The sequence below is a fragment of the Streptomyces katrae genome, from assembly GCF_000717655.1.
GTDB classification, from domain to species: Bacteria; Actinomycetota; Actinomycetes; order Streptomycetales; family Streptomycetaceae; genus Streptomyces; species Streptomyces katrae_B.
The window spans coordinates 56,700-167,802 of the sequence record NZ_JNZY01000017.1 but is presented as its reverse complement, the minus strand read 5'-3'; the positions used below and the strand labels follow the sequence as shown (position 1 = coordinate 167,802).

The 111,103-nt window shown below is 70.0% G+C and carries 117 protein-coding genes and 4 tRNA genes (2 of these 121 only partly in view); 21 read left to right on the top strand and 100 right to left on the bottom strand.

Features of this window, described 5'->3' with window-relative positions:
- Positions 1 to 1,121, bottom strand: partial view of a chaperonin GroEL gene (groL, locus tag IF09_RS0122015; RefSeq protein ID WP_030298272.1) — the 5' portion only. It extends 508 nt beyond the left edge of the window; only the first 1,121 of its 1,629 coding nucleotides appear in the window; it begins with the start codon at positions 1,119 to 1,121; the stop codon falls past the left edge of the window.
- A 116-nt stretch (positions 1,122 to 1,237) separates the two neighbouring features.
- Complete coding sequence (gene groES, locus IF09_RS0122010; RefSeq protein ID WP_030154760.1) at positions 1,238 to 1,546, bottom strand: co-chaperone GroES; 309 nt, start codon at positions 1,544 to 1,546, stop codon at positions 1,238 to 1,240.
- Between the two features lie 290 nt (positions 1,547 to 1,836).
- Here groES and IF09_RS0122005 point away from each other — a divergent pair, with 290 nt between their 5' ends.
- Both IF09_RS0122005 and IF09_RS0122000 read left to right on the top strand, forming a co-directional pair.
- Positions 1,837 to 2,265, top strand: a complete 429-nt coding sequence (locus IF09_RS0122005; protein WP_158710015.1) for a DUF6234 family protein — start codon at positions 1,837 to 1,839, stop codon at positions 2,263 to 2,265.
- Positions 2,266 to 2,541: 276 nt separating this feature from the next.
- Entirely contained in the window at positions 2,542 to 3,954 is a 1,413-nt protein-coding gene (locus IF09_RS0122000; protein WP_030298268.1) for an FtsW/RodA/SpoVE family cell cycle protein, read from the top strand.
- A gap of 252 nt (positions 3,955 to 4,206) precedes the next feature.
- Here the strand turns inward: IF09_RS0122000 and IF09_RS0121995 are convergent, their stop codons facing one another.
- Positions 4,207 to 5,058: a polysaccharide deacetylase family protein gene (locus tag IF09_RS0121995; protein WP_030298267.1), complete on the bottom strand. Its 852-nt coding sequence runs from the start codon at positions 5,056 to 5,058 to the stop codon at positions 4,207 to 4,209.
- Positions 5,059 to 5,072: 14 nt separating this feature from the next.
- Positions 5,073 to 6,032 (bottom strand): polysaccharide deacetylase family protein, encoded by a 960-nt coding sequence (locus tag IF09_RS0121990; protein WP_037635641.1) that lies wholly within the window; start codon positions 6,030 to 6,032, stop codon positions 5,073 to 5,075.
- 100 nt (positions 6,033 to 6,132) lie between these two features.
- Between IF09_RS0121990 and IF09_RS0121985 the strand changes: the two genes are divergently transcribed.
- Positions 6,133 to 7,314: a THUMP-like domain-containing protein gene (locus IF09_RS0121985; protein ID WP_030298265.1), complete on the top strand. Its 1,182-nt coding sequence runs from the start codon at positions 6,133 to 6,135 to the stop codon at positions 7,312 to 7,314.
- Here the strand turns inward: IF09_RS0121985 and IF09_RS0121980 are convergent.
- The 5 genes from IF09_RS0121980 to tsaB form a co-directional block, all read right to left on the bottom strand.
- Complete coding sequence (locus IF09_RS0121980) at positions 7,298 to 7,930, bottom strand: hypothetical protein (RefSeq protein ID WP_037635658.1); 633 nt, start codon at positions 7,928 to 7,930, stop codon at positions 7,298 to 7,300. The two genes, IF09_RS0121985 and IF09_RS0121980, sit on opposite strands and share 17 nt — an antisense overlap.
- Before the next feature lie 75 nt (positions 7,931 to 8,005).
- A complete protein-coding gene (locus tag IF09_RS0121975) occupies positions 8,006 to 8,278 on the bottom strand; it encodes a hypothetical protein (protein ID WP_030298263.1) in 273 nt (90 codons plus the stop codon).
- Positions 8,278 to 9,378: a tRNA (adenosine(37)-N6)-threonylcarbamoyltransferase complex transferase subunit TsaD gene (gene tsaD, locus IF09_RS0121970; RefSeq protein ID WP_030298259.1), complete on the bottom strand. Its 1,101-nt coding sequence runs from the start codon at positions 9,376 to 9,378 to the stop codon at positions 8,278 to 8,280. The genes IF09_RS0121975 and tsaD overlap by 1 nt, the downstream gene beginning before the upstream one ends.
- The gene (gene rimI / locus IF09_RS0121965; RefSeq protein ID WP_030298257.1) at positions 9,371 to 9,901 is read right to left on the bottom strand and encodes a ribosomal protein S18-alanine N-acetyltransferase; all 531 of its coding nucleotides are present in this window, start codon (positions 9,899 to 9,901) and stop codon (positions 9,371 to 9,373) included. The genes tsaD and rimI overlap by 8 nt, the downstream gene beginning before the upstream one ends.
- Complete coding sequence (tsaB, locus tag IF09_RS0121960; protein WP_030298255.1) at positions 9,898 to 10,560, bottom strand: tRNA (adenosine(37)-N6)-threonylcarbamoyltransferase complex dimerization subunit type 1 TsaB; 663 nt, start codon at positions 10,558 to 10,560, stop codon at positions 9,898 to 9,900. Before tsaB ends, rimI begins: the two co-directional genes overlap by 4 nt.
- Positions 10,561 to 10,718: 158 nt before the next feature.
- Here tsaB and IF09_RS0121955 point away from each other — a divergent pair, with 158 nt between their 5' ends.
- On the top strand, positions 10,719 to 11,279 hold the full coding sequence (locus IF09_RS0121955) for a hypothetical protein (RefSeq protein WP_030298253.1): 561 nt from the start codon (positions 10,719 to 10,721) through the stop codon (positions 11,277 to 11,279).
- Positions 11,280 to 11,366: 87 nt separating this feature from the next.
- Here IF09_RS0121955 and IF09_RS44770 read toward each other — a convergent pair whose 3' ends face one another.
- The 8 genes from IF09_RS44770 to IF09_RS0121915 form a co-directional block, all read right to left on the bottom strand.
- Entirely contained in the window at positions 11,367 to 11,549 is a 183-nt protein-coding gene (locus IF09_RS44770) for a hypothetical protein (protein ID WP_106975110.1), read from the bottom strand.
- A gap of 183 nt (positions 11,550 to 11,732) precedes the next feature.
- On the bottom strand, positions 11,733 to 12,317 hold the full coding sequence (gene tsaE, locus IF09_RS0121945) for a tRNA (adenosine(37)-N6)-threonylcarbamoyltransferase complex ATPase subunit type 1 TsaE (RefSeq protein ID WP_030298251.1): 585 nt from the start codon (positions 12,315 to 12,317) through the stop codon (positions 11,733 to 11,735).
- Complete coding sequence (locus tag IF09_RS0121940) at positions 12,241 to 13,455, bottom strand: alpha/beta hydrolase (protein WP_051832727.1); 1,215 nt, start codon at positions 13,453 to 13,455, stop codon at positions 12,241 to 12,243. Before IF09_RS0121940 ends, tsaE begins: the two co-directional genes overlap by 77 nt.
- 33 nt (positions 13,456 to 13,488) lie before the next feature.
- Positions 13,489 to 14,625 carry an alanine racemase gene (alr, locus tag IF09_RS0121935; RefSeq protein ID WP_030298247.1) on the bottom strand — a complete coding sequence of 379 codons (1,137 nt, stop codon included), beginning with the start codon at positions 14,623 to 14,625 and terminating at the stop codon, positions 13,489 to 13,491.
- A gap of 133 nt (positions 14,626 to 14,758) precedes the next feature.
- Complete coding sequence (locus IF09_RS0121930) at positions 14,759 to 16,153, bottom strand: bifunctional ADP-dependent NAD(P)H-hydrate dehydratase/NAD(P)H-hydrate epimerase (protein WP_030298245.1); 1,395 nt, start codon at positions 16,151 to 16,153, stop codon at positions 14,759 to 14,761.
- Positions 16,154 to 16,188: 35 nt separating this feature from the next.
- On the bottom strand, positions 16,189 to 16,557 hold the full coding sequence (locus tag IF09_RS0121925) for a holo-ACP synthase (protein WP_030298244.1): 369 nt from the start codon (positions 16,555 to 16,557) through the stop codon (positions 16,189 to 16,191).
- A 74-nt stretch (positions 16,558 to 16,631) separates the two neighbouring features.
- On the bottom strand, positions 16,632 to 18,479 hold the full coding sequence (gene glmS, locus IF09_RS0121920; RefSeq protein WP_030298242.1) for a glutamine--fructose-6-phosphate transaminase (isomerizing): 1,848 nt from the start codon (positions 18,477 to 18,479) through the stop codon (positions 16,632 to 16,634).
- A 131-nt stretch (positions 18,480 to 18,610) separates the two neighbouring features.
- On the bottom strand, positions 18,611 to 19,381 hold the full coding sequence (locus IF09_RS0121915) for a hypothetical protein (protein WP_030298240.1): 771 nt from the start codon (positions 19,379 to 19,381) through the stop codon (positions 18,611 to 18,613).
- Positions 19,382 to 19,743: 362 nt separating this feature from the next.
- Here IF09_RS0121915 and coaA point away from each other — a divergent pair, with 362 nt between their 5' ends.
- Together coaA and IF09_RS0121905 are read left to right on the top strand one after the other, a co-directional pair.
- Complete coding sequence (gene coaA / locus IF09_RS0121910) at positions 19,744 to 20,736, top strand: type I pantothenate kinase (protein WP_030298237.1); 993 nt, start codon at positions 19,744 to 19,746, stop codon at positions 20,734 to 20,736.
- A gap of 25 nt (positions 20,737 to 20,761) precedes the next feature.
- On the top strand, positions 20,762 to 21,709 hold the full coding sequence (locus tag IF09_RS0121905) for a DUF389 domain-containing protein (protein ID WP_030298236.1): 948 nt from the start codon (positions 20,762 to 20,764) through the stop codon (positions 21,707 to 21,709).
- 79 nt (positions 21,710 to 21,788) lie between these two features.
- Here IF09_RS0121905 and glmM read toward each other — a convergent pair whose 3' ends face one another.
- From glmM to rfbB, 44 genes are all read right to left on the bottom strand, one after another.
- Complete coding sequence (gene glmM / locus IF09_RS0121900) at positions 21,789 to 23,147, bottom strand: phosphoglucosamine mutase (protein WP_030298234.1); 1,359 nt, start codon at positions 23,145 to 23,147, stop codon at positions 21,789 to 21,791.
- 133 nt (positions 23,148 to 23,280) lie between these two features.
- A complete protein-coding gene (rpsI, locus tag IF09_RS0121895; RefSeq protein ID WP_030230680.1) occupies positions 23,281 to 23,796 on the bottom strand; it encodes a 30S ribosomal protein S9 in 516 nt (171 codons plus the stop codon).
- A gap of 42 nt (positions 23,797 to 23,838) precedes the next feature.
- Complete coding sequence (gene rplM, locus IF09_RS0121890) at positions 23,839 to 24,282, bottom strand: 50S ribosomal protein L13 (protein ID WP_030154717.1); 444 nt, start codon at positions 24,280 to 24,282, stop codon at positions 23,839 to 23,841.
- Positions 24,283 to 24,513: 231 nt separating this feature from the next.
- Positions 24,514 to 25,770 (bottom strand): glycosyltransferase family 87 protein, encoded by a 1,257-nt coding sequence (locus IF09_RS0121885; protein ID WP_030298232.1) that lies wholly within the window; start codon positions 25,768 to 25,770, stop codon positions 24,514 to 24,516.
- 67 nt (positions 25,771 to 25,837) lie between these two features.
- Positions 25,838 to 27,457 carry an ABC-F family ATP-binding cassette domain-containing protein gene (locus IF09_RS0121880; protein ID WP_030298230.1) on the bottom strand — a complete coding sequence of 540 codons (1,620 nt, stop codon included), beginning with the start codon at positions 27,455 to 27,457 and terminating at the stop codon, positions 25,838 to 25,840.
- 64 nt (positions 27,458 to 27,521) lie between these two features.
- A complete protein-coding gene (gene truA / locus IF09_RS0121875) occupies positions 27,522 to 28,373 on the bottom strand; it encodes a tRNA pseudouridine(38-40) synthase TruA (RefSeq protein WP_030298229.1) in 852 nt (283 codons plus the stop codon).
- Between the two features lie 113 nt (positions 28,374 to 28,486).
- Positions 28,487 to 28,954, bottom strand: coding sequence for a 50S ribosomal protein L17 (rplQ, locus tag IF09_RS0121870; RefSeq protein ID WP_030298228.1), 468 nt, complete (start codon positions 28,952 to 28,954; stop codon positions 28,487 to 28,489).
- A gap of 84 nt (positions 28,955 to 29,038) precedes the next feature.
- Positions 29,039 to 30,061 (bottom strand): DNA-directed RNA polymerase subunit alpha, encoded by a 1,023-nt coding sequence (locus tag IF09_RS0121865; protein WP_007265920.1) that lies wholly within the window; start codon positions 30,059 to 30,061, stop codon positions 29,039 to 29,041.
- A gap of 140 nt (positions 30,062 to 30,201) precedes the next feature.
- Positions 30,202 to 30,606, bottom strand: coding sequence for a 30S ribosomal protein S11 (gene rpsK, locus IF09_RS0121860; RefSeq protein ID WP_003956432.1), 405 nt, complete (start codon positions 30,604 to 30,606; stop codon positions 30,202 to 30,204).
- A 54-nt stretch (positions 30,607 to 30,660) separates the two neighbouring features.
- A complete protein-coding gene (rpsM, locus tag IF09_RS0121855) occupies positions 30,661 to 31,041 on the bottom strand; it encodes a 30S ribosomal protein S13 (protein ID WP_007265919.1) in 381 nt (126 codons plus the stop codon).
- Between the two features lie 199 nt (positions 31,042 to 31,240).
- Positions 31,241 to 31,354: a 50S ribosomal protein L36 gene (gene rpmJ / locus IF09_RS0121850; RefSeq protein WP_003956441.1), complete on the bottom strand. Its 114-nt coding sequence runs from the start codon at positions 31,352 to 31,354 to the stop codon at positions 31,241 to 31,243.
- A gap of 73 nt (positions 31,355 to 31,427) precedes the next feature.
- Positions 31,428 to 31,649, bottom strand: coding sequence for a translation initiation factor IF-1 (gene infA, locus IF09_RS0121845; protein WP_003956442.1), 222 nt, complete (start codon positions 31,647 to 31,649; stop codon positions 31,428 to 31,430).
- 140 nt (positions 31,650 to 31,789) lie between these two features.
- Entirely contained in the window at positions 31,790 to 32,626 is an 837-nt protein-coding gene (gene map, locus IF09_RS0121840) for a type I methionyl aminopeptidase (protein WP_030298227.1), read from the bottom strand.
- A gap of 110 nt (positions 32,627 to 32,736) precedes the next feature.
- Positions 32,737 to 33,384 carry an adenylate kinase gene (locus IF09_RS0121835; RefSeq protein ID WP_030298220.1) on the bottom strand — a complete coding sequence of 216 codons (648 nt, stop codon included), beginning with the start codon at positions 33,382 to 33,384 and terminating at the stop codon, positions 32,737 to 32,739.
- Entirely contained in the window at positions 33,384 to 34,697 is a 1,314-nt protein-coding gene (secY, locus tag IF09_RS0121830) for a preprotein translocase subunit SecY (protein WP_030298219.1), read from the bottom strand. Before secY ends, IF09_RS0121835 begins: the two co-directional genes overlap by 1 nt.
- 187 nt (positions 34,698 to 34,884) lie before the next feature.
- A complete protein-coding gene (gene rplO, locus IF09_RS0121825) occupies positions 34,885 to 35,340 on the bottom strand; it encodes a 50S ribosomal protein L15 (protein ID WP_030154704.1) in 456 nt (151 codons plus the stop codon).
- A 1-nt stretch (position 35,341) separates the two neighbouring features.
- Positions 35,342 to 35,524 (bottom strand): 50S ribosomal protein L30, encoded by a 183-nt coding sequence (gene rpmD / locus IF09_RS0121820; RefSeq protein WP_005313525.1) that lies wholly within the window; start codon positions 35,522 to 35,524, stop codon positions 35,342 to 35,344.
- Positions 35,524 to 36,129 carry a 30S ribosomal protein S5 gene (gene rpsE / locus IF09_RS0121815; protein ID WP_030298218.1) on the bottom strand — a complete coding sequence of 202 codons (606 nt, stop codon included), beginning with the start codon at positions 36,127 to 36,129 and terminating at the stop codon, positions 35,524 to 35,526. The genes rpmD and rpsE overlap by 1 nt, the downstream gene beginning before the upstream one ends.
- 45 nt (positions 36,130 to 36,174) lie before the next feature.
- Positions 36,175 to 36,558, bottom strand: a complete 384-nt coding sequence (gene rplR, locus IF09_RS0121810) for a 50S ribosomal protein L18 (RefSeq protein WP_030026334.1) — start codon at positions 36,556 to 36,558, stop codon at positions 36,175 to 36,177.
- Positions 36,559 to 36,560: 2 nt separating this feature from the next.
- Entirely contained in the window at positions 36,561 to 37,100 is a 540-nt protein-coding gene (gene rplF / locus IF09_RS0121805; protein ID WP_030298217.1) for a 50S ribosomal protein L6, read from the bottom strand.
- 20 nt (positions 37,101 to 37,120) lie between these two features.
- A complete protein-coding gene (gene rpsH, locus IF09_RS0121800; RefSeq protein ID WP_007265911.1) occupies positions 37,121 to 37,519 on the bottom strand; it encodes a 30S ribosomal protein S8 in 399 nt (132 codons plus the stop codon).
- Positions 37,520 to 37,742: 223 nt separating this feature from the next.
- Complete coding sequence (locus tag IF09_RS0121795; RefSeq protein WP_003956452.1) at positions 37,743 to 37,928, bottom strand: type Z 30S ribosomal protein S14; 186 nt, start codon at positions 37,926 to 37,928, stop codon at positions 37,743 to 37,745.
- 5 nt (positions 37,929 to 37,933) lie between these two features.
- Positions 37,934 to 38,485 (bottom strand): 50S ribosomal protein L5, encoded by a 552-nt coding sequence (gene rplE / locus IF09_RS0121790; RefSeq protein WP_030298216.1) that lies wholly within the window; start codon positions 38,483 to 38,485, stop codon positions 37,934 to 37,936.
- Positions 38,485 to 38,808: a 50S ribosomal protein L24 gene (gene rplX, locus IF09_RS0121785; RefSeq protein WP_030298215.1), complete on the bottom strand. Its 324-nt coding sequence runs from the start codon at positions 38,806 to 38,808 to the stop codon at positions 38,485 to 38,487. Before rplX ends, rplE begins: the two co-directional genes overlap by 1 nt.
- A 2-nt stretch (positions 38,809 to 38,810) precedes the next feature.
- A complete protein-coding gene (rplN, locus tag IF09_RS0121780) occupies positions 38,811 to 39,179 on the bottom strand; it encodes a 50S ribosomal protein L14 (protein ID WP_003956455.1) in 369 nt (122 codons plus the stop codon).
- Positions 39,180 to 39,286: 107 nt separating this feature from the next.
- Positions 39,287 to 39,568, bottom strand: a complete 282-nt coding sequence (rpsQ, locus tag IF09_RS0121775; protein ID WP_030026328.1) for a 30S ribosomal protein S17 — start codon at positions 39,566 to 39,568, stop codon at positions 39,287 to 39,289.
- Positions 39,568 to 39,792, bottom strand: coding sequence for a 50S ribosomal protein L29 (rpmC, locus tag IF09_RS0121770; RefSeq protein ID WP_008739703.1), 225 nt, complete (start codon positions 39,790 to 39,792; stop codon positions 39,568 to 39,570). The genes rpsQ and rpmC overlap by 1 nt, the downstream gene beginning before the upstream one ends.
- Positions 39,792 to 40,211, bottom strand: coding sequence for a 50S ribosomal protein L16 (gene rplP, locus IF09_RS0121765; RefSeq protein WP_030026326.1), 420 nt, complete (start codon positions 40,209 to 40,211; stop codon positions 39,792 to 39,794). Before rplP ends, rpmC begins: the two co-directional genes overlap by 1 nt.
- 5 nt (positions 40,212 to 40,216) lie before the next feature.
- The gene (gene rpsC / locus IF09_RS0121760) at positions 40,217 to 41,056 is read right to left on the bottom strand and encodes a 30S ribosomal protein S3 (RefSeq protein WP_007265905.1); all 840 of its coding nucleotides are present in this window, start codon (positions 41,054 to 41,056) and stop codon (positions 40,217 to 40,219) included.
- Complete coding sequence (gene rplV / locus IF09_RS0121755; protein ID WP_007265904.1) at positions 41,056 to 41,403, bottom strand: 50S ribosomal protein L22; 348 nt, start codon at positions 41,401 to 41,403, stop codon at positions 41,056 to 41,058. Before rplV ends, rpsC begins: the two co-directional genes overlap by 1 nt.
- A gap of 43 nt (positions 41,404 to 41,446) precedes the next feature.
- Entirely contained in the window at positions 41,447 to 41,728 is a 282-nt protein-coding gene (rpsS, locus tag IF09_RS0121750) for a 30S ribosomal protein S19 (protein WP_030154697.1), read from the bottom strand.
- Positions 41,729 to 41,740: 12 nt separating this feature from the next.
- Positions 41,741 to 42,577, bottom strand: coding sequence for a 50S ribosomal protein L2 (gene rplB, locus IF09_RS0121745; protein WP_030298213.1), 837 nt, complete (start codon positions 42,575 to 42,577; stop codon positions 41,741 to 41,743).
- 39 nt (positions 42,578 to 42,616) lie between these two features.
- Positions 42,617 to 42,940, bottom strand: coding sequence for a 50S ribosomal protein L23 (gene rplW / locus IF09_RS0121740; RefSeq protein WP_030298212.1), 324 nt, complete (start codon positions 42,938 to 42,940; stop codon positions 42,617 to 42,619).
- Entirely contained in the window at positions 42,940 to 43,590 is a 651-nt protein-coding gene (rplD, locus tag IF09_RS0121735; RefSeq protein WP_030298210.1) for a 50S ribosomal protein L4, read from the bottom strand. Before rplD ends, rplW begins: the two co-directional genes overlap by 1 nt.
- A 5-nt stretch (positions 43,591 to 43,595) precedes the next feature.
- Positions 43,596 to 44,240 carry a 50S ribosomal protein L3 gene (gene rplC / locus IF09_RS0121730; protein ID WP_008739720.1) on the bottom strand — a complete coding sequence of 215 codons (645 nt, stop codon included), beginning with the start codon at positions 44,238 to 44,240 and terminating at the stop codon, positions 43,596 to 43,598.
- Positions 44,241 to 44,254: 14 nt separating this feature from the next.
- On the bottom strand, positions 44,255 to 44,563 hold the full coding sequence (gene rpsJ / locus IF09_RS0121725) for a 30S ribosomal protein S10 (protein WP_003948644.1): 309 nt from the start codon (positions 44,561 to 44,563) through the stop codon (positions 44,255 to 44,257).
- Between the two features lie 533 nt (positions 44,564 to 45,096).
- On the bottom strand, positions 45,097 to 48,285 hold the full coding sequence (locus IF09_RS48230) for a peptidoglycan recognition protein (RefSeq protein ID WP_078613378.1): 3,189 nt from the start codon (positions 48,283 to 48,285) through the stop codon (positions 45,097 to 45,099).
- Positions 48,286 to 48,432: 147 nt separating this feature from the next.
- Positions 48,433 to 50,325 carry a hypothetical protein gene (locus tag IF09_RS0121710; protein ID WP_030298201.1) on the bottom strand — a complete coding sequence of 631 codons (1,893 nt, stop codon included), beginning with the start codon at positions 50,323 to 50,325 and terminating at the stop codon, positions 48,433 to 48,435.
- A 24-nt stretch (positions 50,326 to 50,349) separates the two neighbouring features.
- On the bottom strand, positions 50,350 to 51,255 hold the full coding sequence (locus tag IF09_RS0121705) for a glycosyltransferase family 2 protein (protein ID WP_106975109.1): 906 nt from the start codon (positions 51,253 to 51,255) through the stop codon (positions 50,350 to 50,352).
- Positions 51,256 to 51,261: 6 nt separating this feature from the next.
- On the bottom strand, positions 51,262 to 51,723 hold the full coding sequence (locus tag IF09_RS40465; protein ID WP_037635629.1) for a DUF2304 domain-containing protein: 462 nt from the start codon (positions 51,721 to 51,723) through the stop codon (positions 51,262 to 51,264).
- Entirely contained in the window at positions 51,723 to 52,409 is a 687-nt protein-coding gene (locus IF09_RS0121695) for a glycosyltransferase family 2 protein (protein ID WP_030298195.1), read from the bottom strand. Before IF09_RS0121695 ends, IF09_RS40465 begins: the two co-directional genes overlap by 1 nt.
- 68 nt (positions 52,410 to 52,477) lie before the next feature.
- Positions 52,478 to 53,809 (bottom strand): hypothetical protein, encoded by a 1,332-nt coding sequence (locus tag IF09_RS0121690; RefSeq protein WP_199920462.1) that lies wholly within the window; start codon positions 53,807 to 53,809, stop codon positions 52,478 to 52,480.
- Complete coding sequence (rfbD, locus tag IF09_RS0121685; RefSeq protein WP_267882164.1) at positions 53,806 to 54,723, bottom strand: dTDP-4-dehydrorhamnose reductase; 918 nt, start codon at positions 54,721 to 54,723, stop codon at positions 53,806 to 53,808. The genes IF09_RS0121690 and rfbD overlap by 4 nt, the downstream gene beginning before the upstream one ends.
- Positions 54,724 to 54,734: 11 nt before the next feature.
- Positions 54,735 to 55,712: a dTDP-glucose 4,6-dehydratase gene (gene rfbB, locus IF09_RS0121680; RefSeq protein ID WP_030298191.1), complete on the bottom strand. Its 978-nt coding sequence runs from the start codon at positions 55,710 to 55,712 to the stop codon at positions 54,735 to 54,737.
- Between the two features lie 82 nt (positions 55,713 to 55,794).
- Here rfbB and rfbA point away from each other — a divergent pair, with 82 nt between their 5' ends.
- The gene (gene rfbA / locus IF09_RS0121675) at positions 55,795 to 56,670 is read left to right on the top strand and encodes a glucose-1-phosphate thymidylyltransferase RfbA (protein ID WP_030298189.1); all 876 of its coding nucleotides are present in this window, start codon (positions 55,795 to 55,797) and stop codon (positions 56,668 to 56,670) included.
- On the top strand, positions 56,667 to 57,269 hold the full coding sequence (rfbC, locus tag IF09_RS0121670) for a dTDP-4-dehydrorhamnose 3,5-epimerase (protein WP_030298188.1): 603 nt from the start codon (positions 56,667 to 56,669) through the stop codon (positions 57,267 to 57,269). The genes rfbA and rfbC overlap by 4 nt, the downstream gene beginning before the upstream one ends.
- A gap of 187 nt (positions 57,270 to 57,456) precedes the next feature.
- Here rfbC and tuf read toward each other — a convergent pair whose 3' ends face one another.
- From tuf to rpsL, 4 genes are all read right to left on the bottom strand, one after another.
- A complete protein-coding gene (tuf, locus tag IF09_RS0121665; protein ID WP_030298186.1) occupies positions 57,457 to 58,650 on the bottom strand; it encodes an elongation factor Tu in 1,194 nt (397 codons plus the stop codon).
- Positions 58,651 to 58,801: 151 nt separating this feature from the next.
- Positions 58,802 to 60,934, bottom strand: a complete 2,133-nt coding sequence (gene fusA / locus IF09_RS0121660; RefSeq protein ID WP_030298184.1) for an elongation factor G — start codon at positions 60,932 to 60,934, stop codon at positions 58,802 to 58,804.
- A gap of 39 nt (positions 60,935 to 60,973) precedes the next feature.
- The gene (gene rpsG / locus IF09_RS0121655) at positions 60,974 to 61,444 is read right to left on the bottom strand and encodes a 30S ribosomal protein S7 (RefSeq protein ID WP_007265894.1); all 471 of its coding nucleotides are present in this window, start codon (positions 61,442 to 61,444) and stop codon (positions 60,974 to 60,976) included.
- Positions 61,445 to 61,446: 2 nt separating this feature from the next.
- A complete protein-coding gene (gene rpsL / locus IF09_RS0121650) occupies positions 61,447 to 61,818 on the bottom strand; it encodes a 30S ribosomal protein S12 (protein ID WP_007265893.1) in 372 nt (123 codons plus the stop codon).
- A 442-nt stretch (positions 61,819 to 62,260) separates the two neighbouring features.
- Here rpsL and IF09_RS0121645 point away from each other — a divergent pair, with 442 nt between their 5' ends.
- The gene (locus IF09_RS0121645) at positions 62,261 to 64,726 is read left to right on the top strand and encodes a YfhO family protein (RefSeq protein ID WP_051832725.1); all 2,466 of its coding nucleotides are present in this window, start codon (positions 62,261 to 62,263) and stop codon (positions 64,724 to 64,726) included.
- Between the two features lie 100 nt (positions 64,727 to 64,826).
- Here the strand turns inward: IF09_RS0121645 and IF09_RS0121640 are convergent, their stop codons facing one another.
- The 9 genes from IF09_RS0121640 to IF09_RS0121600 form a co-directional block, all read right to left on the bottom strand.
- Positions 64,827 to 68,726, bottom strand: a complete 3,900-nt coding sequence (locus IF09_RS0121640; protein WP_030298179.1) for a DNA-directed RNA polymerase subunit beta' — start codon at positions 68,724 to 68,726, stop codon at positions 64,827 to 64,829.
- Between the two features lie 97 nt (positions 68,727 to 68,823).
- Entirely contained in the window at positions 68,824 to 72,306 is a 3,483-nt protein-coding gene (rpoB, locus tag IF09_RS0121635; RefSeq protein WP_030298176.1) for a DNA-directed RNA polymerase subunit beta, read from the bottom strand.
- Between the two features lie 606 nt (positions 72,307 to 72,912).
- The gene (gene rplL, locus IF09_RS0121630) at positions 72,913 to 73,296 is read right to left on the bottom strand and encodes a 50S ribosomal protein L7/L12 (protein WP_030298175.1); all 384 of its coding nucleotides are present in this window, start codon (positions 73,294 to 73,296) and stop codon (positions 72,913 to 72,915) included.
- 110 nt (positions 73,297 to 73,406) lie between these two features.
- On the bottom strand, positions 73,407 to 73,937 hold the full coding sequence (gene rplJ / locus IF09_RS0121625) for a 50S ribosomal protein L10 (protein ID WP_030008449.1): 531 nt from the start codon (positions 73,935 to 73,937) through the stop codon (positions 73,407 to 73,409).
- A gap of 376 nt (positions 73,938 to 74,313) precedes the next feature.
- Positions 74,314 to 75,042 carry a 50S ribosomal protein L1 gene (gene rplA, locus IF09_RS0121620; protein WP_030154662.1) on the bottom strand — a complete coding sequence of 243 codons (729 nt, stop codon included), beginning with the start codon at positions 75,040 to 75,042 and terminating at the stop codon, positions 74,314 to 74,316.
- A gap of 87 nt (positions 75,043 to 75,129) precedes the next feature.
- Positions 75,130 to 75,564, bottom strand: a complete 435-nt coding sequence (gene rplK, locus IF09_RS0121615) for a 50S ribosomal protein L11 (RefSeq protein ID WP_030154660.1) — start codon at positions 75,562 to 75,564, stop codon at positions 75,130 to 75,132.
- Between the two features lie 168 nt (positions 75,565 to 75,732).
- Positions 75,733 to 76,629: a transcription termination/antitermination protein NusG gene (gene nusG, locus IF09_RS0121610; protein WP_030298169.1), complete on the bottom strand. Its 897-nt coding sequence runs from the start codon at positions 76,627 to 76,629 to the stop codon at positions 75,733 to 75,735.
- An 84-nt stretch (positions 76,630 to 76,713) separates the two neighbouring features.
- Positions 76,714 to 76,995, bottom strand: coding sequence for a preprotein translocase subunit SecE (gene secE / locus IF09_RS0121605; RefSeq protein WP_030298162.1), 282 nt, complete (start codon positions 76,993 to 76,995; stop codon positions 76,714 to 76,716).
- A 105-nt stretch (positions 76,996 to 77,100) separates the two neighbouring features.
- A tRNA-Trp gene (locus IF09_RS0121600) sits at positions 77,101 to 77,173 on the bottom strand.
- A 192-nt stretch (positions 77,174 to 77,365) separates the two neighbouring features.
- Here IF09_RS0121600 and IF09_RS0121595 point away from each other — a divergent pair.
- A complete protein-coding gene (locus IF09_RS0121595; protein ID WP_030298160.1) occupies positions 77,366 to 78,592 on the top strand; it encodes a pyridoxal phosphate-dependent aminotransferase in 1,227 nt (408 codons plus the stop codon).
- Positions 78,593 to 78,841: 249 nt separating this feature from the next.
- Complete coding sequence (locus IF09_RS0121590; protein ID WP_030298158.1) at positions 78,842 to 79,861, top strand: adenosine deaminase; 1,020 nt, start codon at positions 78,842 to 78,844, stop codon at positions 79,859 to 79,861.
- Positions 79,862 to 79,864: 3 nt separating this feature from the next.
- Here the strand turns inward: IF09_RS0121590 and IF09_RS0121585 are convergent, their stop codons facing one another.
- The 10 genes from IF09_RS0121585 to IF09_RS0121540 form a co-directional block, all read right to left on the bottom strand.
- A complete protein-coding gene (locus IF09_RS0121585) occupies positions 79,865 to 80,281 on the bottom strand; it encodes a hypothetical protein (protein ID WP_030298156.1) in 417 nt (138 codons plus the stop codon).
- Between the two features lie 15 nt (positions 80,282 to 80,296).
- Positions 80,297 to 81,412: a UDP-N-acetylmuramate dehydrogenase gene (locus IF09_RS0121580; protein WP_267882163.1), complete on the bottom strand. Its 1,116-nt coding sequence runs from the start codon at positions 81,410 to 81,412 to the stop codon at positions 80,297 to 80,299.
- Complete coding sequence (locus IF09_RS0121575; protein ID WP_030298154.1) at positions 81,409 to 81,816, bottom strand: DUF3291 domain-containing protein; 408 nt, start codon at positions 81,814 to 81,816, stop codon at positions 81,409 to 81,411. Before IF09_RS0121575 ends, IF09_RS0121580 begins: the two co-directional genes overlap by 4 nt.
- Positions 81,817 to 81,852: 36 nt before the next feature.
- On the bottom strand, positions 81,853 to 83,325 hold the full coding sequence (locus IF09_RS0121570) for a DHA2 family efflux MFS transporter permease subunit (protein ID WP_030298153.1): 1,473 nt from the start codon (positions 83,323 to 83,325) through the stop codon (positions 81,853 to 81,855).
- A gap of 123 nt (positions 83,326 to 83,448) precedes the next feature.
- Positions 83,449 to 84,024 carry a TetR/AcrR family transcriptional regulator gene (locus IF09_RS0121565; RefSeq protein WP_030298151.1) on the bottom strand — a complete coding sequence of 192 codons (576 nt, stop codon included), beginning with the start codon at positions 84,022 to 84,024 and terminating at the stop codon, positions 83,449 to 83,451.
- A gap of 101 nt (positions 84,025 to 84,125) precedes the next feature.
- A complete protein-coding gene (locus IF09_RS0121560) occupies positions 84,126 to 84,554 on the bottom strand; it encodes a MaoC family dehydratase (protein ID WP_030298149.1) in 429 nt (142 codons plus the stop codon).
- A gap of 1 nt (position 84,555) precedes the next feature.
- Positions 84,556 to 85,008 (bottom strand): MaoC family dehydratase N-terminal domain-containing protein, encoded by a 453-nt coding sequence (locus IF09_RS0121555; RefSeq protein WP_030298148.1) that lies wholly within the window; start codon positions 85,006 to 85,008, stop codon positions 84,556 to 84,558.
- Between the two features lie 135 nt (positions 85,009 to 85,143).
- Complete coding sequence (gene rpmG, locus IF09_RS0121550; protein ID WP_003956487.1) at positions 85,144 to 85,308, bottom strand: 50S ribosomal protein L33; 165 nt, start codon at positions 85,306 to 85,308, stop codon at positions 85,144 to 85,146.
- Positions 85,309 to 85,396: 88 nt separating this feature from the next.
- A tRNA-Met gene (locus IF09_RS0121545) sits at positions 85,397 to 85,469 on the bottom strand.
- A 48-nt stretch (positions 85,470 to 85,517) separates the two neighbouring features.
- A tRNA-Thr gene (locus IF09_RS0121540) sits at positions 85,518 to 85,590 on the bottom strand.
- A 374-nt stretch (positions 85,591 to 85,964) separates the two neighbouring features.
- Between IF09_RS0121540 and IF09_RS0121535 the strand changes: the two genes are divergently transcribed.
- Positions 85,965 to 87,275, top strand: coding sequence for an amidohydrolase family protein (locus tag IF09_RS0121535; RefSeq protein ID WP_030298143.1), 1,311 nt, complete (start codon positions 85,965 to 85,967; stop codon positions 87,273 to 87,275).
- Positions 87,276 to 87,342: 67 nt separating this feature from the next.
- Positions 87,343 to 87,999 (top strand): SDR family oxidoreductase, encoded by a 657-nt coding sequence (locus IF09_RS0121530; RefSeq protein ID WP_030298142.1) that lies wholly within the window; start codon positions 87,343 to 87,345, stop codon positions 87,997 to 87,999.
- Between the two features lie 7 nt (positions 88,000 to 88,006).
- Here the strand turns inward: IF09_RS0121530 and IF09_RS0121525 are convergent, their stop codons facing one another.
- On the bottom strand, positions 88,007 to 88,444 hold the full coding sequence (locus tag IF09_RS0121525; protein ID WP_030298139.1) for a DUF3574 domain-containing protein: 438 nt from the start codon (positions 88,442 to 88,444) through the stop codon (positions 88,007 to 88,009).
- Between the two features lie 38 nt (positions 88,445 to 88,482).
- On the opposite strand from IF09_RS0121525, the gene IF09_RS0121520 reads away from it, so the two are divergent.
- A complete protein-coding gene (locus tag IF09_RS0121520) occupies positions 88,483 to 89,052 on the top strand; it encodes a maleylpyruvate isomerase N-terminal domain-containing protein (RefSeq protein WP_030298136.1) in 570 nt (189 codons plus the stop codon).
- Positions 89,053 to 89,153: 101 nt separating this feature from the next.
- Here IF09_RS0121520 and IF09_RS0121515 read toward each other — a convergent pair.
- Positions 89,154 to 89,235 (bottom strand) — tRNA-Tyr (locus IF09_RS0121515).
- Positions 89,236 to 89,435: 200 nt separating this feature from the next.
- On the opposite strand from IF09_RS0121515, the gene IF09_RS0121510 reads away from it, so the two are divergent.
- From IF09_RS0121510 to IF09_RS0121500, 3 genes are all read left to right on the top strand, one after another.
- Positions 89,436 to 89,924, top strand: coding sequence for a YajQ family cyclic di-GMP-binding protein (locus IF09_RS0121510; RefSeq protein ID WP_030298135.1), 489 nt, complete (start codon positions 89,436 to 89,438; stop codon positions 89,922 to 89,924).
- Positions 89,925 to 90,126: 202 nt separating this feature from the next.
- Positions 90,127 to 91,554 carry a SulP family inorganic anion transporter gene (locus IF09_RS0121505; protein ID WP_030298133.1) on the top strand — a complete coding sequence of 476 codons (1,428 nt, stop codon included), beginning with the start codon at positions 90,127 to 90,129 and terminating at the stop codon, positions 91,552 to 91,554.
- 18 nt (positions 91,555 to 91,572) lie between these two features.
- On the top strand, positions 91,573 to 92,820 hold the full coding sequence (locus IF09_RS0121500) for an APC family permease (RefSeq protein ID WP_030298132.1): 1,248 nt from the start codon (positions 91,573 to 91,575) through the stop codon (positions 92,818 to 92,820).
- Here the strand turns inward: IF09_RS0121500 and IF09_RS0121495 are convergent.
- The 14 genes from IF09_RS0121495 to IF09_RS0121430 all read right to left on the bottom strand — a co-directional run bounded on the left by IF09_RS0121495 (position 92,804) and on the right by IF09_RS0121430 (position 106,007).
- Positions 92,804 to 93,328, bottom strand: coding sequence for an SMI1/KNR4 family protein (locus IF09_RS0121495; RefSeq protein ID WP_030298130.1), 525 nt, complete (start codon positions 93,326 to 93,328; stop codon positions 92,804 to 92,806). The genes IF09_RS0121500 and IF09_RS0121495 overlap by 17 nt on opposite strands.
- Before the next feature lie 99 nt (positions 93,329 to 93,427).
- The gene (locus tag IF09_RS0121490; protein WP_037635626.1) at positions 93,428 to 94,408 is read right to left on the bottom strand and encodes a glycosyltransferase family 2 protein; all 981 of its coding nucleotides are present in this window, start codon (positions 94,406 to 94,408) and stop codon (positions 93,428 to 93,430) included.
- A 39-nt stretch (positions 94,409 to 94,447) separates the two neighbouring features.
- Positions 94,448 to 94,840, bottom strand: a complete 393-nt coding sequence (locus IF09_RS0121485) for a YccF domain-containing protein (protein ID WP_030298126.1) — start codon at positions 94,838 to 94,840, stop codon at positions 94,448 to 94,450.
- Positions 94,837 to 95,700: a zinc metalloprotease HtpX gene (gene htpX / locus IF09_RS0121480; RefSeq protein WP_030298125.1), complete on the bottom strand. Its 864-nt coding sequence runs from the start codon at positions 95,698 to 95,700 to the stop codon at positions 94,837 to 94,839. The genes IF09_RS0121485 and htpX overlap by 4 nt, the downstream gene beginning before the upstream one ends.
- Positions 95,701 to 95,969: 269 nt before the next feature.
- Positions 95,970 to 97,517, bottom strand: a complete 1,548-nt coding sequence (locus IF09_RS0121475) for an NADH-quinone oxidoreductase subunit N (protein ID WP_051832723.1) — start codon at positions 97,515 to 97,517, stop codon at positions 95,970 to 95,972.
- Positions 97,514 to 99,079: a complex I subunit 4 family protein gene (locus tag IF09_RS0121470; protein ID WP_030298120.1), complete on the bottom strand. Its 1,566-nt coding sequence runs from the start codon at positions 99,077 to 99,079 to the stop codon at positions 97,514 to 97,516. Before IF09_RS0121470 ends, IF09_RS0121475 begins: the two co-directional genes overlap by 4 nt.
- Positions 99,080 to 99,117: 38 nt before the next feature.
- Positions 99,118 to 101,118, bottom strand: a complete 2,001-nt coding sequence (locus IF09_RS0121465; protein WP_030298118.1) for an NADH-quinone oxidoreductase subunit L — start codon at positions 101,116 to 101,118, stop codon at positions 99,118 to 99,120.
- On the bottom strand, positions 101,115 to 101,462 hold the full coding sequence (nuoK, locus tag IF09_RS0121460) for an NADH-quinone oxidoreductase subunit NuoK (protein ID WP_030298116.1): 348 nt from the start codon (positions 101,460 to 101,462) through the stop codon (positions 101,115 to 101,117). Before nuoK ends, IF09_RS0121465 begins: the two co-directional genes overlap by 4 nt.
- Positions 101,462 to 102,061 (bottom strand): NADH-quinone oxidoreductase subunit J, encoded by a 600-nt coding sequence (locus IF09_RS0121455; RefSeq protein ID WP_037635625.1) that lies wholly within the window; start codon positions 102,059 to 102,061, stop codon positions 101,462 to 101,464. Before IF09_RS0121455 ends, nuoK begins: the two co-directional genes overlap by 1 nt.
- Positions 102,058 to 102,666 carry a NuoI/complex I 23 kDa subunit family protein gene (locus IF09_RS0121450; protein WP_030298112.1) on the bottom strand — a complete coding sequence of 203 codons (609 nt, stop codon included), beginning with the start codon at positions 102,664 to 102,666 and terminating at the stop codon, positions 102,058 to 102,060. Before IF09_RS0121450 ends, IF09_RS0121455 begins: the two co-directional genes overlap by 4 nt.
- Positions 102,666 to 103,625, bottom strand: a complete 960-nt coding sequence (locus IF09_RS0121445) for a complex I subunit 1/NuoH family protein (protein ID WP_030298111.1) — start codon at positions 103,623 to 103,625, stop codon at positions 102,666 to 102,668. The genes IF09_RS0121450 and IF09_RS0121445 overlap by 1 nt, the downstream gene beginning before the upstream one ends.
- Positions 103,622 to 105,010 (bottom strand): NADH-quinone oxidoreductase subunit C, encoded by a 1,389-nt coding sequence (locus tag IF09_RS0121440; protein WP_063607407.1) that lies wholly within the window; start codon positions 105,008 to 105,010, stop codon positions 103,622 to 103,624. The genes IF09_RS0121445 and IF09_RS0121440 overlap by 4 nt, the downstream gene beginning before the upstream one ends.
- Positions 105,007 to 105,609 carry an NADH-quinone oxidoreductase subunit B gene (locus IF09_RS0121435; protein ID WP_030298107.1) on the bottom strand — a complete coding sequence of 201 codons (603 nt, stop codon included), beginning with the start codon at positions 105,607 to 105,609 and terminating at the stop codon, positions 105,007 to 105,009. The genes IF09_RS0121440 and IF09_RS0121435 overlap by 4 nt, the downstream gene beginning before the upstream one ends.
- Positions 105,600 to 106,007 (bottom strand): NADH-quinone oxidoreductase subunit A, encoded by a 408-nt coding sequence (locus IF09_RS0121430; RefSeq protein WP_030298105.1) that lies wholly within the window; start codon positions 106,005 to 106,007, stop codon positions 105,600 to 105,602. Before IF09_RS0121430 ends, IF09_RS0121435 begins: the two co-directional genes overlap by 10 nt.
- A gap of 147 nt (positions 106,008 to 106,154) precedes the next feature.
- Here IF09_RS0121430 and IF09_RS0121425 point away from each other — a divergent pair, with 147 nt between their 5' ends.
- The 4 genes from IF09_RS0121425 to IF09_RS0121410 all read left to right on the top strand — a co-directional run.
- Positions 106,155 to 107,390 carry a sensor histidine kinase gene (locus IF09_RS0121425; protein WP_037635624.1) on the top strand — a complete coding sequence of 412 codons (1,236 nt, stop codon included), beginning with the start codon at positions 106,155 to 106,157 and terminating at the stop codon, positions 107,388 to 107,390.
- Positions 107,391 to 108,362: 972 nt separating this feature from the next.
- Entirely contained in the window at positions 108,363 to 109,655 is a 1,293-nt protein-coding gene (locus IF09_RS0121420) for a sensor histidine kinase (protein ID WP_030298098.1), read from the top strand.
- Positions 109,656 to 109,829: 174 nt separating this feature from the next.
- Positions 109,830 to 110,501, top strand: coding sequence for a response regulator transcription factor (locus tag IF09_RS0121415; protein WP_106975108.1), 672 nt, complete (start codon positions 109,830 to 109,832; stop codon positions 110,499 to 110,501).
- Between the two features lie 284 nt (positions 110,502 to 110,785).
- A protein-coding gene (locus IF09_RS0121410) for a 2-oxoacid:acceptor oxidoreductase subunit alpha (protein WP_030298095.1) crosses the window boundary here: on the top strand, positions 110,786 to 111,103 show its 5' portion. Its footprint extends 1,626 nt past the window's final position; the window shows 318 of its 1,944 coding nt (coding positions 1-318); the start codon lies at positions 110,786 to 110,788; the stop codon falls past the right edge of the window.

The window sequence follows — 111,103 nt, the reverse complement described above, 5'->3', positions numbered from 1 at the left end:
CCGGCGAGCTTCGCCAGGCGCTCCTGCAGCTTCTCGCGGTCCCAGTCCGAGTCCGTGGACTCGATCTCGGCCTTGATCTGGTTGACGCGGCCGAGGACCTCGTCGGAGCTGCCGGCCCCGTCGACGATCGTGGTGTCGTCCTTGGAGATGGTCACGCGGCGCGCGGAACCGAGGACGTCCAGACCGGCCTGGTCGAGCTTGAGGCCGACCTCCTCGGCGATGACGGTGGCACCGGTGAGGGTGGCCATGTCCTGGAGCATCGCCTTGCGGCGGTCACCGAAGCCCGGGGCCTTGACGGCGACCGCGTTGAAGGTGCCGCGGATCTTGTTGACGACGAGGGTGGAGAGCGCCTCGCCCTCGACGTCCTCGGCGATGATCAGCAGCGGGCGGGAGCCGCCGGCCTGGATGACCTTCTCGAGCAGGGGCAGGAGGTCCTGGATGGAGGAGATCTTGCCCTGGTTGATCAGGATGTACGGGTCGTCGAGGACGGCCTCCATACGCTCCTGGTCGGTGACCATGTACGGCGAGAGGTAGCCCTTGTCGAAGGCCATGCCCTCGGTGAACTCCAGCTCCAGGCCGAAGGCGTTGGACTCCTCGACGGTGATGACACCGTCCTTGCCGACCTTGTCCATCGCCTCGGCGATGAGCTCGCCGACCTGCTGGTCCTGCGCGGAGAGCGCGGCCACGGCGGCGATGTCGGACTTGTCCTCGATCGGGCGGGCGGTCGCGAGGAGCTCCTCGGACACGGCCTTGACCGCGGCGTCGATGCCCTTCTTGAGGGCGGCCGGGGAGGCGCCGGCGGCGACGTTGCGCAGACCCTCGCGGACCAGCGCCTGGGCCAGCACGGTGGCGGTGGTGGTGCCGTCACCCGCGATGTCGTTGGTCTTGGTCGCCACCTCCTTCACGAGCTGGGCGCCCAGGTTCTCGTACGGGTCGTCCAGCTCGACCTCGCGGGCGATGGTGACACCGTCGTTGGTGATGGTGGGGGCGCCGAACTTCTTGTCGATGACGACGTTGCGGCCCTTGGGGCCGATCGTCACCTTGACCGTGTCGGCAAGCTTGTTGACGCCGCGCTCGAGGGCGCGACGGGCGTCCTCGTCGAACTTCAGGATCTTCGCCATGGGAGCGGTTCAGCCCTCTCGAAAACTCGGGTTTAACGAACTGCGCCCCTTGCCGCCCGGCAATCAGCGGGGTGACCAGGGGCGCAGCTCAAAGCAATGCTTGGCGCTTCGGTGAATTACTTCTCGATGATCGCGAGCACGTCGCGAGCCGAGAGGACGAGGTACTCCTCGCCGCTGTACTTCACTTCGGTGCCGCCGTACTTGCTGTACAGCACGATGTCGCCGACGCTGACGTCCAGCGGGAGACGCTGGCCGTCCTCGAAGCGACCCGGGCCCACGGCGAGGACGACGCCCTCCTGGGGCTTCTCCTTCGCGGTGTCCGGGATGACCAGGCCGGAAGCCGTGGTCTGCTCGGCGTCGAGCGGCTGGACCACGATGCGGTCCTCGAGCGGCTTGATGGCAACCTTGGAGCTGGTGGTCGTCACGATCCGACCTCCCCCTTCGGAGATCTCACGGGGCTAACTGTCTGAGGTGGCGACCAGGTGGATCCGTCGTCGCGGGTGCCGGACCTGCCCGTCGCTGTGTTGGCACTCACCGGTGGCGAGTGCCAGGTGCGAGACTATTCCGGCGATTAGCACTCGGTCAAGCGGAGTGCCAATTCAGCCTCCGCGCGGCGTCACCATCCGGCCGGGCCGCGGCGCGCCGCGAGGTGCAGGACCCGGCTATGAGTACCCGTACTCAGGTGCGGGCGGTGCCCCCGGGCGACACTGCGGCCATGACGACACCCACACCCGGCAGGCGCACCGGATCCGACTGGGGCGCGGACATCGCCACGGCCCTGCTGCTGACCGTACTGGAGGCCATCGTCCTCGCCGCCGGCCTCTACGTGGCGATGATGGCCGCCTGGGACGCCGAGGGCACCGGCGGCGACGCCCGTACGGTCCTGACCCTGCTGCTGGGCGGACTCGTCCTGGCCGCCTTGACCATCGGGGTCGTCTCGGGCCGCGCCTTCCGCCGCAGCGCGCCCGTCACCGGATGCGTCCAGGCACTGGCGTGTGCGGCCGTGCTCGTGGGCGCCGCCGCCCTGGCCTACCAGGGCCGCGCCGAGCCACGGGCGGATCCGCCCGCGCCCTCGTCGCCGTACAACGGCACGTACGGGCAGTGCTTCAGCGGCGGCGACAACCACGAGTGCCCGGCCGGGTGATGGGGAAAGCGGGAAGGCGGCCTCCACGACACTGCCCGTCGAGCGGTTCGGAAGGAACCATGGCGAGGACATAAACGTCGTAGACGATATGAAGATAAAGCGCCTCATTGCCGAGCAGATCGGACCGGAGGCTTCCGCCTCTGCGGCCGCTCCGAGCCCGAGCGACGCACCAGGGGCGCCCCCGGGACCGGCTGCCGCCGCCCGGGCGCCGACCTCGAGCGCCAGCGGCAGCGGCAGCGGCAGCGGCGGCCCCGCCATCGACGGTGGCGGCATCCCGTGCGCGGACTGAGACCCCTCACGACGGCGGGCGCACGCCGCCGTACCGAGGCGCTGCTTCTTGTCTTCGTCGTTGCCCTCACCGTCTTCGGGCATGCGAGCGCCGGCCTGGCGATGAACGGCGAGCTGCCAGCCAACCTCACCGGTTTCACGATCAGCATGACGCTGCTGGCGCTGGTGGGGCACCTGGGCGTGCGCCGGTTCGCGGCGTACGCGGATCCGCTGATCTTCCCGCTCGCGATGCTGCTGTCGGGGCTCGGGCTGGTGCTGCTGCACCGGCTCGACCAGTCGTACATCGCGCGGTACGGCGGTGACGCGAACGCGCCCGGACAGCTGCAGTGGACGGTCATCGGCGTGGCCGCGTGCCTGGCGGTGGTGGCGCTGCTGCGCGACCACCGGCTGCTGCAGCGGTTCATCTACATCACGATGGCCGTCGCGCTGGTGCTGCTGATCGCGCCGGCGTTCTTCGGCGCGGACACGTACGGGGCGAAACGCTGGATCATCCTGTTCGGGTTCTCGCTCCAGCCGGGCGAGTTCGTGAAGATCATGATCTCGGTCTTCTTCGCGGGCTATCTCGTCATCCACCGGGACTCGCTGGCCCTGACGGGCCGGAAGTTCCTGGGCATGCGGCTGCCGCCGATGCGGCAGCTCGGGCCGATCATCACGGTGTGGATCGTGTCGCTGCTGGTGCTGGTCTTCGAGCGCGACCTGGGTACGTCGCTGATCTTCTTCGGTGTGTTCGTGGTGATGCTGTACGTCGCCACCGAGCGCACCAGCTGGATCGTGACGGGCCTGCTCATGGCGGGGGTGGGGGCCTTCGTCGTGGGCTCGACGGAACCGCACGTCAAGGGGCGCGTGGCCGCCTGGCTGGAGCCGCTGTCGTACTACTGGAAGGAGCGGCCGCCAGGGGTCGTCTCGGACCAGTCCGCGCAGGCGCTGTTCAGCTTCGGCACGGGCGGCATTTCGGGCACGGGGCTGGGGCAGGGCCACCCGGAGCTGATCGGCTTCGCGGGGCGCAGCGACTTCATCCTGACCACGGTGGGCGAGGAGCTCGGGCTGGCCGGGGTCATGGCTGTGCTGATCCTGTACGCCCTGCTGGTCCAGCGGGGGCTGCGGATGGCGCTGGGTGCCCGCGACCCGTTCGGGAAGCTGCTGGCGGTGGGCCTGTCGGCGGCGCTGGCGCTGCAGGTGTTCGTGGTGGCGGGCGGCGTGACGGGCCTGATCCCGCTGACCGGCAAGGCGCTGCCGTTCCTGGCGAAGGGCGGCTCGTCCCTCCTGGCCAACTGGATCATGATCGCGCTGCTCCTCCGCATCAGTGACAGCACGCAACGCCAACGCGAGGCGGACGCCCAGGGCCCGGCGGAAACGACGATCACGCCGGTGGTGGCGGCCGGGGCTGCCGCTCGGGGGTGAGCGGCCGGGACCGGGGTACGGAGCATGGAGGGCCCACAGGCACCCTTTCCGGGTCTGGGTGGGGTCAACCTGCACCAGACAGCGATGAGATGACGCTGCGGTGCCGGTCAGGCCGTGGACGCAGCAAATCGCTAGGCGCTCCGCCCGGCTCGGCGTCCGACGGCCGTCCGTGCAACGCCGCCGGCCGATCGAGGTGGTGGGGTTGCAGCGCGTCGAGCCCGCGGCCGGGAATCCGTTGTCCGGCGGGCCGGGTCAGAGGTAGTCCTCCAGGCGGCCGATGCGGTAGCCCTGTTCCTGGATGCGCTGGAGCATGCGGGTCGTCATCTGGATTTCCGTCGAGCCCTTGAGTTCCGACGGGCCGCGGAAGTGGGCCAGGATGATGTCGCCCGGTTTGAGGGCGGAGCCCTCGGCGTACTGGAAGTTGTTGATCTGCATCGACGCGCGCCACAGGACAACCTGCGAGATGCCGCATTCGGCGGCGGCCTTGAGGGTGTCGTCGTTGTAGTTGCCGTACGGCGGGCGGAAGCGGACCGGCTTGGTGCCGAAGCGCTTCTCCAGACGCTCCTGCTGGCCGCAGATCTCCTTCTTCTGCGCCGCGAAGGGCAGGGTCCGGAGGTTCGGGTGCGTCAGCGTGTGGTTGTTGATCGTGCTGCCGGAACCGTTGTCGCGGAGCTTCTCGAAGTGCCCGTAGTCCGACGACGCTATGTTGTCCGTCAGGAACATGCTGATCGGCAGCTTGAGGTCGGCCGCCATCTTCAGGAACTCGGGGTCCTTCTCCGCGCCGTCGTCGAAGGTCAGGAAGACGACTTTGTCCGTCGGCGGGACGGGTATTCGGTCCACCACCTGGGCCTTGCCCGGGGTGGCCGACGGGAGGGCGGGCTTCTGGGCGGGCTTCGGGGCGAACTCCAGGGGGGACTTCAAGCCCCACTTCCTGTACGCCTCGTCCCCGGGCGCGGCAGTGGCCGCCGACCGCGACGGAGTCGCCGTCGGCGACTGCTGCGCCTCCGCCGTCTTGCGGCCCAGTCTTTCGATCGGGTCCACGCTGTTCCCGCACCCCGTCAGGGACAGCGCGAGCGCGCCGGCCGCCAGCGTTCCGGCTGTCAACCGGCGCGCGTACCTCACAAGTAGTCCTCCAGGCGAGCCACGGCGTACCCTTTGTCCGTGACGGTCTTCATGACATGACGGATCATGTCAGGCATCGACCCCTTCCAGTCCTCCCGCCCTCGGAAATGAGTCAGGATGATGTCGCCGGGGTGGAGGTCGCGGTCCCACTCCCGCCAGTCCATGCGGTTCGGGAAGGCCTCGGCGTTCCACAGCGGGACCGCCTTGATGCCGCAGGACTTCGCCGCGCGCAGCGTGTCCTCGTTGTAGTTGCCGTACGGCGGCCGGAAGAGCGTCGGCCGTTTGCCGAACTGCTTCTGGATCGTGTCCTGCTGGCCGCAGATCTCCTCGTGCTGCTCCTCGTACGAGAGGGCCGGCATGTACCGGTGGTTGAGCGTGTGGTTGTTCAGGGTGACGCCGGCGGCCTGCATCTCCTTGAAGTAGGGGTAGTTGTCGCGGACGAGGTAGTCGCTGAGGAACGCCGTGTACGGGATCTTCAGCTCCTGCATCATCTTCAGGAACTCGGGGTCCTTCTCCGCGCCGTCGTCGATCGTCAGGAAGACGACCTTGTCCTCCGTGGGGACGGTGGTGAAGACCGGCGGGAGGCCTTCCTGGCCCTCGACCTCGAAGCCCTCGCGGGTGCTGATCTCCGGCTTCGTCTGCGGTGCGGCCGGCGCGGCCAGCGGCGGCTTGGCCAGTTTCCACTTCTTCGCCGCGGCGATCCGGGCCTGCTGGGCGGCCTTCAGCTGCTCGGCCGAGCCCGCGGCCGCGCCCGCCGCACCCGCCGCCTCGGCGCCCTTGCCGGCTTTGCCGGCCTTGGTCTTGGCCGGCGTCTGCGAGTCCGCGGAGGAGCCGCAGCCGGTTCCGAGGGCGGCGACCAGCAGTGCGGCCAGTGCCACCCCGACTCGGCCGCGCGGACCGACCGCGGACCGGTGACCATGGAGCGTCTTATGTTCCTTTTGTCTGACTAGCTGCATAGCAGCGCATCCTGGCATCCGACCCGCACGCCGCCCCGCCGACACCGCGAACGGAAGACGACCTTCCATCGAGTGGCCCACACTGACCGACAATGAACCGGTGACCCCCGAAGACTTCGCCGCGCTCCTCACCGCCGAGGGCCGCGCCCTCCTCGACTCGCTGCGCGACTACGACCCGTCCCAGGAACTCGCCGTCGCCACCCGGCTGCGCCGCGAGCACCCCGCCGCACTGGTCTCCGCCGCGCTCGGGCAGGCCCGGCTGCGGCAGCGAGCGGTGGCGAAGTTCGGCGCCGAGGACGCGTTCCGGATGTACTTCACGCCCGGCGGCGGCGAGATGGCCACCCGCGCCTCGGTGGCCTCGTACCGCGCCGGGCGGCTCGCGGAACTCGGCGTGCGCAGCGTCGCCGACCTGTGCTGCGGCATCGGCGGCGACGCCCTCGCCCTGGCCCGGCTCGGCATCCGCGTACTGGCCGTGGACCGCGACCCGCTGACCGTCGCCGTCGCCCGCGCCAACGCCGAGGCCCTGGGGCTGGCGGAGCTCATCGAGGTCCGCGAGGCGGACGTGACCGACGTGGACACCTCCGGGTGCGACGCCGTCTTCCTCGACCCGGCCCGGCGCGGCGGCCGCGGCCGGATCTTCGACCCGGAGAGCTACTCGCCGCCGCTGTCATGGGCCGTCGAGGCCGCCCGCACGGCCGAGTACGCCGCCATCAAGATCGCCCCCGGAATCCCGCACGAGGCCGTGCCGCAGGAGGCCGAGGCCGAGTGGATCTCGGACCAGGGCGACGTCAAGGAGGCCGTGCTGTGGTTCGGGACCGTGCCCGGCACCGTCCGCGCCACCCTGCTGCCCGGCCCGCGCACCCTGCACACCGCCGATCCCCTGCCCGATCCCGAGGCCGGGCCCGTCGGCCGCTACCTGTACGAGCCCGACGGCGCCGTGATCCGCGCCCACCTCGTCGCCGAGGTCGCCGAGCAGCTGGGCGGCCGGCTCATCGACCCGACCATTGCGTACGTCACCGCCGACGAGCTGCGCGCGACGCCGTACGCCGCCGCGTACGAGATCACCGACGTGCTGCCCTTCGGCCTCAAGAAGCTCAAGGCACTGCTGCGCGAGCGCGAGGTGGGCATCCTGACCGTGAAGAAGCGCGGTTCGGCCATCGAGCCCGAGGAGCTGCGCAAGAAGGTCAAGCCGCAGGGGCCGCACTCCGCGACGGTCTTCCTGACCCGGGTCGCGGGCGCCCCCTCGATGCTGATCGGCTCGCCGGTCAGCGCACCGCAGTAGCGCCGCCGCGGAAGGCGCGCACCGCCCACCGGTAGTGCGCGCCCGCCTTGCCGAGGCCCAGCAGGCCCGTGATCCACAGGATCATGCCGAGGCCGATGAAGTACGTGACCTCGCCGTACGTCGCCTCGCCCGGGCGGGCCGACGCCGCGGACCCGAAGGTCACGTACAGCCCGAACGCGGCCAGCGCGAAGGAGGCCAGCAGCCAGGTCAGGCTCAGCCCGGGGGCGCGGAGCCGGACATCGGCGGCCGGATCCCGGTCCGACTCCGCCCATGCGCACAGCAGTTGGCGCACCCGGCGGTCGCGCTTGGCGCCGCGGGCGAACCAGAACCCCGCCGGGATCAGCACGCCCGCGCCGAGGAGGGCGAAGATGAGGCCGAATACGTACGCGAACGGGTCGCCGGGCACCTCGAAGGACATCAGGGCCATGCCGACGAAGGACCAGCCGAGCGCGAAGACCGCGGCGACGGTCCAGAGCAGCAGCAACCGCCCGATGCCCAGGCTGCGCCGGCGCAGGTCCTGCAGGAACCGCGCCCGGTCGGCCCGTACGGTGCCCTCGTCCAGCCAGGCGCGCAGGTGGGCGGGAGGCGGCGGAGGCGGCAGGTCACGACGAGGCATGCGCATGACGATATCGGCATCCGGCCACAACTCCGGTCCGGAGCGGCTCGAGAAGGGCCGGACACCTCCGACGCGTCAACTGCCGGTGGTCTCCACCGACTCGAACCGCCAGCGGTGTACCGGACGGGTGATCAGATCGGCGGCGGGCTCGGGGAGTTCGGGCAGTTCCGCCGCCACGCCCTCGGCCGCCTCCCACCAGGTGACGACCAGCACCCGGTCCTGCGGGGCCCGCAGCAGCTCGCGGCGCACCGGCTCGCGCGCGAGCACCTGCGAACGGGCCCATTCCAGCAGCTCGTTGCCCCGCCCGGCGGCGGCCCGGGCCTCCCACATCAGCGCGACGGTGCCCATCAGTACAGGTTGTCCTTGCTCAACTCGTGCACGTGGTCGTGGTCGTGGTCGTGCGCCGTCCCCGGGACGTGCGGGTCCGTCACCGGCAGCGAGGAGTCCGCCGACAGGTCCCAGTCCGAGGCCGGCCGGTTCCGCTTGACCATCTCCGCGCCCAGCGCCGCCACCATCGCGCCGTTGTCCGTGCACAGCTTGGGCCGCGGCACGCGCAGGATGATCCCCGCGTCGTCACACCGCTCCTGCGCCAGCGACCGCAGCCGGGAATTGGCCGCCACACCGCCGCCGATCATCAGGTGGTCGACGCCCTCGTCCTTGCACGCACGGATCGCCTTGCGCGTCAGCACGTCCACCACGGCTTCCTGGAAGGACGCCGCCACATCGCGCACCGGCACCTCCTCGCCCGCGTTCCGCTTGGCCTCGATCCAGCGGGCGACCGCCGTCTTGAGCCCGGAGAAGGAGAAGTCGTACGCCGCGTCGCGCGGCCCCGTCAGCCCGCGCGGGAAGTTGATCGCCTTGGGGTCGCCCTCGCGCGCGAGGCGGTCGATGACCGGCCCGCCGGGGAAGCCCAGCTGCAGCACGCGCGCGATCTTGTCGAAGGCCTCGCCCGCCGCGTCGTCGATGGTCGCGCCCAGCGGCCGTACGTCGGAGGTGATGTCCGGGGCCAGCAGCAGCGAGGAGTGCCCGCCGGACACCAGCAGCGCCATGGTCGGCTCCGGCAGCGGCCCGTGCTCCAGCTGGTCGACGCAGATGTGCGAGGCCAGGTGGTTCACCCCGTACAGCGGCTTGCCGAGCGCGTACGCGTACGCCTTGGCCGCCGAGACGCCCACCAGCAGCGCCCCGGCGAGGCCGGGACCCGCGGTGACGGCGATGCCGTCGAGGTCGCGGGCGCTGACCCCGGCCTCCTTCAGGGCGCGGTCGATGGTGGGGACCATCGCCTCCAGGTGCGCCCGGGAGGCCACCTCGGGCACGACGCCGCCGAAGCGCGCGTGTTCGTCGACGCTGGACGCGATCGCGTCCGCCAGCAGGGTGGTGCCGCGGACGACGCCGACGCCGGTCTCGTCGCAGGAGGTCTCGATGCCGAGGACGAGCGGTTCGTCAGCCATTGCTCTCACTGCTCTCAGTGTTCTCAGTGTTCTCAGTCGTTGCTTGTGCGGGGTCGGTCAGGCGCATCACGAGCGCGTCCACGTTGCCGGGCTGGTAGTAGCCCCGCCGGAAGCCGATCGGCTCGAAGCCGAAGCGCTCGTAGAGCTTCTGGGCCCGGGTGTTGTCCACCCGTACCTCCAGCAGCACCTCGGCGCACTCGAACGCGGTGGCGGCGCGCAGCAGGTCGGTGAGGAGCCGGGCGCCGAGCCCGGTCCCCCACTGGTCGCGTGCTGCCGCGATGGTCTGTACGTCGGCCAGGTCGCCGGCGGCGGCCAGCCCGGCGTAGCCGACGAGACGGCCGGACCCGGGCTCTTCCGCCACCACGTAGCGGCGGGTGGCGTGCGGGCCGCGGGCGTGGGCGAGCTCGGACCAGAACATGCCCGCGGACCAGGCGTCCTCGGGGAACAGCTCGTGCTCCAGTTCCAGCACGGGCTCGATGTCCCACCAGCGCATCTCACGCAGTACTGCGGTCACTGCCGTCACTGCGGGGTGACCACCTTGTAGTTCTTGGGCACCTGCGCATCGGGCCGGCGCAGGTACAGCGGCGTCGGAGGCAGGAACTCCGCCCCGGCCGCGAGCCGTTCCACCGCCAGGGAGGCGAGGGCGGCGGCGCTCTGGTGCTCGGGGGCCCGCGCGTCGGTGAAGACGTCCGGGTAGAGCAGCGCGCCCTGGCCCACCGCGGGCAGGCCTGCGACCTGCTCGGCGATGTCGCCCGGGCGGTCCACGGCCGGCTCGCCGACGCGCGTGCGCGGGTCCTCGTACCGGGCCCAGTAGACCTCTTTGCGCCGCGCGTCGGTGGCGACGGTGAAGGGGCCCTCGATCCCGGCGGCGCCCGCGGCGTACGCGAGGCCGTCGAGGGTGCACAGGCCGTGCACGGGGATGCCGAGCACGGTGGCGAAGGTGGAGGCGGTGACGAGGCCGACGCGCAGCCCGGTGTAGGGGCCGGGTCCGACGCCGACGACGATGCCCGTGAGGGCGTCGAGCTTCAGCCCGGCCTCGGCGAGGACCTTGTCGACGGAGGGCAGCAGGAGCTCCCCGTGGCGGCGGGCGTCGACCTGGTTCGACTCGGCGAGGACGGACTCGCCGTCGTGCAGGGCGACGGTGACGGCGGGCGTGGCGGTATCTACAGCGAGCAAGAGCACGCGAACAGCCTACGACTCCGGGGCCCCGGGCCCTCGCGGCCGGTCACGGCGCACCCCGGCTGCTACCTTCGACCCAGGTATCGGCCGAGGTCCGAGCCGGGGCACGACGTGCCCGGCCGGCGCCCGGCACAGGGGAAGCACGGGAGAGGTGGAGCAAGGTGGCACGCAGCAGCTCGGGAATCGTGGCCGGGCTCACCGTGGCGGCGCTCGCCGCCGTCGGCTTCCTCGGTTACCAGGCCTCTGCGACCGCGCCCGCGCACCCCGCGCAGGCGGCCGGCCCGCCGGCCGCGGCGCCCTCCCCCGTCCCGTCCGCCCAGGCGGCCGACCAGGCGAAGCCGGCGGCCGTGCCGGCCGAATCGGGCACGGGCTCGCGCGTCGTGTACTCGGTGGGCCAGAAGCGGGTGTGGCTGGTCGGCGAGAGCGGGCAGGAGCCGAAGTCGTTCCCGGTCAAGCCGAGTACGGTGCACCCGAAGCCGGGCACGTACCTGGTGAACTCGCGCTCGGGCGCGGTCACCGGCTCGGACGGGGTGCCGATCGAGCACGTCGTACGGTTCGCCACGGCGGACGGGGTCGTGGTCGGGTTCAGCTCCCGGGTGGACGGCCAGACGCCGGAGCCCGACCCCAACAAGAAGACCGGCGGCATCCGCATGACGCGCGCCGACGGCGATGCGATGTGGGCCTTCGCGACGATCAACTCGAAGGTCGTCGTCGTCCCCTGACGCCCTGCCCCCCTGACCGGGGAGCCCGCCACGGATTCACCCGCACGGGCTACCGGACGTGCGGGCCACCGCGCATCTGCGGGCCCCTCAGGCCGCCTCGGACTCCGGGGCGGCCCGTTCGCGTACGTCGGCCCCGGTTTCGGGGGCGTCCGGGGCGTGCTCCCGCGCGGGCGGCGTCGAGACCGCCGTGGCGGCCGCGCCCGCGGCGAGCAGCGCCCCCATGGACACGACGGACGAGCGGGGGTCGCCCTGCACTCCTGCTGCGGACATGGCTGCCTCCTGGCCCGGGCCGGCCGTACTTAGGTAGGCCTAACCAGCCCTCCGTACCATGTCACCACGCGCGACTCCATCGGCGCAATATCTTGCCGACGAGTTGTCGGTACGTTTTCCCGCGGCGCCCTTCGGCCGCCCCCTGCGGTACTCCTCGACTGCCTCTCGCGGTGCCCCTCGGCCTTAGCGCGCCGGGGCCAGCGCCGCCAGCGCGCCCGGCCCGGACCAGCGCGGCCCGATCCCGCGCACCGAGACCTCCCGTACGTCGTCCAGGACCTCCTCGTGGCCCACCGCCCGCGCGATCACCACGTGCAGCCGGTCCTCGGAGAGGTCCTCGACCTTGCCGTCGCCCCACTCCACGACGACCACGGACTCGGGCAGCGAGACGTCGAGGTCCAGGTCCTCCATCTCGTCCAGCCCGCCGCCGAGCCGGTACGCGTCCACGTGCACCAGCGGCGGCCCGCCGCGCAGCGAGGGGTGCACCCGGGCGATCACGAAGGTCGGCGAGGTCACGGCGCCCCGTACGCCCAGCCCCTCGCCCAGGCCGCGGGTCAGCGTGGTCTTGCCCGCGCCGAGCTCCCCGGTCAGCAGGACGAGGTCGCCGGGGCGGAGCAGGCCGGCGAGGGTGCGGCCCAGGTCCTGCATGGCCTCGGGCGAGTCGACGGTGATGCGCGCCTCGGCGTCGGCCGCCTCAGCTGCCTGCTGCGGTGCCTGACGCTGCGGTGTCTGACTGCGGGGCGCCGGCGCTTCCAGCGGTACTTCTTCCATGTCCGCCAACGTTAGTCGCTGCGGACACCGCACCCGTGCGCGCCAGCAGGTCGGTGAGCAACCCGGTCACCGTCTCGGGGTACTCCAGCATCATCAGGTGCCCGGCGGACTCCAGGACCACGAGCTCCGCGGCCGGCAGCGCGTCCTTGATGGCCTGGCTGTGCGCGGCCGGGGTGACCATGTCGCGGTCGCCGGCGATGACGGTGACGGGGATGTCGGCGAACCGCTGGAGGGCGGCGCTCTTGTCGTGGATCTGGAAGGCCGGGTAGAACTCGGCGACCACGTCGATCGGGGTGGCCTCGATGAGCCGCTCGGCGAAGCGCGCGACGGCCGGGTCCACCTCGCGGGGGGAGCCGAACGAGTACATCTTGATCATGCCCGCGAAGAGGTCGGCGGTGGCCCGGCGGCCCTTCTCCACCAGCTCCACCTGCGAGCCGAGCACCCGGAGCACGGGCGGCAGGATGCGGCGCACGGCCCCCATGCCGACCGAGGGCAGCCCGTACGTCACCTGGTCGAGGTGCCCGCTCGAGGTGCCGACGAGGGCGACGCCGATCACCCGGTCGCGGACGAGCTCGGGGAACTGCTCGGCCAGCGCCATGATCGTCATGCCGCCCATCGAGTGGCCCACGAGGATCAGCGGGCCCTCGGGCGCGGCGGCCTCGATGACGGCCTTCAGGTCGCGGCCGAGCTGGTCGATGGTCACGCGCTCGCCGTCGGCCTGGGAGAACCCGCGCGCACTGCGGCCGTGGCTGCGCTGGTCCCAGTACACGGCGCGGACCAGTCCGCGCAGGGCGGCGCGCTGGAAGTGCCAGGAGTCCTGGCCGAGGCAGTAGCCGTGGCAGAACACGACGGTCGGGGCGGGCGGTTCCTTGCGGCGCAGCCGGGGCCGCTTCTTCGGGCCCTCGTCGGACGGCTCGTCGACCTCGTAGTAGAGCTCGGTGCCGTCTTCCGCGTAGCAGGCCCCGGCGGTCCCGCGCAGGGAGCCGTAGTCCCCGGTGGCGTCGAGCGCGAGGCGCGCCTTGCGGCGCATGCCGCGGCCGACCGTGATCCGTTCGACCGCGACGCCGGCCGCCGCACCTGCGGCTATCACGCCGATCGCGGCGCCGGCCCAGCCGGCTTTGCGCCAGTTCTCGCTCACGCCTTCCTCACGCTCACGCCGTCCTCACTCAGCTCAGCCGTTGCGGTAGACCCGAGGAACGCGCACCCCGATACGGGTGACGATCTCATAGGCGATGGTGTCTGCTGCCCGAGCCCAGTCCTCGGCGGTGGGCTCGCCGTGCTCGCCGCTGCCGAAGATGACGGCCTCGTCCCCGGCCCGTACGAGGTCACTGCCCAGGTCGACGACGAACTGGTCCATCGCGACGCGCCCGGCGACGCGGCGCACCTTCCCTCCGACGAGGACCGGCCCGCGGCCGGAGGCGTGCCGGGGGATGCCGTCGGCGTATCCGGCCGGGATGAGGGCGAGGTTCGTCTCGGCCTCGGTGACGTGGTGGTGCCCGTAGCTCACCCCGTGGCCCGGGGGCACGGCCTTGACCAGCGCCACGGAGGCCTTCAGGGTCATGGCGGGCCGCAGGCCCAGCTCCTGGGAGGTGCCGAGCTCGGGGGCCGGGGACACCCCGTAGACGGCGAGGCCGCAGCGCACGAGGTCGTAGTGGCTCTCGGGCAGGGTCAGCGTCGCGGGCGAGTTGGCGATGTGCCGGACCTCGGGCCGGGCGCCCTCCTTCTCGGCGTAGGCCAGCATGTCGCGGAACGCCGTCAGCTGGAGCGCGATGGAGGGGTGGCCGGGTTCGTCGGCGCACGCGAAGTGGGACCAGATGCCGGTGATCTTGACGGTGCCCTCGGCCTCGGCGGCGACGGCCGCACCGACGAGCTCGGCCCAGTCGGCGGGCTGGCAGCCGTTGCGGCCGAGGCCGGTGTCGGCCTTGAGCTGGATCCTCGCCCGGCGGCCGGCGGCGTGCGCGGCCTTGCGCGCCTCGTCGAGGGCCCACATGCCGCTGACGGAGATGTCCAGGTCGGCTTCGACGGCCGCCTGCCAGGGCCCGCCGGGAGTCCACAGCCAGCACATGACCGGCCCCTCGATCCCGGCGGCACGCAGCGCGAGCGCCTCCTCGGGGGTGGCGGTTCCGAGCCAGGTGGCACCGGCCTCCTGGGCCGCGCGGGCGCAGGGGATCGCGCCGTGGCCATAGGCGTCCGCCTTGACGACGGCCATCAACTCGGCCCCGGGCGCCCGCTCGCGCAGTGCGCGTACGTTCGCCCGTACGGCGTCAAGATCGATCTCGGCGTACACGCGCGTCGGTGTCTCGTTCATCGCCCCCAGTCTCTCAGAGCCCGGCCGTGGCTTGGTCGACCGCCGTCCCCTTCCCGCATACCGGGATTTTTCACCCCCGTTGGGGCCACTCCGGGGGCACCGGGCGGCCGAATGCCGACCCCGCCGGGGCCGGTCACGGGTTCTGGATGCTGCGCCAGGCCTCCGGAAGGGATCCCGCGATCTGCTGGGCGAGGAGCGGGGCTCCGGAGGCTGCCCGGCGCCCCGCCAGACCGTGGAGGTACGCCGCGACCGAGGCGGCGTCGAGCGCCGTCAGGCCCGAGGCCAGCAGCGAGCCGGACAGGCCCGACAGGACGTCCCCGCTGCCGGCCGTCGCGAGCCACGCGGTTCCCGTCGGGTTGACCCGCACCGGCCCGCCGCCTCGGGACACCAGCGTCGTCGAGCCCTTCAGCAGGACCGTCGCCCCGTACCGCTCCGCCAGTGAGCGTACGGACGACAGCCGGGCCGACTCCACCGCGTCCCGGGACACCCCCAGCAGCGCCGCCGCCTCCCCCGCGTGCGGCGTCAGCAGCGTCCCGGCCGGCCGGGCCCGCAGCACCGCCGGGTCCAGCCCGCGCAGCCCGTCCGCGTCCACCAGCACCGGGACCGGGTCCGCCAGGGCCTCCGCGACCTCCGCCGCCCGGCCCTCCCCCAGCCCCGGCCCGACCACCCACGCCTGCACCCGGCCCCGCCCGATCAGCGTCTCGGGGTACCGCGCCAGCACCGCGTCCGCCGCCGGCCCGACGTACCGCACCGCGCCCGCGCCGCCCCGCAGCGCCCCCGCCACGGCGAGCACCGCCGCGCCCGGGTACTGCACCGACCCGGCGACGATGCCGACCACGCCCCTGCGGTACTTGTCGCTCGACGCCGTCGGCACCGGCAGCAGCCCCGCGACATCGGCGTGCTGCAACGCCTCCGCGTCCGGCTCCGGCAGCGACAGCCCGATGTCCACCAGGCGCAGCGCCCCCGTGCGCGAAGCCCCCGGGTCGATCAGCAGCCCCGGCTTGTACGCCCCGAAGGTCACCGTGACATCGGCCCGGACGGCCGGTCCGGCCACCTCCCCGGTGTCGGCGTCGACCCCGCTCGGCAGGTCCACCGCGACCACGACCGCACCGGCCGGGATCTGCTCCACCAGCGCCGCCGCGGCCGGCCGCAGCCCGCCGCGCCCGCCGATGCCGACGAGCCCGTCCAGTACGAGGTCCGCCCGGCGGGGAACGCCCGCCGCGAGCCGGCCCCCGGCGGCCAGCAGCGCCCGCAGCCCGCCCGTGTGCACCCGTTCCGGATCCATCGGCACCGCCGTCACCCCGGCGCCGCGCCGGGCCAGCCGGGCGCCCGCGTACAGGGCGTCGCCGCCGTTGTCCCCGGGCCCGACGAGCAGCACGACACGCGCCCCGTACACCCGGCGCAGGAGGCCGGCACACACGGCGGCCAGCCCGGCCGCCGCCCGCTGCATCAGGGCGCCCTCCGGCAGCCGGGCCATCAGCTCCCGCTCGGCGGCCCGTACGGTCTCCACGCTGTAAGCAGTACGCATGGCACCAGCCTGCCCGAAACCCGGCGGAGTCGGCCCTATCCCTCGGCGATCACCACCGCGGAGGCGACGCCGGCGTCGTGACTCAGGGAGATGTGCCAGGACTTGACGCCCAGCGCCAGCGCCCTGGCCTCGACCGTCCCCGACACCCGCAGCCGCGGCTGTCCGGTCTCCTCCACGTACACCTCGGCGTCGGTCCACAGCATTCCGCCGGGCGCGCCGAGCGCCTTGGCGAGGGCCTCCTTGGCCGCGAACCGGGCGGCGAGCGAGGCGATCCCGCGCCGCTCACCGCTCGGCAGCGTCAACTCGGAGTCGACAAACAGCCGTGCAGCCATGTTCGGGGTGCGCGCCAGCGCCTCACCGAACCGGTCGATCTCGGCAACGTCGATCCCCACACCGATAATCACAACGCCAACTCGCTTCGCTCACTCCACCGTCACCACTGCGCCTGATTGTCGGCGACCGGCTCCGTTCGCTCCGCTCACTCCACCGTCACCGACTTCGCGAGGTTACGCGGCTGGTCCACCTCGTTGCCCCGCGCCGTCGCCAGCTCGCACGCGAAGACCTGCAGCGGCACCGTCGCGACCAGCGGCTGCAGCAGCGTCGGCGTCGCCGGGATCCGGATCAGGTGGTCGGCGTACGGGACGACCGCCTCGTCGCCCTCCTCGGCGATCACGATGGTCCGCGCCCCGCGCGCCCGGATCTCCTGGATGTTCGACACGATCTTGTCGTGCAGCACGGAACGCCCGCGCGGCGACGGCACGACCACCACCACCGGCAGGTCCTCCTCGATCAGCGCGATCGGGCCGTGCTTGAGCTCGCCCGCCGCGAAGCCCTCGGCGTGCATGTACGCCAGCTCCTTGAGCTTGAGCGCGCCCTCCAGAGCCACCGGGTACCCGACGTGCCGACCGAGGAACAGCACGGTGTCCTTGTCCGCCAGCGACCGCGCCAGCCGGCGTACCGGCTCCATGGTCTCCAGTACGGTGTCCACGGCCGCGGCGATGTCGGACAGCTCGCGGATCACCGCCTCGATCTCGTCGCCCCACTTCGTACCCCGCACCTGCCCGAGGTACAGCGCGACCAGATAGCAGGCCACCAGCTGCGTCAGGAACGCCTTGGTCGAGGCGACGGCCACCTCGGGACCGGCGTGCGTGTACAGCACCGCATCCGATTCGCGCGGGATCGTCGACCCGTTCGTATTGCAGACGGCCAGCACCCTGGCCCCCTGCTCGCGCGCGTGCCGCAGCGCCATCAGGGTGTCCATGGTCTCGCCGCTCTGCGAGATCGCGACCACCAGCGTCCGCTGGTCCAGGATCGGGTCGCGGTAGCGGAACTCGCTCGCCAGCTCCGTCTCGCACGGGATGCGGGTCCAGTGCTCGATGGCCAGCTTCGCGATCATGCCCGCGTGGTACGCCGTACCGCACGCCACGATCACCACCTTGTCGACCTCCCTGAGCACCGAGACGGGGATGCGCACCTCGTCCAGGGTCAGCGAGCCGCTCGCGTCGATCCTGCCCAGGAGGGTGTCGGCGACGGCCTTCGGCTGCTCGGCGATCTCCTTGAGCATGAAGTAGTCATAACCCCCCTTCTCGGCCGCCGAGGCGTCCCAGTCGACGTGGTACGCCCGCACGGACGCGGGCGCACCGGCGAAGTCGGTCACCGTGACCCCGTCGCGGCGGAGCTCGACGACCTGGTCCTGCCCCAGCTCGATCGCGGACCGGGTGTGGGCGATGAACGCGGCCACGTCCGAGGCGAGGAAGTTCTCACCCTCCCCAACGCCCACCACCAGAGGGGAGTTCCGGCGCGCCCCGACCACCACGTCCGGCACGTCGGCGTGTACCGCGACCAGCGTGAAGGCGCCCTCGAGGCGTCGGCACACCTGTCGCATGGCCTCCGCGAGGTCCCCGCCGGCCTCGAACCTCTCCGCCAGCAGGTGCGCGACGACCTCGGTGTCCGTCTCGGACTCCAGCCGGTGCCCGCGCTCGGCCAGTTCGGCCCGCAGCGCGGCGAAGTTCTCGATGATGCCGTTGTGCACGACGGCCACCCGGCCCGCGTTGTCCAGGTGCGGGTGGGCGTTGACGTCGGTGGGGCCGCCGTGGGTGGCCCAGCGGGTGTGCCCGATTCCCGTGGTACCGGCCGGCAGCGGGTGCCCGACCAGCTCCTTCTCCAGATTGACCAGCTTCCCGGCCTTCTTGGCGGCGACGAGCCCCCCGTCGGCGAGCACGGCGACGCCCGCCGAGTCGTAGCCGCGGTATTCGAGCCGCTTGAGTCCGGCGATGACCACATCGAGCGCCGACTGCGCTCCCACGTAACCCACAATTCCGCACATACGGCGCAGCGTACGCGGAACTCGGCTGCCTGCCCCGTACCTGAACAAGACGAAAAACCCGCCCCGGCGAATGCGCCGGAGCGGGATTGACGTTGTTCGAAGGCCCTGCGGGCCCGGGGCCGGCCGAGCCGTCAGCCGAGCTTCTTCGTCTGCGCGTCGACGACGGCCTTCGGCTGTTCGGCGGCACCGCTCAGGCTCAGGGCCGAGAAGGTCGCGAGCGTGTTGCCCTTGCGCACGACGACGAGCTGCGTCGTGAACTTCTCGCCCTCCGCGTCGCCCTCCACCGTGTAGGCGAGCGCCTCGTCGCCCGCGGTGACGGGGGCGCCGGCGCCGACCTTGGTGACCTTGCCGGCCTGGCCCTCACCGCTCGCGGTGTAGCCGCCGGCGCACGCGGTGCCCGCGGTCTTCAGGCTCGCGAAGGCCTCCTCCGCGCCCTTGCCGTCGTACGAGGCGAGGGTGACGGCGGTGGCGGTCGAGCCGAGGGCGTCCATCAGGCCCTTCAGCTTGTCCTCGGGGCTCTGGCTCGCCGCCTGCTCCTTCGGCTTCGCGACGACCTTGGTCCGCGCGGTGCCGGTGGACGTGCCGACCGCCCCCATGGCCTGCGCCTTCACCAGCGGCACGCACTGGGGCTTGTCACTGGTGGCCGAGGCCCCCGCCGCGGCCTCGGCCGGCGTGGCCGCCTTGAACTGGTGGTCGGGCAGATCTGCCTGGGCCACGATCACGGTGGCCAGCTCGGCGTCCGTCTTGCCCTTCGCGGCCGGGGCTGCCGCGGACGAGGCGGCGGACGGCTTGGCGTCCGTCTTCTTGTCGTCCGCCTTGTCGGAACCGCAGGCGGTGGCCAGCAGGGCCAGGGACACCGCGGAAGCGGTCAGGACGGTACGGCGGACAAGGGTGCTACGCACGAAGGATCTCCCCCAGAACACACGACAACGACAGCAGCGGCTGCAGCAGAAGAAGAGCCGCGATGATCAGCAAATCTACGGGGCGTTCCGATCATGGCCGGTCCATTTTCCGCCGGACACGGCCAATCGTGACCGGGGTGAGATCCAACCCCGGCTCCGGCCGTCGGCCATGAGCCCCGCGCGTGCCCGGCTCGCAGCCGGCTCGCGACCTGCACGGGAACCACTGCACGACACCCCGCAGACACCGCTGCTTCGGCCCCGGGCCCCCGGCACGTGACCGACCACACCACCCACAACCGGCCCCGAGCCATGACAATGGCCCTGTGATCACTTCGCCGCCACGAAGCACGCCGGACAGCGCGATGGAGCGCCCCGACCGGCCCGAGCGACCCCACCGCCGGGCCGAGGTCTCTCCGTACGTCGACCTCACCCGCGACGAGTGGAGCGCACTGCGCGAGCGCACCCCGCTCCCGCTCACCGCCGACGAGGTCGAGCGCCTGCGCGGTCTCGGCGACGTCATCGACCTCGACGAGGTCCGGGACGTCTACCTCCCGCTCTCCCGTCTCCTCAACCTCTACGTCGGCGCCACGAGCAACCTCCGCGGCACCCTCAACACCTTCCTCGGCGACGCCGGCAACGGCCACGGCGCGCAGCAGGGCACGCCGTTCGTCATAGGGGTCGCCGGCTCCGTCGCCGTCGGCAAGTCCACGGTGGCCCGTCTGCTCCAGGCCCTGCTCGCCCGCTGGCCCGAGCACCCCCGCGTCGAGCTGGTCACCACCGACGGCTTCCTGTACCCGATGAAGGAGCTGCAGCGCCGCGGGCTCACCTCCCGCAAGGGCTTCCCGGAGTCGTACGACCGCCGTGCGCTCACCCGCTTCGTCGCGGACATCAAGGCGGGCAAGGACGAGGTCACGGCCCCCGTCTACTCGCACCTGATCTACGACATCGTCCCGGGCGAGCAGCTCGTCGTACGGCGCCCGGACATCCTGATCGTCGAGGGGCTCAACGTCCTCCAGCCGGCCCTGCCCGGCAAGGACGGCCGCACGCGCGTCGGCCTCGCCGACTACTTCGACTTCAGCGTGTACGTGGACGCCCGCCCCGAGGACATCGAGCGCTGGTACCTCAACCGATTCCGGAAGCTGCGCGAGACCGCCTTCCAGAATCCTTTCTCCTACTTCCGCAAGTACACCCAGGTCTCCGAGGAGGAGGCCATGGAGTACGCGCAGACCATGTGGCGCACCATCAACAAGCCCAACCTCCTGGAGAACGTGGCCCCCACCCGCGGCCGCGCGACCCTCGTCGTACGCAAGGGCCCGGACCACAAGGTGCAGAAGCTCAGCCTCCGCAAGCTCTGACCGCGTCAGCCATTAGGGTGCGGGCATGCTGCACCTTCGGTTGATCACCCCGGCCGACCGGACCGAGGCCGTGGTCTCGGCCATCGAATCGACGGTCGGCACCACCCATCTGGTCGTACTCCCGGGCGCCGCCCGCGAACCCCGGGGCGACGTCGTGCTGTGCGACGTCGCCCGCGAGGCGGGGGACGAGCTGCTGAACGAGCTCCGGGAGCTGGGCATCGAGCAGGACGGCTCGATCGCCGTCGAGAACATCGACCTGTCGCTGTCCCGGCGGGCCGACGCGGCCGAGGAGGAGGCCCCGGGCGAGGCCGCGGACGCGGTGCTGTGGGAGCAGCTGACGGAGGCCACCCACGAGGAGTCCACGCTCACCATCACGTACGCCGCGTTCATGATCCTGGCGACGATGATCGCGGCATGCGGTGTCGTCCTCGACAACGCCATCCTGATCGTGGGAGCCATGGCGGTCGGTCCGGAGTTCGGTCCGCTCGCCGGAGTCTGCACCGGCGTGGTGCAGCGCGAACCGCGGCTCGCACTGCGGTCCCTCGGCGCTCTGCTGATCGGTTTCGCGGTCGCGATCGCCGCCACCACCGTCTTCAGCCTGGGGATGGACGCGATCGGGCAGTTCCAGGAGGGGATGCTGGAGCGGCCCCGCCCGAACACCGGCTTCATCTGGCAGCCGGACCCGTTCTCCTTCGTGGTGTCGCTGCTCGCGGGTGTGGCGGGGGTCCTGTCCCTGACCTCCGCCAAGTCCGGGGCGCTGGTGGGCGTCGCGATCTCCGTGACCACCGTCCCGGCCGGTGCGAACGCCGCCGTGGCCCTCAGCTACGGCGACGTCTCCCAGATGTGGGGTTCGGCGGAGCAGCTGCTGCTGAACCTGGGTGGGATCATGCTGGCGGGCGTCCTGACCCTGTACGGGCAGAAAGCGCTCTGGCGGACCCAGCGCGGCCGCTGGGTCCGCCGGCCCAAGACCTGAGCGGCCCGGTGACGCCGCCGGCCCCGCCCTCCGCGATCCACGGGAGGGCGGGGCCGGCGTACGAGCCGCGGGACCGGATCTAGCCGAGCGCCGACTTCACCACGTCCGCGAGCCGACCGGCGACCGCGCGGGCCTGCTCGATGTCGGCGGCCTCGACCATCACCCGGACGAGCGGTTCGGTACCGGACGGACGGAGCAGCACCCGGCCGGTGGTGCCCAGCTCCCGCTCGGCGTCGGCGACGGCCGCGGCCAGCTCGGCGGAGGTCCCGACCCGGGACCTGTCCACGTCGGGGACGTTGATCAGCACCTGCGGGAGCCGCTGCATGACGCCCGCCAGGTCGGCCAGCGACCGGCCGGTGGCCGCGACGCGCGCCGCCAGCATCAGGCCGGTGAGCGTGCCGTCGCCGGTCGTGGCGTGGTCGAGGATGATCACGTGGCCGGACTGCTCGCCGCCGAGCGCGTAGCCGTGCTCCTTCATGGACTCGAGCACGTACCGGTCGCCGACGCCGGTCTGCACGACCTGGATGCCCTCGCCCTCCATGGCCAGCTTGAAGCCGAGGTTGGACATCACGGTGCCGACGACGGTGTTCCCGCGCAGCTGGCCGGCCTCGCGCATGGCCAGGGCCAGCACCGCGAGGATCTGGTCGCCGTCGATCTCCGCGCCGGAGCCGTCGACCGCGAGGCAGCGGTCCGCGTCGCCGTCGTGCGCGATGCCGAAGTCGGCGCCGTGCTCGACCACGGCCTGCTTGAGGAGCCCCAGGTGGGTGGAGCCGCAGCCGTCGTTGATGTTGAGGCCGTCCGGCGCAGCGCCGATGGTGACGACCTCGGCACCCGCCCGGGTGAAGGCCTCGGGCGAGACGCGGGCGGCGGCGCCGTGCGCCTCGTCCAAGACGATCTTGAGCCCGTCCAGGCGGTTGGGGAGGACCGCGATGAGGTGCGCGACGTACTTGTCGAAGCCCTCGTCGTAGTCGGAGACCCGGCCGACGCCGGAGCCGGTGGGCCGGTCCCAGGGAGCGCCGGTGCGGTGCTCGTCGTAGACGGCCTCGATGCGGTCCTCGAGCTCGTCGGCGAGCTTGTGGCCGCCGCGGGCGAAGAACTTGATGCCGTTGTCGGGCATCGCATTGTGGCTGGCGGAGAGCATCACGCCGAGGTCGGCACCCAGCGCACCGGTGAGATACGCCACCGCCGGGGTGGGCAGCACACCGACGCGCAGGACGTCCACGCCCGCGCTCGCGAGGCCCGCGACGACCGCGGCCTCCAGGAATTCGCCGGATGCGCGGGGGTCGCGGCCGACGACCGCGGTCGCCCGGTGGCCCGCGAAGGTGCCCGCCTCGGCGAGTACGTGGGCAGCTGCCACGGAGAGACCGAGCGCGAGCTCAGCCGTCAGATCCGCGTTGGCGACGCCGCGTACACCGTCCGTCCCGAAGAGTTGTCCCACTGTTGTCCTCCCGAGTTCACGCTTCGTTTGTGACCGCTTGTGACATGTATTTGCCGCTTGTGGCGGTAAACGAACCGCCCCGGCAGCACGGAGAGTGCTGCCGGGGCGGTTGTTGCTGAACAGCAGGCGCAGATTAACGCTTGCTGTACTGCGGGGCCTTACGGGCCTTCTTGAGACCGGCCTTCTTGCGCTCGACCGCACGGTCGTCGCGGGAGAGGAAGCCGGCCTTCTTCAGCGCCGGGCGGTTGTTGTCGACGTCGGCCTCGTTCAGGGCGCGGGCCACGCCGAGGCGCAGGGCGCCGGCCTGACCGGAGACGCCGCCACCGGCGATGCGGGCGATGACGTCGTAGCGGCCGTCAAGCTCGAGGAGCTTGAAGGGCTCGTTGACTTCCTGCTGGTGCACCTTGTTGGGGAAGTAGTCCTCAAGGGTGCGACCGTTGATCTTCCACTTGCCGGTGCCCGGAACGATCCGGACGCGGGCGATGGCGTTCTTGCGACGGCCCAGGCCGGCGGCCGGCTGCGGGTCGCCGAAGCGGCCGGCAAGGGACTCGGAGGTGTAGTCGCCCTCGACGACGACCTCAGACTCGGTGGTGTACTCCTCGACGCCCTCGAACTCTTCGACGGGGGTCTCGGCGGTGGTCTCGGCCACGATGCTCCTCAGAATTTTCTACGTCTTAGGGGGTGGCCGGAACTACTGCGCGACCTGGGTGATCTCGAACGGCACCGGCTGCTGGGCAGCGTGGGGGTGCTGGTCGCCCGAGTAGACCTTCAGCTTCGAGAGCATCTGACGGCCCAGGGTGTTCTTGGGGAGCATGCCCTTGACGGCCTTCTCGACGGCCTTCTCCGGGTTGTTCGCCAGGAGGTCGTCGTAGCGCACGGAACGCAGACCGCCCGGGAAACCGGAGTGGCGGTACGCCATCTTCTGGGAGGCCTTGTTGCCGGACAGGTGCACCTTGTCGGCGTTGATGATGACGACGAAGTCGCCCATGTCCATGTGAGGCGCATAGGTCGGCTTGTGCTTGCCCCGCAGAAGGGCAGCGGCCTGGGTCGCCAGACGGCCGAGGACAACGTCCTGGGCGTCGATGACGAGCCACTGGCGCGAGATGTCGCCGGGCTTGGGGCTGAACGTACGCACGCGTATGCCTTCGCTTCTTCAGTGGTGGTATCCCAAGGGCGCAAGCCCCACGGGAAGGTCCTGACAGGGTCACCACGGACGATCACGACAGCCCTCGTTCACATCGGGGACGCAACCGGTGTGAACTGCTGGTCATCGGTCCGGTGGACCGGCGTAAGGCCCTTTCACGTGAGAATGAGCAAGCCAATACGCATAACAAACCAGCAGGATACCCAAGCAGACCCGTACGGGTCAAAACGCGGTCCGCGATGCCGATTCTGCTGGCGTCGCGGCGCACTCCGGTTCGGTCCTGGGTGGGGACCCCGCAGTTGTTACGGGCTCCAGGGTAACCCGACCGGAGCGCAGTGCACGACGCACCGCCAGGATCGCGAGCCCGCACAGGGCGGCGCAGTCCTTGAAGGCGCGCCGTTTGTGGGCCAGCTCCGAGGGCCACGGCACCAGCGCCACCTGGGGCGTCAGGGCCAGCCAGAACCAGGGTGAGCGGGGCATCGAGCCGGGCCGCACCGCCGAGGCCAGCAGCAGCGGCAGCACCACCAGCAGGTAGTGGTCGAAGGACGGCCGTGAGACCAGGAATGCGGCGAGCATCACCATGCAGGCCGTCTCCACGAGCCGCAGCTCTCCCCCGTCGGTCTCCTCCCCCGTGCGCCGCCACCGCGTCCAGGCGGCCCACAGCCCCGCCCCGGCCCCCGCGAAGGCCACCAGCACCGCCACCGGCTCCGGCACCCCCAGCCGGGGCAGCACGGCGATGGGCGAGGCGTCCCACGGCAGCGCGTACGCGTCCTGTCCCCGGAACAGGAACGGCAGGGTCTTGGTGAAGAACAGCGACGGGCTCGGCATCAGCAGCGCGCCCGCCAGCGAGAGCCCCAGCGGCACCAGCACGGCCGCCGCCAGCCCCCGCCACCGCCGGGCCATCACGAACAGCAGCCCGACCGGCACCAGCATCGGCTTGCAGGCGATCGCCAGCCCGACCACCAGGCCGGCCGTCCCCCAGCGCCGTCGGTGCGCGAGCAGCAGCGCCACCGGCAGCGCGGCCGCCGAGATCGCCGTCCAGTTGCCGATCAGGACGAGGTTCACGTACGGCTTGTAGCCCAGGGCCAGCACCGGGAACCCGACGACCGCGAAGCGCGAGCGCAGCGGCACCGAGAACATCCGCAGCGCGGCCAGCCACCCGATGCCCAGCAGCCCGGACATCGCGACCGGCAGGCTCCAGCGCAGCACCGTCGTCGGCAGCAGCGCTTCGGGAACGGCCATCAGGACCGCGCTGGGCAGGTACAGGAACCGCTTGTCCTCGTACGGCGACCCGCCGGCCAGCAGCGTCTGCGCCGCCTTGACCACGAAGGCGTTGTCGGAGCCCCAGTTCTCCCGCAGGCTCGTGGAGACGCAGACTCCCAGGACCACCGCCAGGGAGACGAGCTGCCAGGGCCGCGACGCGGGCCGCAGCAGCCAGTCGAGCAGCCGGTCGCCGGAGCCGTGGTTCTCCCGCTTCATGAGCCAGATGCCAGGCCGCAGGCCCACAACGCCTCCCCCTCACTCCGACCGAGGGAGCGGTCTCCCCCTAGCGCTTCCGCTCGACCCTACGTTCGTCCCATACGGGTTCCTGAGTCTCTCGTACAACACCGTCCGAGCCGAAGACCAGGAAACGGTCAAATGTGCGCGCGAACCAGCGGTCGTGCGTGACGCACAACACAGTGCCCTCATACGACTCCAAGCCGTCCTGCAGCGCCTCCGCGGACTCCAGGTCCAGGTTGTCCGTCGGCTCGTCCAGCAGCAGCGCGGTGGTGCCCGCCAGTTCCAGGAGCAGGATCTGGAAACGCGCCTGCTGGCCGCCCGACAGCTTCTCGAACGGCTGCTCGCCCTGGCGCTCGAGCTCGTACCGGCGCAGGACGCCCATCGCGGCGCCGAGCGGCTTCGCGGCCTCCGTCCACAGGATGTCGACCAGGGTGCGGCCGAACAGCTCGGGGTGGGCGTGGGTCTGCGCGAAGTGTCCGGCGACCACCCGGGCACCCAGCTTGAAGTCGCCCGTGTGCTTGACGTCCTCGCCCGCCAGCAGCCGCAGGAAGTGCGACTTCCCGGAGCCGTTCGAGCCGAGCACCGCGACCCGCTCCCCGTAGAAGACCTCCAGCGAGAACGGCTTCATCAGGCCCGTGAGCTCGAGGTTCTCCACGGTCAGCGCGCGCACGCCGGTCCGGCCGCCCTTCAGGCGCATCCTGATGTCCTGCTCGCGCGGGGGCTCCGGCGGCGGGCCCGCCTCCTCGAACTTCTGGAAGCGCGTCTGCATCGCCCGGTAGCGCGAGGCCATGTCGGGGCTGCTCGCCGCCTGGTTGCGCAGCCGCAGGACCAGCGCCTTCAGGCGGGCGTGCTCCTCGTCCCAGCGCCGCTTGAGCTCCTCGAAGCGCGCGAAGCGCTCCTTGCGGGCCTCGTGGTACGTGCCGAATCCCGAGCCGTGCACCCACACGTCCGTGCCCATCGGGCTCGGCTCCAGGCTGATGATCTTCTCGGCGGCCGTGGACAGCAGCTCCCGGTCGTGCGACACGAAGAGCACCGTCTTGCGGGTGGCCTTGAGCTGCTCCTCCAGCCACCGCTTGCCCGGGACGTCCAGGTAGTTGTCCGGCTCGTCGAGCAGCAGCACCTCGTCCGGCCCGCGCAGCAGGGCCTCGAGGACCAGCCGCTTCTGCTCACCGCCCGACAGCGTGCGCACCTCGCGGAACTGCGCGGCGTCGTACGGGACGGCCAGCGCGGCCATGGTGCAGACGTCCCACAGGGTCTCCGCCTCGTAGCCCTGTACGTCGGCCCAGTCGCTGAGCGCCTGCGCGTACGCCATCTGCGCGGCTTCGTCGTCCACCGTCATGATCAGGTGCTCGGCGTGGTCGACGGCCTTCGCGGCCGCCCGGATCCGGGGCTGGGCCACCGAGACCAGCAGGTCCCGTACGGTCGTCTCGTCCCGTACGGACCCCACGAACTGCGACATCACGCCGAGGCCGCCGCTGACGGTGACCCCGCCGCCGTGCGGCTGGAGGTCACCCGAGATCAGCTTCAGCAGGGTGGTCTTGCCGGCCCCGTTCGCCCCGACGAGGGCGACGACCGACCCCTCCCCCACGCGGAAGGAGACGTCGGGGAGCAGGACCCGCCCGTCGGGAAGGTAGTACTCCAGGTGGCTGGCTTCGAGATGTCCCATGCCGGGCATTGTCCAGGCCCGGCGCCGATCCGCCCAAACGGATTGTGCGGCGGTCACCGGCGGATCAGCAGCAGCCGGCACCCGGGAGGGTCCGCATGTTGCGTGCCTCCTTGCTGCGGGCGGCCAGCAGCTCGTCCGCCGGGTAGCCGACCTCCTCCAGGGTGAGCCCGTGTGGCTTCACTACGTGCACCGAGGAGTCCCGTACGGCGGCCCGCAGGACCTTCCCGGGCCAGTCGGTCGGCCGGTGCCCGTCCCCGACGTGCAGCAGTGCGCCGACCAGCGAGCGGACCATGTTGTGGCAGAAGGCATCGGCGCGGACGGTCGCCGTGACGATCCCGTCCTCGGCGCGCTCCCAGCTGAGCTGCTGGAGGGTACGGATGGTCGTGGCGCCCTCGCGCTTCTTGCAGTACGCGGCGAAGTCGTGCTCGCCGAGCAGCGGGGCGGCGGCCTCGTTCATGGCGTCCACGTCCAGTGGCCACTGGTGCCACAGCACGTGCCCGCGGCGCAGCGGGTCGACGCCGCCCTGGTGGTCGCCGACGCGGTAGGCGTAGCGGCGCCAGATGGCGGAGAACCGGGCGTTGAAGCCCGCGGGGGCCTCGGCGGCCTTCCACACCCGTACGTCGTGCGGCAGCCGGCCCGCGAGGCGGCGCAGCAGCTTGTCGTGGTGCTCGGCCCACACCTCCTCGGCCAGGTCGAACTGGGCTACCTGCCCGCGCGCGTGCACGCCGGCGTCGGTGCGCCCGGCCACGGTCAGCTCGACCGGGTCCGGCAGCCGCATCACGGTCTGCAGGGCCGACTCCAGCTCGCCCTGCACGGTCCGCAGCACCCGCTGCTTCGCCCAGCCGGAGAAGTCCTTGCCGTCGTACGACAGGTCCAGCCGCACCCGGACGTGCCCGGGCTCCACCTCGTCACTCACGTGACAGATCCTCTCAGAAGCTCGGAAATAGCTCGGAAACGCAGAACGGGCCCGCCCCGGGAAGGGGCGGGCCCGTTCAGAGCCGATCAAGCAAGCTCGATCCCGAAGCGGGATCAGGCCTCCTTGGTCTCCTCGGCGGCGGGAGCCTCGGCCACGGCCTCGGCGTCCTTCGCGGCGCGCTTGGTGGCGGCCTCGGCCTCACCAGTGGCCTGCTGGGCGACCGTAAGGGCCTCGACCAGCTCGATCACGGCCATCGGGGCGTTGTCGCCACGACGGTTGCCGATCTTGGTGATGCGCGTGTAACCACCGGGGCGGTTCTCGTAGCGCGGGGCGATCTCGGTGAACAGCGTGTGCACGATGCTCTTGTCCGTGATCGTCTGCAGCACCAGGCGACGGTTGTGGATGTCGCCCTTCTTGGCCTTGGTGACCAGACGCTCGGCGTAGGGACGCAGGCGGCGGGCCTTGGCCTCGGTGGTGGTGATGCGGCCGTGCTCGAAGAGCGCCTTCGCGAGGTTCGCGAGAAGGTGCTTCTCGTGCGCGGCGGAGCCGCCCAGACGGGCACCCTTTGCGGGACGCGGCATGGTGTTACTCCTTCATATCTGCACCGGCCGTGTCAGGTACCGGTGTCAGTTCCCCCGGGGCGGCTGCCCCGGGAAAGTCTTTTCTTAGTACTGCTCGGTCTCGACGAAACCGGCGTCCGCGTCGTCGTCGGCGCCGAAGGCGTCGGCAGCGGCGGTCGGGTCGAATCCGGGCGGGCTGTCCTTGAGGGCCAGGCCCATGCCGGCCAGCTTCGCCTTGACCTCGTCGATCGACTTCGCACCGAAGTTGCGGATGTCGAGCAGGTCGGCCTCGGAGCGGGCGACGAGCTCACCCACGGAGTGGATGCCCTCGCGCTTGAGGCAGTTGTACGACCGAACGGTGAGCTCGAGCTCCTCGATCGGCAGCGCCAGGTCGGCGGCCAGGGCAGCGTCCGTCGGGGACGGGCCCATGTCGATGCCCTCGGCGTCGATGTTGAGCTCGCGGGCCAGACCGAACAGCTCGACCAGGGTCTTGCCGGCGGACGCCATGGCGTCGCGCGGGCGCATGGCCTGCTTGGTCTCGACGTCGACGATGAGCTTGTCGAAGTCGGTGCGCTGCTCGACTCGGGTCGCCTCGACCTTGTAGGTGACCTTGAGGACCGGGCTGTAGATGGAGTCGACCGGGATACGGCCGATCTCCTGGCCCAGCTGCTTGTTCTGGACGGCGGAGACGTAGCCGCGACCGCGCTCGACGGTCAGCTCCATCTCCAGCTTGCCCTTGCCGTTGAGCGTGGCGAGGACCAGGTCCGGGTTGTGCACCTCGACACCGGCCGGGGGCGCGATGTCGGCAGCGGTGACCAGGCCGGGACCCTGCTTGCGCAGGTACATCACGACCGGCTCGTCGTGCTCCGAGGAGACGACCAGCTGCTTGATGTTGAGGATGATGTCGGTGACGTCTTCCTTGACACCGGGCACGGTGGTGAACTCGTGCAGGACGCCGTCCACGCGGATGCTGGTGACTGCGGCACCCGGGATCGAGGACAGGAGCGTGCGGCGCAGAGAGTTGCCGAGGGTGTAGCCGAAGCCCGGCTCGAGCGGCTCGATCACGAACCGCGAGCGGTACTCGTCGACGACCTCTTCGGTCAGCGAAGGACGCTGAGCGATAAGCATGTCTGTGTTCCTTCAGTCGTGGACGCCCACTATTTGACGCCCGACATGTACTGCTGGGTACTGCAAGGGTACGGGCGGCACGGCCCCCGAAGGGGTCGTACCGCCCGGACACTCAAAGACGCACGGGTGCGTCCGCTGCGTCAGACGCGGCGGCGCTTCGGCGGGCGGCAGCCGTTGTGCGGGGTGGGGGTGACGTCCTGGATCGAGCCGACCTCGAGGCCGGTGGCCTGGAGGGAGCGGATCGCGGTCTCACGGCCGGAGCCGGGACCCTTGACGAAGACGTCGACCTTGCGCATGCCGTGCTCCTGCGCGCGGCGGGCGGCCGACTCGGCGGCCATCTGCGCGGCGAAGGGGGTGGACTTGCGCGAGCCCTTGAAGCCGACGTGGCCGGCGGAGGCCCAGGAGATCACGTTGCCCGAGGGGTCCGTGATCGAGACGATCGTGTTGTTGAACGTGCTCTTGATGTGGGCGTGCCCGTGAGCGACGTTCTTCTTTTCCTTGCGGCGCACCTTCTTGGCAGCGCCCTGACGACCCTTGGGGGGCATCTAAATCTCCTACGGGAGGTGGTCGGTCCTACAGCGCAAGACCGCTGAACAGGACTACTTCTTGCCCGGCTTCTTCTTACCGGCGATCGCGCGACGCGGGCCCTTGCGGGTACGCGCGTTCGTGCTGGTGCGCTGACCGTGCACCGGCAGGCCACGACGGTGGCGGATGCCCTGGTAGCACTGGATCTCGATCTTGCGGCGGATGTCGCCCTGGATCTCGCGGCGGAGGTCACCCTCGGTACGGAGGTTGGCGTCCACGTACTCGCGGATCTTGACGAGGTCCTCTTCGGCCAGGTCACGAACGCGGGTGTTCGGGTTCACGCCGGTGGAGGCGAGGATCTCCTTGGACCGGGTGCGCCCGATACCGAAGACGTAGGTGAGTGCGATCTCCACACGCTTTTCGCGCGGGATGTCAACACCGGAAACGCGTGCCATTCAATGGCTCCTGTGTGTTCGGGGGTCTTCCGCAGAACCACTCCCGACCGCCGACCGCCCCTGATGGGTGGTGGTACGTCCGGGTCCCCGGCCCCCGCCGGAGGTGCCGCCGGCCCTTCTCAGGGCTGGGCGGGTTCTGCGTATGTACGTTTTCTTACGTCGCGCGAAGAACTGCGTAGTGCAGGTCGGTCGGCGTGCGTCAGCCCTGGCGCTGCTTGTGGCGCAGGTTGTCGCAGATGACCATGACCCGACCGTGACGGCGGATCACCTTGCACTTGTCGCAGATCTTCTTGACGCTCGGCTTGACCTTCATGTTGGTGAGGTTCTCCGGGTCAGTGCCACCACCCGCACCGGGACGTGCGCCCAGGCAGGAGTGAGGACAAGATCTACTTGTATCGGTAGACGATCCGGCCACGCGTCAGGTCGTACGGAGACAGCTCCACAACGACCCGGTCATCCGGGAGGATGCGGATGTAGTGCATACGCATCTTGCCGCTGATGTGCGCGAGGACCTTGTGACCGTTCTGCAGTTCCACCTTGAACATCGCGTTCGGGAGGGACTCGATCACGGTGCCCTCGATCTCGATGGCACCTTGCTTCTTGGCCACGCTTCGCCCTTCGAATCGGCTACCTTGATCAGCTCCCTGCCTCACATGCGGACATGCGGGTGCAAAGGAGCCGACGAGTCAGTCTACGTCAGGGCACCGAGAAAGACGAATCCGGAAAGTTTGCCCCACAGACTAGATCATTAACCGAGCGGGTCCGGCGCCGTCGTCACGCCGTACTCCGCAAGCTTCGCCTTGCCGCAGTCCGGGCTGGTCAGGACGATGGGGCCGGCCTCCGTCAGGGCGATGGAGTGCTCCCAGTGCGAGGACCAGGTGCCGTCCGTCGTGATGACCGTCCAGTCGTCCGCCAGGACCTCCGTCTGGGGGGTGCCCAGGGAAACCATCGGCTCGATCGCCAGGCAGACGCCCGGGACCAGCTTGATGCCCTTGCCCCGCTTGCGCGAGACGTAGTTCAGCAGGTGCGGGTCCATGTGCATCTCGGACCCGATGCCGTGGCCGCCGTAGTCCTCGATGATCCCGTACTTGCCGGTCGCGGGACGCGGCTGGCGGCGGATGTAGCCCTCGATCGCCTTCGAGATGTCCACGAGGCGGTTGCCGAGCTTCATCGCGGCGATGCCGGCCCACATGGACTCCTCGGTCACCCGGGAGAGCTCGACGAGCTCCGGAGCATGACCGGTGCCCACGAAGGCCGTGTACGCGGCGTCGCCGTGCCAGCCGTCGACGATCGCGCCGGCGTCGATCGAGATGATGTCGCCGTCCTTCAGGACCGTCTTGTCGTCCGGGATGCCGTGGACGACGACCTCGTTCACCGAGGTGCAGATCGTCGCGGGGAAGCCGCCGTAGCCGAGGAAGTTCGACTTGGCCCCGGCATCCGCGATGACCTTGCGGGCCACCATGTCCAGATCCCGCGTCGTGGCGCCCGGCACGGCCGCCTCACGGGTCGCCGCGTGGATCGCGGCGACGACCAGCCCTGCCTCGCGCATCTTCGCGATCTGCTCGGGGGTCTTGATCTGGACCATGGGTAGTGCCTTCCACCTTCGGACTTCGGATCTACGTTGTTCAGGTCGTCTCAACAGTAAGGCCGCGGGGTCCTGGGGACACCGCGGCCGTACTGCTCACTGCAGGGGTACTACTTCTTGAGCGCGTCCATCGCGCGCTGCGTGACGTCCGCGACCTCACCGAGGGCCGGGATGGTCACCAGCAGGCCCTGGGCCTTGTAGTAGTCGATGATCGGCTCGGTCTGCGTGTGGTAGACCTCGAGCCGGTTGCGGACCGTGGCCTCGGAGTCGTCGTCACGCTGGTAGAGCTCGCCACCGCAGGCGTCGCAGACGCCCTCGGTCTTCGGTGCGGCGTACACGACGTGGAAGACGTGCGCAGAGTCGTTGCGGCAGATCCGGCGGCCGGCGATGCGCTTGACCACCTCGTCCTCCTCGACCTCGAGGTCGAGGACGGCGTCGAGCTTCATGCTCGCCGTCTGCAGCATCTCGTCCAGCGCCTCGGCCTGCGAGACGTTGCGCGGGAAGCCGTCCAGCAGGAAGCCGTTCACGGCGTCCGGCTGCTCCATCCGGTCCTTGGCCATGCCGATGGTGATCTCGTCGGGGACGAGGTCACCGGCGTCCATGAACGCCTTCGCGCGCTGGCCCAGCTCGGTGTTCTGGCTGATGTTGGCGCGGAAGAGGTCGCCCGTGGAGATGTGCGGGATCGACAGGTTCTTCGCAAGGAACGCAGCCTGCGTTCCCTTGCCCGCACCGGGCGGTCCGACGAGGACGATTCGCATCAGCGGAGGAACCCTTCGTAATTGCGCTGCTGGAGCTGGCTCTCGATCTGCTTCACGGTTTCCAGACCCACACCCACGATGATGAGGATGCTCGTCCCGCCGAACGGGAAGTTCTGGTTCGCTCCGAAGCCGGCCAACGCCATCGTCGGCACAAGAGCGATGAGACCCAGGTACAGCGACCCCGGCCAGGTGATCCGGTTGAGCACGTAGCTCAGGTACTCGGCGGTGGGTCGACCGGCACGGATACCCGGGATGAACCCACCATACTTCTTCATGTTGTCTGCAACTTCCTCGGGGTTGAACGAAATCGCCACGTAGAAGAACGCGAAGAAGACGATCAGGAGGAAGTAGGCGGCGATGTAGTACGGGTGGTCGCCCTTGACGAAGTGCTTCTGGATCCAGGTGGCCCAGCCGGCGGTCGACCCGCTGAACTGAACGATCAGCGCCGGGATGTACAGCAGCGACGAGGCGAAGATGACCGGGATGACACCGGCCTGGTTCACCTTGAGCGGGATGTACGTGGAGGTGCCCCCGTACGCACGGCGGCCGATCATGCGCTTCGCGTACTGGACCGGAATCCGTCGCTGCGCCTGCTCGACGAAGACCACCAGGGCGACCATCGCGAGGCCGACGAGGATGACGACACCGAACTCGACCCAGCCGTCGGCGATCTTGCCCTGGAGCTTGATCTGCCAGAGGGCGCCGATGAAGCCGGCGGCGATCGAGATGAACATGAGGATCGACATGCCGTTGCCGATGCCGCGGTCGGTGACGAGCTCACCGAGCCACATGACGACGCAGGTACCGGCGGTCATGGTGACCACCATGACGATCGTGGTGAAGATCGACCGGTTCGGGACGATCTGGCTGGCGACCTGGCAGCCCTGGAACAGGGCACCAGTGCGGGCAGTGGCTACGAGGCCGGTGCCCTGCAGGATCGCGAGTGCGACCGTCAGATAGCGCGTGTACTGAGTGATCTTCGCGGTGCCGGACTGACCCTCTTTTTTGAGGTTCTCCAGCTTCGGGATGACCACGGTCAGCAGCTGCAGGATGATGCTCGCCGTGATGTACGGCATGATGCCGAGCGCGAAGATCGTGATCTGCAGCAGCGCACCGCCGCTGAACATGTTGACGAGACCGAAGAGGCTGTTGCTGCTTCCGGCCTGGTCGACACAGATCTGAACGTTCTTGTAGCTCACGCCGGGTACCGGGATGTGGGACCCGAGCCGGAACAGCACGATGATGCCGAGCGTGAAGAGCAGCTTCTTGCGCAGGTCGGGCGTCTTGAACGCCCGGGCGAACGCGGTGAGCACGGTGCCTCCTGCGACCCCCGCGCTACTGCGTCAGAGGTGACGGTCTGAGGGATCGGTGAATACGTACAAGCAAAGGTGCAGGCCACCTTACCGGCGACTGCGCCCCCCGTGGAACGACCAACCGGGGATGCCCCATATGTGAGGCATCCCCGGTCGGGTTTCTAGCTATTTGTCACAAGAGTTCGTCTTAGACGAGCTCGGTGACGGTGCCGCCGGCAGCGGCAATCTTCTCCTTGGCGGAGGCGGAGACGGCGTCAACCGAAACCGTCAGCGCCACGGAGATCTCGCCCTGGCCCAGGACCTTGACGAGGCTGTTCTTGCGAACCGCGCCCTTGGCGACCAGGTCGGCCACCGTGACCTCTCCACCCTCGGGGTAGAGAGCGCCGAGCTTGTCCAGGTTGACCACCTGGAACTCGGTGCGGAACGGGTTCTTGAAGCCCTTGAGCTTCGGCAGGCGCATGTGGAGGGGCATCTGCCCACCCTCGAAGCGCTGCGGGATCTGGTAACGGGCCTTCTGGCCCTTCGTACCACGACCGGCCGTCTTACCCTTCGACGCCTCACCACGACCGACACGGGTCTTCGCGGTCTTGGCGCCGGGGGCGGGACGGAGGTTGTGGGCCTTCAGCGGGCTGTTCTCAGCCATGTTAGTCAACCTCCTCAACCGTCACGAGGTGGCGGACGGTGTGAACCATTCCGCGGAACTCGGGGCGGTCCTCCTTGACGACCACGTCGTTCAGGCGCTTGAGCCCGAGCGAACGCAGCGTGTCGCGGTGGTTCTGCTTGCTGCCGATGTACGACTTCGTCTGCGTGATCTTGAGGCGGGCCATTACGCAGCACCCGCCCCGGCACGCGCACGGAGCAGAGCCGCGGGGGCGACGTCCTCGAGGGGCAGACCACGGCGAGCCGCGATCTCCTCGGGACGCTGCAGGCCCTTGAGCGCTGCCACGGTCGCGTGCACGATGTTGATCGCGTTCGACGAGCCGAGCGACTTCGACAGGATGTCGTGAACGCCGGCGCACTCCAGAACGGCGCGCACCGGGCCACCGGCGATAACACCGGTACCGGGGGAAGCCGGCTTCAGCAGCACGACGCCCGCGGCACGCTCGCCCGTGATCGGGTGAGGGATGGTGCCCTGGATGCGCGGAACCTTGAAGAAGTTCTTCTTGGCTTCCTCGACACCCTTGGCGATGGCCGCGGGAACTTCCTTGGCCTTGCCGTAACCGACACCTACAGTGCCGTCACCGTCGCCCACCACGACCAGCGCGGTGAAGCTGAAGCGGCGACCACCCTTGACAACCTTGGCGACGCGGTTGATCGCGACAACGCGCTCAACGTAAGCGGTCTTCTCGGCGGCAGGGCCACCGTCGCGACCCTTCCGGTCCCGCCGCTCGCCGCCACCGGCACCGCTTCCGCGGCGCTGGGGTCCAGCCATTGGATTACCTCTCTCTGTTACGTCCGTGAGTCCCGGAACCGGGGCTTAGAACTTCAGCCCGGCTTCGCGGGCGGCGTCAGCCAGAGCGGCAATGCGCCCGGCGTATCGGTTGCCACCGCGGTCGAACACGACGGTCTCGACACCCGCGGCCTTGGCACGCTCGGCGACGAGCGCGCCGACAGCCTGGGCCTGGGCGCTCTTGTCGCCTTCGCCACCGCGGATCGAAGCGTCCAGGGTCGACGCGGACGCCAGGGTGTGACCCTGGAGGTCGTCGATGACCTGAGCAACGATGTTGCGGTTGGAACGCGTCACGACGAGGCGCGGACGCTCCGCCGTACCCGAGACGTTCTTGCGGATGCGGATGTGGCGGCGAGCCTTGGCAGCGCGCTTGTACGCGTCGCCCTTGGCGATCTTCACACCGTATGCCATGGCTACTTACCAGCCTTTCCGACCTTGCGGCGGATGACTTCGCCGGCGTACTTGACACCCTTGGCCTTGTACGGGTCGGGCTTCCGCAGCTTGCGGATGTTGGCGGCGACCTCGCCGACCTTCTGCTTGTCGATGCCCTCGACCGTGAACTTGGTGGGCGACTCGACCTTGAAGGAGATGCCCTCGGGCGCCTCGATCAGGATCGGGTGGCTGTAACCAAGCTGGAACTCCAGAGCGGAGCCCTTCGCGGCGACGCGGTAACCGACACCGCTGATCTCGAGAGCCTTGACGTATCCCGTGGTCACGCCGGTGATCATGTTCGCCACCAGCGTGCGGGACAGGCCGTGCAGGGCCTTGTTCTGACGCTCGTCGTTGGGGCGGGTGACGTTCAGAACGCCGTCCTCACCCTTGACGATCTCGATCGGCGCGGCGACGGTGTGCGAGAGGAGACCCTTGGGGCCCTTCACCGCGACCGTGCGGCCATCGATGGTGACGTCCACACCGGCGGGAACCTGGATGGGGAGCTTGCCGATTCGCGACATTGCTTTTCCTCCGTTCCCGACTACCAGACGTAGGCGAGGACTTCCCCACCTACGCCCTTCTTGCCTGCCTGCTGGCCGGTGAGGAGACCGTGGGACGTGGAGATGATCGCCACGCCCAGGCCGCCGAGCACCTTCGGCAGGTTGGTGGACTTCGCGTACACGCGCAGACCGGGCTTCGAGATCCGCTTGATGCCCGCGATGGAGCGCTCACGGTTCGGCCCGAACTTCAGCTCGAGGACGAGGTTCTTGCCGACCTCGGCGTCCTCGACCTTCCAGCCGGTGATGAAACCCTCCTGCTTGAGGATCTCTGCGATGTGCGACTTGATCTTGCTGTGCGGCATCACGACGGTGTCGTGGTACGCCGAGTTAGCGTTACGCAGACGCGTGAGCATGTCTGCGATCGGGTCAGTCATGGTCATGAAGTGGCCTTCGGCCTCTCTCGCCGGGGTTTCCTGTATGCGCCATCCCTCTCCCCACTCAGTGGCGGGACGGGTGCGGTGCGGGGACCTACGGCGTAGTAAGTCGTTATGGACGGCGGACGCCCAACCCCACAAGCCTACGGCATGCGGAGCAGGGCACCCACCGACCAGATGCTTACCGAGAGTCTCTGGAACTTCCCAAGTCCTTGCGGACGGAAGGGAATTACCAGGAGCTCTTGGTCACGCCCGGCAGCTCGCCACGGTGAGCCATCTCACGAAGGCAGACGCGGCACAGGCCGAACTTGCGGTACACGGAGTGGGGGCGACCGCAGCGCTGGCAGCGGGTGTACGCACGCACACCGAACTTGGGCTTGCGGGCAGCCTTCGCGATGAGAGCCTTCTTCGCCATCTCGCTTACGCCTCCTTGAAGGGGAAGCCGAGGTGACGAAGGAGGGCACGGCCCTCGTCGTCGTTGGTCGCCGTGGTGACCACGGTGATGTCCATACCCCGGGTACGGTCGATCTTGTCCTGGTCGATCTCGTGGAACATGACCTGCTCCGTGAGACCGAAGGTGTAGTTGCCACGGCCGTCGAACTGCTTCGGCGACAGACCACGGAAGTCACGGATACGCGGCAGCGCGAGCGACAGCGTACGGTCCAGGAACTCCCACATGCGGTCACCACGGAGGGTGACGTGGCAGCCGATCGGCTGACCCTCACGCAGCTTGAACTGCGCGATGGACTTGCGGGCCTTCGTGACGGCCGGCTTCTGACCGGTGATCGTCGTCAGGTCGCGGATGGCGCCGTCGATCAGCTTGGAGTCGCGGGCGGCGTCGCCCACACCCATGTTGACCACGATCTTCACGAGACCGGGGATCTGCATGACGTTCTCGTACGAGAACTCCTCACGCAGCTTGCCCGCGATGTCCTCGCGGTACTTCGTCTTGAGACGCGGAGTGGTAGCCATCAGATGTCCTCACCCGTCCGCTTGGCAACGCGGATCTTGTTGCCCTCGTCGTCGAAGCGGAAACCGACGCGGGTAACGACCTTCTGGCCGTCCTTCTCCACAACCAGCTGAACGTTGCTGACGTGGATCGGAGCCTCGGTGATCACAATGCCACCGGCCTGCGAACCACCAGCGGTCTGACCGGCCTTGGTGTGCTTCTTGACCCGGTTGACACCCTCGACGAGGACACGGTTCTCAGTGGGCATGGCCTGAATGACCTTGCCCTGCTTGCCCTTGTCCTTACCGGTGATGACCTGGACCAGGTCGCCCTTCTTGATCTTCATGCTTACAGCACCTCCGGCGCGAGCGAGATGATCTTCATGAACTTCTTCTCGCGCAGCTCACGGCCCACGGGGCCGAAGATACGGGTGCCGCGAGGGTCGCCGTCGTTCTTGAGAATGACAGCGGCGTTCTCGTCGAAGCGGATGTACGAGCCGTCCTGGCGGCGGCGCTCCTTGACGGTGCGAACGATGACCGCCTTGACGACGTCACCCTTCTTCACGTTGCCACCGGGGATCGCGTCCTTGACGGTGGCGACGATGACGTCACCGATGCCCGCGTAGCGGCGACCGGAACCACCGAGAACACGGATGCAAAGGATCTCCTTGGCACCAGTGTTGTCGGCGACACGCAGTCGCGACTCCTGCTGGATCACGTCTATCTCCTGATTTGTCTGCCGGTTCCCGGCGGGGGTCCGCTGAACGAACAGCGGAACCCCCACCGAGCCTGGCGGAACTGACCTGAGGGAAACCCCTCAGGTGATTACTTGGCCTTCTCGAGGATCTCGACGATGCGCCAGCGCTTGCTCGCCGACAGCGGACGCGTCTCCATGATGAGGACGCGGTCGCCGACGCCGGCAGCGTTCTGCTCGTCGTGAGCCTTGAGCTTGTTCGTACGGCGGATGACCTTGCCGTACAGCGCGTGCTTCACGCGGTCCTCGACGGCGACGACGACGGTCTTGTCCATCTTGTCGCTGACGACGAGACCCTCACGGGTCTTGCGGAAACCGCGCTCGTTCGTCTCAGTCACGTTCTTCTCGCTCATCAGGCGCTCTCCACCGTCTCGATACCGAGCTCACGCTCGTGCATCAGGGTGTAGATGCGAGCGATGTCCTTACGGACGGACTTGAGCCGGCCGTTGTTCTCCAGCTGACCCGTGGCCGCCTGGAAGCGGAGCTTGAACAGCTCCTCCTTGGCCTCGCGCAGCTTGCCAACGAGCTCCTCGTTGCCGAGCTCACGCAGCTCGGACGCCTTGGTTCCCGTCGCCATCACGACTCACCTGCCTCGCGCCGAACAATCCGGCACTTCATCGGAAGCTTGTGAGCAGCGCGGGTGAGCGCCTCACGAGCAATCTTCTCGTTCGGGTAGGACAGCTCGAACATGACCCGGCCCGGGTGCACGTTCGCGATCCACCACTCGGGAGAACCCTTACCGGAACCCATGCGGGTCTCGGCCGGCTTCTTCGTCAGCGGACGGTCCGGGTAGATGTTGATCCAGACCTTGCCGCCACGCTTGATGTGGCGGGTCATCGCGATACGAGCCGCCTCGATCTGGCGGTTCGTCACGTAGGCGGGGGTGAGCGCCTGGATGCCGTACTCGCCGAACGAGACCTCAGTACCGCCCTTGGCCATACCGCGGCGCTTCGGGTGGTGCTGCTTGCGGTGCTTGACCCTACGAGGGATCAGCATGTCGGTCAGGCCTCCGTTCCGGTGCTCTCGGCCGGAGCGGCGGCGGGAGCGTCGGCCTTGGGGGCCTCGGCACCAGCAGCCTGCTGCGGCTTGCGGCCACCACGGCCGCCGCGCTCGCCACCACGGCCACCACGGCCGGCGGGACGGTCGCCAGCGCCTGCACCACGGGCCGGGCGGTTACCCGCACGGGCCGCAGCGTTCTCGGCGCGAACCTCGGCGATGTTCTTGACGTCGCCCTTGTAGATCCAGACCTTCACACCGATACGGCCGAAGGTGGTCTTGGCCTCGAAGAAGCCGTAGTCCACGTTCGCGCGCAGCGTGTGCAGCGGCACACGACCCTCGCGGTAGAACTCGGAGCGGGACATCTCGGCGCCGCCGAGACGGCCGCCACACTGGATCTTGATGCCCTTGGCGCCGGCCTTCATCGTGCCCTGCATGCTCTTGCGCATGGCACGACGGAAGGAGACGCGGGAGGAGAGCTGCTCGGCAACGGCCTGGGCAACCAGCTGAGCGTCGAGCTCGGGGTTCTTGACCTCGAGGATGTTCAGCTGGACCTGCTTGCCCGTGAGCTTCTCGAGGTCACCGCGGATGCGGTCGGCCTCGGCGCCACGGCGGCCGATGACGATGCCCGGACGAGCGGTGTGGATGTCCACACGCACGCGGTCACGGGTGCGCTCGATCTCAACCTTCGAGATGCCGGCGCGCTCCATGCCGGACGTCATCATCCGACGGATGGCGACGTCTTCCTTGACGTAGTCCTTGTACAGCTTGTCGGCGTACCAACGCGACTTGAAGTCGGTGGTGATGCCGAGCCGGAACCCGTGCGGGTTTACCTTCTGGCCCATTACCGGGAACCTTCCTTGCTGCTGACGACCACGGTGATGTGGCTGGTCCGCTTGCGGATCCGGTAGGCACGGCCCTGGGCACGCGGACGGAACCGCTTCAGGGTCGGGCCCTCGTCCACGTACGCCTCGCTGATGACCAGCGTGGAGGCGTCCGGGTGGTTGTAGTTGTGTGCGGCGTTGGCAATGGCGCTGTCCAGCACCTTGCCGACCGGCACGCTCGCGGCCTGCGGGGCGAAACGCAGGACCGCCTGAGCCTCCGTGGCATCCATGCCACGGATAAGGTCCACCACGCGGCGGGCCTTCATGGGCGTGACGCGGATGTACCGCGCCTGGGCCCTGGCTTCCATGGTTGTCCCTTCGGTGTAAGTCATAGTCGTTACCACCCCGCCTTTAGCGGCGCTTCGACTTCCGGTCGTCCTTGACGTGGCCGCGGAAGGTGCGAGTCGGCGAGAACTCGCCGAGCTTGTGGCCGACCATCGACTCGGTGACGAACACCGGGACGTGGGTCTTGCCGTTGTGCACCGCGATGGTGTGACCCAGCATGGCCGGGATGATCATCGAGCGACGGGACCAGGTCTTGATGACGTTCTTGGTACCAGCTTCGTTCTGAGCGTCCACCTTCTTCACGAGGTGTCCGTCGACGAAGGGTCCCTTCTTGAGACTGCGCGGCATCTAAACCCGCTCCTAGCGCTTCTTGTTCGTCTTGCGGCGGCGGACGATGTACTTGCTCGAAGCCTTCTTCGGCGAGCGAGTACGACCCTCCTTCTGACCCCACGGGGAGACCGGGTGGCGACCACCACTGGTCTTGCCCTCACCACCACCGTGCGGGTGGTCAACCGGGTTCATCGCGACACCGCGGACGGACGGGCGAACGCCCTTCCAGCGCATGCGGCCGGCCTTGCCCCAGTTGATGTTCGACTGCTCGGCGTTGCCGACCTCGCCGACCGTCGCGCGGCAGCGCGCGTCGACCAGGCGGATCTCACCGGACGGCATACGAAGGTGGGCCATCGTGCCCTCCTTCGCCAGCAGCTGCACGGAGGCACCCGCGGAACGGGCGAACTTGGCGCCACCACCGGGACGGAGCTCGATCGCGTGGATCGTGGTACCGACCGGGATGTTGCGGAGGGCCAGGTTGTTGCCCGGCTTGATGTCGGCCGTGGGGCCGTTCTCAATCCGGTCGCCCTGGCTCAGACCGCGAGGAGCGATGATGTAGCGCTTCTCGCCGTCCGCGTAGTGCAGGAGCGCGATGCGCGCAGTGCGGTTGGGGTCGTACTCGATGTGCGCGACCTTGGCCGGCACGCCGTCCTTGTCGTGACGACGGAAGTCGATCACGCGGTAGGCGCGCTTGTGTCCACCACCCTGGTGGCGAACGGTGATCCGACCGGTGTTGTTACGGCCGCCCTTGCTGTGCAGCGGGCGAACCAGCGACTTCTCCGGCGTGGACCGCGTGATCTCGACAAAGTCGGCGACGCTGGAGCCACGACGGCCCGGGGTCGTCGGCTTGTACTTGCGGATACCCATTTCTCAGTCCTCGTCCGATTCCGGACGACTAGACCTCCGTTAGGAGGCCTGGCCGCCGAAGATGTCGATACGGTCGCCCTCAGCGAGGGTCACGATGGCGCGCTTGGTGTCAGCGCGCTTGCCGAAACCGGTCTTGGTGCGCTTGCGCTTACCCTGACGGTTGATCGTGTTGACCCCGGTGACCTTGACCGAGAAGACCGCCTCGACGGCCTGCTTGATCTGGGTCTTGTTGGCGCCGGGCGCGACGATGAACGTGTACTTGTTCTCGTCCAGCAGCGCGTAGCTCTTCTCCGAGACAACCGGCTTGATCAGCAGGTCGCGCGGGTCAGTGAAGGTCTTGCTGGTAACGGTCGCCTCAGACATCAGGCGTCGCTCCCTTCGGTCTCATCGGCCTTGGGGCCAGACACGAAGGACTCGAGCGCGGCCTGGGTGAAGACCACGTCGTCAGAGACGATCACGTCGTACGTGTTCAGCTGGCCCGGCTCCAGGATGTGAACCTGGGGCAGGTTGCGGGCGGACAGCCACGCGGCCTCGTCGGCACGCTCGACGACCAGGAGCAGGTTCTTGCGCTCCGAGATCTTGCCGAACAGCGTCTTGGCGGCCTTCGTGGAGACGGCACCCTCGACCACGCCGGTGACGACGTGGATGCGGGAGTGACGCGCACGGTCCGAGAGGGCACCGCGGAGGGCGGCGACCTTCATCTTCTTGGGGGTCCGCTGCGAGTAGTCACGCGGCTGCGGGCCGTGGACGACGCCACCGCCGGCGAACTGCGGAGCGCGGGTCGAACCCTGACGGGCGCGGCCGGTGCCCTTCTGGCGGTACGGCTTGCGGCCACCACCACGGACTTCGCCACGGGTCTTCGTCTTGTGCGTGCCCTGACGGGCAGCAGCCAGCTGTGCGACGACGACCTGGTGGATCAGCGGAACGCTGGTCTTCGCGTCGAAGATCTCCGCGGGGAGCTCGACGGTACCGGCCTTGTCGCCTGCCGGCGAAAGGATGTCAATGGTGCTCATTAACCTCAAGCCCCCTTGGCCGCGGTACGGACCAGGACGAGGCCGCCGTTCGGACCGGGGACTGCGCCCTTGATGAGGAGCAGACCCTTCTCCGCGTCTACCGCGTGGATGGTCAGGTTCTGGGTGGTGACGCGCTCGTTGCCCATACGACCAGCCATGCGCATGCCCTTGAAGACACGCCCAGGGGTGGCACAGCCACCGATCGAACCGGGGGAGCGGTGCTTGCGCTGCACACCGTGACCGGCGCCGAGGCCCCGGAAGTTGTGCCGCTTCATGACACCGGCGAAGCCCTTGCCCTTGCTGTTGCCCGTGACGTCAACCTTGACGCCGGACTCGAACACCTGGGCGGTGATCTCCTGGCCGAGCGTGTACTCGCTGGCGTCGGAGGTGCGGAGCTCCACCAGGTGGCGGCGCGGGGTCACGTCGGCCTTGGCGAAGTGGCCCTTGAGGGGCTTGTTCACCTTGCGCGGGTCGATCTCGCCGAAGGCGATCTGGACCGACTCGTAGCCGTCGATGTCGTTCGTACGGACCTGGGTAACGACGCAGGGCCCGGCCTTGACGACGGTCACCGGGACGACACGGTTGTTCTCGTCCCAGACCTGGGTCATGCCGAGCTTCTCGCCCAGGACGCCCTTGATCTGCTTTGCCATCTTCTCGACGCCTCTCAGAGCTTGATCTCGATGTCAACGCCGGCCGGAAGGTCCAGGCGCATCAGCGAGTCAACGGTCTTGGGCGTCGGGTCGAGGATGTCGATCAGGCGCTTGTGCGTGCGCATCTCGAAGTGCTCGCGCGAGTCCTTGTACTTGTGCGGCGACTTGATGACGCAGTACACGTTCTTCTCAGTGGGCAGCGGCACCGGGCCTGCGACCGACGCACCAGTGCGGGTCACCGTCTCGACGATCTTCTTCGCCGAGGAGTCGATGACCTCGTGGTCGTAGGCCTTGAGCCGGATGCGGATCTTCTGTCCCGCCATGGCTACTCCGTAGTCCTGTCTGTTGTGGAAACGCTCTGGCTCTCGGTCGGCTGTGGATCTCTCCACCGCTTCTCGCCGACCCACGCGGTCGGGCGTGTCGCACTCCCTCCACAGAAAATTCCCATACGGAAATTCCCTCGTCCAAGGGGGTGCGGTCCCAGGACCGCGGTTCGGGGGAGAAACACCCACCGAGCGCCTGGCAGGCACCGTGCTGACGCTTCCCAGAAGATTCCCGTACGTCCGCCCCATTGCTGCCCCGAAAGGCAGATAAAGGCGACGAGTACTGTGGGACTCGCTTCCGGTCCTCCCGGCGGGAGGCGCGCAGCATCGGCACTCAGCCGAGCAACTTGAGTAGTCTGCCATACAAGACACGTACTGCGCCAATCGGGCCGAAGAGAATACCCCTCCACGGTGATCGGTCAAACCGCGCCCCGCGGTGGGATTGCCCGGGCGCCCCTTGGGGTCCGCCCCGGCAACCCCACACGCCTCGGAAACCTTTCCGAGGCCCTTGCCACGACCGGTCGCAGCTCGCTTCAGGACCGCGAGAGCGTGCCGCAGCCCTCCGGCCCGGCGGCCTCCAGGCTCTTGCTGCGGTCGTACGGGTCCACGGGGGTCCCGGAGGGCGTGGGCCCGGTCGGCGTGTCCTCGTCGAAGACGGGGTGCAGGAATCCGTCGTACACGCCGCAGGCGCTGTTGGCGAGGTCGACGTCGAACTTGTCCAGCCAGAGCTTGCCGGCGGTGGCCTGCCACTTGCGCGGGTCGGCGACGGAGAAGGTGATCTCGCGCCGCACGATGGTGCGCTCCACCTGCTCGGCCCCCGGCTTCGCCTTCACGAACGGATAGACGAAGGTGTAGTCGGCCAGCACCTGGGCCTGGCCGGCTTCCTTGCCGGGCTCCACCCACATCCGGCCGCGGACCTTGACCACGTCGCCCGCGGGCTTCAGCTCGGCCGCCTTGACCCGGCTGAACAGGTGCAGCGGGTCGTTCTCCTTCGTCGGAGCCGTCAGCGAGTCGTCGACGCGGTCCAGCTCCTCCTTCAGCTTCGGGTCGAGCAGCGCCAGCGCCGCCGCGGGCCGCTCCCCGCGCAGGGTCGCCGGATCCAGGTTGGCCGCGACCAGGAACTGCTTGGCCTTCTCCAGCGCGTCTGCGACCTGGTCCTTGCTCATCCCGCCGGCGGCCTCGGCCACCGGGACCTCGATCCCGGCCGCCCCGTCGGCCCACTGCAGGGCCGGGGACCCCTTGAAGGGCTCCTTGACGGTCGGCCGGTCCGGGTGGAGGGCGGAGGGCGGGGCGCTGGGCCGGGCGGTCTCGGCGGGCAGCGGCTCGCGCGCCTCGTCGTTCTGGGCGGCCTTGCCGGTGACGCGGTCGATGACCAGCTCCGGGCGGACGGCGATCAGCGCGAGGGCGGCGATGAAGACGATCGCCCCCGCGGCCTTCAGCCGCCGCTTGCCCCTCCCCCGGCCCTGCATCTCCTGCCAGGCCGGACCCGTGCGCCAGCCGGGCGGCTCGGCGGGCTGGTCCCGCAGCCGCGCGGTGACCATGCGCGCCCGGGCGGACGGTTCCCGGGGGGCCTGGCCCGTGCCCGCCCGGGCCTCCTCCATGAACCGGGCCCACTCCTCGTCGGAGACCGCCGGCCTGTCGTCGTCGCTGTTCGTTCCCATGCCCCGCCCCTGAAATGTCCGGGGCCCCCAGGACCAGGTCCTGGGGGCCCCGCCGAAACCGAGGCACTCGAGCGCGTCGTACCGCTCGGGTACACCGACACGAAGCTCGGCTCCGTCGGGTTCGTCGCCGTCACGTTCAGGACCACGGCGGTCACACCCGTCGCCGGGATGCCGTTGGTACCGGCCACCGGCAGGGTCACGACACCGCCCGCACCGACCTTGGCCTGCGGCACGCCCAGACCCGCGCGGGTGTCCATCAGGCGCTTCGGACCGATGTTGGTGTGCGTCCGAGGCACTCGAGCGCGTCGTACCGCTCGGGTACACCGACACGAAGCTCGGCTCCGTCGGGTTCGTCGCCGTCACGTTCAGGACCACGGCGGTCACACCGGCCGCGGGAATCCCGTTCGTACCGGCCACCGGCAGGGTCACCACGCCACCCGCCCCGACCTTCGCCTGCGGCACGCCCAGACCCGCCCGCGTGTCCATCAGACGCTTCGGGGTGACCGCGGTGAACTTCGCGGGCTTCACCTCGGCCACGACCGTCACGGGGAGGGTGGTGGAGGTCTTGCCGTTGAGCGCGGTCGCCTTGACCTGGACCTGGTGCGTGCCGTCGGTCACCGTCGTGATCGCCGTCCGGGCCGTGCCGGAGGCGGTCGCCGCCGAGGCCCCGTCGACCAGGACCTCGAACGAACCGATGCGGTCGCTCGCCGTGCTGGTCGACCAGCCGACGGACAGGACGCCGTCGGACTTCGCGTCGACACCCGGCTGGACCGGCACACCGTTGACGGTGGCCACCTTCAGCTGCGCCGCGGGGCCGGAGGTGCGGAGCGCGCCGAGCTGCCCGTAGAGCTGGTTGCCCGGGCATTCGGTGTTGAAGCCGTCCCGGTGGCCCGAGAGCGACTTGAACGTGTACGGCTTGCCGACCTCGAAGGCGGTGCCGAAGAAGTTGGTCTGCGTGGCACCCGCGGTCAGCGTCGTCGTGCCGTTCATGTCGCCGTCGTACTGGCCGAGCTTGTAGGCCGCGATCCTGGAGATGGCGTCCTGGGCGGCGGCGGAGGCGCCCTCGGCGTTGTAGTCGCCGAGGACGGCGATGCCCGCCGACTCGTTGTTCCAGCCGTACGTGTGCGCACCGAGGACGGGCTGGTCGGTACCGCCCTGCCGGCCCTCGAAGATCGTGCCGCACTTGTCGACGAGGAAGTTGTAACCGAGGTCCCGCCACCCGTTGGTCTTCACGTGGTAGGTGTGGATGCCGCGGACGATCGCCGCGGACTGCGAGCAGTCGTACGCCTGGCTGTCGGCGGTGTGGTGGACGAAGACCGCCTTGACCTTCCCGCCGGGCAGGTAGATCGGGCCCTCGTTGTTCATCGTCTCGTCGGCGCCCCACGCGACGCGGGAGACCACGTTCGGCGCCGGTGCCGTGGAGACGGGACCGGGGACCGACGGCGGAGTGGTGGGCGGGTCCGCCGCCACGGCCGCCGGCGCGGCGAACGCGGCCGGGCCGGCGTTCAGGGAGCCGCTCTGGTGGGCGCCGTTCTTCTTCTGCCCGCCGCTCTTCTTCGCCGGGCTGTTGGCGCCGCCCGGGTCCACCAGGTTCAGCTCCAGGCCCGCGGGCAGCGCACCGCCGCCGCTGATCCGCACCTCGGCACCGTCGGACGCGCCGACCCAGACGGGCTCCGTCGAGCCGTGCGCGCCGGGGCGTACGCCGTCCATCCCGGCCTTCACCGGGTCGAGGGCGATCCAGTGCGACCACTTGCCGGTCTTCGCGTCACGGGCGCGGGCCTCGATGGTCCCCTTCACCTCGGCCTTGGGGTCCGTCCAGGAAACGCCCAGCAGGCCGAAGGGCTCGGTGCCCTGCTGCGAGAGCACGGCTTCACCGCTGCCCTTGGGCTTGAGCGGGAGCTTGTGCACCTCGCCCTCGACCGGGCCGGTCTCCTTGGCGCCCGCGCTGTACGCCTTCGCCGGTCCGTTGCCGTCCGAGCCCAGTTCGGCTCCCCCGGCCCATCCCTGGATGCCCAGTACGGCGGCGGCACCGATCGCGGCCGCCAGCGCGGTACCGCGCACGCGTGTCAATCTCAAGTTGGTTCCCACCCCTGTGGCGATTGCGCCATACGACACCACTGACGGGGCGGATGCTACTGGTCGCCTGTGACAGCTGGTACAGGTGGGGTCTCCCGGGGGAGCACCCCGGGAGACCGGACCGCGTGGCCGCTACTTCTTCGGTGCCTTCTTCTCGGCCTCGGCGGCTTCCTTCCTGGCCTGCTTCTCGGCCTCGGCGTCCCGTTCGATGTCCGCCCTCGACCGGACGCGCTTGGGCGCCTCCATCCCGCAGACGCTGGGCCAGTCGTCGGCCACGATGCCGGCGCACCAGATGAAGTCCTGGATGGGGCCGGGCTTCCAGTCGTTCTTCTCGATGTCCCAGCAGTTCTCGCGGGGAGAGAACTGCGGGCAGCTGCCGTCCCGCTTCTTGATGACGTGTGCGCGGTACGCGTCGATGCCCGTCGAGTCGACGTCGGACGAGGGCATGTAGCGGTTGACCGACCAGGACGCGCCCATCGTCGCGAACAGGGCGACCACGCACACCATGCCGGCGGCGAGCTGGCGGACCACCCGCGGCGGGATGACCCGTGCCCGCCCGTCCCCGGATCCGGAACCACTCGGGCGCAGCGTGCGCTCGATCCACCCGGAGCCCCGGTTGACCACGGCCATCATGCCGAGCACGGCCAGGATCATCAGGCAGTACATGATGATCCACGTGGTGCGCGGGTAGAGCTGGATGGCCTTGTCGTGGGCCATGTGCCCGGCGAACCAGAAGCGGGCGAGCCAGGCGCCCGCCAGGACCGCCGCCGCGGTGCGGACCATGACGTTGCGCAGGCCGAGGCCGAGGCCGAGGCCCACCCCGAACAGCAGCAGCAGGGCGAACCCGCTCTGGCCGGCCATCTCGCCCGCCACGGGCCAGGTCTGGTACGTCAGGGCCGCGGACCGGTCCGAGACCCAGCCGAGGACGTACGTGGGGTCTGCGTAGACGGCGAGGAAGCCGTAGCGGTCGGGGTTCTCCGCGCCCAGCCGGACCATCTGGTAGAGCAGCGGGGCGCCGACGACGCCTGCCGACAGCAGCGTGACGGCGAGGTACAGCCCCGCCTTCTTGGCCGCCCCGGCACCCTGGCGCCACGGGAAGAAGAACACCGCGGCGACGACCGCGCCGGGCGCGGCCCAGATGTACCAGCCGGAGTACCAGAGGAACAGCGCGCCGAAGATTAGGCCGAGGGTGGTGCCGCGCAGCAGCAGGTGCCGCGTGGTGAGCCGGCCGGCCCGGCCCATCTCGCGCAGCCAGTAGCCGAGCAGCGGCAGCAGCACGATCATGACGATGTGGCTGTACGGGCGGATCGGGTCGAGGAAGAGCACCGCGGCCGGAACCGCGATCAGCAGCGCCCAGAAGGACTTCAGCAGTATCCGCCAGGCCAGGTAGGCCATCGGTCCGGCCACGGCGGTGAAGAAGATCTGCAGGTCGTGCAGGGCGAAGCCGGTCTCGCCGCGGCCGTTGTAGCGGATCTTCGCCCAGAGGGCCATGAGGGCCGGGAAGGCGGGCGGGTAGATGCCCGACATCCCCTCGTGGTGCAGGAACGAGTTGGCCATGTCGATGAGGACGCCCGGGTCGCCCTCCTGGCCGCCGAGCGGGTGGGGCGTGCCGCGCAGGGCGGCGACGACACCGCCGGCGATCACGCCGGTGGCCAGGCCCGCCAGGACGGCGCAGACCAGGCGCTTGACCAGGTGATGGCGCTGGGCCGCGCCCCGGTGGGCGGTGTACAGGAGCAGCGCGAGCAGCGGCAGGCCGATGACCGCGGCGTACTGCTGGAGCGTGGCGAGCCCGCTGACCTGGCCGAGGCGGACGATCGGGTTCACGCTGATGTGCCGGCTCAGCAGCATGTAGCCGAGGGCCGCCGTGAGGCTGACGACAGCCTCGGCGAGGGCGAGCACCCGGCGCCGCGAGGTCCACGGGCGGCGGGCCGTCGAGCTGGACGGGACCGGCCCGGGGGCCGCGGTCCCGGTCCGGCCCTGCGCCGGGCCGGATGTTCCGACGACCTCGGGGGCCAGGTGTGTCATCTCAGTCCAATTTCGTCGCGGATGTCAGTCGGCGCGCTGACCGGCGGTGAAGGCGTGCTTCGCGAGCGTACGGACGCCCTCGCGGTGTCCGCGGAGCAGGGCGCCGGGGAGCATGGTGATGGCGTGGAACCGGGAGCCGCTGTGGAAGCGGGCCGCGCGTGCGGCCTTGGGCCAGCCGCGGGCGTCCATACGGGCCGCGACGGCGGAGAAGTACCGCTCGGCCTCGGTGAAGCGGGTGCCGGAGAACGCCTGCACGGACGACTCGCTGACCGCGTGGCGGCGGTACTGGAAGACCGTGGTGGTCTCGTCGATCAGCATCTGCTCGCCGAGCTCGAGGAGGTCGACCACCAGGGCCAGGTCCTGGATCACCGAGTACTCGTCGCGGAAGTTGACCCCGCGCAGGGCCTCGCCGCGCCAGCTGATCGACGGGAAGTACAGCCAGTTCCCGCGCAGCACGCTGGTGGCGAGCTCCTCGCCGCCCATCAGGCGCCGGCCCTTGACCTGCGGGGCGTACAGCCGCCGTTTGGTCTGGTCGGCCAGCCCGGACGTCAGCTGCCCGTCGCCGTCGATCACCTCGACGCCCGGCTGGACCATGCCGATGCCCGGGTTGGCCGCTATGAGGCCGCGGACGGTCTCCAGGTAGTGCGGGTGCAGCAGGTCGTCGCAGCCCATGATGACGACGTAGTCGGCCTCGGAGAGCCGTACGCACTTCTGGAAGTTCTTCGTGATGCCGAGGTTCTGCTCGTTGCGGGTGTAGTGCACCCGCTCGTCGCCGAGAGCCCCGAACCAGCCCGGCACGTCCGGCTCCTTGCCGTCGTCGATGACGACGAGGCGGAAGTCCGGGTCGGTCTGGGCCAGGACGCTGCGGACGGCGTCCTGCATCAGCTGCACGTCCCCGTAGTAGGGGAGCATGAAGTCGAAGGTCACCACGGGACGTCAGGCCTTCACGGTGTCGGAGTCGGCGGGCTCGGGCTCGGACTCGATCTCGGGCTCCGGCTCGGCGCCGGCCTCGGTCACGACGGCGGTGACGTGGGCGGCGGTCGAGCCGAGGCGCGCGTCGTTGTGCCGTGCGCCCTCGCTCAGGGCCACCGTCCGGGCCAGGTCGGTGAGCTTCTTCTCCAACGAGCGGAAGCGCAGGAAGGTGTTGAGGGTCAGGAAGCCCATCGCCAGCACCATCACGTACAGCACGAGGTCGGTGCCGCGGCCGACGCCGAGCTGGTGCGCCACCCAGGTGACGTCCGTGGGGCGGAGCACGGCGTACACGTTGACGACGACGAACAGCGAGAACGCGATGCGCTTCCAGGCGCGGTTCTTCGCCTGGCCCCACGTCCGTATGAACATCAGGGCCATCGACACCGAGCCCGCGATGAGCAGCAGCTGGATCCAGAAGTACTTCATCAGCGGCTTCGCTCCCGCATCGTGATGTCAAAGATGATGTTGACGCCGTTGATCAGGGACTGGCCCTTGGCGCGCGAGTACTCGGTGTAGAGGATGTCGACGGGGACCTCGGTGACGCGCAGGCCGGAACCGGCCAGGAAACCGACGATCTCCGAAGCGTGCGCCATGCCGTTCATGGTGATGTTCAGCTGCTCGGCGGCCTTGCGGCTGAGCACGCGCAGGCCGTTGTGCGAGTCGGTGAGCTTCAGCTTGCGGGCGGTCGGGCTGACCGACGCGGCCGTGCGCAGCACGACGCGCTTGATCCACGGCACCTGGCCGTTCTGCTCGATGAAGCGCGAGCCGAGGACCACGTCCGCCTCGTCGTCGCGCAGCACCCGGACCATCTTCTCGACGTCGTGCGTCTGGTGCTGCCCGTCCGCGTCGAAGGTCGCGAAGTAGCGGGCACCGGGCTGGGCGAGGGCGTACTTGAGGCCCGTCTGCAGGGCAGCGCCCTGGCCGAGGTTGACCGGGTGGCGCACCAGGTGGGCGCCGGTCGTCGCGATGTGCTCGGCCGAGTTGTCGGAGCTGCCGTCGTCGACGACGACTATGTTCGGGAAGGTCGCACGCGCTCCCTCGACCACATCGGCGATCACCTGGCCCTCGTTATAGGCCGGTATGACCAGCCAGACATCGTCGTATTGGGACACGGTAGCTCCAGCGGAATGTGGCACGTGCGCGTGCTCGGTGATCGATGGGACGTCGGAAGCCGGCATGGTCACTCCCCGACCGCTCCGGCGCCCAGCGGGCTTGCGGCGACCTTGTGCCCGGGCCCTGCGGTCACGCCCGGAGCAGCTCCGGGGAACCTCAGCCTCAGCACGGCCAGCATACCGAGCACGGTGGCGAGGGACCCGAGAGCGTAGGCCAGGGTGACGCGCAGGGCAACGTCACCCGGAGCGAAAGTGATCCCGATCAGGACGACGGTGCCGATGGCCCAGCAGAGCAGTTGCAGGTTGTGCCGCTTGAATACCATCAACGCCTGTCCGAGCACCATCGCGAACATGTACGCCACGGTGCCGGCGGACAAAAGGAAGAAGTCGAGGCATCCCAGCGCGGGCTGGGCGTGGAAGAGGACCTCGATCAGCCAGGGGCCGAGGACGGTCGCGGGCACGCCGCCGAGCAGCCCCAACGCCCCGACGACCACGCCGATCCGGCGCAGCATCGCAGAGAACGCCGCCCGGTCGCCGGCCGTGTAGGCGGCGGTGAGCCCGCCCAGCAGCGAGGCCTGGAGCGAGCCGAAGACGAACAGCGGCACCCGGGCCAGGACCAGCGCGTTGAGGAGCGCCGCGATCAGCACGCTGTCGGTGGGGGCGAGCAGCTTGGTGCTCATCACCGCCGCGTTGACGACGACCTGGGACAGCAGGGTCGAGCAGATCAACAGGCCGAGTCCGCCGGTCAGTTCCCGCCAGGCGATCTCCTCGCCGGGCTCCACCGCGCGCAGCAGCGCGGGCAGGGTGATCAGCGTCGCGACGACGGGCGCGACGGCCAGGACCAGGCTGAAGGCGAGCGCGGAGTGCAGCCCGGACACCGCGCAGCCGAAGGCGAGGGCGATGCGCAGCCCGCCGTCGACGGCCAACTGGGTGCCGTACGCGCCGAACCGGCCGAGGCCGGCCAGGACACCGCGGGTCAGGTAGCAGACGGCCATGCCGGTGAAGGCACCGCCGAGGGCCGCCACCAGGCCGCGGTCACCGTGGAAGAGCAGGTCCGCGATCGGGCCCGCGCCCAGGGCGAGGAGGAGCAGGGTCGTGCCGAGGATCCCCGAGGTCAGCAGCGTGGCCCGGCGCAGGACGGGGGCCGCGCCCTGGCCGAGCACCACGCGGGCGGCGACGATCCGGGTGAGCTCCTGCTCGATCGGGAAGAAGATGCCGAGCCCGAGCGCCATGACGATCGTCCACAGCACCGAGACGTTCGCCACGGCCTCCGTGGACAGGCTGTACCCGGCCACGCCCAGGTGGACGTACGAGGCGGCACCGAGCACGACGGTGCCGCCGGCCACCGCGACGGTGCCCGGCGGCAGCGCCGCGGTGAGCCTGCTCAGCAGGGACTTCATCCCGTACTGCCGTTCGCACTGCCGTTCCTGGCCGCGCCGGCCAGTGCCGTGAACGCGGGGGCGGCGAGCGCCTCGGCGAGCTGCTCGCGCCAGTCGGCGAGCGGGGCCAGGCCCGCGTCGGCCCAGCGGTCGTGCGCGAGCACGCTGAACGCGGGGCGGACGGCCGGGCGGACGAACGCGGCGGAGGTGGTCGGCCGGATCCGCTCCGGGTCGAGCCCGCTCAGCCGGTAGGTCTCGCGGGCGAGCCCCATCCAGGTGGTCCGGCCGCTCGCGGTGCCGTGGTAGATCCCGCCCATGGCATGGCCCTTGAGCGCGGCCAGGCCGAGCTCGACCAGCTGGCGGGCCAGCGCGTGGGACCAGGTGGGCTGGCCGTGCTGGTCGTCGACCACGTCGAGGGTGTCCCGCTGGGCGGCCAGCTTCAGCATGGTGGCGACGAAGTTCGGCCCGTGCTCGCCGTAGAGCCAGGCGGTGCGGACCACGTAGCCGTCCTGCGGCAGCAGTTCGGCCACGGCCTGCTCGCCGGCCAGCTTGGAGCGGCCGTACGCGTTCACGGGCCCGGTGGCGGTGTCCTCGCGGTACGGCTCCGAGGCGTCGCCGGGCAGCACGTAGTCGGTGGAGACGTGCAGCAGGCGCACATGGGCGGCGGCGCAGGCCTCGGCGAGGACGCGTACGCCGGTGCCGTTGACGGCGGTGGCGGCTTCCTCGGCGGTCTCGGCGCCGTCCACGTCGGTCCAGGCGGCGCAGTTGACCACCACGGTGATGCCCTCGACCGCGGCCCGGACGGCGGCCGGGTCGGTGATGTCGAGGTCTGCGCGGCCAAGGCCCACAGCCTCGATCCCGGAGGCCTTCAGGACGGTCAGGACGTCTTGGCCGAGCATCCCGGCGGCGCCGGTGACGAGCCAGCGCCCGGCCAGCGAGTTGGTCCTCACTTCTGCAGGGCCGCCTTCGCCTTCAGCGGCTCCCACCAGGCGCGGTTCTCGCGGTACCACTCGATCGTGGCGGCGATCCCGTCCTCGAAGGTGACCTGCGGGGCGTAGCCCAGCTCCGCGCCGATCTTGCTGATGTCGATGGAGTAGCGGAGGTCGTGGCCCTTGCGGTCCTCGACCTGCTCGACCATGTCCCAGCCGAGGCCGGCCGCCTCGAGCAGCACGCTGGTGAGCTCCTTGTTGGTGAGCTCGGTACCGCCGCCGATGTTGTAGACCTCGCCGGCGCGGCCCTTGCGCATGGCCAGGTCGATGCCGCGGCAGTGGTCGGAGACGTGCAGCCAGTCGCGGACGTTGCCGCCGTTGCCGTACAGCGGGACCTTCTTGCCGTCCATCAGGTTCGAGACGAACAGCGGGATGACCTTCTCCGGGAACTGGTAGTGCCCGTAGTTGTTGGAGCAGCGCGTGACGACGACGTCCATGCCGTGCGTGCGGGCGTAGGCCAGGGCCAGCAGGTCGGACGAGGCCTTGGAGGCGGAGTACGGGGAGTTCGGGACCAGCGGCCACTCCTCGGTCCAGGAGCCCTCGGTGATCGAGCCGTACACCTCGTCGGTGGAGATGTGGACGAAGCGGCCGACGCCGTGCTTGCGGGCGGCGTCCAGCAGGACCTGCGTGCCCACGACGTTGGTCATCACGAACGGGCCCGCGCCGGCGATCGAGCGGTCCACGTGGGACTCGGCGGCGAAGTGCACCACGACGTCGTGACCGGGCATGACCTGGTCGACGGCCTCGGCGTCGCAGATGTCGCCCTTGACGAAGCGGTAACCGGCATGGTCGGCGACCGGGGCGAGATTGGCTTCGACACCGGAGTAGGTCAGTTTGTCGAAGACCGTGATCCGGGCCGATGCGTCTGCACCGAGCTGCTGGCGGACGAATTCTGAACCGATGAAGCCGGCGCCGCCGGTCACGAGGATGCGCATAATACGAAGAGTCTAGCCGCTCGTACACCACCGTCCGGGCCCGGACCGCGCCGCCCCGCACGCTCTCGCATAGGGTTGCCGCATGCGTGGAATTCTCTTGGCCGGTGGCACCGGATCCCGACTCTGGCCGCTGACCCGGGCAGTCTCGAAGCAGCTGCTCCCCGTCTTCGACAAGCCGATGATCTACTACCCGCTCTCCACCCTGGTCATGGCCGGAATCAGTGAGATTCTCGTCATCACCACGCCGGAGGACCGGGCCCAGTTCGAGCGACTGCTCGGCGACGGCTCCCAGTTCGGCATCCGGCTGGAGTACGCCGTCCAGGAGCGCCCCGAGGGCATCGCCCAGGCCTTCGTGCTCGGGGCCGACTTCATCGGCGACGAGTCCGTCGCCCTGATCCTCGGCGACAACATCTTCCACGGCAGCGGTCTCGGCACCCGCCTGGCGGAGCACACCGACTCCAAGGGCGGCCGGGTCTTCGCGTATCCGGTGGCGGACCCGACGGCGTACGGCGTGGTCGAGTTCGACGAGAACGGCCAGGCCATCTCCATCGAGGAGAAGCCGGTCAAGCCCAAGTCCCGCTATGCGGTGCCCGGTCTGTACTTCTACGACAACCGCGTCGTCGAGATCGCCCGCACCCTGAAGCCCAGCGCGCGCGGCGAACTGGAGATCACCGCGGTCAACGACGCCTACCTCCAGGCCGGTGAGCTGAATGTCACCATCCTCGACCGCGGCACCGCCTGGCTCGACACGGGGACGTTCGTCTCCATGGTCCAGGCCTCGGAGTTCGTCCGCGTGATCGAGGAGCGCCAGGGCTTCAAGATCGGCTGCATCGAGGAGGCGGCCTGGCGGGCCGGCCTCATCGACTCCGCGCAGCTGCGCGAGCTGGCCCAGCCGCTGCTCAAGAGCGGTTACGGCGACTACCTGATCAGCCTGCTCGACGAGGAGTCCTCCCGGTGAAGTTCCGCCAGCTCTCGATAGAGGGTGCCTACGAGATCACCCCGCAGCTGCACGGCGACCCGCGCGGCCTGTTCACCGAGTGGTACCGCTTCGACAAGCTGTCCGAGGTCGTCGGCCACCCGCTGAACCTGGCGCAGGCGAACCTGTCGGTGTCCTCGCGCGGCGTGGTCCGCGGCATCCACTTCGCCGACGTACCGCGCGGCCAGGCCAAGTACGTGACCTGCGTACGGGGTGCCGTGCTCGACGTCATCGTGGACCTGCGGGTCGGCTCCCCGACCTTCGGCCGCTGGGAGGGTGTCCGCCTCGACGACGTGGACCGCCGCGCGGTCTACATCCCGGAGGGCCTGGGCCACGGGTTCTGCGCGCTGAGCGACGACGCCACGCTTTCGTACCTCTGCTCGGAGACGTACAACCCGACCGGCGAGCACTCGGTTCACCCGCTCGATGCGGATCTGGGCATCGACTGGCCGGCGGACGTCCCGCTGCTGTCCGCCCGTGACGAGGCCGCGCCGACGCTGGCCGAGGCCATCGAGTCCGGCCTGCTGCCCGACTACGCCGTCTGCAACGAGTTCACCGAGTCCCTGCGCGTGACCGGCTGACCGCTCCCCCGCAGCACACGAGAGAGGGCCGCACCCCGTGATCGGGGGTGCGGCCCTCTCTCGTGTCCCGCACGTCCTGCCCGCCCGTACGACGAAGGGCCCCTCCCCCGCCGCCGAGGCGGAAGGGAAGGGGCCCTTCTGTCAAACATGGTGCCCGCTCGCGCGAGCTACCAGGTCAGAACACGAATTACTTCGTGATCTTGGTGACCTGGCCGGCGCCGACCGTACGACCACCCTCACGGATGGCGAACTTCAGGCCCTCCTCCATGGCGACCGGCTGGATCAGCGCGACCGACATCTCGGTGTTGTCGCCCGGCATGACCATCTCGGTGCCCTGCGGGAGGGTCACGACGCCGGTCACGTCCGTGGTACGGAAGTAGAACTGCGGGCGGTAGTTGTTGAAGAACGGGGTGTGACGGCCACCCTCGTCCTTCGACAGGATGTAGGCCTGGGCCTCGAACTCGGTGTGCGGCGTGACCGAACCGGGCTTGATGATGACCTGGCCGCGCTCGACGTCCTCGCGCTTGATGCCACGGAGGAGCAGACCGACGTTCTCACCGGCCTGGCCCTCGTCGAGCAGCTTGCGGAACATCTCGATACCGGTGACCGTGGTGGTGGTCTTCTCTTCCTTGATACCGATGATGTCGACGGTCTCGTTGACCTTCAGGACACCACGCTCGATACGGCCGGTGACGACCGTACCGCGACCGGTGATCGTGAAGACGTCCTCGACGGGCATGAGGAACGGCTTCTCGGTGTCACGCGGCGGGGTCGGGATGGCCTCGTCGACGGCGGCCATGAGGCCGAGGAGCTTCTCGCCCCACTCCTTGTCGCCCTCGAGGGCCTTCAGCGCGGAGACGCGGACGACCGGCAGGTCGTCGCCCGGGAACTCGTACTCGGAGAGCAGCTCACGGACCTCGAGCTCGACGAGCTCCAGGATCTCCTCGTCGTCCACCATGTCGGCCTTGTTCAGGGCGACGACGATGTAGGGGACGCCGACCTGGCGGGCCAGGAGCACGTGCTCCTTGGTCTGCGGCATCGGGCCGTCGGTGGCGGCGACCACGAGGATCGCGCCGTCCATCTGCGCGGCACCGGTGATCATGTTCTTGATGTAGTCCGCGTGACCCGGGCAGTCGACGTGGGCGTAGTGACGCGCCTCGGTCTGGTACTCGACGTGCGCGATGGAGATGGTGATACCGCGCTGGCGCTCCTCAGGAGCCTTGTCGATCTGGTCGAAGGCCGAGGCCTCGTTCAGGTCCGGGTACGCGTCGTGCAGCACCTTGGTAATGGCGGCCGTGAGGGTCGTCTTACCGTGGTCAATGTGACCGATGGTGCCGATGTTGACGTGCGGCTTAGTCCGCTCGAACTTCGCCTTCGCCACGGGGGTCCTCCTGGAGAGTGGTTCTGTACGCCTTACAGTTCGGCGCCAGGTGATCTTTGCTGGAAAGCCGGCCGGTCCCCGGGGCAACGGGAGTGGCTCCTGTTGCCCCAGAGGCTGCCGGTGACAAGCCTAAAGCGTGTACTCGGAAGAGTTACTCGCCCTTGGCCTTCGCGATGATCTCCTCGGCGACGTTCCGGGGAACCTCGGCGTAGGAGTCGAACTGCATCGAGTAGCTGGCGCGACCCGAGGTCTTGCTGCGGAGGTCGCCGACGTAGCCGAACATCTCCGAAAGCGGCACGAGGCCCTTCACGACGCGAGCGCCGTGACGCTCCTCCATGGCCTGGATCTGGCCACGGCGGGAGTTGATGTCGCCGATGACGTCACCCATGTAGTCCTCGGGCGTGGTGACCTCTACGGCCATCATCGGCTCGAGGAGCACGGGAGAAGCCTTGCGCGCGGCCTCCTTGAAGGCCTGCGAACCGGCGATCTTGAACGCGAGCTCGGAGGAGTCGACCTCGTGGTAGCCACCGTCGAGAAGCGTGACGCGGACGCCCGTCATCTCGTAGCCGGCCAGGATGCCGAACTGCATGGCCTCCTGCGCACCGGCGTCGACCGAAGGGATGTACTCCTTCGGCACGCGGCCACCGGTGACCTTGTTCACGAACTCGTACGCCGGACCATCGGCGTCCGTGATCGGCTCGATCGCGATCTGCACCTTGGCGAACTGACCGGTACCACCGGTCTGCTTCTTGTGGGTGTAGTCGTGACGCTCGACGGCCTTGCGGATCGTCTCGCGGTACGCGACCTGCGGCTTGCCGACGTTGGCCTCGACCTTGAACTCGCGCTTCATACGGTCGACCAGCACCTCGAGGTGCAGCTCGCCCATACCGCCGAGGATGGTCTGGCCCGTCTCCTCGTCCGAGTGAACGTGGAAGGAGGGGTCCTCCTCCGCGAGACGCTGGATGGCGACACCCAGCTTCTCCTGGTCACCCTTGGACTTGGGCTCGATGGCGACCTGGATGACCGGAGCCGGGAAGTCCATGGACTCCAGGATCACGGGGCTCTTGTCGTCGCACAGCGTCTCACCGGTGGTGGTCTGCTTCAGGCCCATGACGGCGACGATGTCGCCGGCGCCCACCGCGTCGATCTCCTCACGCTTGTTCGCGTGCATGCGGTAGATCTTGCCGATGCGCTCCTTCTTGCCCTTGACGGAGTTCAGCACCGAGGTGCCGGCCTCCAGGCGGCCCGAGTAAACCCGGACGAAGGTGAGCTTACCGAGGTGCGGGTCGCTCATGATCTTGAACGCCAGCGCCGCGAGGGGCTCCTCGTCGGACGGCTTGCGCTTCACGACGACCTCGGCGTCCTTGACGTCGTGGCCCTCGATGGCCTCGATGTCCAGGGGCGACGGCAGGTAGCGGACGACGGCGTCGAGCAGGGGCTGAACGCCCTTGTTCTTGAACGCCGTGCCACAGAACACCGCAGTGATCGTGGGCTCGCCCTTGCCCTTGCCGGAGCCGAGGATGATGCGACGGACGGCGGCGTGCAGCTGCTCCACGGACGGCTCGTCGCCGTTCAGGAAGAGCTCCATGATCTCGTCGTCGTTCTCGGCGACGGTCTCGACCAGCTTGCCGCGCCACTCTTCAGCAGCCTCGGTGTGCGTGGCCGGGATGTCGACGATGTCGTACATCTCGCCCTTGGTCGCCTCGGCGGACCAGACGAACGCCTTCATCGTGACGAGGTCGACGACACCCTGGAAGTCGGCCTCGGCACCGATGGGGAGCTGCATGACGATCGGAACCGCACCGAGGCGGTCCTTGATCATGTCGACGCAGCGGTGGAACTCGGCGCCGGTGCGGTCGAGCTTGTTGACGAAGCAGATGCGCGGCACGCCGTAGCGGTCCGCCTGACGCCAAACGGTCTCGGACTGCGGCTCCACACCGGCGACACCGTCGAACACGGTGACGGCACCGTCGAGGACGCGGAGCGAACGCTCCACCTCGACGGTGAAGTCAACGTGACCCGGGGTGTCGATGATGTTGATGGTGTGGTCGACGTCCTCGAGCGGCCAGTGGCAGGTCGTCGCGGCGGACGTGATCGTGATGCCGCGCTCCTGCTCCTGCTCCATCCAGTCCATCGTGGCAGCGCCGTCGTGGACTTCACCGATCTTGTAAGACACACCGGTGTAGAACAGGATGCGCTCGGTGGTGGTCGTCTTGCCCGCGTCGATGTGAGCCATGATGCCGATGTTGCGCACCTTGGCCAGGTCAAGCGAAGTGGTAGCCATATCGGCTCAGTCTTCTCTCGGTCTCGATGTGGGTTGGGACTACCAGCGGTAGTGCGCGAAGGCCTTGTTGGACTCGGCCATCTTGTGCGTGTCCTCGCGCTTCTTGACGGCCGCACCGAGGCCGTTCGAGGCGTCGAGAAGCTCGTTCATCAGGCGCTCGGTCATGGTCTTCTCACGGCGGGCGCGGGAGTAACCCACGAGCCAGCGGAGAGCCAGGGTCGACTGGCGACCCGGCTTGACCTCGACCGGAACCTGGTAGGTCGCGCCACCGACACGGCGGGACTTGACCTCGAGGGACGGCTTGACGTTCTCCAGCGCGCGCTTCAGCGTGATGACCGGGTCGTTGCCGGTCTTCTCGCGGAGGCCTTCCATGGCGCCGTAGACGATGCGCTCGGCGGTGGAGCGCTTGCCGTTCAGGAGGATCTTGTTGATGAGCGAGGTCACCAGAGGAGATGCGTAGACCGGGTCGATGATGACCGGGCGCTTCGGGGCGGGGCCCTTACGAGGCATTCTTACTTCTCCTTCTTGGCGCCGTAGCGGCTGCGGGCCTGCTTGCGGTTCTTGACAGCCTGGGTGTCAAGCGCACCGCGGATGATCTTGTAACGAACACCCGGCAGGTCCTTCACACGGCCACCACGCACGAGCACGATCGAGTGCTCCTGCAGGTTGTGTCCCTCACCCGGAATGTAAGCGGTGACCTCGATGCCGGAGGTCAGACGCACACGCGCGACCTTACGGAGCGCCGAGTTCGGCTTCTTCGGGGTGGTCGTGAACACACGCGTGCAGACGCCGCGGCGCTGGGGCGAAGCCTCAAGCGCGGGCGTCTTCGTCTTCTCGACCTTGTCCTGCCGGCCCTTACGGACCAGCTGCTGGATCGTAGGCACTACTTCTCCGGTTTCTGTGTGCCGTGTAGTGAAGCTAACCTGGAACTTTGCCGACCCACGCGGTCGGGTGTGTCGGATCCGGCGCAGCTCCGCGCAAGCACGGAAACGCATGGATCGCGGTGGCTGATCCGGCTCTCATGCGGTTGATGGACACGCACAGGAGCCCAGGCACACCCCAGGCACAAGGTCTGAGCGTACCTACCGCATCCCATCCGGTCAAAACAAAGGCCCGCGCGCGACGAGCGGGACATCTGCGCCGGTCATGTGCCGCTTGGGCGAGGCCCTCGTATGGCCGCTCCGACTCGCGCATGCGGTAAAGGCGTGCTAAGGGGTGCCGGACGGCGCGGCCTTCCCCGCGAACTAAACTGCCTCGGCATTCAGCGGTGCAGCGAATTCAGCGATTCACCCCAAACGGCACGACCAACCACCAGGGAGCGGGACATTGCGGACGGTCACCACGGAGCCGACGGCCGCCGACAGCCCGGTCCACCCGTCGCCCCGCCGCCGGTCCCCGCGACCCGCCCGTCTGTACGGGCCCCTGCTGGCGTTCCTCGTCACCTCGGCCGCGTTCTGCGCGGCCTGGGTGGCCCGGGGCACGTTCCCGTTCGGCAACACGGGCCGGGCCCTCAACGACCAGGCCAACCAGTACGTGCCCTTCCACCGGGCGCTGTGGGACCTGGTCCACGGGAAGGCCGCCGGTGACGTGCTCTTCACCTGGCGCGGCGGCTTCGGCCAGCAGTTCCTGTCCGACTACTACACGTACCTCGGCAACCCGTTCTCCTGGCTGGCCGTCCTGGTCCCGCGCGCCCACGTCGACCTGGCCGTCTTCGCGGTCACCCCGATCACGATGGGCGCGGCCGCCGCCGTCATGACGGTCTACCTCGGCAAGCTGCACCCCGGCCCGTGGTGGCAGCGCGGGGTCCTCGGCGCCTGCTACGGGCTGTGCGGCTGGGCCCTCAGCGACGCCTCGTACATCCCCATGTGGCTGTGGGGTCTGGTCGCCCTCCCCCTCCTCGGCATCGCCGTCGAGTGGTGCCTGGAGGAGCGCCGCTGGCCGGGGGTGGCGCTGTTCGTCGCGCTCGCCTGGTTCGGCAACTTCTACACCGCGATGATGGCGACGATGGCCGCCTGCGTCCTGCTGGGCATCCGCCTGGTCACCCGGGACATGACCGGCCGGCAGCGGCTGCGCGCCCTGTGGCGGGCCTCGAGCGCCGCCGCGACGGGGATCCTGCTCACCCTCCCGCTGCTGCTGCCGTCGTTCCTGTCCAGCGGAGCCGCGCAGCCCACCCGGGCCGGGGCCTTCGAGCCGGTGCGGATCGAGGTCTTCCTCGCCGGGATGCTGCCGGCCACGCACCTGTGGGGCGGCCGGCCGCGGCTGTACGTGGCCTCGCTGGGCCTGATCCTCGCCGGATCGTTCCTCTTCAACGCCGCCATCGCGAAGAAGACCCGCCTGGTGTGGGCCGCGGCGACGCTGCTCGTCGCCGCCTCCTTCCAGTTCCCGCCGACCCAGTACCTGTGGCACGGGCTGGCGGTGCCGAACGGCAATCCGTACCGCGAGGCCTTCGTCTTCAGCGGCATGGTCGTGATCCTGGCCTGGCTGGCGCTGGCCCACCGCCCGCGCCCGCTCCACCTGGCGCTGACGGCCGCCCTGCTGGTCGCGGCCACCTTCGTCCTCCGCCACACCGACGACTTCGGCGGCTGGACCTGGCACGCGGTGCTGGTCGGCGGAGGCGTCTCGCTCCTGGCCCTGGTCCTCCTCTCCCTGGGTACGAAGCACCGGGTACTGATCCCCGTGGCCGCCGTCCTCATGGTCGGCGTGGTCTTCGCGGAGTCCACGGTGGCGGCCGCGGGCGCGGACGCCCGCCGGGCCCGCGAGCGCTGGGCGAAGCCGGTCGCCACCTCGAACCACTCGATCGGCGCACACTTCGACGCCGTCCGACAGGTGGACGGCTGGCCCGCATACCGGACGGATTCGGGCGCGCCGCAGACTTCGTACAACGACGCCCTCGCCCTGCGGGCCGAGGGCCCGCAGTACTACAGCAGCTACCTGCCGGCGGCCGCGTACCGGGCCCTGGAGCCCCTCGGGTACGGCTTCAAGAACGACGGCCGGACCTTCTTCGGCGCCGACAACCCCGTGCTCGACGCGATCTTCGCGATCGGCGCCCGGGTCCGCCCGGGCACGGCGCCGAACAGTTGGACGGCCGACCGCTTCCCGGCCCCTCCCCTGGTGACGGTCCGCAGCACCGCCCACACCTCCCCCAACCCGGCCGACAGCGTCTACGCCCGCCAGGAGGACGTCCTGGGCGCCACGGTGTACCAGGTCCCCCAGGTCACCCGCGGCGGCACGGCCACCGAACAGACCTACACGGCCCGGTGCACCCCGGGCTCCGAGGCGTACTGGTTCTCCCCGGAGCTCTACGGCACCCTCGGCTTCGCCGGCGCGTCCCGCCCCCTGGAGGACCGGATGACCGGGGTGATCAAGCTGGGCGAGGTCCCCGCGGACGGCAAGGTCGCAGTGGCTGTGAACACCCGCACGCAGGACGCGACGGCGGGCGAGCACCCCCTCGGCTGCCTCGACCGCCCCGCCCTGGACACCGCGATCGGCTCCCTCGCGTCCACCGGCGCCACGAAGGTCACGGCGGGCGGCCACACCATCGAGGCCACCCTCCCCGAGGGCGCCACGGGCACGGCGGTCTTCGCGATGACCGACGTCCCGGGCTGGCAGTGCACGGCCCCCGTGAAGAGCTTCCACGGCCTGGTCTCCATGGACATCCCCGCAGGCACGGACAAGGTCTCCTGCACCTTCACCCCGAAGGGCCTCACCCCGGGCCTGGCTGCCGCCGCCCTGGCCCTCCTGGCCCTCACGTCGGCCACGGTCACCGCCCTCCGCCGCCGGCGCCGCGCCTGACGGCATCCCGGGGACCCGGGCAGACCCCCGGGCTCCCCGGACACGACGAAGCCCCCCGCCGCTCCTCTCGGAGCAGCGGGGGGCTTCGTCTTACGAGCTGTTAGCCGTTGTACGGGCCGTAGTCGTAGTCCTCCAGCGGGACAGCCTGGCCGGAGCCGGTGCCGAAGGGCGAGTAGTCGATGTCGTCGTAGCCGACGGCCGAGTACATCGCGGCCTTCGCCTCCTCGGTGGGCTCGACCCGGATGTTGCGGTAGCGGGCGAGGCCCGTACCGGCCGGGATGAGCTTACCGATGATGACGTTCTCCTTGAGGCCGATGAGGCTGTCGGACTTGGCGTTGATCGCCGCATCCGTCAGGACTCGGGTCGTCTCCTGGAAGGAGGCGGCCGACAGCCAGGATTCCGTCGCCAGCGAGGCCTTGGTGATACCCATCAGCTGCGGACGGCCGGAGGCGGGGTGACCGCCCTCGGTGACCACACGACGGTTCTCGGTCTCGAAGCGCGAGCGCTCGACGAGCTCGCCCGGCAGGAGCTCCGCATCGCCGGACTCGATGATCGTCACGCGGCGGAGCATCTGCCGGATGATGATCTCGATGTGCTTGTCGTGGATCGACACGCCCTGCGAGTTGTAGACCTTCTGGACTTCGCCGACCAGGTGGACCTGGACCGCACGCTGGCCGAGGATGCGCAGCACGTCGTGCGGGTTGGTGGCACCCGCGGTGAGCTTCTGGCCCACCTCGACGTGGTCACCCTCGTGCACGATGACCTTGGCGCGCTTCGAGATCGGGAAGGCCGTCTCGTCGCTGCCGTCGTCCGGCGTGATGACGATCTTCTTCGTCTTCTCGGTCTCCTCGATCCGCACGCGGCCGGCGGCCTCGGAGATCGGGGCGACACCCTTCGGGGTACGGGCCTCGAAGAGCTCGACGACACGCGGCAGACCCTGCGTGATGTCGTCACCGGCCACACCACCGGTGTGGAAGGTACGCATCGTCAGCTGGGTACCGGGCTCACCGATGGACTGGGCGGCGATGATGCCGACCGCCTCACCGATGTCGACCAGCTTGCCGGTGGCGAGCGAGCGTCCGTAGCAGAAGGCACAGGTGCCGACCGCGGACTCACAGGTCAGGACCGAGCGGGTCTTGACCTCCTCGACGCCGTTGGCGACCAGGGCGTCGATGAGCACGTCACCGAGGTCGACGTTGGCCGGCGCGATGACCTTGCCGTCGATGACGACGTCCTCGGCCAGCATGCGGGCGTAGATCGAGGTCTCGACATCGTCGGCCTTGCGCAGCACGCCGTCCTCGCCGCGAACGGCGATCTTCAGCTTCAGACCGCGCTCGGTGCCGCAGTCCTCCTCGCGGATGATCACGTCCTGCGAGACGTCCACCAGACGACGGGTCAGGTAACCCGAGTCGGCGGTACGCAGGGCGGTGTCCGCCAGACCCTTACGGGCACCGTGCGTGGAGATGAAGTACTCCAGAACGGTGAGGCCCTCGCGGAAGGACGCCTTGATCGGACGCGGGATGGTCTCGTTCTTCGCGTTCGACACCAGACCACGCATACCGGCGATCTGTCGCATCTGCATCATGTTTCCTCGGGCACCCGAGTCAACCATCATGAAGATGGGGTTCGTCTTGGGGAAGTTCGCGTTCATCGCCTCGGCAACCTCGTTGGTCGCCTTGGTCCAGATCGCGATGAGCTCCTGCGTGCGCTCGTCCTTGGTGATCAGACCGCGCTCGTACTGCTTCTGGACCTTCTCGTCCATCGCCTCGTAGCCCGCGACGATGGCCTTCTTGGCCTCGGGCACGACGACGTCGGAGATGGCCACGGTGACGCCCGAACGGGTCGCCCAGTGGAAGCCGGCCGCCTTCAGGTTGTCGAGCGTCGCCGCCACGATGACCTTGGGGTAGCGCTCCGCCAGGTCGTTGACGATCTCGGAGAGCTGCTTCTTGCCCACCGAGTAGTCGACGAACGGGTAGTCCTCGGGCAGCAGCTCGTTGAAGAGCGCGCGGCCCAGGGAGGTGCGCAGACGGAAGCTGTCGCCCGGCTGGAACTCCTGCTCGCCCTCTTCGGCGACCGGCGGCACCCAGCCACGCGGCGGGATGGTGCCCACCGGGAAGCGGATATCGACGGACGACTGCAGCGCGAGCTCGCCGGCGTCGAACGCCATGATCGCCTCGGCCGTCGAGCCGAACGCGCGGCCCTCGCCCTTGGTGTCACGGAGCTCACCGTCGGTGGTCAGGAAGAACAGACCGAGGACCATGTCCTGGGTCGGCATCGTGACCGGACGGCCGTCGGCCGGCTTCAGGATGTTGTTCGAGGACAGCATCAGGATGCGGGCCTCGGCCTGCGCCTCCGCGGAGAGCGGCAGGTGCACGGCCATCTGGTCACCGTCGAAGTCCGCGTTGAACGCGGTGCAGACGAGCGGGTGGATCTGGATGGCCTTGCCTTCGACCAGCTGGGGCTCGAAGGCCTGGATGCCGAGGCGGTGCAGCGTGGGCGCACGGTTCAGGAGAACCGGGTGCTCGGCGATGACCTCTTCGAGCACGTCGTACACGACCGTGCGGCCGCGCTCGACCATGCGCTTCGCCGACTTGATGTTCTGCGCGTGGTTCAGGTCGACCAGGCGCTTCATCACGAACGGCTTGAAGAGCTCCAGCGCCATGGCCTTGGGCAGACCACACTGGTGCAGCTTCAGCTGCGGACCGACGACGATCACGGAACGCGCGGAGTAGTCCACACGCTTGCCGAGAAGGTTCTGACGGAATCGACCCTGCTTGCCCTTGAGCATGTCGCTCAGGGACTTCAGCGGACGGTTGCCGGGGCCCGTGACCGGGCGACCACGACGGCCGTTGTCGAACAGCGCGTCGACGGCCTCCTGGAGCATGCGCTTCTCGTTGTTCACGATGATCTCGGGGGCACCGAGGTCGAGAAGGCGCTTCAGACGGTTGTTGCGGTTGATCACGCGGCGGTACAGGTCGTTCAGGTCGGAGGTCGCGAAGCGGCCACCGTCCAGCTGCACCATCGGACGCAGGTCCGGCGGGATCACCGGCACGCAGTCCAGAACCATGCCCTTGGGCTTGTTGCTGGTCTGCAGGAACGCGGAGACGACCTTGAGGCGCTTGAGCGCACGGGTCTTCTTCTGGCCCTTGCCGGTACGGATGATCTCGCGGAGGCGCTCGGCCTCCTCCTCGAGGTCGAAGGACTCCAGGCGCTTCTGCAGCGCGGCGGCGCCCATGCAACCGTCGAAGTACGTGCCGAAGCGGTCACGCAGCTCGCGGTAGAGCAGCTCGTCGCCCTCGAGGTCCTGGACCTTGAGGTTCTTGAAGCGGGCCCACACCTCGTCGAGGCGGTCGATCTCGCGCTGGGCGCGGTCACGGAGCTGCTTCATCTCGCGCTCGGCACCTTCGCGCACCTTGCGGCGTACGTCGGCCTTCGCGCCCTCGGCCTCGAGCTCGGCCAGGTCGGTCTCGAGCTTCTTGGCACGGCCTTCGAGGTCCGCGTCACGGCGGTTCTCGATCTGCTGGCGCTCGACGGAGACGTGCGCCTCCAGCGACGGGAGGTCGCGGGTGCGGCGCTCGTCGTCGACGAACGTGATCATGTACGCGGCGAAGTAGATGACCTTCTCGAGGTCCTTCGGCGCGAGGTCCAGCAGGTAGCCAAGGCGCGACGGGACGCCCTTGAAGTACCAGATGTGGGTGACGGGAGCGGCAAGCTCGATGTGGCCCATCCGCTCACGACGCACCTTGGCGCGCGTGACTTCGACGCCACAGCGTTCACAGATGATGCCCTTGAAGCGGACACGCTTGTACTTGCCGCAGTAGCACTCCCAGTCCCGGGTAGGACCGAAGATCTTCTCGCAGAAGAGTCCGTCCTTCTCGGGCTTGAGGGTGCGGTAGTTGATGGTCTCCGGCTTCTTGACCTCGCCGTGCGACCAGGTTCGGATGTCGTCCGCGGTGGCAAGGCCGATCCGCAGCTCGTCGAAGAAGTTGACGTCGAGCACTGTGCGTCAATCCCTCTTTCGGGGTCGAGTCTCAATCATGGTCTGAACGGTCCCGGGGATGACGGGGGGCTCTTGAGCGAGCCCCCCGTCAGGCCCGTCAGACCTCTTCGACGCTGCTCGGCTCGCGCCGGGACAGGTCGATACCGAGCTCCTCCGCCGCGCGGAAGACGTCCTCGTCGGTGTCGCGCATCTCGATGGACATGCCGTCCGAGGACAGCACCTCCACGTTGAGGCAGAGCGACTGCATTTCCTTGATGAGCACCTTGAAGGACTCGGGAATGCCCGGCTCGGGGATGTTCTCGCCCTTGACGATGGCCTCGTAGACCTTCACGCGGCCGGTGACGTCGTCGGACTTGATGGTCAGCAGCTCCTGGAGGGCGTAAGCGGCGCCATAAGCCTCGAGCGCCCACACCTCCATCTCACCGAAGCGCTGGCCACCGAACTGCGCCTTACCACCCAGCGGCTGCTGCGTGATCATCGAGTACGGACCGGTCGACCGAGCGTGGAGCTTGTCGTCGACCAGGTGGTGGAGCTTGAGGATGTACATGTACCCGATCGAGATCGGGTCCGGGAACGGCTCACCGGAGCGGCCGTCGAACAGGCGCGCCTTGCCGGACGGGAGGACCAGGCGGTCACCGTCGCGGTTCGGGATGGTGTGCTCGAACAGGCCGGCGAGCTCGTCCTCGCGGGCGCCGTCGAACACGGGGGTGGCGACGTTGGTACCGGGCTCGACGCGGTCGGCCCCGATGACCTTCAGACGCTCGGCCCACTCCTCGCCGAGCCCGGAGACGTCCCAGCCGCGGCTGGCGAGCCAGCCGAGGTGGATCTCCAGGACCTGTCCCGGGTTCATTCGGGACGGGACACCCAGCGGGTTCAGGATGATGTCGACCGGCGTGCCGTCCTCGAGGAAGGGCATGTCCTCGATCGGAAGGATCTTGGAGATGACACCCTTGTTGCCGTGGCGGCCGGCGAGCTTGTCACCGTCGGTGATCTTGCGCTTCTGGGCGACGTAGACGCGGACCAGCTGGTTCACGCCCGGGGGAAGCTCGTCGCCCTCCTCGCGGTCGAAGACGCGGACACCGATGACCTTGCCGATCTCACCGTGAGGGACCTTGAGCGAGGTGTCACGCACCTCGCGGGCCTTCTCACCGAAGATCGCGCGGAGCAGGCGCTCCTCCGGGGTCAGCTCGGTCTCACCCTTGGGCGTGACCTTGCCGACCAGGATGTCGCCGGCGACGACGTCCGCACCGATGCGGATGATGCCGCGCTCGTCGAGGTCGGCGAGGACCTCCTCGGAGACGTTCGGGATGTCCCGGGTGATCTCCTCGGGGCCCAGCTTGGTGTCACGGGCGTCGACCTCGTGCTCCTCGATGTGGATCGAGGAGAGGACGTCGTCCTGCACGAGGCGCTGCGACAGGATGATCGCGTCCTCGTAGTTGTGGCCTTCCCACGGCATGAACGCGACGAGCAGGTTCTTGCCGAGGGCCATTTCGCCCTCTTCGGTGGCCGGGCCGTCGGCGAGGACCTGGGCCTCGACGATCCGGTCGCCCTCGTTGACGATGACCTTCTGGTTGACCGAGGTGCCCTGGTTCGAGCGGGAGAACTTGGCGACGCGGTACGTGGTGTACGTGCCGTCGTCGTTGGCGACGGTGATGTAGTCGGCCGAGACCTCCTGGACGACACCGTCCTTCTCCGCCTTGATCGAGTCACCGGCGTCGACCGCACAGCGGTACTCCATGCCGGTGCCGACGAGCGGCGCCTCCGCCTTGATGAGCGGAACGGCCTGGCGCATCATGTTCGCGCCCATGAGGGCACGGTTGGCGTCGTCGTGCTCGAGGAAGGGGATCATCGCGGTCGCGACGGACACCATCTGGCGCGGCGAGACGTCCATGTAGTCGACGTCGCCGCCGGCGATGTAGTCGATCTCGCCACCACGACGGCGGACCAGCACGCGGTTCTCGGTGAAGCGCATCTCATCGTTCAGGGCGGCGTTCGCCTGGGCGATGACGAAGCGGTCTTCCTCGTCGGCCGTGAGGTAGTCGACCTCGTCGGTGACGACGCCGTCGATGACCTTGCGGTACGGGGTCTCGATGAAGCCGAACGGGTTGATCCGGCCGTAGGAGGCCAGCGAGCCGATCAGACCGATGTTCGGGCCTTCGGGCGTCTCGATCGGGCACATGCGGCCGTAGTGCGACGGGTGCACGTCACGGACCTCGAAGCCGGCCCGCTCACGGGACAGACCACCCGGGCCGAGGGCGTTGAGACGACGCTTGTGCGTCAGGCCCGACAGCGGGTTGTTCTGGTCCATGAACTGCGACAGCTGGCTGGTGCCGAAGAACTCCTTGATGGAGGCGACGACCGGCCGGATGTTGATCAGGGTCTGCGGCGTGATCGCCTCGACGTCCTGGGTCGTCATGCGCTCGCGGACGACGCGCTCCATACGAGCCAGACCCGTGCGGACCTGGTTCTGGATGAGCTCGCCCACGTTGCGGATACGACGGTTGCCGAAGTGGTCGATGTCGTCGGTCTCGACGACGATCTCCCGGCCCGACTCGCCGACCGTCTCGGTCTCGCCCGCGTGCAGCTTGACCAGGTACTTGATCGTCGCGATGACGTCGTCGGTGGTCAGCACACCGGCGTCGAGCGGCTCGTCGGCGCCGAGCTTCTTGTTCACCTTGTAGCGGCCGACCTTGGCGAGGTCGTAGCGCTTCGGGTTGAAGTAGAGGTTCTCGAGCAGCGTCTGAGCGGCCTCACGGGTCGGCGGTTCGCCCGGACGCAGCTTGCGGTAGATGTCGAGCAGCGCGTCGTCCTGGCCCTGGGTGTGGTCCTTCTCCAGGGTGGCGCGCATGGACTCGTACTCGCCGAACTCCTCGAGGATCTGCTCGGTGGTCCAGCCGAGAGCCTTGAGGAGGACGGTGACGGACTGCTTGCGCTTGCGGTCGATGCGGACACCGACCATGTCGCGCTTGTCGATCTCCATCTCCAGCCAGGCACCCCGGGACGGGATGATCTTGGCGGAGAAGATGTCCTTGTCGGACGTCTTGTCGATGGAGGAGTCGAAGTAGACACCGGGGGAACGGACGAGCTGCGACACCACGACACGCTCGGTGCCGTTGATGACGAAGGTGCCCTTGTTGGTCATGAGCGGGAAGTCGCCCATGAAGACCGTCTGAGACTTGATCTCACCGGTCTCGTTGTTCGTGAACTCGGCCGTGACGAAGAGCGGCGCCGCGTACGTGAAGTCGCGCTCCTTGCACTCGTCGACGGAGTTCTTCGCCGGCTCGAACCGGTGGTCGCGGAACGTCAGCGACATCGAACCGGAGAAGTCCTCGATCGGCGAGATCTCCTCGAAGATCTCTTCCAGACCGGACTTGGTGGGGACGTCCTGTCCACTCTCGAGCGCCGACTCGACGCGAGACTTCCAGGCTGCATTGCCGAGCAGCCAGTCAAAGCTCTCGGTTTGCAGCGCCAGGAGGTTCGGAACCTCGAGGGGCTCCTTGATCTTTGCAAAGGAGATGCGCAGCGGGGCGGTGCTGGCACCGGTGTTCGTATTGGTCGAGGCGTTGCGCGAGGCGGCCAAGAGGGGGTCCTTCCGAGGGCTCGGACTCACTACGCGCGTACCGGTCCCAGCTGACACAGAAGACGGCCCGCCTGATCCGGCCGGTAAGGCCTGGTCAGGGCGTATCAATCAAGTGTGCTCGAGCGTGGGCATGCCCCTGGCGACGGGCAGGGGGCAGCTAACAGGCAGCGCAAAGGGTCAGTGTAGCCACTTGGCTCACTGATGTCCAGACCAGGTTTCCGGAAACCGGCAACAGGCCTTCCCCATGTCGTTTAAACCAACCCTGCAACCCTGCAACCCTGCGTCCAACATTGCGGCTCGTACCTACAGAGCGCGTATCAGTACTGCCCTCTTCGTAGCCGATCCATGCCTCGGATCCCGGATCCGTGTCCCGGATCCCGGATCGGGCGGACCGATCCCGCAACGGGTCTGAGAATTGCGCGCCGCGTGCCGTTCGTCAAGGCCCCCTGCTCCGTGCGGATCATCTCCGGACCCGGCCGCGGGGCAACGATGATCACCCTACTCCCCAACGAGACCAGGGCAAGTCAGGCACTGCGGATACGCCAAAGGGCGACCACCCTTACGGGTGATCGCCCTTGGTTGGGGCCTCAGGAGGCCCCAGAGGTGTTACTTGACCTCGACAGCCGCACCGGCAGCCTTGAGGGACTCGGCAGCCTTCTCGGCGGCCTCCTTGTTGACCTTCTCGAGAACCGGCTTCGGGGTGCCGTCGACGAGGTCCTTGGCCTCCTTCAGACCCAGGGAGGTCAGCTCACGCACGACCTTGATGACCTGGATCTTCTTGTCGCCCGCACCGGTGAGGATGACGTCGAACTCGTCCTTCTCCTCCTCGGGCTCGGCAGCGGCACCCGGGCCGGCCGGACCGGCAACGGCGACGGCCGCGGCGGCGGTGACGTCGAACTTCTCCTCGAAGGCCTTCACGAACTCGGAGAGCTCGATGAGGGTCATCTCCTCGAACTGGGCGAGGAGGTCGTCCTGAGAGAGCTTCGCCATGATGGGCGATCCTTCCACTAATTCGGCAGGTGCCGGATGTATATAGAGGCGGGCGTAACGGCCCGCTACGACCCACGCACTAGGCGGCGTGGATCAGTGCGCGAGCCGAATTACTCGGCACCGCCCTGCTCGGCGAGCTTGACGCGAAGCGCTTCCGCGGTGCGGACGAACTTCGACGGCAGCGCCTGGAAGAGCGAGGCAGCCTGAGACTGCTTGCCCTTGAACGCGCCGGCCAGCTTGCTGAGCAGAACCTCGCGGGACTCGAGGTCCGCAAGCTTCTTGATCTCATCGGCGGTGAGCGCCTTACCATCAAGGACACCCGCCTTGATGATGAGGTTCGGGTTGTCCTTGGCGAAGTCACGCAGGCTCTTCGCCGACTCCACCGGGTCACCGGTGATGAAGGCGACCGCGGTCGGACCAGCGAAGTGCTCGTCCAGCGCGGTGATCCCGGCCTGGTTGGCCGCAATCTTGGTCAGCGTGTTCTTCACCACGGCGTACTGGGCGTTCTCACCGAGGGAGCGACGCAGCGTCTTGAGCTGCGCGACGGTGAGACCCCGGTACTCGGTCAGCACGGCGGCGTTCGAGCTCTGGAACGCGTCCTTGAGCTCGGCTACCGATGCAGCCTTGTTGGGCGTCGGCATGGTGCGTTCGCCTCCTTCCGGGTGATGAGGACCGCTCAGAAGGGGCTGAAATAAGAAACGCCCCGGCGCAGGCGCCAGGGCGTGGCTCAACCGGAATGAATCCCGGGAACCTTCCACAGTCACCTACGCGGGTCGTCCGCAGTCAGCGGATCCTTCGGCCACCGAACCCTTGCGGGCACGGCAACGACCAGCGGTCTTTGGCTTCTGGTGAAGACTACGTGACCCGGCACCGGTCAGGCAAATCGGTCAGCGACCGGGGCCTCCCGAGGCCGCCCCGAGGCCCCCGGCAAGCAAGAAAACGGGCCCCTCGCCGCCCTGTGAGGGGGCGAGGGGCCCGTTTCAGCCACTCAGGTGAGCCGGAGGCTCAGCGTGGGGCTCAGACAGCGGCCGGGTCTTCCTCGACGAGGAGGTTCCGGGTGCGGTTCGAGTCCAGCTGGATGCCGGGGCCCATCGTGGTGCTCAGGGCGGCCTTCTTGACGTAGCGGCCCTTGGCGGCGGACGGCTTCAGACGAAGGATCTCGTCCAGGGCCGCGCCGTAGTTCTCGACCAGCTGCTCATCGGTGAAGGAGACCTTGCCGATGATGAAGTGCAGGTTCGAGTGCTTGTCGACACGGAACTCGATCTTGCCACCCTTGATCTCGGTGACAGCCTTGGCGACGTCCATGGTGACGGTGCCGGTCTTCGGGTTCGGCATCAGGCCACGCGGACCGAGCACGCGGCCGAGGCGGCCGACCTTGCCCATGAGGTCCGGGGTGGCGACAACCGCGTCGAACTCGTTCAGGCGGTTGCCCTTGGCGATCTCGTTGATCAGCTCGTCGTCGCCGACGATGTCGGCGCCGGCGGCTTCCGCGGCCGCAGCACGGTCACCGGTCGCGAAGACCAGGACCCGGGCGGTCTTACCGGTGCCGTGCGGGAGGTTCACGGTGCCACGGACCATCTGGTCGGCCTTGCGCGGGTCGACACCCAGGCGGAAGGCGACCTCGACGGTGGCGTCGAACTTGGTCGTGGAGGTCTCCTTGGCGAGACGGACGGCCTCGAGCGGGGCGTACAGCTTCTCCCGGTCGACCTTGGCGTCCGCAGCGCGGAGAGTCTTGCTGCGCTTCACTTCTGCTCCTGTATTTCGGCTTCAGGCATGGAGTCGTGGTGCGGACCAGCGCTTGGTCCTACCACTGGTGGTGCTGGGGTGGCTGGATCAGCCTTCGACCGTGACGCCCATCGAACGCGCGGTGCCGGCGATGATCTTCATCGCGGCGTCGACGTCGTTGGCGTTGAGGTCGGGCATCTTCAGCTCGGCGATCTCGCGGACCTGGGCGCCGGTGAGCTTGGCGACCTTGGTCTTGTGGGGCTCGCCGGAGCCCTTCTCGATGCCCGCGGCCTTGAGGATCAGGCGCGCGGCCGGCGGAGTCTTGGTGATGAAGGTGAAGGTGCGGTCCTCGTAGACCGTGATCTCCACCGGCACGACCATGCCACGCTGCGACTCGGTCGCGGCGTTGTAGGCCTTGCAGAACTCCATGATGTTGACGCCGTGCTGACCGAGCGCGGGGCCGACCGGCGGAGCCGGGTTGGCCGCACCGGCCTTGATCTGGAGCTTGATAAGCCCCGTGACCTTCTTCTTCTTGGGAGGCATTGCTCTCTCCGGGTCCTAGTGAGAGTTTTTCGCCGCCGATCCGGTCATCCGGATGGAGGCATACCGCACCACGATAACGGGTATCGGAGCGGGGCTAAAAACCGAGCAGGTCAGACCGCCCTTTGCGGGGCGATCTGACCTGTCCGGAAGCTTGCTTCAGAAGATCAGCTAGTTCTTCTGGATCTGGTCGAAGCTGAGCTCGACCGGAGTCTCGCGGCCGAAGATCTCGACGAGGCCCTTGACCTTCTTCGAGTCGGGGTTGATCTCGTTGATGGTCGCCTGCAGCGTCGCGAACGGGCCGTCGGTGACGGTGACCGAGTCGCCGACCTCGAAGTCCAGGACCTCGATGGTGCGCTTGACGGCGGGCGCGGGCAGGCCGGCCTCTTCCGCGGCGGCCTTGGCGGCCTTCTCCTGCGCCTCCGGGGCGAGCATCTTGACGATCTCGTCCAGGGTCAGCGGGTACGGGTCGTACGCGTTGCCGACGAAGCCGGTGACACCGGGCGTGTTGCGGACGACGCCCCAGGACTCGTTCGTCAGATCCATGCGGACGAGAACGTAGCCGGGCAGCTTGTTCTGCCGGACGTTCTTGCGCTCGCCGTTCTTGATCTGGACGATCTCTTCCTCGGGCACCTCGGCCTGGTAGATGAACTCCTCGACGTTCAGCGAGACGGCGCGCTGCTCCAGGTTGGCCTTCACGCGCTTCTCGTAGCCCGCGTAGGTGTGGATCACGTACCACTCGCCGGGCAGGAGGCGCAGTTCCTCGCGCAGGGCCTGGATGGGATCGACGGGCTCGGCGGGCTCGGCCTCGGCCTCGTCCGCGGCCTCGGTCGCCTCGGCGGCCTCTTCGACCTCGTCGGCAGCTTCTTCGACCTCGGCGTCGTCCTCGGACTCGGCGTCGACCTCGTCCTCGATGTGCAGCGCGGCCTCTTCGGCGGCGACACCGGCCTCGGCGTCGGCGAGCTCGACCTCGTCCGGGTCCACAGCGTCTGCCGCCTCGACGATGTCGAGCGCGTCCTCGACGGACTCGACGGAGTCGTGGCTCGCGTTCAGGTTCGGGTCAGACACGGTGGCTGCTTCTTCCTGGATACAAAAGGTGGTCGAACATGCGAAAACGGGCGGCACCCATCAAGGCGCCGCCCTCCGCGGGGATCAGCCGAAGACGAACTTGATGGCTTCCTGGAACCCATAGTCAATCACGGTCACCAGACCGATCATGATGACGACGAAGACAATCACCACGGTGGTGTACGTCGTGAGCTGATTGCGCGTCGGCCAGACGACCTTGCGGAGCTCCGCGACGATCTGGCGGTAGAACAGTGCAAGCCGGCCCAGAGGACCCTTCTTCCCGCGCTTGCCGCCCTTCCGGGCCTTCTTCTCGCGGGTGTCGTCCTCGGCGTCAGGCATGTCGATGGAGCCCAGGGCGTCCGTCACGTCTCTCACCTGAATCCGGGTCGTGGCCGTAGCCGCGCCCGGTTGCGCCGCACGGCGTTGCATCGAAGTACGTACCTGCGCACACGTCCGAGAAGGAGTGTGGAGCAGGGCCGGAGGGACTCGAACCCCCAACCGCTGGTTTTGGAGACCAGTGCTCTACCAATTGAGCTACGACCCTTTGCGTCCCCCAACCTACCGCATCCAGACGGGTGCACGGAGTGCTCGCGTTCTGGAGTGACCGGCGGGGTCCAACGACAGGTGAGTGTACGTGGTCCGGGCCCTGACGTCGAACAGAGCACATTTCCGGCTGCTCCGTCCGATGACCGGAACGGTGTGCGGCGCCTCTGGGGCGTCTGGGACGATTGGCCGCATGACCTCTGCAACGCCTTCCTCCGAGCGCCGGGTGTCCGCCCGTATCGGCGCCATTTCCGAGTCCGCCACCCTCGCCGTGGACGCCAAGGCCAAGGCCCTCAAGGCCGCCGGGCGCCCGGTCATCGGCTTCGGTGCGGGCGAGCCCGACTTCCCGACCCCGGACTACATCGTCGAGGCGGCGGTCGAGGCCTGCCGCAACCCGAAGTACCACCGCTACACGCCGGCCGGGGGCCTGCCCGAGCTGAAGGCCGCGATCGCCGCGAAGACGCTGCGCGACTCCGGCTACGAGGTCGACGCGTCGCAGGTCCTGGTGACCAACGGCGGCAAGCAGGCGATCTACGAGGCGTTCGCCGCCATCCTGGACCCGGGCGACGAGGTCATCGTCCCTGCTCCGTACTGGACCACCTACCCCGAGTCGATCCGCCTCGCCGGCGGTGTCCCGGTCGAGGTCGTCGCCGACGAGACCACGGGCTACCGCGTCTCCGTCGAGCAGCTCGAGGCCGCCCGCACCGCGCGCACCAAGGTCGTCCTGTTCGTCTCCCCGTCGAACCCGACCGGCGCCGTGTACTCCGAGGCCGACGCGGAGGCCATCGGCCGCTGGGCCGCGGAGAAGGGCCTGTGGGTCCTGACCGACGAGATCTACGAGCACCTGGTCTACGGCGACGCGAAGTTCGTCTCGCTCCCGGCGATCGTGCCCGAGCTGGCCGACAAGTGCATCGTCGTCAACGGCGTCGCGAAGACGTACGCGATGACCGGCTGGCGCGTGGGCTGGATCATCGGCCCGAAGGACGTGGTCAAGGCCGCGACCAACCTGCAGTCCCACGCCACCTCCAACGTCTCCAACGTGGCCCAGGTCGCGGCGCTGGCCGCCGTCTCCGGCAACCTGGACGCGGTCCACGAGATGCGCACCGCCTTCGACCGCCGCCGCCAGACGATCGTGCGGATGCTGAACGAGATCGACGGTGTCGTCTGCCCGACACCCGAGGGCGCGTTCTACGTGTACCCCTCGGTCAAGGACCTCCTCGGCAAGGAGATCCGCGGCAAGCGCCCGCAGACCTCCGTCGAGCTGGCGGCCCTGATCCTGGACGAGGTCGAGGTCGCGGTCGTCCCGGGCGAGGCCTTCGGCACCCCGGGCTACCTGCGCCTGTCGTACGCCCTGGGCGACGAGGACCTGGTGGAGGGCATCTCCCGCGTCCAGAAGCTCCTCTCCGAGGCAAAGGCCTAGGCCTAGGCCTAGGCCTCCGGCGGTACGCAGCCCGGTCCGAGCGGCGGTTCCCCCACGGGGAGCCGCCGCTCCGGCATTTCCGCCTGTTTTCGGCCCCGCCGGCGTTTGCGGCGCGGGTCCGGGGCGGCGCCCGGGCAGGCCCCGCGCATCGGCCCCGCCACCGCCTCCCGCCTCGCGCAGACGTTCGCGCAAGCCCCCGATCGGTAAAACCCCCTCCCGCCGAGCGCATCGGTACGGCAGGATCACCAGATGGAGCACGTACGCGATCTCACGCTTCTGCCGAAAGCCCACCTCCACCTGCACTTCACGGGGTCGATGCGCCCGTCGACCCTCCTGGAGCTCGCCGACAAGTACGGCGTCCGCCTCCCCGAGGCCCTCACCGCCGGCGAGCCGCCCAAACTGCGCGCCACCGACGAGCGCGGCTGGTTCCGCTTCCAGCGCCTCTACGACGCCGCCCGCTCCTGCCTGCGCGAGCCCGAGGACATCCGGCGCCTCGTCCGCGAGGCCGCCGAGGAGGACGTACGGGACGGCAGCGGCTGGCTGGAGATCCAGGTGGATCCGACCTCCTACGCCCCCCTGCTCGGCGGCATGATCCCGGCCGTCGAGATCATCCTGGACGCCGTCGACACGGCATCCCGCGAGACCGGGCTCGGCATGCGGGTCCTCATCGCCGCCAACCGCATGAAGCACCCCCTCGACGCCCGTACGCTGGCCCGCCTCGCCGTCCGGTACGCGGACCGCGGCATCGTCGGATTCGGGCTCTCCAACGACGAGCGCCGCGGCATGGCCCGCGACTTCGACCGGGCCTTCGCCATCGCCCGCGAGGGCGGCCTGCTCGCGGCCCCGCACGGCGGCGAGCTCACCGGACCCGCCTCGGTCCGGGACTGCCTGGACGATCTGCACGCCTCCCGCATCGGCCACGGCGTACGGGCCGCCGAGGACCCCCGGCTGCTCAAGCGGCTCGCCGACCGGCAGATCACCTGCGAGGTCTGCCCGGCGTCGAACGTCGCCCTCGGGGTCTACGAGCGGCCCGAGGACGTCCCGTTGCGCACCCTCTTCGAGGCCGGGGTGCCGATGGCGCTGGGCGCGGACGACCCTCTGCTGTTCGGATCCCGGCTGGCGGCGCAGTACGAGATCGCCCGCCGCCACCACGCCTTCACGGACGCGGAGCTCGCCGAGCTGGCCCGGCAGTCGGTGCGCGGTTCGGCGGCGCCGGAGGACGTGCAGGACAAGCTGCTGGCCGGGATCGGCCACTGGCTGGCCACCTGAGCCTCACCGCGTGAGCCGAAGGTCGCCCTCCCAGCAGTCGGCCCGTACCCGGTCGCCGTCGGGGAAACCGATCTCCAGCTGCGTGCGCCCGGTCTCCGGCGCCGCGAACTCGGCCACGGTGGCCACCTCGTCCCCGAGGTGCCGCAGGAAGGGGTGGTCGCCGAGGTCCTCGCCGACTTCGATCCGGCCCCACTCCCCCATGTCGTACGGCTCGTGGGGCGGCGCGGATTCGACGATGAGGCACCCGTCGGACCCGGTGCTGATCCTGGTGGACTCGCCCTCGCTGTCGATCAGCCAGACGTCGAGCGGTGCCTCGGAGCGCTCGCCCTCGTAGACGTGCCAGGACGCGACGATCCTGCTGATCGTGCGTCCCACCAGGCGGGTGGGGTCCGTACCGGCCCCGTGCCGTGGACAGAGCATGGCGGCCGGGACTCCTCAGATGCTGACGCCGACCGTCACCGGCTCGTTGACCAGGGTGACGCCGAAGGCCGCGTGGACGCCCGCGACGACCTCGCGGGCCAGGGCGAGGAGGTCCTCGGTGGTGGCCTCGCCGCGGTTGGTCAGCGCGAGCGTGTGCTTGGTGGAGATCCGGGCGGGGCCGGTGCCGTAGCCCTTGGTGAAACCGGCCTTGTCGATCAGCCAGGCCGCGCTGGTCTTCGTACGGCCGTCGCCGGCGGGGTACGCGGGCGGGGTGGTCCCGGCACCGAGCCGGTCCTGGACGCGGGCGAGGAAGGCGGCGTACGCCTCGTCGCTCAGGATCGGGTTGTGGAAGAACGAGCCGGCGGACCAGGTGTCGTGGTCGGCGGGGTCGAGGACCATGCCCTTGCCGGCGCGCAGGCGCAACACGGTCTCGCGGGCCTGCGCGGCCGGGACGCGGTTGCCGGCCCCGACGCCGAGGGCGCGGGCGGTCTCGGGGTACTTGATCGGTGCGGACAGGCCGCCCGCGTCCTCCAGGGCGAAGCGGACGCGGAGGACGACGTAGCGGTCGGGCTGGTCCTTGAAGGTGCTGTTGCGGTAGCGGAAGGCACATTCGGCGGCGGTGAGGGTGACCGTCTCGCGGGTGGTGCGGTCGTAGGCGACGACCTCGGTGATGGTGTCGCAGACCTCCTGGCCGTACGCCCCGACGTTCTGGATCGGGGTGGCGCCGGCGGAGCCGGGGATTCCGGCGAGGCACTCGATGCCTGCCAGGCCCGCCTCGACGGTACGGGCGACGGCGTCGCTCCAGTTCTCGCCGGCGGCGAGCTCCAGCCGCGTCCCGTCCAGGTGGAAGCCGGTGGTCGCGATGCGCAGGGCGGTGCCCTCGAAGCCGCGGTCGCCGATGACCAGGTTGCTGCCGCCGCCGATGACGAGGAGCGGGGTGCCGCTCTCGTCCGCGGTGCGGACGGCGTCGACCACCTCGGCGTCGGTGGTCGCGGTGACCAGACGGGTGGCGGGGCCACCGAGGCGGAAGGTGGTCAGGGGGGCGAGGGGGGCGTCGTGGAGTTCCTGCACGTGGACAAGAGTACGGTCCGTACCCCTCGCATCCCTGCGGGGCCACGGACCGTACGTCACGAGCGGGTTTCCCGTCCGCCGTCTTCGGCCAGCCGGCGCTCGGCCTCGGCCCAGGTGATCGGGAGCGCGGCGGCCGGAGCGGTCCAGAAGGTGAAGGCCGACTCCCTCATGAACGCGGCGGCGGCGCGGGAGCTGGAGCGGTGCGGCTCGCTGCGGGCGAAGCGGTAGAGCGCGTCGCGGTCCTCCCAGGCGGAGAGGGTCAGGAAGGTCCGGCTGAAGATCCGGGCCCGCAGGGCGACGCCGTGGGCGCCGGGGGCGGAGCGGATCTGGCGGATGATGCCGGGCGACTTGAGGAAGAACCGGAAGGCGCCGGCGAGGGTCTCGGTCTCGAAGCGGGAGGCCATGACGTAGACCTCGGCTTCGGGAGCGGGCGGGGTGGGCGTGGACCAGGGGATGTCGGGCACGACGTGCGCTCCTTTTCTGTTGCGGTCCGGTGCCGGTCAGCGCGCGGCGGGGGCCTGGTCGGCGAGGACGGGGGCAGGGGCGGGGATGACGGGGGCGGCGGCCTTGCGGGCTCCCTTGCCCGGCACCAGGAGGGCGAAGGCGGCTGCCGCTGCCACCGCGGCGGCGCCGATCCACAGCGCGGGCACGGTCCCGTCGGTGAAGGCCTGGGGGGATTCGTAGCCGCCCTGCGCGGAGAAGACCGAGGCCAGGACGGCGACACCGAGGGCGCCGCCGACCTCGCGCAGGGCGTTGTTGGCGCCGGAGGCCTTGCCCTGGTCGGCGGGGGACACCGTGGACATCAGGATGTTGGAGGCGGGGGCGAAGAACAGGCCCATGCCTATGCCGCTGAGGATCAGTGCCGGGAGCTGGGCGGCGTACGAGACGTCGGTGCTCAGGATCGTCGCGAACCAGCCGAGGCCGAGGGCTTGCAGGGCGAGCCCGGTGGCGACGACGGGGCGGCCGCCGATCCGGTCGGAGAGGATGCCCGCGACCGGGGCGGCGATCATCGGCATGGCGGTCCAGGGGAGCATGCGCAGCCCGGCCTGGGTGGGCGTGTAGCCGGCGACGCCCTGGAGGAACTGGCTGAGCAGGAAGATCGAGCCGAACATGCCCAGGTACATCAGCAGGCTGGCCGCGTTGATCCCGAGGAAGCCGCGGCCCAGGAAGAGGCGCATCGGCAGCATCGGGTTCGCGTGGCGGAAGCCGTGGACGACGAATCCGCCGGCGAGCACGGTGCCGGCGATCAGGCCGGTGAGCACCGGGGTGCTGGTCCAGCCGTCGGCGTTGGCGTTGACGAGGCCGTAGACGATGCCGAAGAGGCCGCCGCTGATGAGGAGGGTGCCCGGCACGTCCAGACGGGCGTTGGGGGCGGTGGATTCGGTCAGCTTGAGGCGGGCGAGCGGGATCAGGGCCAGGCCGATCGGGATGTTCAGCCAGAAGATCCACTGCCAGGATATGTGCTCGGTGAGGGTGCCGCCGATGAGCGGGCCGCTGGCGACGGCGAGGCCACCGACGGCGCCGAAGATGCCGAGGGCCATGCCGCGGCGGGCGGGCGGGACGGCGGCGGTGAGCAGGGTGAGCGTGAGCGGCATCATGATCGCGGCGCCGACGCCCTGGACGGCGCGGGCGGCGATGAGCTCGTTGATGCCGGGCGAGAGGGCCGCGACGGCGGAGGCGCCGGTGAATATCGCGAGGCCGGACATGAAGAGCCGGCGCCGGCCGAAGCGGTCGCCGAGGGCCGCGCCGAACATGAGGAGGACGGCGAAGGTGAGCGTGTACGCGTTCACCGTCCACTCCAGGTCCTCCAGCGCTCCGCCGAGGTCCTTGCGGATGGCGGGGAGTGCGGTGGTGACGACGAGGTTGTCGAGGGCGGCCATGAAGCCGGCCACGGAGGTGAGGACGAGGGCCCAGACGGCGGGTCCGCGGAGGGCGGTGCCTTGGGTGCCGCGGGTTCCTCGGGTGTCTTGGATGCCTTGCGTGCCGTTCACGATGTCCCCCTGCGGGTCAGAACTGAACTGTTAGTTATTGCTGACTAACTTTCGCGCCCATGAAAATCCGCCGCACAGGGCGTGCGGACCGGACCGGCCGGGGGCTCACTCCCCCGGCCCCTCCGGGCCCTTGAGGCTGCCGGAGGGGTAGAAGCCCTCCCAGACCCGGTGACCGGGCGGGAAACCCATGGCGGCCAGGGTGTTGATCAGCATTCCGTAGGCCATGAAGGTCGTGGTCTCCTTCACATCGCCACCGAGGGGCACGCGGACGGTGTCCCAGAGGTCCATCCAGCCCTTGCGGACGAGCTCACCGAGCTGGTGGTCGCCGGCAGCCTCGGCAGCGGCGACGGTGACGTACATCTGGAGCTGCATCTGGAGCTTGTCCGGGTCCTCGGTGATGAGCCGGACGTACGCGTCGGCCATGGCGTGCGCGGCCTCCTCGCCCTCGAGTCCTTCGGCGGCGGCTGCGAACACCTCACGGCTCTCGCGCAGGCAGCGCTCGGCGGCGGCGAGGAAGATGGCCGGCTTGTTGGGGAAGAGCCGGAACAGGTACGGCTGCGAGACGCCGACGCGCTTGGCGATCGCCTCCGTGGAGGTCCCGTAGTAGCCGCCCCGGGCGAACTCGTGCACCGCCGCCCGGATGACGCTCTCGCGCCGCTCGTCCGCACTCATCCTTGCCATGCATTCGAAGTTAGTGCTCAATCACTAACTTGGCAAGCCCTTAAGTCGGGCCCCGCTCCGGGAGCGGGGCCCGGCCGGCACGTGGGCGCGCCGAGGATGGGTCAGGCCAGGGCGACCAGGGCCCTGGACATGCCGAGGACCTTCTGGCCGGCGCTCATCGCCGTCAGGTCGACCCGCACGCGGTTGTCCTCCAGCTTCGCCGCAACCTTGGCCGTGACCTCGATCACCGCACCCGCGTCGTCGTTCGGGACCACCACCGGCTTCGTGAACCGCACGCCGTACTCCACGACCGCTCCCGGGTCACCGACCCAGTCGGTGACCACGCGGATCGCCTCGGCCATCGTGAACATGCCGTGCGCGATCACGTCCGGCAGTCCGACCTCCTTGGCGAACTTCTCGTTCCAGTGGATCGGATTGAAGTCGCCCGAAGCACCCGCGTACTTCACGAGCGTGGCCCGCGTCACGGGGAAGGACGCCGCCGGCAGCTCGGTGCCGACCTCGATGTCGGCGTACTTGATCTGCGCAGTCATCTCAGGCCTCCTGGGGGGCGCGGGAGACGAGCTTCGTCCACGCCGTCACCACGTGCTCGCCGGTCTCGTCGTGGACCTCGCCACGGATGTCGATGATGTCGTTGCCCGCCATCGACTTCACGGCCTCGATCGTGGAGGTCACCGAGAGCCGGTCCCCTGCACGCACGGGGCGCGAGTACGCGAACTTCTGGTCGCCGTGTACGACGCGGCTGTAGTCCAGACCCAGCTGCGGGTCCTCCACGACCTGGCCGGCGGCCGCGAACGTGATCGCAAACACAAAAGTCGGCGGAGCGATCACATCGAGGTGGCCGAACGCCTTGGCCGCTTCGGGGTCGGTGTAGACGGGATTCTCGTCACCCACCGCAACCGCGAATTCGCGGATCTTCTCCCGGCCGACCTCGTACGGATCGGTGGGCGGGTAGCTACGCCCCACGAAGGACTGGTCGAGCGCCATGGCTCCCTACCTCCTGTTGAAAAAGACGGTCACGAAAAACGATCACGAACCGGCGGTCACGGAAACGACACGAGGCCGCCCCCCGATGAAGGGGACGACCTCATGACGGTGCCTGTATTCGAGACTTCGCTGGGGTCAGCGGGTCTCGCGGTGCGCGGTGTGCGAGTTGCAGCGCGGGCAGTGCTTCTTCATCTCAAGACGGTCCGGGTTGTTACGCCGGTTCTTCTTGGTGATGTAGTTCCGCTCCTTGCACTCCACGCAGGCCAGCGTGATCTTCGGGCGGACGTCGGTGGCAGCCACGTGAGTGCTCCTTGACGGACTATGGGACGGATGAACGCATAAAAGAGTAGCCGATCGGGAGACCGACCCCGCAATCGGCTACTGTGGGTAGCGGCGACCGGACTTGAACCGGTGACACAGCGATTATGAGCCGCTTGCTCTACCGACTGAGCTACGCCGCTTTGATGTGATCAGCTCCCCACCCGAGGGTGGGGAACCTCTCTCACCAGAGCCCCAATGCGGAATCGAACCGCAGACCTTCTCCTTACCATGGAGACGCTCTACCGACTGAGCTATTGGGGCGAGCGATGAAGACATTACACGGTTGCCTGCCCATCGCCCAAATCCTTTGCGGGGACTGGCCTCCGAGGGGGCGGCCACGCCTTTCCCGATCAGCCCCCAAGCGGCTCCGGAGCCCTTTTCGGGGCAGATTGTGGCCGGGCTCACAAACCCGCTGCCCCCGGCAGGCACGTGGAGCACCCGAATCGGCGCGCCCCCGCTGCCGACAGGGGCGCGCAGGCGGGCGCCACGGCACGGGGCACCACACCGGTACGACTATTGCGCTCTTCCGTGAAGCGGGGAGCCCTTCGCCCTAGGCTCTGAGCACGCTGCGTGATCTTGGGCCGCAGGCCGCGGCCACCCGGCCCAGGAACCGCCCGAGCCACCGCAGGAGCGCGATGTCCGACAGCCAGCCGCAGCAGCCGTCCTCCTCCCCGCGCAAGGGCCGCGGCGAAGGCGGGGGTCACGGGCCGCAGCGCCCGACGGGCAACGCGAACGCGGCCGCCGCCGAGTCCACCACCCTCCTGCTCACCGGGGGCCGCCTCACGGACGGCCGTGCGGTCGACGTCCGGCTCGGCGGCGGCCGGATCCAGGCCGTCGGCACCGCGGGCAGCCTCCCCGCTCCCGCCCTCTCCCGGGTGGACCTCGGCGGCTACCTCCTGCTCCCCGCCCCCGCCGAGCCGCACGCACACGGGGACACCGCCCTGACCGCCGACGGCGAGGGGCCCGTCTCGTACACACCCGACGAGGTGCAGCGCCGGGCCACCGAGGCCGCCCTGCTCCAGCTCGGGCACGGCGCCACGGCCGTGCGCTCCCACGTCCGCATCGGCGACGTGCACGGCCTCGGCCCCATGGAGGCCGTGCTCCAGGCCCGCCGCTCGCTGCGCGGGCTCACCGACCTGACCGCCGTCGCCGTGCCCCGCCTCCTCACCGGGATGGCCGGGGCCGACGGGTTCGCCATGCTGCGGGACGCCGTGAAGATGGGCGCCTCCGTCATCGGCGGCTGCCCGGACCTGGACCCCGACCCGACGGGCTTCCTCGAGGCCGTCCTGGAACTCGCCGCCGAGCACGGCTGCCCGGTGGACCTGCACACGGACGGTGACGATCCCGGCCGCCTGGCCCGGCTCGCGGCGATGGCCGGCGGGTTGCGCCCGGGGGTGACGATCGGCCCCTGCGGCGGGCTCTCGCGGCTCCCGCTGGACGTGGCGCACCGGGCCGCCGACCAGCTGGCCGCGGCCGGCGTACGGGTGACCTGCCTGCCGCAGGGCGACTGCGCGGCCCTGGAACGGCGCGGCCTGCGCACCGCGCCCGTACGGCTGCTGCGCGCCGCCGGGGTCCGGGTCGCGGCCGGCAGCGGGGCGCTGCGGGACGCCGGGAACCCGGTCGGCCGCGGCGACCCGCTGGAGGCCGCGTTCCTGCTGGCCTCCCAGGGCGGGCTGCGGGCGGCCGAGGCCTACGCGTCGGTCAGCGGCGAGGCCCGGGAGGCCATGGGCCTGCCGGAGGTCCGGGTGGAGGCCGGGTTCCCGGCGGAGCTGCTCGCCGTACGGGGGGACCGGATCTCGGGCGTGCTGTCCCTGGCCTACAGCCGGATCGTGATCCACCGCGGCCGGGTGGTAGCCCGGACGAGTGCCGTACGGGAGTACTGCGACTCGGCGGTCGCGGTGGCGCTGGACCTGCCCCGCCAGGGCCGTGCGGAGCCCGGTCCCTGAACGTTCGCAGGCCCATCGGTGGACACCTTCGCGGGCGGCGGCGCCCGGCTCGTCGTACGGTCGGGGCATGCGCATCGTCATCGCGGGTGGACACGGTCAGATCGCGCTGCGGCTGGAGCAACTGCTCTCCGCGCGCGGGTACGAGGTCGCGGGCATCATCCGCGACCCGGCGCAGGGCGACGACCTGCGGGAGGCGGGCACCGAACCGGTGCTCTGCGACCTGGAGTCGGCTTCGGTCGAGCACGTGGCGGGCATTCTGCAGGGCGCGGACGTGGCGGTGTTCGCGGCCGGCGCGGGGCCCGGCAGCGGTGTCGAGCGCAAGGACACCGTCGACCGGGGCGCGGCGGTGCTGTTCTCGGACGCGGCCGAACGGGCGGGGGTGCGGCGCTTCCTGATGGTCTCTTCGATGGGCGCGGACGCGTACCACGAGGGCGACGACGTCTTCGACGTCTACCTGCGGGCGAAGGGCGAGGCGGACGACCACGTACGGACCCGGCTGGGCCTGGAGTGGACGGTCCTGCGGCCCGGGTCGCTGACCGACGACCCGGGGACGGGGCAGGTGCGGCTGGAGGTGCGGACGGGCGGCGGCTCGGTGACGCGCGACGACGTGGCGGCCGTGCTGGCGGAGCTGATCGAGACCCCGGCGACGGCCGGGCTGACGCTGGAGCTGGTCGAGGGCTCGACCCCGGTCGCGGTGGCCGTCAAGGACGTCGCGGGCAACTGAGGCGCCCTCAGAACTCTGCGGTCACCTTGTCGTCGGAACGCCCGACGGAGTCCTGCTGGTACTGGTCCTCGTAGGCCTGCCGGATCCGCTCGATGCGTGCGCTGCGTTCGTCGGCCTCCTTCTCCGGGTAGAGGAGCACCACCTCGTACGAGGTCTCGCGGATGACCTTGCCCTCCCGCCGCCACTGGCCTTGCCCGTCCTGGAGGGTGAGGCCCTCGGGGAACGCGGGGGTGATCTCGCGCTCCAGGAAGCGCATGAACTCCTGTTCCGCGACCGGGGCGCGGCCGTCCGGGCGTTCGGTGCCGAAGTAGAGCCTGGTTTCCTGGTAGGGCTCACCCACATGGCTGTGCAGTGCGGCCCCGACCAGGGCCGGGATCCCGGCCCCGAGGAGGGCGAGGAGCACGCCCCCGCCGACCTTCCCGCGCGTGTCAGAAATGAAGTTCACGACCGGAGAACGAACAGGAGATCAGGACGATGCGGCCGATGACCGGCTCCGACGTCGAACGGGCGGCAGCCGAAATGGTGTCGGCCCTGACGCCGCACATCGGACGGGACTGGGAGGCGAAGGCCGGTTCGCTCGACTGGACCTGCTGGACGACGGCGGCGCACGTCGCCCACGACCTGCTGGGGTACGCCGCCCAGGTGGCCGCGCTGCCCTCGGACGGCTATCTGCCGCTGGACCTGCGCGTACGGGAGGCTGCCCCGCCCGAGGCGGTCCTCCAGGTGGTCTCGGCGGCGGCCCGGCTGCTGGGCACGGCCGTGGACGCGGCGCCGGAGTCCGCGCGGGCCTGGCACTGGGGCCCCTGCGATCCGGGCGGCTTCACGGCGATGGGCGTGGCGGAGATCCTGCTCCACACGTACGACATCGCCCAGGGCCTCGACCTCCCCTGGCTCCCGCCGGCCGGCCTCTCGGCGCTGGTCCTGGCCCGGCTCTTCCCGGACTCCCCGTCCGGCCCGGCCCCTGAGGTCCTCCTCTGGTCGGCCGGCCGCCTGGCCCTCCCGACCCGCCCGCGCCGTACCACCTGGTCCTGGCGCGTGTCCCTCACGCCCTGACCGGATCCGGACGCGGAACCCCCGCGTTCGTTCCGATCACCGGAGCATGCGAGAAGACCCCCGTCACTGCGCTTCCGCAGTAACGGGGGTCTCACATCGCGTGGCGGCGCCAGGGTTCGAACCTGGGTAGGCTGAGCCGGCAGATTTACAGTCTGCTCCCTTTGGCCACTCGGGCACACCGCCAAGAGTCGTTGCCGTTTTTTCCGCCTTGCGGCGGCGCTCCCTGGCAACGACGTAAACAATACCTGATGTGCGGGGGTGCTTCGCCACCGGATTGATCAGCGCTGAGGGTGGGCGCGGTGGCTAGGCTTTGCGGAGCGGGCCGGGCATGTCCGGCCGCGCCCTCCGGGGCAATGACAGCCGACTTCAAGGAGCCACAGCACATGGCCGACTCCAGTTTCGACATCGTCTCGAAGGTCGAGCGGCAGGAGGTCGACAACGCCCTCAACCAGGCCGCCAAGGAACTCTCGCAGCGCTACGACTTCAAGGGCACCGGCGCCACCATCGCCTGGTCCGGCGAGAAGATCCTCATGGAGGCGAACTCCGAGGAGCGCGTCAAGGCCGTCCTCGACGTGTTCGAGACCAAGCTGGTCAAGCGCGGGATCTCGCTGAAGGCGCTCGACGCCGGCGAGCCGCAGCTGTCCGGCAAGGAGTACAAGATCTTCGCCTCCATCGAGGAGGGCATCTCCCAGGAGAACGCCAAGAAGGTCGCGAAGATCATCCGGGACGAGGGTCCCAAGGGCGTCAAGGCCCAGGTGCAGGGCGAGGAGCTGCGCGTCAGCTCCAAGAGCCGTGACGACCTGCAGGCCGTCCAGGCACTGCTCAAGGGCAAGGACCTGGACTTCGCCATCCAGTTCGTGAACTACCGCTGATCGCGGTCCCCCACCTGCCGTCCGGCGGCCCGGCGGTCCTTCCAGGACCGCCGGGCCGCGACCGTTTCCTGGGGCGTGCGGATCATGAGCCCGGCGTGCGCGGCGCATGCGCCTCAGCGGCCCCCGATGAGCACTTGGGGAGCCCTGCGCGCGCCCGCCACTGTGGTGGCCATCATCACCGCGGGACAGGGGAGGTTCTCGGATGCCTGGGGTCGACACGTTTCGCGAAGACTTCGGGGCGTCCGTCGTCGTGGCGCTCGTCGCGCTGCCCCTCTGTGTGGGCGTGGCCGTCGCCTCCGGTGTGCCGGCCGAGCTGGGGATCATCACCGGAGTGGTCGGCGGGCTGGTCACCGGGTGGTTCCGGGGGAGTTCGCTCCAGGTGAGCGGGCCGGCCGCCGGGCTCACCGTGCTCGTTTACGAGGCGGTGCACACGCACGGTCTCCGCGCGCTCGGGGTCCTGGTGCTGGCCGCCGGGCTGCTGCAGCTGGGCATGGGGGCGCTGCGGCTCGGGCGGTGGTTCCGGGCGATCTCCGTCGCCGTCGTGCACGGGATGCTGGCCGGGATCGGGCTCGTGCTGATCGCGGGGCAGCTGTACGCCGTGGGCGGCGTACAGGCCCCCGGCGGAACCCTGGAGAAACTGGCCGCGGTGCCGGGGCTGGCCGGGCGGGCCGACTGGTCCGCCGTGGCACTCGGGGCCGGGACCATCGCCGTCCTCGTGGCCTGGCGCCGGATGCCCGCCCGGCTGCGGCTCGTGCCGGGCGCGCTCGTCGGGGTGGCCGCCGCCACCGCCGTGTCGATGCTGCTGCAGCTGCCCGTCGGGAAGGTGACGGTGACCGGGGTCCTGCAGGCCGTGGCCCCGCCCGGCTGGGGGGACTTGGGGCTGCTGGCCTCCGGTGGGGCCCTCGGAACCGTGATCGCCCTGGCGCTGATCGCCTCCGCCGAGACCCTGTTCAGCGCGGCGGCCGTGGACCGGATGCACGACGGGACACGGACCCACTACGACCGCGAGCTCATGGCCCAGGGCGTCGGCAACACCGTCTGCGGACTGCTCGGGGCGCTGCCGATGACCGCCGTGATCGTGCGCAGCGCCGCCAACGTGGAGGCAGGGGCCCGCACCCGGGCGTCCCGCATCCTGCACGGCGGCTGGCTGCTGCTGTTCGCCGTCGCGCTCCCCCAGCTGCTCGAAGTGGTGCCGCTCGCCGCGCTGGCCGGGGTACTGCTGCACGCCGGCTGGAAGCTGCTGCCGGCCCGGGCCGTCGCCGGCCTGTGGCAGACGCACCGGGGCGAGGCGGTGGTGCTGGTGGCGACGGCCTCCGCGATCGTGGCCACCAACCTCTTCGAAGGAGTGCTGGTCGGGCTGGGTCTGGCCGTGGTCAAGGCGGCCTGGGAGACCTCCCACGTGCACATCGAGGAGGTGTGGGAGGACGGGGAGCTGCGCGTCCAGGTCATGGGGAGCGCCAGCTTCCTGCGGCTGCCGAAGCTGCTCGACGCGCTGGACGCACTGCCCGCCGGACAGCCCGTACGCCTCGACCTCAGCGGGCTGCGCCACCTGGACCACGCCTGCTTGACCGCCCTCCACGGGTGGGAGCAGAACCGCGCGCCGCTGACCGGCCGGGAAGGCGTCATCTAGAGCGGCTACCCTCCGCCCGTGGACAACGAGTTGAAACGCACGCTGGGAGTCTTCGACGCCGTGGTCGTCGGCCTCGGGGCGATGGTCGGGGCCGGCATCTTCGCCGCGCTCGCCCCAGCGGCAGCCGCAGCGGGTCCCGCGGGCGGTGCGCTGCTCGCCGCCCTCGCGGTGGCGGCCTTGATCGCCTACTGCAACGCGCACTCCTCTGCGCGGCTGGCCGCCCGGTATCCGGCCTCCGGCGGGACCTACGTGTACGGGCGGGAACGGCTCGGCCCGTTCTGGGGATATCTGGCCGGCTGGGGCTTCGTCGTCGGCAAGACCGCCTCGTGTGCGGCGATGGCGCTCACCGTGGGGGCGTACGTGTGGCCCGGGCAGCAGCATGCCGTGGCCGTCGCGGCGGTGGTGGCGCTGACCGCCGCGAGCTACGGGGGTCTGCAGAAGTCCGCCCGGATCGCGCGGGTGATCGTGGCGGCGGTACTGGCCGTGCTGGCCGGGGTCGTGGTGGTGTGCCTGACCTCCGGCGCGGCCGGGGCGGAACGGCTCGGCGGTCTGGCCGGGGGCGGCGCCGGCGGCCTGCTCCAGGCGGCCGGCCTGCTGTTCTTCGCCTTCGCGGGATACGCCCGGATCACCACCTTGGGCGAGGAGGTACGCGATCCGGAGCGCACGATCCCGCGGGCGGTGCCCCTCGCCCTGGGGATCGCCCTCCTCGTGTACGCCGCGGTGGCGGTGGCGGCGCTGTCGGTGCTGGGCGCCGACGCCCTGGCGGCTTCGACGGCCCCGCTGGCCGACGCGGTGCGGGCGGCCGGACAGCCCGGACTGACCCCCGTGGTCCGGGTCGGTGCCGCCCTGGCGGCGCTGGGCTCGCTGCTGGCCCTGGTGCTCGGGGTGTCGCGGACCACCCTGGCGATGGCCCGGGACGGCCATCTCCCCCGCGCGCTGGCCGCCGTACATCCACGGCATCAGGTGCCGCAGCATGCGGAGCTCGCCGTGGGTGCGGTGGTCGCGGTGCTCGCGGCGACCACCGATCTGCGGGGTGCGATCGGTTTTTCCTCGTTCGGAGTGCTGGCCTACTACGCGATCGCGAACGCTTCCGCTTGGACTCTCGATTCAGCTGTCAAGGGCCGGGCCGTGGCAGCGGTCGGGCTGTCCGGCTGTGTCGTGCTGGCCTGCGCGCTGCCCCTTGCGTCGGCGGTCGCGGGGGCTGCCGTGCTGGCCGCGGGCGCGCTGGCCTACGGCCTGCGCGGGCGGCTCACACGCGGGATCTGAACTCGGCCCAGGGCGCCAGGTCCAGGTCGTACTCCTCCCCCGCCGCGGAGTCCTCGCAGTACCAGGCGGTGCCGTCGAGCCAGCCGCGCAGCCAGTCGGCGAGGCTCGGGGTGTCCATGAACCAGGCGAGGTCCGGATCCCCCAGGTTCGGGTCGAACAGCAGGACCTGGGCGGTCTCCGAGCTGCAGTCGACGCAGACGTACATGCCGCAGCCCCAGTGGGCGATCGGCAGCACGCCGCCGGGCCATTTCCATCCGGATCCGCGCATCGCCCGGTAGGTGGCGACACCGTCCTTCAGGGGCAGCAGTCCGCACTCCGGGCCGAACCCGCCGTCCCCGACGCGGGTGTAGAGACCGGCGAGCAGCGGCGGCAGCTCGAAGCCGAGTACGAGCGCGGCCCGGGCCGGCTCCTCGGCGTCCAGCGGCGCCGGCAGGGGCCTTCCGTGCCCGTCCGCAGCATCGTGCGCGCGGGTGGCGACTTGCTCCAGCAACTGCTCGGTCTCGTCCATGCATCCATGGTGACCCACGCCACTGACAATCGCCCTGACCTGCACCGTCGCCCCGGAACGGGCTCCCGGGCGAACCGCCTGCGGATGCCGGATCCACCGTCAGTTCCCGGGCTCCTCCGGCCCCTTGTCGGCGTCGTCGCGCGCCGAGTCGTACCCGATGAAGTACGTGGGCCGGCGCTGTACGGCGGTGTAGATCCGGCCGATGTACTCGCCGAGCAGCCCGACGCAGATCAGCTGCACACCGCCGAGGAAGAGCATGCCGACGAACAGCGAGGTCCAGCCGGGCACGGTCTTGCCGAGCAGGAACACCACCAGCGTCCAGGCGATCATGACGAGGCAGGTGACGAAGCTGATGACGCCGAGCCAGGTCGCGAGCCGCAGCGGGGCGGCCGAGAAGTTGGTGATGCCGTCCACGGCGAGGCGGATCATCTTGCTCAGCGGGTACTTGGTCTCGCCCGCCACCCGCTCGGCCCGGCGGTACGTGACCTGCCCGCTCGGGAATCCGAGCCAGGGCACCAGCAGCCTGTACACCTGCTGCTGATCGGGCAGGGCCTTGAGGGCCTCCACGGCCTCGCGGCTGAGCAGCCGGAAGTCCCCGGCCTGCGCGGGCACCTGCTTGCCGACCATGCGGCGCATCAACCAGTAATAAGCGGCGGCGGTGCGGCGCTTGAAGCCGGTGTCGGTGCTGCGGTCGGAGCGGACGCCGTAGACGATGTCGAGGTGCTCGGACCGGGCCAGGTCCAGCATCTCCGGTATTTTCTCCGGCGGATCCTGGAGGTCGGCGTCGATGCTGGCCACGTACGCCCCGACCGAGCTGTGCAGCCCGGCGCGCAGGGCGGCTTGGTGGCCGGAGTTGCCGCGCAGCCGGACGATGCGGAGCTCGGGCCAGTCCGTACGGAACTTCTCGAGGAGTTCGGAGGTCCGGTCGGTGCTGCCGTCGTCGACCGCGAGGACCTCGTACGTGACCGCTGTGTCGTCGAGCACCGGCCGCAGGCGGCTCACCAGGGCGGGGAGGGCCTCCTCCTCGTTGTACATCGGCACGATGACCGACAGGGTCGTGGCCGTGCGCGCAGCCGACACTGGTTCTCCCTGCCCGTGAGTTCCCTCGCCGCCCGCCGTCTACCGGGAGGCGAACGGCGCGTCGGTGGGGACGATCTCGCGGCCCAGCGGCAGCAGGGCGAGCGGGACCATCTTGAAGTTGGCGATGCCGAACGGGATGCCGATGATCGTGACGCACAGGGCGATGCCGGTGACGATGTGGCTGAGGGCCAGCCACCAGCCCGCCAGGACCAGCCACAGGACGTTGCCGATGCAGGAGGCCGTGCCCGCGTCCCGGCGCTCGACCGTGGTGTAGCCGAAGGGCCAGAGGGCGTACACCGCGATGCGGAAGGCCGCGATGCCGAACGGGATGCCGATGATGGTGATGCACAGGAGCACGCCCGCGAGGCAGTAGCCCAGGAACAGCCAGATGCCGCTGAGGACGAGCCAAATGATGTTGAGGATGGTCTTCACTGACTACGGCCTGCCATCTGTTCGAGCCGGGCGATGCGCTCGGCCATCGGTGGGTGCGTGGAGAACATCTTAGAAAGGCCCTGGCCCGGTCGGAACGGATTGGCGATCATCATGTGGCTCGCGGTCTCCAGCCTGGGCTCGGGGGGCAGCGGGAGCTGCTTGACGCCGGCGTCCAGCTTGCGCAGGGCACTGGCCAGGGCGAGCGGGTCGCCGGTCAGCTGGGCGCCGGACGCGTCGGCCTCGTACTCGCGCGAACGGCTGATGGCCAGCTGGATCACGGACGCGGCCAGCGGGCCCAGGATCATGATCAGCAGCATGCCGAGGATGCCGGGCCCCTCGTCGTCGTTCGACCGGCCGATCGGGATCAGCCAGGCGAAGTTCACCAGGAACATGATGACCGAGGCGAGGGCTCCGGCGACGGACGAGATCAGGATGTCGCGGTTGTAGACGTGGCTCAGCTCATGGCCGATCACCCCGCGCAGCTCGCGCTCGTCGAGTATGCGCAGGATGCCTTCGGTGCAGCAGACCGCGGCGTTGCGCGGATTGCGGCCGGTGGCGAAGGCGTTCGGCGCCTCGGTCGGCGAGATGTAGAGCCGCGGCATGGGCTGGCGCGCGGAGGTGGAGAGCTCGCGCACCATGCGGTAGAGCTGGGGGGCCTCGAACTCGCTGACGGGGCGGGCGCGCATCGCGCGTAGAGCCAGCTTGTCGCTGTTCCAGTACGCGTACGCATTCGTCCCGAGGGCGACGAGGACGGCGATGATCAGCCCGCCGCGCCCGAAGAAGCTTCCGATGACGATGATGAGTGCGGACAGCCCGCCGAGGAGTACGGCGGTCTTCAGCCCGTTGTGCCGGCGGTGCACGGTACGCCCTCCAAATGGTGCGGCAGGGGGACCCCCGTCCGGGATCTGCGGATCTGAGGGTCTACGGTCCAGTGGACCCTCCCTTCTCGCTCAACGCGAGGTGAGGGCTTCTGGTTCCCAGGGCGTGCCGGGGCGGCCGCCCCGGTGTCCGGGGCGGCGGTGCGGCGGCGGGCGTTGCTCCGTACGGGTCACGGCGTACGTCCGGACCGTGCGCGAGCCGGCCTACGGGGCCGGCGTACAAGGCCGGCGTACGGGTCTGCCGGAGCGGGCTACTGCGGGAACAGGCTGCCCCCGGCGAACCGCAGGACGAGCTGCGGGGCGCCCGAGAGCACCACGGCGGTGACGGCCGTGATCGCGATCGCTGCGGTGACCGGCCACGGGGCCTTCGAACGGACGGCCTCGGCGGGGCCCTCCGGGGCGCGGAAGAGCAGCGCGGTCCAGCGCAGGTAGTAGTACAGGGCGATGACGACGTTGACGGCCATGACCACGGCCAGCCATCCCAGGCCCGCGTCGACCGCGGAGCGGAAGACGGTGACCTTGGCGAAGAGGCCGATGAGGCCCGGCGGCAGGCCGGCCAGGCAGAGCAGGAAGAAGGCCAGCGCGAGGGCGGCGGCGGGGCGCTCCGCGTACAGGCCGCGGTAGTCGCTGATCCGGTGCAGCGGCTTCGTGCGGGCGACCAGTGCGGCCACGGCGAAGGCGCCGAGGTTCACGGCGGCGTACATGAGGGCGTACGCGACGGTGGAGCCGATCTGGTCGCGATCGGAGTACGCGGCGGCCGCGATCGGGACCAGCAGGTAGCCGGCCTGGCCGACCGAGGACCAGGCGAGCAGCCGGACGGCGCTGCCCGGCCGGTCCGCGCGCTGGCGCAGGGCGGCGGCGTTGCCGAGCGTCATGGTGAGCGCGGCGAGGACGGCGAGGGCGGGGCCCCAGATGTCGGAGTAGGCCGGGAAGGCGATCACCGTGACGAGGATGAGGCCGGTGAAGCCGACGGCCTTGCCGATCACGGAGAGGTAGCCCGCGATGGGCAGCGGCGCGCCGACGTAGGTGTCCGGGACCCAGAAGTGGAAGGGCACGGCCGCGGTCTTGAAGGCGAAGCCGACGAGGGTGAGCGCGACGCCGGCCATGGCGAGGGTGTCGAGCTGCCCGGGGACCTCCTCGAGGCGGTCGGCGACCTGGGTGAGGTGCAGGGAGCCGGTGGCGGCGTAGACGAAGCTGACGCCCATCAGCGAGACGGCGGTGGCGGTGACGGAGGAGAGGAAGAACTTGAGGGCGGCCTCGGAGGAGAGGCGGTCGCCGCGGCGCATGCCGACGAGGGCGAAGGCGGGCAGCGAGGCGACTTCGAGGGCGACGATCAGGGTGGCGAGGTCGCGGGAGGCGGGCAGCAGGGCGGCGCCGGCGGCGGAGGACAGCAGCAGGAACCAGTACTCGCCGGCCGGCATGCGCGCGTCGCGGACGGTGGTGACCGACAGCAGCGCGGTGACCAGGGCGCCGGTCAGCACCAGGAACTCGATGACGAGCGTGAAGTGGTCGGCGGTGTAACTGCAGGCACCGGGGTCGGTGGAGAGGCAGAAGGTGGCGCGGTCGCCGGCGCGCAGCGGCAGCAGGGTGACGGTCGCGGCGGCGAGGCCGGCGACGGAGAGCCAGCCGAGCAGCGGCTTGAGCCGTTCCGGTACGAACAGGTCGGCGACCAGGACGACCAGGGCGACGACGGCGGGGAGCACCACGGGGGTGATCGCGAGCCAGTCGATGCTCTGGACGACGCTCGCGGTCTCGGCGGCCGGGGCCGTGGCGGCCGTCAGGGCGGACAGGGCCGTCATGCGTTGCCTCCTGCGAGGAGCTTCTGGACGGCCGGGTCGGTGAGGCCGAGGAGGACAGCGGGCCACAGGCCGGCGAGGACGGTGAGGGCCGCGAGCGGGGTCCAGGCGGCGAACTCGTAGCGCTGGATGTCCGCGAGTTCGAGCGCGGGCCCGGGCTCGGGCAGGGCGTTGGGGTCGCCCATGCAGACGCGTCGTACGACGGTCAGCAGGTAGGCGGCGGTGAGCAGGGTGCCGAACGCGCCGAAGGCCGTGTAGGTGAGGAAGGCGGGCCGGGACAGGCCCTGCGCCGGGTCGAACGCGCCGAACAGGGCCAGCATCTCGCCCCAGAAGCCGGCGAGTCCGGGCAGGCCGAGGGAGGCGACGGCGGCGAAGGCGAGGAGGGCGCCGAGGCGGGGGGCGCGGCCGTAGAGGGCGGCCCCGGTGGCTCCGGCGAGGGTGTCCAGATCGGCGGTCTTGTAACGCTCCTTGAGCGCACCGACAAGAAAGAAGAGAAGGCCGGTGATCAGACCGTGCGCGATGTTGGCGAACAGCGCGCCGTTCACACCGGTGGGGGTCATCGAGGCGATGCCGAGGAGGACGAAGCCCATGTGGCCGACGGAGGAGTACGCGATGAGGCGCTTGAGGTCGCCCTTGTTGCCCTTGCGGGCGAGCGAGAGACAGGCGAGGGACCCGTAGACGATGCCGATGGCGGCGAAGGCGCCCAGGTAGGGGGCGAAGGTCGCCATGCCGTCGGGCGTGACGGGGAGCAGGATGCGCACGAACCCGTACGTGCCCATCTTGAGCAGTACGCCGGCCAGCAGGACGGAGCCCACGGTGGGCGCGGCGGTGTGGGCGTCGGGCAGCCAGCTGTGCAGCGGCCACATCGGGGTCTTCACCGCGAGGCCGATGCCGATGGCGAGGACGGCCAGGAGCTGGGTGGTGTGGCTCAGTTCGCGGCCGTTGTCGGAGGCGAGGGCCACCATGTCGAAAGTGCCGCTGTTCAGCCCGATCAGCAGCAGTCCGAGCAGCATGACCACGGAGCCGAGGAGGGTGTAGAGGATGAACTTCCAGGCGGCGGCCTGCCGCTGAGCACCGCCCCAGCGGGCGATGAGGAAGTACATCGGGATGAGGACCATCTCGAAGGCGAGGAAGAACAACAGCAGGTCGAGGACGGCGAAGGTCGCGAGGGTGCCGCACTCGAGGACGAGGAGCAGCGCGACGAAGGCCTTCGGGGACGGGCCTTCGGGGAGCTTGAAGTAGCTGTAGAGCGCGCAGAGGAAGAACAGCAGCGCGGTCATCAGGAGGAGGGGGAGCGAGATGCCGTCGATGCCGAGGTGGATGCGGACGTTCAGCGCCGGGATCCAGCTGAGGTCCGTGGTCGCCTGGAAGCCGGCCGGGGCGTCGTGGTCGAAGCCCAGAGCGAGGGCGACGGCCGCGGCGAGGATCACGCCCGTCACGGTCACGCCGTGGCGCAGCACGGCCTGTTCGGGGCTTTTGCCCTTGAGGCCGGGCGGGGCCGGCAGGAGGGCCGCGGCGGCGCCGAGGAGCGGTGCGGCCACGACGAACGCCAGAAGGAACTGCATCACGGACGGGCTGATATCAATCACGGCTGACTCACGGCTCACGATCCGGCGTTGACGTTGGCGAGGACGGCGGTGGCGATCGCCAGGACCACGGCGCCGGCGAGCAGGGCGCTCAGGTAGCTCTGCACGTTGCCGGTCTGGGCCCGGCGTACGAGGCTGCCGAGCAGCCGGGGGCCGGCGCCGGCGCCGCGGACGTACGTGTCCACGACCTCGCGGTCGAGGAAGCGGACGAGGCTCGCGGCGGCGCGGACGGGGCGGACGAACAGCCGGTCGTAGACGGCGTCGAGGTGGAAGCCGTCGGCCGCGTGGCGGTGCAGGGGGCCGAGCAGCGCGCGGCCGGGGTCGGGGGCTGCGCCGGCCGGGACGGCGGGGTGGTCGTGGGTGACCTCGGCGACCTCGGGGGTCTCGGCGGCCGACTCCGCGGCGGCGGCGGACGCGGATGCGCCGGCTCCGTAGCCGACGGCGGCGGCCTTGGCCGTGGCCCGCTGCCACAGGGCGTAGGTCAGCACCGCGCCGACGGCGGCGGCTCCCGTGCCGAGGACCGAGGTGGTCAGGGACGGGGTGAGTTCGTTGCCGTCGAACCAGTCGGCGATCGGTCCGGCGGCGAGGCCGAAGCCGATCGTCGGGATCGCGAGCAGCCACAGCACGCCGGTCATGGCGACGGGCTCCTTGCCGTGGTCGGGGGCGGCGGCGCCCCGGCCGCGGAAGGCCATCAGCCACAGCCGGGCGGCGTAGGCGGCGGTGAGCAGGGCTGTCAGCACGCCGCCGACGAGCACGACCCAGCCGGCGGCGCTGGGGGCGAACTCCGAGTGGCCGCCGGCGGTGTGCTCGGCGGCGACGAGGACGGCTTCCTTGGAGAAGAAGCCGGCGAAGGGCGGGATCGCGGCGAGCGCGAGCAGCGCGATCGTCATGGTCCAGAAGGCGTCGGGGATGCGCTTGGCCAGGCCGTCCATCCGGGACATGGCGGCCAGGGAGTTCGTGCCGGCGGCGTGGATGATCACGCCCGCACCGAGGAACAGGAGCGCCTTGAAGGCGCCGTGGGAGAGGAGGTGGAAGACGGCGGCGCCGCGGTCGCCGACGGCCAGGGCCCCGAGCATGTAGCCGAGCTGGCCGACCGTGGAGTAGGCGAGCACGCGCTTGATGTCGTCCTGGGCCAGGGCGGCGAGGCCGGAACCGACCATCGTGACGGCCGCCATGACGGCCATGACCACCAGTGCGGCCTGCGAGGCCGCGAAGACCGGGAGGAGACGGGCGACGAAGTAGATACCGGCGGCGACCATCGTCGCGGCGTGGATCAGTGCGGAGACCGGGGTGGGGCCCGCCATGGCGTCCGGAAGCCAGGTGTGCAGCGGGAACTGCGCGGACTTGCCCGCGACGCCGGCGAGCAGGAGGAGCGCGATCAGCGTCGGGTGGTCGAGGCCGCCCGCGGCGACGGTGCCCAGGACCTTGGTGATCTGGAAGGAGCCGGCGTCGGCGGCGAGCGCGAACAGGCCGATCAGGAAGGGGACGTCGCCGAGCTTGGTGACGAGGAAGGCCTTGAGGGAGGCGGAGCGGGCCGCCTCGGTCTCCCAGTAGTGGCCGACGAGGAAGTACGAGCAGATGCCCATGATCTCCCAGCCGACCAGCAGCACCATCAGGTCGCCGGAGTAGACGACGAGCAGCATCGCGGAGGTGAACAGTGACACCAGAGCGGCATACGACGGGTAGCGCGGGTCCTCGCGGAGGTACGCCGTCGAGTAGAGCTGTACGCAGGTGGCGACGACGCCGACCAGCACGGCGACCAGGACGGCGAAGCCGTCCAGGTAGAGCGCGAGGTCGATCGGCACCGAGCCGGTCGGGGTCAGCTCCGTGGAGGCGACGATCGGCTTGCCGCCGCCCTGGCGTACGGCGACGACCACGGCCAGCACGGCCGCGGCCAGCGCCGGCAGCACCGCGAGGGGCCGGACGAACCCGGGGGCGCTGCGGCCGAGCAGCAGTCCCGCCACCGCGCCCAGGAAGGGCAGGAGCGGGACGAGGACCGCGAGGGTCGTGGTGCTCACGCGGTGACCTCGCTCTGGTTGTTCGGGGCGGGCTCGTGGCCCTCGGCGGTGTCGCGCAGCCGGTCCACGTCCGAGGTGCCGCGGTTGCGGTACACCATCAGCACGATCGCGAGGCCGATGCCGATCTCGGCGGCGGCGATGGCGATCGTGAAGAGGGTGAGGGCCTGGCCGGCGTGGAGGGTGTCGCGCAGCCACACGTCGAAGGCCACCAGGTTGAGGTTGACGGCGTTGAGCATCAGCTCGACGGACATCAGGACCAGGATGGCGTTGCGGCGGGCGAGCACTCCGTACAGGCCCGTGCAGAAGAGGAGCGCCGCGAGCACGGCGGGATAGGCGAGGTGCATCAGCGCTGCTGCCCCTTCGTCTTGTCGTCGGGTCCACTGGCGGCGTCGTCCCTGCGGGAGAGCACGATGGCGCCGATCAGGGCCGCGAGGAGGAGGACGGAGAGGGCTTCGAAGGGCAGGACCCAGTGCTGGAAGAGCATCTCGCCGGTCACTTCGGTGGAACCCTGGGCGGGGCCGTCGAGATCGATCCAGGTGGTGCGGAACGCGTCGACGACGACCCAGACGAGTGCGGCGGCCGCGACGAGGGCGACGCCGACGGCGACCCAGCGGTTGTTCGAGTCGGCGTCCGGGGAGCGGCCGATGGGGGCCTTGGTGAGCATCAGCCCGAAGAGGAGGAGGACGACCACGGAACCGAGATAGATCAGGACCTGGACCCAGGCGATGAACTCGGCGGTCAGCAGCAGGTACTCGACGGCGATCCCGCCGAGCGCGACGACCAGCCAGAGGGCGGCGTGCACGAGCTGCTTGGTGGTGACCGTGATCGCGGCCGCGCCGAGGGTGGCGAGGCCGACGAGGACGAAGGCGATCTCGACGCCGGTCGGGGAGAGGAACCCGTTGCCCGTCGCCGCGGCGGCCAGGGTGGTGGCTGCGGGGGTCACGCGTCTCCCTCCGGGGTGTTCGGGGCATCGGTGTCGGGCGCGGCGGGTGCGGCCGGCTCGGCGGCAGCGGCAGCTGCCGCGGCGGCGGCGGCCTCGGCCTTCTCCACAGCCTTGCGGGCGGCGGCGATCTCCTTGGGCTCCTCGGCGGCCGGGTCCAGGGCGGGCGGCGCCGGGACCGTCCACATCCACTCGCGCAGCTTGTCGCGCTCGTGGGTGAGTTCGAGGATGTCCGTCTCCGCGTACTCGAACTCCGGCGACCAGAAGAGGGCGTCGAAGGGGCACACCTCGATGCAGATGCCGCAGTACATGCAGAGGGAGAAGTCGATGGCGAACCGGTCGAGGACGTTGCGGCTGCGCTCGCGGCCGCCGGGGGCGGCGGCCGGGACCGTCTCCTTGTGGGAGTCGATGTAGATGCACCAGTCGGGGCACTCGCGGGCGCACAGCATGCAGACCGTGCAGTTCTCCTCGAACAGTCCGATGACCCCGCGGGTGCGGGGCGGGAGCTCGGGCTGCACCTCGGGGTACTGGGCGGTGTGCGCGCGCTTCGTCATCGTGCGCAGGGTGACGGCGAGGCCCTTGGCGAGGCCGGATCCGGGGATGGGCATTACTGGATCGCCACCTTCACGATGCCGGTGAGCGCGATCTGGGCGAGCGCGAGCGGGATGAGTGTGGTCCAGGCGAGCTTCTGGAGCTGGTCCTCGCGCAGCCGCGGGTAGGTGACGCGGAGCCAGATCACGACGAAGGCGAGGACCGCGGTCTTGAGGAGCGTCCAGACCCAGCCGTCGGCGACGGGCCCGTGCCAGCCGCCGAGGAACAGGACGGTGGTGAGGGCGCAGAGGACGACGATGCCGGCGTACTCGGCGAGCAGGAACAGCGCGAAGCGCAGGCCGGTGTACTCGGTGTACGCGCCGAAGATGATCTCGGAGTCGGCGACGGGCATGTCGAAGGGGGGACGCTGGAGTTCGGCGAGGCCGGCGATGAAGAAGACGAGCGCGCCGGTGATCTGCCAGGGCAGCCACCACCACTGGAAGGCGCCGACGATGCCGGGGAGGGACACGGTCCCGGCGGCCATGGCGACGGACGCGGCGGCGAGCAGCATGGGGAGCTCGTACGCGAGGAGCTGCGCGGCGGTGCGCAGGCCTCCGAGCAGGGAGAACTTGTTGGCGGAGGCCCAGCCGGCCATCAGGCTGCCGAGGACGCCGACGCCCATGACGGCGAGTACGAAGAACAGCCCGGCGTCGATGACCTGGCCGACCGCGCCTTCGCCCGGGCCGATGGGGACGGCGATGAGGACGAGGAGGTACGGGAGCAGGGCGACGGCGGGGGCGAGCTGGAAGATGCGGCGGTCGGCGCCTGCCGGGACGACGTCTTCCTTCTGCGCGAACTTCACGCCGTCGGCGACGAGCTGGGCCCAGCCGTGAAAACCGCCGGCGTACATGGGGCCGAGGCGGCCCTGCATGTGCGCCATCACCTTGTGCTCGGTCTGCCCGACGACGAGCGGGAGCACGAGGAAGACGGCGAAGACGACGATGAGTCGCAGGGCGACGTCGAGGACGTCGTTCACGCGTCGCCTCCGTTGTCGGATTCGGATTCAGGGGTGTGGCCGGTCCCGGCCGCGGACTCCGCGCCGGGGTCGGCCGTGCCGGTGTCGGCGGTGCCGGGGTCGGCCGCGCCGGGGGCGGCCGCGCCGGGGGCGGGTGCCTTCGGCTCGGCCTCGGGCCTGGGGCCGGCCTTCGGCGTGGACTTCGGCTCGGCCTTGGGGCCCGGGCGGTCGGCCGCGGGTGCGGAGCCAGGCTTGGGTTCCGGTGCCGGTGCCGGTGCCGAGTCCTGCTCCTGGTCCGCGAAGGCGGGCTGGGGATTGTGCCAGGGGGCGTCCGTGCTCCGGGGGGCCGGGCGCCTGCCCGGCGCCACCGTGCGCCCGGCGGCCGCCTGGCTCGCCGAACCGTCGGCTGCCGAACGGGCACGGCGGGCCGGACGCGGAGCGTCGTCGGCCTGCGGCGCGTCCTCTGCCGGGGCGGCAGCTGGCGGCGCGGCCGGCGTCGCTGCGGCTTCCGCCGGCGGGACCGCCTGGCTCGCCGAGCCGTCCGAGGCCGTGCGGGTGCGGCGGGCCGGGCGCGGGGCCGCGGGCTGCGTCTCGGCCGGGGCGTCTCCCTGCGCTTCCGCCGGCGGGACCGCCTGGCTCGCCGAGCCGTCCGAGGCCGTGCGGGTGCGGCGGGCCGGGCGCGGGGTCTCGACCGCGGCGGCTTCCGGCGTTGCCGCGGCCTCCGCCGGCGGGGTCGCCGGGGCGTCCGTTCCCGGGCGGGAGCGGCGAGCCGGGGCGCCCTCGCGGGGGGCGCGGGCGGTGCGGGCCGGGCGGGTGGGGGCCGGCGGGAGCTGGCCCTTGAGCGGGCCCCAGTCGTTGGGGTCCGGGACGCCCGGCGGGAGCATCTGGCGGCGCTTCGGGGCGTCGGGGTCGTGCGCCTCGCCCGGCTCCTTGGCGCCGGGCCAGGCCTTCGCGACGCGCGCGGCCAGGACGAAGTCCTTGCGCAGCGGGTGCCCCTCGAAGTTCTCCGGGAGGAGGAGGTGGGCGAGGTGCGGGTGGTCCGTGAAGACCACGCCGAACATCTCGTACGTCTCGCGTTCGTGCCATTCCGCACCCGCGTAGATCGCGACCGCGGAGGGGAGGGACGGAGCGGAGTGCGGGACCGTCGTACGCAGGAGGAGACGGCGTACCCGGCGGTTTTCCAGGGACACGACGTGCGCGCAGATCCGGAAGCCGGTGCCCGGCTCGTCCACCGCGCTCAGCCAGTCGAAGTAGGTGCAGCCCAGCTTGTCCCGGGCGATCTCCAGCGACGGGATCCAGCTGCCGGCCGGCACGTCGACCGTCAGCACCTCGTACTCGGACGAGGCAACGGCCTCCGCGCCGAAGACCGTCGCAGCCGCGTCGGGGAGGGAGTCGTAGAGGTTCATGCGCCGGCCCCCGGTGCGGGCGGCGGCGTGACCAGGCCGCTGGTGAGCTGCGCGACCGACGGCCCCGCCGCGTAGCGGTCCGCGAGCGACTCGCGAGCGATCTTCTCCTGGAGCTTGAGGATGCCCTGCAGCAGCGCCTCCGGGCGGGGCGGGCAGCCGGGGACGTAGACGTCGACGGGGATGATCTGGTCGACGCCCTTCGTCACCGCGTAGGAGTCCCAGTACGGCCCGCCGCAGTTGGAGCAGGCGCCGAAGGAGATGACGTACTTCGGCTCCGGCATCTGCTCGTACAGCCGCTTCACGGCCGGGGCCATCTTGTCCGTCACCGTGCCCGAGACGATCATCAGGTCCGCCTGGCGCGGGCCGGGCGCGAAGGGGATGACGCCGAGGCGGATGAAGTCGTGCCGGGCCATCGACGCGGCGATGAACTCGATCGCGCAGCAGGCGAGGCCGAAGTTGAAGACCCACAGGCTGTAGCGGCGGCCCCAGTTCAGGACCACCTTCATGGGCTCCGGGGCGAGGCGGGAGAGGACTCCCAGGCGCTTGGGCTCCGGGAGCAGCTGGGGCTCGGCCGACGTCACGGCCGGTGTCACGTCCATTCGAGGACGCCCTTCTTGTACGCGTAGAGCAGGCCGACGGCCAGGAAGCCCAGGAAGACGAACATCTCCACGAGCGTCGTGGCGCCGTAACCGGCGGCGGCGAACACCGTCGCCCACGGGAAGAGGAAGATCGAGTCGACGGCGAAGATGACATAGAGGAACGCGTAGACGTAGTAGCGGACCTGGGTGTGCGCCCAGCCCTCGCCGACGGGGTCCACACCGCACTCGTACGTCAGCAGCTTCTCAGGAGTCGGGACGACTGGTCTCAGCAGGCGGCCCGCACCGAACGCGACGGCCACGAAGAGCACACCGAGGACGGCCAGCAGGCCGACGACCGAATAACTCCGGAAATAGTCCGCTGCGAGCACGGTTACGGTCGATACCGTTGGGTCGGGCACGTCCGTTCCTCGCTCCTTGGCCACTGTCGACGATCTGGTACGGACGGGAGTCTAGGGCCTGGTTCACACAGGGTGGGGTTATCCCCCGTTTACTGCGGCCCGGCTGCCCCATGGCACCCGCGGGGCGATATTGGCAGGCTGAGGCGCATGACCGCGCCCATTCAAGTCTCCCACCAGGTTCCCGACAACGACCGGCCTCCTCCCGTACGCCCGGCTCTGGGGGCCGTGGCGTGGAAGGAGACCGTCCATCTGTTGAGCAATCTTCCGCTCGCACTCGTCGGGTTCGTCTACACCGTGACCATGGTGGCGACCGCGGGCGGGCTGTCCGTGACCGCGATCGGTCTTCCGCTGCTCGCGGCGGGTCTGCTCGTGTCTCGCCAGCTGGGACGGCTGGAGCGGGCGCGGGCGCGCGCGCTGCTCGGCGTACGGGTGGAGGAGCCGAGTCCGCTGCCGGGGCCGCGGCGGGCCGGCGGGTTCTTCCCCTGGCTGTGGGCGGGCGTGAAGGACCCGGTGGCCTGGCGGACCGTGCTGTACGAGCTGGTGCGGCTGCCGTGGGGGGTGCTGACCTTCGCGGTGGCACTGGCCGGGCTGCTGGTGCTGTGGCCGGTGCTGCCGTACGTGACGCGCTGGCTGACGAACGTGGACCGGCTGATGGTACGAGGGCTGCTCTCGCCCTCGGACGAGCTGGAGCGGCGCATCGCGGAGCTGGAGTCCGACAGGGGGGTGGTCGTCGACACGGCGGCGGCCGACCTGCGGCGCATCGAGCGGGATCTGCACGACGGCGCGCAGGCGCGGCTGGTGGCGCTGGCGATGGGGCTGGGCCTGGCCAAGGAGAAGCTGCTGGAGGATCCCGAGGGGGCGGCGGCGATGGTGGACGAGGCGCACGGGGAAGTGAAGCTGGCGCTGCAGGAGCTGCGGGATCTGGCGCGGGGGATCCACCCGGCGGTGCTGACCGACCGGGGGCTGGATGCGGCGCTGTCGTCGGTGGCTTCGCGGTGCGTGGTGCCGGTGAAGGTGGCGGTGGATCTGCCGGAGCGGCCTGCGGCCGCGATCGAGGGGATCGCGTACTTCACGGTGTCGGAGCTGCTGCAGAACGTGAGCAAGCATGCGGGGGCGCGGGGCGCGAGTGTGGAGGTGTGGCGGACGGCCGCCGCGGGTGGCCGAGCCGCCGGGGGCGTCGGGGCCGCCGGGGCCGCCGCCGGGGCGCGGCTTTTGATCCGGGTCTCGGATGACGGGCGGGGCGGGGCCGATGCGGTGGGGGGGTCGGGGTTGGCGGGGCTGGCGGAGCGGCTGCGGGCCGTGGACGGGGTGTTCGTCGTCGACTCCCCCGAGGGGGAGGGGACGGTGGTGACGGCGGAGTTGCCGTGGCGCGGGCGCGGTTGATGCCGGGGCTTGGGGCTGGGCTGCGGGCCGTGTGATCGGGACCCCCGTCCGGGGTGGGGCGGGGGTGCCGTCGTCCGGCCGTGCCCGTGCCCGTGTCCGGCGGAGGGTGGCCGGGCCCTGCGGGGCTGTCCCCTACCCGCCCTTCCACCGTTCCCCGGGGCTGCGCCCCAGACCCCGGAAAGCCCCGGGGTCTCCGCCCCCGAACCCCCGCACCTCAAACGCCGGCGGGGCTGGGAGTGAGGCGGGCGGGGACTGGGGGCTCTGCGCCCCAGACCCCGGGAAAGACCGGGGGCTGCGCCCCCGCACCCCCCGCATCTCAAGCGCCGGCAGGGCTGGGAGCGGGACGGGCGAGGCCTGGGGCGGCGGGCAGGGCGTGGGGCGGGCGGGGGCTGCCCCCGGTCCGGGCGCCCGCGCCTCAAAACGCTGGCAAGGCCGGGCGGGGCCTGGGACGGCAGGGCGCGGGCAGGGCGGAGGCTGGCCCCCGGTCCGGGCACCCGCGCCTCAAAACGTCGGCAGGGCAGGGAGTGGGCCGGGCGCAGCCTGGGACGGCAGGGCAGGGAGCGGGGCGGGCGCAGCCTGGGGGCGGCAGGGCAGCGTGGGGCGGGCGGGGGCTGGCCCCCGGTCCGGGCGCCCGCGGCTCAAAACGCCGGCGGGGCTGGGGTAGGCCGGGCGCGGCCTGGGGTGGGCCGGGCGCGGCCTGGGCTGGACCCGGTCCGGGCGCCCGCGGCTCAAAACGCCGGCAGGGCCTGGGACGGCAGGGCAGGGCGTGGGGCGGGGGTGGCCTCGGCGGGGGCGGTAGTGGGGGCCGGCCTTCGGCTCGGGGCCTGCGTCTCAAGCGCCGGCGGGGCTGGAGATCGGGGTGGTGGGGTTATCCCCCCTGTCGGGACGCCTACCTGCCCGATGGATCGGGGGGCCGGGTGGGCGCGAGGGTGGGGGTGGGTTGTCGGGCAGGCGAAAGGGTGGGTCGGGATCATGCGGATCAGTGGGGTGCTGCGGGCTCCGGTCGAGGGGCGGACGTGGCGGGAGTTCGGGTACCTGATGCTCGGACTGCCGCTGAGCTTGCTGTACTTCTCGCTCGCGATCACCGGCGTCAGCATCGGCGCCGGGCTGCTCGTCACCTTCCTCGGGGTCCCGGTCCTCGCCGGTGTGCTCGCCATGTGCCGCGGGTTCGGGAGGGTCGAGCGGGCCCGGGTGCGCGGCATGCTCGGGGTCGACATCGCGGAGCCCGCGCCCGTCCGGGCCGAGAAGCGGGGTCCGCTCGCCGCCATGGGCGCGATGCTCAAGAGCGGCAGCGCCTGGCGGCACGCGCTGTACTCGGTGATCCACCTCCCGTGGGCGATCTTCGCCTTCACCCTGGCACTGGTGTTCTGGGCGTACGGATGGGCCTTCCTGCTGTACCCGGTCTGGTTCTGGGTCTTCCCGGCCTACACCGACCAGCCGGGCCTGCAGCTGTTCCAGAACGGCGACTACAGCTTCTACCTCGACTCCCCCGCCGAGATCGCCCTCAGCTGCCTGCTCGGGCTCGGGTTCACCCTGGTCACGCCCTGGGTGGTGCGGGCCCTGACCACCGTCGACCGCGTGCTCGTCGGCGGGCTGCTCGGGCCGTCGCGCCTCGACCACCGCGTCACGGAGCTCGAATCGGACCGCGGGGTCGTGATCGACACCGCCGCCGCCGACCTGCGGCGCATCGAGCGGGACCTGCACGACGGCGCGCAGGCCCGCCTGGTGGCGCTGGCCATGGACCTGGGGCTGGCCAAGGAGAAGCTCGCCGAGGACCCCCGCGCCGCCGCCCGGATGGTGGACGAGGCGCACGGCGAGGTGAAGATCGCGCTCCAGGAGCTGCGCGACCTGGCCCGCGGGATCCACCCGGCCGTGCTGACCGACCGCGGCCTGGACGCGGCCCTGTCCTCCGTGGCCTCCCGGTGCGCGGTGCCGGTGCGGGTCTGCGTGGATCTGCCGGACCGGCCGGCCTCCGCCGTCGAGGGGATCGCGTACTTCACCGTCTCGGAGCTGCTGCAGAACATCAGCAAGCATTCCGGGGCCCGTACCGCGGGGGTGGACGTGTGGAAGTCCGGGGACCGGCTGCTGATCCAGGTCGCGGACGACGGGCGCGGCGGCGCGGGCACCGAGGGCACCGAGGGCACCGGCACCGGGCTGGCGGGGCTCGCCGAGCGGCTGGACGCCGTGGACGGGGTGCTGGTCGTGGATTCGCCGGCCGGCAGCGGCACCACCGTCACCGCCGAGCTCCCCTGGCGTACCAGGTAGATCCCGGACACCCCGGGTGGATCCCGGACCAACCTCCCCGGCTCCACGGCTCCACGGCTTCGGTTTCCCGCGGCCACGCGTTGATCCGGTCTCGCCTACATCCGTCCTCGAGGCTGGGATGCTTGGCTGGGTCAGGGACATCGGGGAACGTGTGAGCGCGGGAGCTGCTGGATCGTGGAAGACAGGGTACGGGTGGTCATCGCCGAGGATTCAGTGCTGCTGCGTGAGGGCCTGACCCGGCTGCTGACCGACCGGGGGCATGACGTCGTAGCGGGCGTCGGGGACGCGGAAGCCCTGATCAAGACGGTGGCGGAGCTGGCGGCCGAGGACGCGTTGCCGGACGTGGTGGTGGCCGACGTACGGATGCCGCCGACGCACACCGACGAAGGCGTACGGGCCGCCGTACGGCTGCGCCGGGAGCATCCCGGGGTCGGCGTGCTCGTGCTGTCCCAGTACGTGGAAGAGCAGTACGCCACCGAACTGCTGGCCGGTTCGAGTACCGGAGTGGGGTACCTCCTCAAGGACCGCGTGGCCGACGTACGGGAATTCCTGGACGCCGTCGTACGCGTGGCCGGGGGCGGGACCGCCCTGGACCCGGAGGTGGTCGCCCAGCTGCTCGGGCGCAGCCGGAAGCAGGACGTGCTGGCGGGGCTGACCCCGCGCGAGCGCGAGGTGCTGGGCCTGATGGCCGAGGGCCGGACCAATTCGGCGGTGGCCAAGCAGCTCGTGGTCAGCGACGGAGCGGTGGAGAAGCACGTCAGCAACATCTTCATGAAGCTCGGGCTGTCCCCGAGCGACGGGGACCACCGGCGAGTCCTGGCCGTCCTCACCTACCTGCGGTCTTGATCGGACACCCCTGATCGAAATGCGGGGCATTGATCAAAACCTTGATCAACTGACACGCTATCAGGTACGGCGGTACCGCACCTGGCCGCAGGGAGCTCGCACTATTTCTGCACGGCACGCAATCTCGGAATCTCTCGGAATTCCGCGGAATCCCGCGGAATTCTCTCGACAGACCGCCGCAGACGACGGTCCAGAATACGAGCGTCCCCCGAGGAGGCCACTCCTACCGAAGTAGGGTTGACCTTGGGAGCGGGAACGCCAAGCCTCGAAGGAGGTCCAGTTCAGTGACCAGCCAGGTCAGTAGCCCAGCCGAACAGGCCGACGGGGCCGAAGGGGCTGTAGTCGGCGAACAACGGACACCCCCGGGCCCGAGCGGCAAGGAAGTACGCCGCCTCGACCGGGTGATCATCCGGTTCGCAGGTGACTCGGGTGACGGTATGCAGCTCACCGGCGACCGGTTCACCTCGGAGACGGCTTCCTTCGGGAACGACCTCTCCACGCTGCCGAACTTCCCGGCCGAAATCCGCGCCCCCGCCGGCACGCTGCCGGGCGTCTCCTCGTTCCAGCTGCATTTCGCCGATCACGACATCCTGACGCCGGGC

Bases quoted from the DNA above. Each gene is read 5' to 3' on its own strand.
- IF09_RS0122005 (WP_158710015.1), top strand. From the start codon at position 1,837: ATGACGACACCCACACCCGGCAGGCGCACCGGATCCGACTGGGGCGCG.
- IF09_RS0121990 (WP_037635641.1), bottom strand. From the start codon at position 6,032: ATGCAGCTAGTCAGACAAAAGGAACATAAGACGCTCCATGGTCACCGG.
- IF09_RS0121980 (WP_037635658.1), bottom strand. From the start codon at position 7,930: ATGCCTCGTCGTGACCTGCCGCCTCCGCCGCCTCCCGCCCACCTGCGC.
- IF09_RS0121975 (WP_030298263.1), bottom strand. From the start codon at position 8,278: ATGGGCACCGTCGCGCTGATGTGGGAGGCCCGGGCCGCCGCCGGGCGG.
- tsaD (WP_030298259.1), bottom strand. From the start codon at position 9,378: ATGGCTGACGAACCGCTCGTCCTCGGCATCGAGACCTCCTGCGACGAG.
- IF09_RS44770 (WP_106975110.1), bottom strand. From the start codon at position 11,549: ATGTCCGCAGCAGGAGTGCAGGGCGACCCCCGCTCGTCCGTCGTGTCC.
- tsaE (WP_030298251.1), bottom strand. From the start codon at position 12,317: ATGGAAGAAGTACCGCTGGAAGCGCCGGCGCCCCGCAGTCAGACACCG.
- alr (WP_030298247.1), bottom strand. From the start codon at position 14,625: ATGAACGAGACACCGACGCGCGTGTACGCCGAGATCGATCTTGACGCC.
- IF09_RS0121930 (WP_030298245.1), bottom strand. From the start codon at position 16,153: ATGCGTACTGCTTACAGCGTGGAGACCGTACGGGCCGCCGAGCGGGAG.
- glmS (WP_030298242.1), bottom strand. From the start codon at position 18,479: ATGTGCGGAATTGTGGGTTACGTGGGAGCGCAGTCGGCGCTCGATGTG.
- coaA (WP_030298237.1), top strand. From the start codon at position 19,744: ATGGAGCGCCCCGACCGGCCCGAGCGACCCCACCGCCGGGCCGAGGTC.
- IF09_RS0121905 (WP_030298236.1), top strand. From the start codon at position 20,762: ATGCTGCACCTTCGGTTGATCACCCCGGCCGACCGGACCGAGGCCGTG.
- IF09_RS0121885 (WP_030298232.1), bottom strand. From the start codon at position 25,770: ATGAAGCGGGAGAACCACGGCTCCGGCGACCGGCTGCTCGACTGGCTG.
- IF09_RS0121880 (WP_030298230.1), bottom strand. From the start codon at position 27,457: ATGGGACATCTCGAAGCCAGCCACCTGGAGTACTACCTTCCCGACGGG.
- rplQ (WP_030298228.1), bottom strand. From the start codon at position 28,954: ATGCCGCGTCCCGCAAAGGGTGCCCGTCTGGGCGGCTCCGCCGCGCAC.
- IF09_RS0121865 (WP_007265920.1), bottom strand. From the start codon at position 30,061: ATGCTTATCGCTCAGCGTCCTTCGCTGACCGAAGAGGTCGTCGACGAG.
- rpsK (WP_003956432.1), bottom strand. From the start codon at position 30,606: ATGCCCCCCAAGGGTCGTCAGGGCGCTGCCAAGAAGGTGCGCCGCAAG.
- rpsM (WP_007265919.1), bottom strand. From the start codon at position 31,041: ATGGCACGCGTTTCCGGTGTTGACATCCCGCGCGAAAAGCGTGTGGAG.
- rpmJ (WP_003956441.1), bottom strand. From the start codon at position 31,354: ATGAAGGTCAAGCCGAGCGTCAAGAAGATCTGCGACAAGTGCAAGGTG.
- map (WP_030298227.1), bottom strand. From the start codon at position 32,626: ATGGTCCAGATCAAGACCCCCGAGCAGATCGCGAAGATGCGCGAGGCA.
- IF09_RS0121835 (WP_030298220.1), bottom strand. From the start codon at position 33,384: ATGCGAATCGTCCTCGTCGGACCGCCCGGTGCGGGCAAGGGAACGCAG.
- rplO (WP_030154704.1), bottom strand. From the start codon at position 35,340: ATGGCTGAGAACAGCCCGCTGAAGGCCCACAACCTCCGTCCCGCCCCC.
- rpmD (WP_005313525.1), bottom strand. From the start codon at position 35,524: ATGGCCCGCCTCAAGATCACGCAGACGAAGTCGTACATCGGCAGCAAG.
- rpsE (WP_030298218.1), bottom strand. From the start codon at position 36,129: ATGGCTGGACCCCAGCGCCGCGGAAGCGGTGCCGGTGGCGGCGAGCGG.
- rplR (WP_030026334.1), bottom strand. From the start codon at position 36,558: ATGGCATACGGTGTGAAGATCGCCAAGGGCGACGCGTACAAGCGCGCT.
- rplF (WP_030298217.1), bottom strand. From the start codon at position 37,100: ATGTCGCGAATCGGCAAGCTCCCCATCCAGGTTCCCGCCGGTGTGGAC.
- rpsH (WP_007265911.1), bottom strand. From the start codon at position 37,519: ATGACCATGACTGACCCGATCGCAGACATGCTCACGCGTCTGCGTAAC.
- IF09_RS0121795 (WP_003956452.1), bottom strand. From the start codon at position 37,928: ATGGCGAAGAAGGCTCTCATCGCGAAGGCTGCCCGCAAGCCCAAGTTC.
- rplE (WP_030298216.1), bottom strand. From the start codon at position 38,485: ATGGCTACCACTCCGCGTCTCAAGACGAAGTACCGCGAGGACATCGCG.
- rplX (WP_030298215.1), bottom strand. From the start codon at position 38,808: ATGAAGATCAAGAAGGGCGACCTGGTCCAGGTCATCACCGGTAAGGAC.
- rpsQ (WP_030026328.1), bottom strand. From the start codon at position 39,568: ATGAGCGAGAAGAACGTGACTGAGACGAACGAGCGCGGTTTCCGCAAG.
- rpmC (WP_008739703.1), bottom strand. From the start codon at position 39,792: ATGGCGACGGGAACCAAGGCGTCCGAGCTGCGTGAGCTCGGCAACGAG.
- rplP (WP_030026326.1), bottom strand. From the start codon at position 40,211: ATGCTGATCCCTCGTAGGGTCAAGCACCGCAAGCAGCACCACCCGAAG.
- rpsC (WP_007265905.1), bottom strand. From the start codon at position 41,056: ATGGGCCAGAAGGTAAACCCGCACGGGTTCCGGCTCGGCATCACCACC.
- rplV (WP_007265904.1), bottom strand. From the start codon at position 41,403: ATGGAAGCCAGGGCCCAGGCGCGGTACATCCGCGTCACGCCCATGAAG.
- rpsS (WP_030154697.1), bottom strand. From the start codon at position 41,728: ATGCCGCGCAGTCTCAAGAAGGGACCCTTCGTCGACGGACACCTCGTG.
- rplB (WP_030298213.1), bottom strand. From the start codon at position 42,577: ATGGGTATCCGCAAGTACAAGCCGACGACCCCGGGCCGTCGTGGCTCC.
- rplW (WP_030298212.1), bottom strand. From the start codon at position 42,940: ATGTCTGAGGCGACCGTTACCAGCAAGACCTTCACTGACCCGCGCGAC.
- rplD (WP_030298210.1), bottom strand. From the start codon at position 43,590: ATGAGCACCATTGACATCCTTTCGCCGGCAGGCGACAAGGCCGGTACC.
- rplC (WP_008739720.1), bottom strand. From the start codon at position 44,240: ATGGCAAAGCAGATCAAGGGCGTCCTGGGCGAGAAGCTCGGCATGACC.
- rpsJ (WP_003948644.1), bottom strand. From the start codon at position 44,563: ATGGCGGGACAGAAGATCCGCATCCGGCTCAAGGCCTACGACCACGAG.
- IF09_RS0121710 (WP_030298201.1), bottom strand. From the start codon at position 50,325: ATGACACACCTGGCCCCCGAGGTCGTCGGAACATCCGGCCCGGCGCAG.
- IF09_RS40465 (WP_037635629.1), bottom strand. From the start codon at position 51,723: ATGAAGTACTTCTGGATCCAGCTGCTGCTCATCGCGGGCTCGGTGTCG.
- IF09_RS0121690 (WP_199920462.1), bottom strand. From the start codon at position 53,809: ATGAAGTCCCTGCTGAGCAGGCTCACCGCGGCGCTGCCGCCGGGCACC.
- rfbB (WP_030298191.1), bottom strand. From the start codon at position 55,712: ATGCGCATCCTCGTGACCGGCGGCGCCGGCTTCATCGGTTCAGAATTC.
- rfbA (WP_030298189.1), top strand. From the start codon at position 55,795: ATGCGTGGAATTCTCTTGGCCGGTGGCACCGGATCCCGACTCTGGCCG.
- fusA (WP_030298184.1), bottom strand. From the start codon at position 60,934: ATGGCTACCACTTCGCTTGACCTGGCCAAGGTGCGCAACATCGGCATC.
- rpsG (WP_007265894.1), bottom strand. From the start codon at position 61,444: ATGCCTCGTAAGGGCCCCGCCCCGAAGCGCCCGGTCATCATCGACCCG.
- rplL (WP_030298175.1), bottom strand. From the start codon at position 73,296: ATGGCGAAGCTCTCTCAGGACGACCTCCTCGCCCAGTTCGAGGAGATG.
- rplJ (WP_030008449.1), bottom strand. From the start codon at position 73,937: ATGCCGACGCCCAACAAGGCTGCATCGGTAGCCGAGCTCAAGGACGCG.
- rplK (WP_030154660.1), bottom strand. From the start codon at position 75,564: ATGCCTCCCAAGAAGAAGAAGGTCACGGGGCTTATCAAGCTCCAGATC.
- IF09_RS0121595 (WP_030298160.1), top strand. From the start codon at position 77,366: ATGACCTCTGCAACGCCTTCCTCCGAGCGCCGGGTGTCCGCCCGTATC.
- IF09_RS0121590 (WP_030298158.1), top strand. From the start codon at position 78,842: ATGGAGCACGTACGCGATCTCACGCTTCTGCCGAAAGCCCACCTCCAC.
- IF09_RS0121585 (WP_030298156.1), bottom strand. From the start codon at position 80,281: ATGCTCTGTCCACGGCACGGGGCCGGTACGGACCCCACCCGCCTGGTG.
- IF09_RS0121565 (WP_030298151.1), bottom strand. From the start codon at position 84,024: ATGGCAAGGATGAGTGCGGACGAGCGGCGCGAGAGCGTCATCCGGGCG.
- IF09_RS0121560 (WP_030298149.1), bottom strand. From the start codon at position 84,554: ATGACTGCGCAGATCAAGTACGCCGACATCGAGGTCGGCACCGAGCTG.
- IF09_RS0121555 (WP_030298148.1), bottom strand. From the start codon at position 85,008: ATGGCGCTCGACCAGTCCTTCGTGGGGCGTAGCTACCCGCCCACCGAT.
- IF09_RS0121535 (WP_030298143.1), top strand. From the start codon at position 85,965: ATGTCCGACAGCCAGCCGCAGCAGCCGTCCTCCTCCCCGCGCAAGGGC.
- IF09_RS0121530 (WP_030298142.1), top strand. From the start codon at position 87,343: ATGCGCATCGTCATCGCGGGTGGACACGGTCAGATCGCGCTGCGGCTG.
- IF09_RS0121520 (WP_030298136.1), top strand. From the start codon at position 88,483: ATGACCGGCTCCGACGTCGAACGGGCGGCAGCCGAAATGGTGTCGGCC.
- IF09_RS0121510 (WP_030298135.1), top strand. From the start codon at position 89,436: ATGGCCGACTCCAGTTTCGACATCGTCTCGAAGGTCGAGCGGCAGGAG.
- IF09_RS0121505 (WP_030298133.1), top strand. From the start codon at position 90,127: ATGCCTGGGGTCGACACGTTTCGCGAAGACTTCGGGGCGTCCGTCGTC.
- IF09_RS0121495 (WP_030298130.1), bottom strand. From the start codon at position 93,328: ATGGACGAGACCGAGCAGTTGCTGGAGCAAGTCGCCACCCGCGCGCAC.
- IF09_RS0121475 (WP_051832723.1), bottom strand. From the start codon at position 97,517: ATGACGGCCCTGTCCGCCCTGACGGCCGCCACGGCCCCGGCCGCCGAG.
- IF09_RS0121470 (WP_030298120.1), bottom strand. From the start codon at position 99,079: ATGCAGTTCCTTCTGGCGTTCGTCGTGGCCGCACCGCTCCTCGGCGCC.
- nuoK (WP_030298116.1), bottom strand. From the start codon at position 101,462: ATGCACCTCGCCTATCCCGCCGTGCTCGCGGCGCTCCTCTTCTGCACG.
- IF09_RS0121450 (WP_030298112.1), bottom strand. From the start codon at position 102,666: ATGCCCATCCCCGGATCCGGCCTCGCCAAGGGCCTCGCCGTCACCCTG.
- IF09_RS0121440 (WP_063607407.1), bottom strand. From the start codon at position 105,010: ATGAACCTCTACGACTCCCTCCCCGACGCGGCTGCGACGGTCTTCGGC.
- IF09_RS0121435 (WP_030298107.1), bottom strand. From the start codon at position 105,609: ATGGACGTGACACCGGCCGTGACGTCGGCCGAGCCCCAGCTGCTCCCG.
- IF09_RS0121425 (WP_037635624.1), top strand. From the start codon at position 106,155: ATGACCGCGCCCATTCAAGTCTCCCACCAGGTTCCCGACAACGACCGG.
- IF09_RS0121420 (WP_030298098.1), top strand. From the start codon at position 108,363: ATGCGGATCAGTGGGGTGCTGCGGGCTCCGGTCGAGGGGCGGACGTGG.